This is a genomic window from Variovorax sp. J31P179, assembly GCF_030316985.1.
GTDB classification, from domain to species: Bacteria; Pseudomonadota; Gammaproteobacteria; order Burkholderiales; family Burkholderiaceae_C; genus Variovorax; species Variovorax ginsengisoli_B.
The window spans coordinates 612,464-724,502 of record NZ_JASZYL010000002.1; the positions used below are offsets into that span (position 1 = coordinate 612,464).

Consider the following 112,039-nt stretch of genomic DNA (forward strand, 5'->3'; position numbering starts at 1 on the left):
CGCGAACCTGTTGAGATCCGCTGCGGCGCCGGGATGCAAACCACATCCGATCGCGGCTGCCGGCTGGGCCACGAGACCGGCAGCCTGACGCTGGCGCCGCCAGCCGGCGCCTCCGCGCTCGCCGTGGTGATCACGACCTACGACTGACGCGCCGCCGATGGCGCCCCGCCCTACTGGTAGTCGATCGTGAAGATCACCGCGCCGTTGGCCTCGCCCGGGGTCACGACCGGGTCGGTCTGCACATAGCGCGCGGCCAGCGGGATCGCATAGCTGGCGCCCGGCTCCGAATTCGGGTCGATCCCCGAGGGATAGACCGTATCGAAGCCATGCGGCGCACCGTCGGGCCGTCCGAGCTGCAGCCCGATGCCGCCTGCCGCCATCCCGCCGCGCCGGGCCGGGCTCAGGGCGACGACCCCCTGGCTGGGCGGGCCGATCATGCGGGTCGTGCCGGACAGGCTGTAGCCGATCTGATTGCTTTGCGTCACACCCGAGAACTGCCATCCGCTCCCGCCCGTGTGGCTGTTGGTCGCCGACACCGATGCGCCGTAGAAAGCCGGGCAGTTCTCCAGCCGGATCTCGAAACGCTTCCACGCCGTGGTGCTGCCGGGGCCCGAGAACTCACCGCTTCGGTAAGTCCCCATCGCGACGTTCACGTCAGGCGTGGTGCAGGTCTGCGAGACGATTTGCAGGCCGCCGACGAACTGCAGCCGCAGCAGCGGCAGCTGTGCGATCGACACCTCGGCGCCGGGAAGCTGGCTGCCGCTGACCACACCGGGCGACACCGGCCCGATCTTGATCAGGTTCAGGCGCAACTGGGCCTGCTTGCCGCCGACGGCGGCAGGGTTCGAGGTGATTGGCAGGTTCCTCACGACCGGCAACGCGGCATCGGACGACAGATCCTCGATGAAGACCCCGATGCCCGGCAGTCCGGACTCGTAGACCTGGCCCGCATGGGGTCCGGTGTTCCACGAGGCCAGCGGCCGCGGATTGGCGCCGTAGTTCGACCTCAGGTCGACGCTTCCGATGCCGCCCCTGCACTGGATGCTGAACGGCTGCAGGTCGGTGAGTTGCTGATAGATGATCGTGCCGTCCGGCACGTCGGGCCCGATCGTCAGGGCCTGGACCACCAGCGACTGGGTGAGCGAAGCGGGTGCCGGACCATAGGCGTTGTCCAGGCCATAGTCGCAGCGGATCGCGGCACTCGCCGCCGTCGAGAGGGCCAGCAGCGCGAGCGCGGCGCCGAATCGGCCGGCCACGGCGTGGGCCTGCGTTGGAAATGCTTGCATGCGTGCTCCAGGTTGTTTCATTTGACGGCGCCCGTGGTTTCGGGCGCCGCGGACGGCGCAGCGGCCGCGCAGGGTCCGTCGAAATGCTCCAGGCTCGCGCTGCTGCCCGACACGCGGTCCGGCAAGGCCGACAAATCGATGCTGCATTGGCGCGAATCCTGATCGCCCCATCGCACCGTCAGCACTCGATTGGTCTCGGGCATGCGCGCGAAGATGCGACCGCCCTGCCCGACTGTCCCGACGTTGTCGCCGTTGGCGTCCCTGACTTCGGCGCCGAACGGCAGTGGGCCGCCATCCGGCAGGCGGCTGTCGACCAGCAGCGCGCGACCGGTCACCGTCTTGTATTGCAGCCTCACGACCGCGCCGGCGCGCGGTGCCACCTGCTGGCTCGAGGCCTGCAGTTCCACGTCGGTGGAGATGCCCTTGGGATCGATCGCGACTTCGTTCAACCGGTAGGGCGTCATGTAAGGGACGATGCCGAAGCCCTGGCCATCGAGGACCACGCCCGGATAGCTCTCGATGCGTGCCCCGCCTGCGCCCGGGGCCTCGACCAGTCCGATCGTCTCGCCGATGTACGGCGACAGCGTGAGCCCCCCGGCATGCAGCACCGCCGAGCCGCTGACGCCCAGCGAACCGCTGGTGTAGTCCCGGCCTTGCCCGTAGAACGCCTGGAGGTTCGCGTAGGGGCTGCGGTACTGGGCGTTGAGGGAACCGTTGGCGCCCTGCTGCTCCGCCTGTCCGGCCGCCACGCCCCAGGACAGCGCGTTGCCGGAGCCGGCCACCCCGCTCAGGGTCGCCTGGCTGGCGCTCGCGCCGTCGGCATTGCGGCTGAGGTTGAGCATGGCGTTGATCGGCGGCCTGTCGGCCTTGCCCAGAGGGATCGAAAGACTCGCCATGAACACGTTCGCCATCCGGCCGAGGGCATCCCGCGATCGATTGATCGACAGGGCATAGCTGATCGAGCCGAAGCTGTTGCTGTAGCTGAACTGGTATTGCACGTCGCGCTGATCCCGGTTCCAGTAGTCCTGCGCGTAGCCGCTGAGGGAGAGCTGGCCGCCGCGTTCTCCCAGCGCCTGGCTGAAACTGAGCGACAGCCGATTGCGCGGCCGCCAGATCGAGTCGAACGCCAGCCCCCGTCGAACCGCGTCAGCGGCCAGCGCCGCATCGCTGAAACCGAAGAATCCGTCGGTCGAGAAGCGGGCCGCCGACACCGAGACGCTGCTGGCGAACTGCTCCAGGAAGTTGCTGTAGCCCAGCCGCAGGCTTTGGCCCGACCGGCGCGCCTCGCCGATCTCCGAACTGGCCGCGGTCAGGTCGGCCGACAGCGCCCCCACCGGCGTTGCCGCGGCCAGCCCCGCCAACGCTGCGCCGTAATGCTCGCTCGCCTGGATGCCGCCGTAGCCGGTCAGGCGGTCGCTGAAGCCCCGCTGCAGGGTGCCCTGCAGGAAACCCGGCTGATCCATCAGGGCGGCATTGCGCAAGCGGCCGCCCGTCAGGCTGAACCGCGTGGTGCCCGGACGCAGCAAGCGCGGCACCGACACGTAGGGCACCGAAAAGATGCGCTGGCGGCCGTCGGATTCGGTCACCGTCACATCGAGGTCCCCGCCGTAGCCGGCCGGATTGAGGTCATTGATCTCGAAGGGACCAGGGGGCACCGGCGTGTCGTAGATGACCACCCCGCTCTGCCGGATGGTGACCCGCGCCTGGGTGGTGGCGATCCCGCGCACGACCGATGCATAGCCGCGCTGGGAATCGGGCAGCATCCGGTCGTCCGAGGCCGCCTGCGCGCCGAGGAAGGGCACGGTATCGAAGATTTCGCCGCTGGTGTTGGCCTCGCCGATCGTGAGCCGGCCGCGCAGCGCGCCGAGGTCCCGCTGCACGTAGGTGTTCTGCGTCTGGTAGGTCGAGCCGCCCTGCGCTCGCCAGGACATGCTGCCGTTGTGGCGGAAGTTCCAGCCGCCGGCATTGAAGCCCAGGTTCAGCCCGAGGTAGGACGAGTCGAAGGATTGTCCGGCCGTGCGTTGGCGATAGTGGTTGAAGGAGTAGCCGAGCATCGCCGCCGTGACGCCCTGATCCCAGCCCGCAGGATCCACATAGCCGCGCGGCGTCTTGCGCACCAGGGCCTGGGGGATGCTGGCGTCGAGCGACAGCGAGGAAGTGTCCAGGGTCAGCGTGGCATCGGGGATCAGGTCCTTGATCGACAGGCACGCCGGCCCGGCCAGCGAGAGCAGCGCCGCCTCGCTCAGCTTCTCGAAGTCGACCGACATCCGCTCGAGCAATGCGCGCGTCACGCACAGTTGCGCCTCGTCCGGCCCGCGGATCGCCTTCACCGTGACTTCGGTGCGGCCAAGTCCCTTGCCGTTGACCGACAGGTCGACCCGGTACTCGCCTGGTGTCAGGGGATTGCCCTTGGCGAAGCGCGAGAAATCCACCTTGGGACCGGCCGCCGCAGGGGCGAAGTCGTCGTTGAATTCGATCACGGCCAAGCCGTCGGCCGAAGCGGGCGCGCCGGTCTGCGCGAGAGCCAGCGGCATGGGGCCGAACACGAAGATCAACGCCGCACTCAGGCGGCTCAACGGCCACGAGGGCACGGCGCCCCGGGAAAAAGCTCGCATCTTTCTGTATCCATCGCATGGCAGCGGAAAGCGCTGCGCCACGCCAGCCCCCTGGAGGCGGGTCGTCGTGAAGGGAGGCCCGGTGCCTGAAGCGGCACCGGCAGGAATCGATTCAGCCCCTCAGGGCGGCGTGTCCGGCTGCGCGGCCCGGGTCTCGACGCGGGCTGCGGGTTCGACCTCTCTGTCGACCGGGGCGCCGTAGTCGTTGATCGCGGTGAAGCGGATCCGGGGTGCAGCATCCGGCTTCGATGTCAGCCCGGCCAACGGAAAGCGCAGGCTGTCGTGCGGCGCGACCATGCCACGCTCGGTTTCGTAGGTGCGGTCGCCGAAGGCGACCGATGCCCTGGACACGCTGACGTGGTAGGCCGACGGGTTCTCGGCCTTCAGGTCGTATCCGTTGCGGGCCTCGTTCGCAGTCAATTGCCAGCGCAATCCGGCGATCGCTTCATTGGCGTCGCCGGGCAGCCCCTTGGGCCGGAAAAATATCTTTATCCGCGAGCGAAATGCCATCTGCAGAATATTCCGGCTGTCTCGAAGCTCGGCATCGGGCCGCGGCGGAATCTCAAGGACGTTGAGCCAGAAAACCGACTCCCGATCCTGCGGCAGCGGCTCCTTGGTATAGGTCATCCGCACCGACTGCCCCTTGCCCGGATCGATCCTGAATATCGGCGGCAATAGCGCGAACGGCACCGATTTTTCTTGAGCGCTGGTTTTTTCATTGCCATCGTCGATCCAGCTCTGGACCAGCGCCGGCAACGCGCCGGTATTGTTCAATTTGACCGTGACTTCGCGCTCTTCGGCCGGATAGACGACACGGGTGCCGGTAATGACGATGGCCGCATGCGAAAGGCCGAATGCGAAGGCGGACAGGGCCAGGAGCCGGCGCACGCCGGTGCGAAAGTGATTTTTCATTGAGTCTGTTCGAAGTCGCTCGCACGGGCGCGCCGGCGAGGCGCGCCGAGGCGCCCGCACGCCAGGGCGCGCGGGCGCGATCAACCTTATTGGTAGTCGATCGTGTAGGTGACCGAGCTGGTCACGAGGCCGGCGGTGGAGGCACCCGTCGCGTAGTAGCGGACGCCGTATGGCAGATCCACTGCGCCGCCGGAGATGGTCCCGTGGACGTTGTTGGTGCGCTGAGATGCGTCACCCACGTTGATCGGCGCATTGTTGCCGTCGACATCGAGCAGCTGCAGCTGCACGTTGTCGGCGCCGCCGACCGTCATGTTCTTCAGCCGACCCGAGCCATCCACGGTCGGGCCTTGCTCGAAGAAGGCGGCGGCCGTGCCCGGGGTCGCCAGGCAATCCCTGAGCCCGATGGTGAAGCGCGTCTCGCCAGCCACGTCGCCGACGTTGGCCAGGGCACCCTGGGTGACGTGCGGCAGCGATACGTTGGTCCCCGGCACCAGGGTCGTGGCTTGGCCGTTGACGGTCACGTTGCAGGTCTGGGCCACCACCTCGCCGTCGAAATTGATCCGGCCCGATGCATGGGCGGAAAAAGCAAGAACCGAGGCGCTGGCAACGAGAGTCGACAGAATGATTTTCTTCATGGCAATTCCATATTGAAGTTGACAATGCGTGCAAGGGGAGGTGTTCGCCGCCCCATCTTTTGATTAAGAATCAATTGTCAATGCCACCCGGCATTGATGCACGGCGTGGATTCTAATCATCGAAGCGAAGCCCGCCGGTGCGGAAAATTCCGATAGAGTGAGCAGAAATTGGAATTCCATCAAACCATCAATTGACCTCGATGGTGTAATAAATTAGGAATTTATTAACCACCGGTAACATCGATGCGAGAAACCCGTTTGTCATCAATTCAATTGACTGAACTCAGGCCTGCCGCTGTCTTCATTGGTAAAATAGACACCCTCAGTACTTCACTTTGTAACTGTCATCAATTACGCACGTTTTCCGACAGTTATATTCGCGGAAATAGAAATCAAATCATGGGGACGGATGTACGCGCTGAAGGACTACCAATGGATGTTGATCAAGAACCTGCTGCCCGGGCGCCGCGGTCATGTCGGCGTGACAGCCAAAGACAACCGGCTGTTCGTCGAGGCCGTGCTGTACCGCTATCGCACCGGGATTCCGTGGCGCAACCTGCCGCCGCGCTTCGGTGACTTCCGCGTCGTGCACCTGCGCTATACGCGATGGCGCAGCAGCGGCGCCTGGCTGCCGGTGGTGGAGGCCCTGACTCGGGATGCCGACAACCCCTTCAGGACGATCGATGCGACCCTCATGCAGCCCCAGCGGCGCCGATCGACGTCACTCCCGCTGCCGAGACCCGGCGAGCCGGCCGTGACATCGCTGTCCGATCCGGAAAATCGCCTCGTGCGAGACCCCGATGCGGCAACGCGGTGCGAGATCGACCACAATCGCCCCTGTTTTTAGCAACGAAAGGTTTTTCACATGATCCGTTCCGATGACACCGGCAAGCTCGTCCTGCGTCTGGCCCTGGGTATCCTGATCCTGCTTCACGGCATCTCGAAGCTCAGTAACGGCGTTGGTTTCGTCGAGGGCATGCTGACGTCGCATGGCTTGCCAGGCGCCCTCGCCTACCTGGTCTACGTGGGCGAGTTGTTGGCACCGGTGTTGCTGATCATCGGTGTCTACACCCGTCCGGCGGCCTGGATCACGGTCATCAACATGCTGGTCGCCATCTGGCTCGTCCACCTCAAGGACCTGACGGTCATCGGCAAGTCGGGCGGCTGGGCGCTCGAACTGCAGGGCATGTTTCTGTTCGCCGCGCTGGCGGTGGCCTTCCTGGGCGCCGGGCGTTTCAGCCTGGGCGGCACCAGCGGACGACTGAACTAGCTCGGAGTCGCGGCTACCCGCCGTGCGCTTGGCGGGTTGGCCGATGCAGCGCGAACTGCAGGCCCGGCATGCCCACCCATACCAGCACGGCAAGAATGATCAGTGCGGCGACCGGCGAGCCCGGCAACGCGGACAACAGGAACACGATCGAAGCGCCTCCCAGGCTCTGGATTCCACCGTACAAGGCCGCGGCATGGAATCTCTCGTCGGGTGCGACGTCGAGCGCCAAGGTGGCGGAAATCGGAAGCACGATGCAGAAGAAGACGACGACCATCACCGCAAAAGCCAGAAACAGCGCCACGCTGTCTGCGTAGGCGGAGGCCAGCAGCGCCAGGATTCCCAGGGCCAGGAAACCCCATGCGGCGCAGATTCTGCGCTGCCAGCCAAATCTTCCGGCGGCCTTTCCTGAAAGATGGAAGGCCAGGACCTCGACGGCGGCCGTGAACGCCAACGCAGCGCCGAGCGTCGACGGCGCCATCTTGAACTGCCCCACCAATATCGACGGTTTGCTGATCAGCACCGCAGCGAAGAGGCTTTGCGCAGCCATCCCCATCAACAATGGAATATGGAACTCTTTTTTCCTCGCGATTCTGGTGAATGCACCGACCTTTCGGGTTGATGCATCAGGCGCCTCCGTTCGTTCGCGCCGACCCCGTGTTGATCGCGGCAGAAAGAAACAAAGCCCGCACAGCACCATCGAAGGCAAGAGCACCAGCCATTTCCAATGCAATCGCGTGGCGACGGCGACGACAAGAATCGGCGTCAGAACGGCGCCGGCGCTCATGAGCGAGTAGGAAGACGAAAGCGCTTTCTCGAAGCGCTGACTATCAAGCAAGCCGCGAAGCGATGTACGCGCCGATACGGATCCCACCGCATTGGCGGAGAACATCAGCAACAGGATGAGGGAAAAGCCCCAGAAATTGGACGGAAGCGCCAACATGCCGCACAGCGCGGCGACCCCCAGCGTGGAGACAAGAAGCAGTTGCTCGGGCTCCCCCGCATTGGCAAATCGCGGAGCAAGAAACTGGGTGCCGGAAAAAATCAAGAATCCCATGGACAGGATTCGCTGAAAGTCCCCGAAGCCGATGCCTAAGGATTCGACGATGAAGGGCGAAAGGGGGATCAATGCATCGAACAACACGCCGCACACCACGATGCGCAGAACGATGGGTGTTGCGCTTGCCACCGATGCAGTGCTCCCCGAATCACTATTCAACTATCCGTTGACGATTCGAAGGCGATTTTCATGATGTAAGGCACCGAGCGCTCTTGCCTCACCATTCTTCAACCATGAACCAATGGCGTCCTGAAGCTCTGGATACTTCTTAAGCATCAAGACCTTCACTGCCGCCCAATCATTGACATCCAATTTCTCTTGAATTACTTGAAATTCCTCATGAGAAATAGGAAGATCCATGTGCAATCGCAACGCCGAATCCTTCTCCGGCGTCGCATGATCGCAGACAGCTTCCACATTGTAACTGGCTCTTCCCATTTTAACCCCCTTGAACAATGAGCATCACTCCTAAAGGAGCGACTGAATGTCAAGGAGAATCCCCGGACGATCTTCCTTGACGAGTCCAAGGCTACGCTTATTGGGTTGAGTTTTCCTCAACCCCAGGTTCACCGCATGGGATTGCACTGCAATGCTTTTTTCTTGTTTTCCCAAGCAAAACGCCCCAAACATGGCATTCAACCTGAAGATATGAAATTTCTCCGTGAACTTTTCACTAATTCTTCAAATGATTAATGCATTTCATTGAAGAACTAGGATTTTTCGGAAGCGAAATAACAGGACGCCTCCTTCAGTCATCCTCACCCGCATCGAGCCCCGGAAACAGCACCTCCGTGAAGCCGAAGCGCGAGAAGTCGCGCACCCGCATCGGATACAGCTTGCCCAGCAGGTGGTCGACCTCGTGCTGGACGACCCGGGCATGGAACCCGCTCACCGTGCGATCGATCGGGTCCCCGTACGGATCGAAGCCGGTGTAGCGGATGTTGGCGAAGCGCGGCACCACGCCGCGCAGGCCCGGCACCGACAGGCAGCCCTCCCAGCCCTCTTCCTCCTCGTCCCCGATCGGCGTGACGACCGGGTTCAGCAGCACCGTGCGCGGGACGATCGGCGCATCCGGGTAGCGCGGATTCACCGTGTCGGTGCCAAAGATCACGAGCTGCTGGTCGACCCCGATCTGCGGCGCCGCGAGCCCGGCGCCATTGACCGAATACATGGTCTCGAACATGTCGCGCACCAGCAGGTGCAACTCGTCGGTGTCGAAGGCGGCGACCGGCTGCGCGATGCGCAGCAGCCGGGGGTCGCCCATCTTGAGGATTTCGCGGATGGCCATGCGCGATTATCGCGGTGGCCTAGCGTCGTCCGTAGTACCTGCCGTAGTACCCGGGCCGACCGTAGTAGCCCGGATGCCCGTAGTAGCCGGCCCGTCCGTAGTAGCCGTAGTAGCCGGGATAGCGGTAGCCGCCGTAGTAGCCGCCCCAGCCGTAGTAGCCGGTGGCGCCGATGTAGACCGATGGCGCCACCACGACCGGGTCGGCGTAGTAGGGATAGGCCGCGCCCGCATAGTACGGACCGGGCGCCACGCAGCCGCCGAGCAGGGCGGCGCTCGCCACGGCGATGGCGGCCGACACAGAACGAAATCGCTTCATCCGGACCTCCTGGGTCATCTTCGATTCAACGGCCGGCGCGCCCGCCTGTTGACCGGGAAAACGAAACAATCTCAGGATAGTCCTTGGGCGAGGATCTCCAGCATCTGCGCTTCGTCGATCACGGTCACGCCGAGGTCGCGCGCCTTGTCCAGCTTGCTGCCGGCCTCGGCGCCGGCCACCACGTAATCGGTCTTCTTGCTCACCGAGCCGGCAACCTTGGCGCCGGCCTCTTCGAGTTTGTCCTTCGCCTCGTCGCGACCCAGCGTAGGAAGCGTACCGGTAATGACGAAGGTCTTTCCTGCCAGCGGCCTGGGCGCGCGGGCGGCGGGCTCGCTCTCTTCCCAGTGGACGCCGCAGGCACGCAGCTGCTCGACCACCTCGCGGTTGTGCGGCTGGTCGAAAAAGGTGCGCAGGCTGGTCGCGACCACCGGACCGACGTCGTTGACTTCGAGCAGCTGCTCCTCGCTCGCGTCCATGATGGCGTCGAGCTTGCCGAAATGCTTCGCCAGGTCCTTGGCCGTGCTTTCGCCCACGTGCCGAATGCCGAGCCCGAACAGGAAGCGCGGCAGCGTGGTCTTCTTCGACGCCTCCAGCGCCGCGACGATGTTGTTGGCCGACTTGTCGGCCATGCGGTCCAGGCCGGCCAGCGTCGTGAAGCCCAGCTTGTAGAGGTCGGGCAGCGTTCGGATCAGCTCGGCATCGACCAGCTGCTCGACCAGCTTGTCGCCCAGGCCTTCGATGTCGAGCGCGCGCCGGGCCGCGAAATGCAGGATCGCTTCCTTGCGTTGCGCTGCGCAGAACAGCCCGCCGGTGCAGCGGTAGTCGACCTCGCCCTCCTCGCGAACGGCGTCCGATCCACAGACCGGGCACTGGTGCGGCATCGTGAAGACCGGGCCGCGCTCGGCGTCGGGCCGAGCCGCGCTCTCGGGCAGCACGCCGACCACCTCGGGGATCACGTCGCCGGCGCGCCGGACGATCACGGTGTCGCCCACGCGCACGTCCTTGCGCCGGGTCTCGTCCTCGTTGTGCAGGGTGGCGTTGGTCACGGTCACGCCGCCGACGAACACCGGCGCCAGCTTGGCCACCGGCGTGAGCTTGCCGGTGCGCCCGACCTGGATCTCGATCGCCAGCACCTCGGTGAGCTGCTCCTGGGCCGGGTACTTGTGGGCGACCGCCCAGCGCGGCTCGCGCGAGACGAAGCCGAGCTGCCGCTGCAGCGCGAGGCTGTCGACCTTGTAGACCACGCCGTCGATGTCGTAGGGCAGCGAGTCGCGCTGGCGGCCGATGGTCTCGTGGAAGGCGATCAGCTCGATGGCACCACGGGCGCGCGCGGTCTGCGTCGCCACCGGGAAGCCCCAGGCACTGAACTGCTGCAGCCAGTCGAACTGGGTCGGCAAGTCCGGCCCGCCCTGCTCGGGCGGCGTCACCTCGCCCAGGCCGTAGGCGAAGAAGCTCAGCGGCCGCTGGGCCGCGATCGACGGATCGAGCTGGCGCACCGCGCCCGCCGCCGCGTTGCGCGGATTGACGAAGACCTTCTCGTTCTTCTGGCCGCCCGCGATCTTCTCGCGCTGGCGCTCGTTGAGCGCGTCGAAATCGTCGCGCCGCATGTAGACCTCGCCGCGCACCTCGACCACCGGCGGAATGGCCGTTGGGTCGCCCTGCAGGCGCAGCGGGATCTGCTGCACCGTGCGGATGTTCTGGGTCACTTCCTCGCCGATCTCGCCGTCGCCGCGGGTCGCCGCCTGCACCAGCACGCCGTCCTCGTAGCGCAGGTTCAGTGCCAGGCCGTCGAACTTGAGTTCGCAGACGTATTCGACCTGAGGCCCATCCTCGGCCAGTCCGAGCTCCTTGCGGACCCGGGCGTCGAAGGCACTGGCACCGGCGGGCGTGATGTCGGTCTCGGTGCGGATCGACAGCATCGGCACCTTGTGGCGCACCTTGGCGAAGCCGTCGAGCGGCTTGCCGCCGACCCGCTGGGTCGGCGAATCGGGGGTGCGCAGTTCGGGAAATTCGGCCTCCAGGGCCTGCAGCCGCTGGAACAGCCGGTCGTACTCGGCGTCCGGCAGTTCGGGCGCGTCGAGCACGTAGTAGAGATGGGCGTGGCGGTGCAGCTGCTCGCTGAGCGCAGCGGCCTCGCGAGCTGCGTCTTCGCGCGTGGGCATGGGGATCTCCGGACTAGCTGAACAAACGCCGCGCCAGCGGCGAGCCGGCCGACAGGTCGCGCGTGTCGAGCGTGTCGTAGAGCTGCTCGAGGTCGACGCCGATGGCATCCATGGTCTCGTCGCGCAGCGGCTGGCCGTCGCTATCGGTGACCACACCGTCCATCTCGCGCGCCAGCGCGGCGGCCGACTCGCGCATGCGCTCGAAGGGGCGCTCCGCGCGGTCGACCTGCGGCACGTCGAGGCTCAGGGTCAACTCGCGGATCGCCGACTGCGCCGGATCGTCGGCCAGCGCGGCCTGGGTATCGAAGGACAGCCCGAGGATCGGCGGCAGCCCCTGCTCGCCCGCCGGCAGCACCATGCGCCCCGGGATGATGCCGGCCACGAAGCCGAGGCGGGAAGCGTTCTGCTGCACGTAGCCGGGGCTCCAGGCCGCATGGCGGGCACGCAGCACGAAGCTCAGCTGGGCATCGTGCGAACTCGCGAACTGGTCGAGCTCGCGGGCCCGCGCCACCTCGTCGAGCATCTCGGGAAACTCGGGCGCGCCGTTGAGGGCATCGGCGAAGGCCTGGGCCTTGACCACGAACTCGGAGTATTCGATCTCGTTGAGCGCACCGGTGCGGTTGGCCATCTGCACGCCGACCTGGAAGGCGCCATAGCGCTGCCCGGCCACCGCCGGCTCCCACTCGCCGGTGAATTCATTGAGCCCCTCGACCGCCACCGGCTTGCTGCCGGCGCGCCGGGTCGCCGGCATGGCCGCGATCGCGGCGTCGCCGGAGGCCAGGCCGTCGAGCGACACCGGGGCGATGATGTCGATCAGCGGATCGAGGCCGCCGCGGCGCTCGGCCGACGGTGCCGCCAGTGCGCTCGGCGCCGGCAGGTCCGGATCGAACAGCGGCTCGTGCCGCTCGTTGCCGGGGACCTGGTGCGGATCGACATGCAGCACGGGCTCGAACTCCCCCTTGGGGGCGGCCTCCGGCGCGGCCGGTTCGCTGCTGGCGGGCGCGTCGGGCTGCTTCGGCGCATTGCGGCGCGACATCCATGTGTTGTAGCCGACCACGGTGGCGAGAACCAGTCCGCCGAGGATGGCGAGGGCGACGGTGAGATTGCTCATGGGCCCCTGGTGCTCAAGCGGCTTCGACCATCGATACCGCCGACTCCATGTCGACCGCCACGATGCGCGAGACGCCCTGCTCCTGCATGGTCACGCCGATCAGCTGCTCGGCCATCTCCATGGCAATCTTGTTGTGGCTGATGAAGAGGAACTGGGTTTCGCGGCTCATGGCTGTGACGAGTTTGGCATAGCGTTCGGTGTTGGCGTCGTCCAGCGGCGCGTCCACTTCGTCCAGCAGGCAGAACGGCGCCGGGTTCAGCTGGAAGATCGCGAACACCAGCGCGATCGCGGTCAGCGCCTTCTCGCCGCCCGACAGCAGATGGATGGTCTGGTTCTTCTTGCCCGGCGGCTGGGCCATGACCTGCACGCCGGAATCGAGGATCTCGTCGCCGGTCATCATGAGCCGGGCATTGCCGCCGCCGAAGAGCTCCGGGAACATCCGGCTGAAGTGCTCGTTGACGATCTTGAAGGTGCCGCCCAGCAGGTCGCGGGTCTCGGCGTCGATCTTGCGGATCGCGTCCTCGAGCGTGCCGATGGCCTCGTTCAAGTCGGCCGACTGGGCATCGAGGAAGGTCTTGCGCTCGCTGGCCACCGCCAGTTCGTCGAGAGCGGCCAGGTTGACCGCGCCGAGCGCTGCCACTTCGCGATGCAGCCGGTCGATCTCGCTCTGCAGCCCGGTGAGCCGGACCTTGTCGGTCTCGATCGACAGCGCGACCGCCTCGAGGTCGGCCTCGGCGTCGGCCAGCAGCTGCTGGTATTGCTCGAAGCCCAGCCGCGCGGCCTGCTCCTTGAGCTGGAAATCGGTGATGCGCTGGCGCAGCGGGTCGAGCTCGCGCTCGAGCTGCAGCCGGCGCTCGTCGCTGGCGCGCAGCTTGATCGTCAGGTCGTCGTACTGGCTGCGCGAGGCACCGAGCGCGGTCTCGCGTTCGAGCTTGAGCGACAGCGCGTCCTGCAGTCCGGCCTGCGCGGCGGCGTCGGACAAGCGGCCGAGCTCGGCGCGCGCGCGTTCTTCTTCGTCGGTCAGGGCGACGATCTGCTGGCTGGCGGTCTCGATCGCGCGGCTCAGCTCGCCACGGCGCGCCTCGAGGGTGCGCTGCGCGAAGGTGGCTTCCTGGGCCTGGCGCTCCAGGCTGCGATGCTGTTCGCGGCTGGCGGTGAGCGCACGGCCGGCCTCGATGACCTTCTCATCGAGCTGCGCATGGCGTTCCTGGCTGTCGGCGAGCTGCATGTCGAGCTCTTCGAAGCGCGACTCGGCGGCGATGCGCTTTTCCTGCAGCTCCTCGAGCTGCGCCGTCACCTCGCCCAAGTCGTTCGACAGCTGTTCGCTGCGGGCGCGGGTCTGCTCGGCCAACTGCGACAGGCGCAGCGTCTCGACCTGCAGCGCGTGCGCCTGCGACTGGGTCTCGGCCGCTTCACGACGCGCCGCGACCAGGCGCTGGGCGGCATCGCCGTAGGCCGCCTCGGCACGGGCCAGCGCGGTGCGCGACTCGTCGGCGATCAGGGTCTGGGCCCGCAGCTGGCGTTCCAGGTTCTCCATTTCCTGCTGGCGCGCCAGCAGGCCGGCCTGTTCCGAATCCTGGGCGTAGAAGCTGACGCTGTGGGCCGTGACCGCATGGCCGCTCTTGATGTAGATCACCTCGCCGGGCTGCAGCTTGTCGCGCTGCGCCAGCGCCTCTTCGAGGCTGGTGGCCGTGAAGCAGCCGTGCAGCCACTCGGCCAGCAGCGCCTGCTGGCCGGCGTCGGCCAGGCGCAGCAGGTCGGACAGCCGCGGCAGCGACGACGCGCCCGGCGGCAGGCCCGCCAGCGGCGGCGAATAGAAGGCCAGCTTGGCCGGCGGCGCATCGGCGGCGAAGGCGCGGACCATGTCGAGGCGGCTGACTTCGAGCGCGCCCATGCGCTCGCGCAAGGCCGATTCGAGCGCGTCTTCCCAGCCGAGCTCGATGTGGATGCGGCTCCAGAGGCCCTGCAGGCTTTCGAGCCCATGCTTGGCGAGCCAGGGCGCGAGCTTGCCGTCGGTCTTGACCTTCTCCTGCAAGGCCTTGAGCGCCTCCAGCCGCGCCGACAGGTCGGCGTGGCGCGCCCCTTCGGCATTGACGGCCTGCTGGCGCGTGCGCCGGTCGTCGTCGAGCTGCGGCACGGCTTCCTGCAGTTCCTGCAGGCGCGCATCGGATTCGGCGGCCGCCTCCTGGGCCATCGCCAGTTGCTCCTGCTGCTCGCGCAAGCGCCCCTCGTCGGGCGCCGCGAGCGCGTTCTGGTCGGTGCGCAGCCGCTCGGCGCGCAGGTTGAGCTGGCGGCTCTGGTCCTCGATGTTGCGCTGGTCGGCGGCCAGCACCTGGATCTGCTGCTGCACCTGCACCACCGTCGCGCGCTGGGCGTTGGCCTCGTTCTGGGCCCGCTGCTGGGCGTCCTCGAGCTCGGGCATGCGGGCGTCGTGCTCCTCGAGCTGGGCGGCCAGCAGTTCGGCCTGCTCCTCGGCGTTCACGCCCTGGCCGGCCAGGGTCTCGATCTCGGCCTCGGCGTCGTCGCGCCGGGTGTCCCATTGCCCCATCTGTTCGCGCAGCTGCACCAGCCGCTGCTCGACCCGCTGGCGCCCCTCGACCACGAAGCGGATCTCGCCTTCGAGCCGGCCGACCTCGGCGCTGGCCTCGTAGAGCTTGCCCTGGGCCTGGTTGACCTGGTCGCCGGCCGCGTAGTGGGCCTGGCGCACGGTCTCGAGCTCGGCCTCGATGTGGCGCAAGTCTGCGGTGCGCGATTCGAGGTCGTTGATCGCGCGCTCGGCGTCGGCCTTGACCTTGGCCTGGTCGGCCTCGCTCTCGGTGCGCTTCAGGAACCACAGCTGGTGCTGCTTGCGCGTCGCGTCGCCGGTAAGCTGGTTGTAGCGCGCCGCCACCTCGGCCTGCTTCTCGAGCCGCTCGAGGTTGCTGTTGAGTTCGCGCAGGATGTCCTCGACCCGCGTGAGGTTCTCGCGCGTGTCGCCGAGCCGGTTCTCGGTCTCGCGGCGGCGCTCCTTGTACTTCGAGACGCCGGCGGCCTCTTCGAGGAACAGGCGCAGTTCCTCGGGCTTGGATTCGATGATCCGGCTGATCGTGCCCTGGCCGATGATCGCGTAGGCGCGCGGCCCCAGGCCGGTGCCGAGGAACACGTCCTGCACGTCGCGCCGGCGCACCGGCTGGTTGTTGATGTAGTAGCTGGAGTTGCCGTCGCGGGTCAGCACCCGCTTGACCGCGATCTCGGCGAACTGCGCCCACTGGCCGCCCGCGCGGTGGTCGGCGTTGTCGAACACCAGTTCGACGCTGGAGCGGCTGGCCTGCTTGCGGGTGGTCGTGCCGTTGAAGATCACGTCCTGCATCGACTCGCCGCGCAGTTCGGAGGCACGCGATTCGCCGAGCACCCAGCGCACGGCATCCATGATGTTCGACTTGCCGCAGCCGTTGGGACCGACCACCCCGACCAGCTGGCCGGGAAGCAGGAAATTGGTGGGTTCGGCGAAGGACTTGAAGCCCGAGAGCTTGATGGAATTGAGACGCACGTCAGGTCGGCCCTAAGCCAGTTGTTTTGCCAAGGTTGGGTGCCAAGGTGTTGATTTGTAAGCAGATTCCGGCGGCTGGCACGTCCAGGCCAGGCCGCCACCTGAGGCGAGGATGATAACGTGCGGACCATGCGCGTTTCCCCTCTTTCCCCGTGTCTTGCTCGCCGTGCGTGGCTCATCGGCAGCGGCGCGGCGGCCCTGGCGCTCGCGGCCTGCGGCTCCACCCAGCGCGCCGAACCCTATGCCAGCAACGAATGGCTCCAGAGCGGCGCGAACCGCATCGCCAACCTGGCCTTGCGCGACAACCTGCAGTCGGTGCGGCGCGTGCAGATCTCGCTCTATCGACGCAATCCACGCGAATGGCGCAAGTGGTGCGGCAGCGCCGACGAGGCGATCCAGCGCACCTGGGAATCGATCTCGCAGAACGCGCCGCTGCCGCAGTTGCATGGCGCCTATGGCATCGATGCCGTCCGCCTGGCCTTCGAGACCGCGCCCAAGCCCTTCGAGGGCGACCGCGTCGCCGCGCTGGTGGTCGGCTGGGCGGCGCTGCTCAAGCAGGCCAACGGCGACACCTGGGAGCAGAACATGCTCGACGGCGTCAGTGCCGAGAACAGCTACCGGGCGGCGCGCAACTTCGAGATCTCGCTGTGGCTGATCGGTTCGAAGACCGGCCCCGACGGGCAGCCGCTGCTGCTGGCCACCGAGATCAGCGAGCGCGGGCGCAACCTGCTGGTCGACCGCGAACTGTCCAAGGTGGTGGCTCGGCTCGACCTGCTGGCGGCGCAGGCCGACGAGAAGTACCGGCGCGCGGCGCTCGACTTCAGCCAGAACTGGTTCCTGGGGAGCCTGGGGCCGTTTCTTGCGATGGTGCCGAAGTGAGGTTTCTGGCCGGGGGGGCGGGCTCACGCCGACGGTGTGCTCTGCTCCGCGAATGTCCCCCGCCCTTCGGGCTCCTCCTTTATTTCGCTGCGCAGAGCACACCATCGGCGTGAGCCGTCACGGCGGTCGTTGATCGGCGGGAACAACCTCCTGCTACCCGTGCCGAGGGCGCCGGGTGGCCCCCGCAGCGAAGTAAAGGAGGAGGCCGCAGGCCGGGGGACATGAGCGGAGGGGGCCACCCGGTGCCCTCGGCACGCGCCCCGGACAGCCATGGCGCGATCCTTGCGGGCGTTGCGCAAGCGGGGTGCCGATGGTCGGACAGCACCAGGTCCAATCCAGCCCCGCACCTAGAATCGATCGCAGTTTCTTCCCACTCTCGCAGGAACCTCATGAGCTCCATCAATTTCATCGGCGGCGAAAAAGGCGGTGTCGGCAAGTCGGTCACGGCGCGGGTGCTGGCGCAGTATTTCATCGACCACAGCCGGCCTTTCGTGGGCTTCGACACGGACCGTTCGCACAGCTCTTTCACCCGTTTCTACGAGGGCTTCGCGTCGCAGGTGGTGGTGGACAGCTTCGAGGGCCTCGACACGGTGGTCAACGGCTTCGAAACCAATCCGCAGCAGAGCGTGATCGTCGACCTCGCGGCCCAGACGCTGGCGCCGCTGTCGCGCTGGATCAAGGAGTCGGACCTGTTCGACGTCTTCGCCGAACTCGGGGTGGCGGTGAATTTCTGGCACGTGCTGGACGACGGCAAGGATTCCAGCGACCTGCTCGGCACCCTGATCGACACCTTCGGCGACCGGCCGAACTACATCGTGGTGCAGAACTACGGGCGCGGCAACGACTTCGGCCTGCTGCTCGGATCGCAGTCGCTCAGCAAGGCCACGGCGCACGGCGCGCGCGTGATCGCCCTGCCCCGGCTGCACGACGCCAGCATGCGCAAGATCGATGCGCGCAACACGAGCTTCTGGAAGGCGGTCAACGACCGCGAGGGCCCGCACGCGCTGGGGCTGCTCGAGCGCCAGCGCGTGAAGACCTGGCTGGCGACGGCCTACGCGGCCTTCGACACCCTGCCCCTGTAGGCCTCAGCGGACGGTCTTGAGCGCCGGCCGGATAGGCGGCCGGCGGAACGACCGCGCCAGCAGCACCAGCAGCGCCAGCCCGAACCCCGTGAAGGCGATGAACGACCAGTTGGCGATCGACAGGCCAAGGAAGGTCCAGTCGATCTGCGAGCAGTCGCCGGCACCGCGGAAGATCATCGGCAGCGCGCGCTGCAGCGGAAAGGTCTCGATCATTCCGTAGATGTCGCGCCCGCACGAGACCACCTCCGGCGGATACCACTGCAGCCAGCTCTGGCTCGCCGCCGTGTAGGCGCCGCCCACGGCCACGACCAGGGCCGTCAGGATGGTGGCGATGCGCAAGGCCTTGCTGCCGCTGGCCGCGCCGAGCCCGGTGAACACGGCCACCAGCACCAGCGCATAGCGCTGCACGACGCACATCGGGCACGGCTCGAGGCCCACCACATGCTGCAGGTACATGCCGAAGGCCAGCATCGCGATGCAGGCCACGCAGATCAGCGCCAGGGCGCGCCTCGGCGCGCCGAAATACCAGTCGAACAACTTCAAGGTGAAACCCAATCCTCTACGAACACCCTGGCCTTGCGCGGCGTGGCGACCACCTTGTCGCCCTCGCCAAGACCAAGGTCCCGGAACTGTTGCGCAGGGAGTTGCGCCTCGATGATGGTTCCGGAGCCCGGATTATCTGGATTCGATTCGACCGGTTCCAGTTCCAGCCGCGCGATCGGTCCGACCACGATGGCGCGGGTCAGGGTCGCGACGATGCCGCTGGCGCCCGGCGCGTAGCGCGCCACGTCGAGGTCGTGCGGCCGCACATAGGCCAGCGCCTTGCCGTCGCGCAAGCCCTGCTGGTCGCGGGTGTCGAGACGGATGCCTTCGACCTGAACCTCGCCCTCGAGCGAACGGCCATGGAACAGGTTGACGTCGCCCAGGAAGCCGTAGACGAAGGGGCTCGCCGGGTGGTCCCAGACCTCCTGCGGCGAGCCGACCTGCTCGATGCGGCCGCTGTTCATCAGGACCACGCGGTCGGCCACTTCGAGCGCTTCTTCCTGGTCGTGGGTGACGAAGATGCTGGTCACGTGCAGTTCGTCGTGCAGCCGGCGCAGCCAGCGGCGCAGTTCCTTGCGCACCTTGGCGTCGAGCGCGCCGAAGGGCTCGTCGAGCAGCAGCACCTTGGGCTCGACCGCCAGCGCGCGCGCCAGGGCGATGCGCTGGCGCTGGCCGCCCGACAACTGGGCCGGATAGCGGTCGGCCAGCCAGTCGAGCTGCACCAGCTTGAGCAGGTCGTGCACCTTGGTCTTGATCTGCGCCTCGCTCGGGCGCAGGCCGCGCGGCTTGACCCGCAGGCCGAAGGCGACGTTCTCGAACACCGTCATGTGGCGGAACAGCGCGTAGTGCTGGAACACGAAGCCGACCTGGCGCTCGCGCACATGGACATCGGTGGTGTCCTCGCCCGCGAACAGGATGCTGCCGGTGCCGGCGGTTTCCAGGCCCGCGATGATGCGAAGCAAGGTGGTCTTGCCGCAGCCCGAAGGCCCCAGCAGCGCGACCAGTTCGCCCGAGGCCACGTCCAGGCTGACATCGCGCAGGGCGTGGAAGTCGCCGAATTGCTTGCTGACGTTTCTGATTTCGATACTCATGATTTCTCTCTTTCAGGCGGCCGGCGTCGGACGTTCCGGCGGCAGCTCGGCGATCGCCTTCATCTCGCGCTCGTGGCGCCATTCGATGACCGACTTGATCACCAGCGTGACCAGCGCCAGGATGGCCAGCAGCGAGGCCACCGCGAAGGCGGCCACCGACTGGTATTCGTTGTAGAGCACTTCGACGTGCAGCGGCATGGTGTTGGTCTGGCCGCGGATGTGGCCCGAGACCACCGACACCGCGCCGAACTCGCCCATCGCCCGGGCGTTGCACAGGATCACCCCGTACAGCAGGCCCCACTTGATGTTGGGCAAGGTGACGCGCCAGAAGGTCTGCCAGCCGGTCGCGCCGAGCACGATCGCCGCCTGCTCCTCGTCGGTGCCCTGAGCCTGCATCAGCGGGATCAACTCGCGGGCGATGAACGGAAAGGTCACGAACACGGTCGCCAGCACGATGCCGGGCACGGCGAAGATGATCTTGATGTCGTGTGCCTGCAGCCAGGGGCCGAACCAGCCCTGGGCGCCGAACACCAGCACGTAGATCAGGCCCGCCACCACCGGCGACACCGCGAACGGCAGGTCGACCAGCGTCGTCAGGACCGCTTTGCCGCGGAACTCGAACTTGGCGATGGCCCAGGCCGCGGCGACGCCGAAGACCAGGTTCAGCGGCACCGCGATGGCGGCCGTCAGCAGGGTCAGGCGGATCGCCGCCCAGGCATCGGGCTCCTTGAGCGCCTCGAGGTAGGCGCCGACGCCCTTGCGCAGCGCCTCGGCCGCGACCGCTGCCAGCGGCAGCACCAGGAACAGGAACATGAAGGCCAGCGCGATGCCGATCAAGGTGCGGCGAACCCAGGCCGACTCGGTGGTGCCGGCCTGCACGCGGCGGATGGTTTTCGAAGGTGCGCTCATGGCTCAAGCCTCCGACCGGCGCCGCTTCCAGCCCTGCAGGCCGTTGATGACCAGCAGCAGCAGGAACGAGATCACCAGCATCACCAGCGCCACCGCGGTGGCGCCCGCGTAGTCGTACTGCTCGAGCTTGCCGATGATGATCAGCGGCGTGATCTCCGAGATCATCGGCATGTTGCCGGCGATGAAGATCACCGAGCCGTATTCGCCGATCGCACGCGCGAAGGCCATCGCGAAGCCGGTCAGGAGCGCCGGCATGATCGACGGCAGGATCACCTTGGTGAAGGTCTGCAGCCGGGTCGCGCCGAGGCTGGTGGCGGCCTCTTCGAGTTCTTTCTCGGTGTCTTCGAGCACCGGCTGCACCGTGCGCACCACGAACGGCAGGCCGATGAAGATCAGCGCGATCACGACGCCGGCCGGCGTGAAGGCCAGCTTGATGCCGAGCGGTTCGAGGAACTGGCCGACCCAGCCATTGCCGGCCAGCAGTGCGGTCAGCGAGATGCCGGCCACCGCGGTGGGCAGCGCGAATGGCAGGTCGACCAGCGCGTCGACGATGCGCTTGCCCGGGAACTTGTAGCGCACCAGCACCCAGGCCACCAGCAGCCCGAACACCAGGTTGACCAGTGCCGCGATCAGCGAGGCGCCGAAGGTCAGCCGGTACGAAGCCATCACGCGCGGCGCGGTCACCGCCACCCAGAAATGCTCCCAGCTCATGGTGAAGGTCTTGAAGACCAGCGCCGAAAGCGGGATCAGCACGATCAGGCTCAGGTAGAGCACCGCATAGCCGAGCGTGAGGTGGAAGCCGGGCAGCACGCGGCGCGAAACGCCGTGGCCGCCGCCAGACGCAAGCGGCGCTGCCGCAGACGACAGCGCCGATGTAGCAGCACCGCTCATTTACTTGGCGCCAGGCGTGTACAGCTTGTCGAACTGCCCACCGTCGTTGAAGTGCACCTTCTGCGCTTCGGACAGGCTGCCGAACAGTTCCTGCACCGTGAACAGCTGCAGCGGCTTGAAGGTCGCGGCGTTCTTCTTGAGCACGGCCTCGGAACGCGGGCGCAGCGCATGCTTGGCGGCGATCTCCTGCGCTTCATCCGAATAGAGGTAGTCGAGGTAGGCCTTGGCCAGTTCGCCGGTGCCCTTCTTGTTGACCGTGCGCTCGACGATCGCGACCGGGTTCTCGGCCAGGATGCTGATCGACGGATACACCGCGTCGACCTTGCCCGAGCCGAACTCGCGGTCGATCGACACCACTTCGGATTCGAAGGTGATCAGCACGTCGCCGATGTTGCGCTGCAGGAAGGCGGTGGTGGCATCGCGTCCGCCGCGCGCCAGGATCGGCACGTTCTTGAACAGCTTGCCGACAAACTCGGCCGCCTGGGCGTCGGTGCCGCCCTTCTTTTTCACGTAGCCCCAGGCCGCCAGGTAGGCGTAGCGCCCGTTGCCGCCGGTCTTCGGGTTCACGACCACGACCTGGACGCCGGGCTTGATCAGGTCGTCCCAGTCCTTGATGCCCTTCGGGTTGCCGTTGCGGGTCAGGAACAGCATCGTCGAAGTGGTCGGCGAGGCGTTGTATGGGAAGCGCTTGGGCCAGTCCTTGGCGACCACGCCGGCATTGGCCAGGAAGTCGATGTCGGTCGAGGTGTTCATGGTCACCACGTCGGCGTCGAGGCCGTCGGCCACGGCCCGCGCCTGGGCGCTCGAGCCGCCATGCGACTGGTCGATCTTGACCTCTTTGCCGGTGGTCTTCTTGTAGTTGGCGACGAAGGCGGCGTTGTAGTCCTTGTAGAACTCGCGCGCCACGTCGTACGAGGCGTTGAGCAGGGTCTGGGCCGATGCGGCGCCGCTGGCGGCGAGCACCAGCGTGCCGATGAGGGTCTTGATTCTGGAAGTCATAGGGTTGCCAAGGGTTCTGGATTCTTGCGGCCGGCCATCAGCGTGGTCGGCTCGTCGGTCAGCGATTGGAGCAGCGCCAGGCCCAGGGGCCAGTCGCCGTGTCCGGATTCGATGTTGATGTGGCCGGCATTCTGCATCCGAACGAATTCGCTGCCCCATGCCCGGGCATAGGCGCCGGCCAGCCGCACCGGGCAGAAAGGGTCATTGCTGCTCGCCACCAGGATGCTGCGGTAAGGCAGCGGGGCAAAGGGCACGGGGGCGAAATCGCTCAACACGGCGCGGCGCTCGGGGTCGGCCGGCGCGACCAGCAGCGCGCCCTGGATGCGCGCCGCGGCCGCCTCCGACAGGTGGGTGGTCGCGATGCAGCCGAGGCTGTGGGCGGCGACGATCACCGGGCCCGGGCTGTCGAGCACCAGTTTCTCGAGCGTGGCCACCCAGGCGGCGCGGCTCGGCGTGACCCAGTCGTCCTGCACCACCCGCACCGCGCCCTGCATGCGCTCGGCCCACAGGCTCTGCCAATGGCCGGGGCCGGAATCGCGCCAGCCCGGCACGATGACGATCGTCGGTTTGCTCACGCGCCGCCTGCTTGCTCGTCGGCCGCGTCAGGCGCGGACACGGGTGAAGACGGCGGCGGTGTCGCCGAGGCGCAAGGTGGGCATGGTGGTTCTCGTTGTTCCGGGTGGGAGCGCCATTGTCCGAACCATCGCTTCAACGACAAACGAATATCTACTTGTTTGAATATGGCTTTTTGGACATAAGCGCCTCATTCCGCCAGATGGTGCGGCTCCGCCCCGTCGAGGTTTTCGGCCAGGAAATCGATCAGGCGGCGCACCGCCGGCACCAGCGCACGGCGTGCCGGGAACACGACGTGGCAAATCCCCGGCGCCGGCCCCCAGCCCGGCAGCACCTCGACCAGCCGGCCGGCGCTGATCTCGCGGTGGCACATGTAGTCGGGCATGACCGAGGCGCCAACCCCCTGCATCACGGCGAACTTGAGCGTCAGGAGGTCGTCGGCCACATAGCGCGGCGCGTGGGTGTGCACGATCACCTTGCCGCTCGGGCCTTCGAGCCGCCAGCTGGCCCGGCCCTCGCCGGTCGACATGGCGACGCTGTCGAGCCTGGAGAGATCGGCCGGCAGCGCCACCGGACCCTGGCGGCGCATCAGGTCGGGGCTGGCGACCAGGAGGCCGCGGCTGACGCCGAAATTCTTCGCCACCAGGGTGGCGCTGTCCTCGATCGCCGGACGTACCCGCAGGGCCAGGTCGACGCCCTCCTCGACCGGATCCACCGGCCGGTTCAGCACCCGCATCTCGACCCGGACCTGCGGATAGCGCTGCATGAATTCCGGCAGCAGCGGCCCGACGCTGCTGTGCGCCAGCGTCACCGGACAGCTCAGCCGCACCGTGCCGCTCGGCTCGGTCTGGATCTGGGCCACCGCCTCGGCCGCCGCTTGCGCGGCATCGCGCATCGCCGCGCAGTGCTTGAGGTAGATCTCGCCGGCCGGCGTCAGCGACAGGCGCCGGGTGCTGCGCTGCATCAGCTGGACGCCGAGCTGGGCCTCGAGGTCGGCCACCCGCCGCGACAGGCGGGACTTCGGCACGCCGAGTGCCCGGCTGGCGGCCGCGAAGCCCCCGCGTTCGGCGACCTCGGCAAAAAACACCATGTCGTTCAGGTCTTGCATCGGCTCATTGTCCTATTTGTGGGACGAACTAAGCCATTTTTGCAGACTTATCAATCAATCGCCGCAAAAATAGAATTCATCCCACGCCGACCGATTCCAGTGCCGGCGCTTTCAAAGAAAGCAATGATCATGAAACTCCTGCACGTCGATTCCAGCGTTCTCGGAACCAACTCCGTCTCCCGCCAGCTCACCGCCGAAATCGTCGCCGACTGGCGCAAGGCGCACCCGCACACCACGGTCGACTACCTCGACCTCGCGGTCGACACCCCCAACCATTTCAGCGCCGATGCGCTCGGCATCAAGGTCGGTGTCCAGGCCGAGCCGACCGACGCCCAGCGCCGCGAGAACGAAGTCTCCGAACGGCTGGTGACGCAGTTCCTGGCGGCCGACGTGATCGTCATCGGCGCCCCGCTCTACAACTTCACGGTGCCGACCCAGCTCAAGGCCTGGATCGACCGCCTGGCGCAGACCGGCCGCACCTTCAAGTACACCGACAAGGGCCCGGTCGGCCTGGCGACCGGCAAGACCGTGATCGTGGCCTCGACCCGCGGCGGCATGTACTCCACCAGCGAAGGCGGCCAGGCGATGGAGCACCAGGAGAGCTACCTGAAGGTGATCTTCGGCTTCTTCGGCATCACCGACGTGCGGTTCGTGCGCGCCGAAGGCATCGGGATGGGCGACGCGGCGAAGGCCGCCGCGCTGCAAGCCGCCCGCGCCGACATCGCCGTCGCGACCGGCAAGGCCGCCAACCAGGACCAGGCCACGCTGGCTGCCTGATCCCGCACCGGACGCATCGCGCGTCCGGTCCAACCAAAGGGACGACCCGCATCGAGCGGGCCGTCCCTTTGGCGTTGTGGCGCCTTACTTTCCGGTGTGGGTCTTGATCCAGGCCACGTACTTGTCGACCCAGCTCTGCAGGAACTGCTTGCTGCCTTCGGCGACATGGCCCTTGTCGTCGAACAGGCCTTCCTTGTTCTGGATGAAGACCTCGGGCTGGCCCATCGTCGGGACGTCGAGGTAGGCCAGGATGGGCCGCAGGTGCTGCTGCGCCGCGGCGGTGCCGACCGTGCCCACCGACACCCCCACCACCCCGGCCGGCTTGCCGGCCCAGGCGCTTTGGCCGTAGGGCCGGGAGGCGTTGTCGAGCGCATTCTTGAGCACGCCCGGAATCGAGCGGTTGTATTCGGGCGTCACGAACAGCAGGCCGTCCGCGGCCGCGATCTCGGTCTTCAGGCGCAACACCGATGGCGCCTGCTTGCCGTCGTCGTCCTGGTTGTACAGCGGCAGGTCGTCGATGCGCACATGCTCGAAGGTGAAATCCTCCGGCGCGAGATGCGCGATCGCGAGCGCCAGCTTGCGGTTCAGCGAATCCTTGCGCAGGCTGCCGATGACGACAGCGATCTTTTTCTGGCTCATGAAGACTCCTTGAGTACGGGTTGAAGAAGACAAAGACGAATCCTGCAGGCCGCACGATACGCCGGCTGCAAGAAAAACGCCTCAGACCGGCCGCCGCTGCGGCGCATTCTGCAGGCTGGCCTGCGTCACGCCGGCGCCTGGCGGCACGTCGTCGGTGATCCAGACGTTGCCGCCGATGGTCGCGCCCTTGCCCAGCGTCACGCGGCCCAGGATGGTCGCGCCGGCATAGATCACGACGTCGTCCTCGACCACCGGATGGCGCGGCAGGCCCTTTTGCAGGTTGCCCTCGGCATCGGTCGGAAAGCGCTTGGCGCCCAGCGTGACGGCCTGGTAGATGCGCACGCGCTTGCCGATCACCGCGGTCTCGCCGATCACCACGCCCGTGCCGTGGTCGATGAAGAAACCGGCGTCGATCTGCGCGCCCGGGTGGATGTCGATGCCGGTCTGGCCATGCGCCAGCTCGGCCGCGATGCGTGCCAGCAGCGGCAGGCCGAGGCGGTAGAGCTGGTGCGCGATCCGGTGGTGGATCATGGCCAGGATGCCCGGATAGCACAGCAGCACCTCGTCGACGCTGCGTGCCGCCGGGTCGCCCTGGAAGGCCGCCAGCACGTCGCCGTCGAGCAGGCGGCGGATGCCCGGCAGCGCGGCGGCGAACTCGCGCACCGCGGCGCCGGCCTGGGCGTCGATGTCCTCGGCCGCGCGCGGCTCGTGGCGCGCCGTGTAGCGCAGTTCGAGCCGGGCCTGGTTCAGCAGTGCGTTGAGTGCCGAGTCGAGCGTGTAGCCGACATAGAAATCCTCGCTCTCATGGCGCAGGTCGGGCGGGCCGAGGCGCATCGGGAACAGCGCGCCCTTGAGCGACTCGACGATCTCCGCCAGCGCCTCGCGCGACGGGAACTCGCGGCTGCCGGGCTCGCGCGAGCGCCGCTGCGAATCGCGCCATTCGTCGCGCGCATCATGCAGCGCGCTGACGATCGCGCTGACATCGAACAAAGACATGCGAACTCCTCCAGTCGTGGGGTCCCGACGATGCACCATCGCGCAAGACCCCACGGCGGGCGGGTTTCTTGGCTTCAGAAATGCCTTCTGACGCCGGGCGGCCCATCGACTTCGGCCAGGGTTGTGAGCGGAATCTCTTTCTCCCTGACGAACTTCCAATAGACGAACGACATCCCGGCGACCCACAGGACCCCGCCGTAGAGCGCTGGCCGCGAGGCCTCGTTGACGCCGAGCAGGACGATCGTGAGGACCAGGAAGCCGATGGCGGTCGCCGGCGCGACGGGCCACCAGGGCACCGGGAACTTGAGCCCCCTCACTTCCTCCTTCAGCATCTTCCTGCGCATGCACCAGTGCGACAACAGGATCATCAGCCAGACCCAGACCGTGGCGAAAGTCGCCATCGCGGCGACGATGAAGAACAGTCCTTCCGGATAGAGCTTGTGCAGCAGCACGCCGGCCAGCATGGCCGCGAGCATCACGATCACCGGGACCACGGGCACCCCGGTCCGTGAGACGACGCCGAGCGCGTCGGGCGCATGCTTGTGCTTGGCCAGGCCATACATCATCCGGGCGGCACCGAACAGGTCGCTGTTGATCGCCGACACCGCGGCGGTGATCACCACCACGTTCAGGACATGGGCCGCCGACGAGACGCCGATGCTGCCGAAGATCTGGACCAGCGGGCTGCTTGCCCCGGTGATCTCGTTCCATGGGTAGATCGACATCAGGACGAACATCGTGCCCACGTAGAAGATCAGGATGCGCGACGGCACGCTGTTGATCGCGCGCGGGATGTTCTTCTCGGGCTGCTGCGCCTCGGCGGCTGTCAGGCCGATGATCTCGATGCCGCCGAAGGCGAACATCACCACCGCGAAGGCCGAGACGAAACCCAGCAAGCCATTCGGGAACCAGCCGCCATGCGACCAGAGGTTCGAGATGCCGGTGGCCGCGTTGCGGACCGCAGTGCCGTCGGAAGCCGTCGAGGTGAAGCCGAAGAAGATGATCCAGGCCCCGCCGGCGATCATCGAGCAGATCGCGACCACCTTGATCAGCGACAGCCAGAATTCCATCTCGCCGAACATCTTCACGGCACAGAGGTTCAGGCCGGCAATGATCAGCGTGATCCCGAGCGACCACAGCCACGGTGGAACGTCTGGAAACCAGAGCCCCATGTAGATCGAGAACGCGATCACGTCGGCGATGCAGACCAGCACCATCTCGATGATGTAGGTCCAGCCGGTCAGGAAGCCCGCGAGCGGGCTCATGTAGTGGCTGGCATAGCCGCCGAAGGAACCGGGCAGCGGCTGGTGGAGCACCATCTCCCCCAGCGCCCGCATCACGATGAAGACCGCGGCCCCGGCCAGCAGGTAGGCGAGGATGACCGAAGGCCCCGCCAGTTGGATCGCCTTGGCGGAGCCGTAGAAAAGCCCGGTGCCGATGGCCGAACCCAACGCGATGAACAGGATGTGGCGGCGATTCAGCCCCTGCTTCAACTCTTTGTCTTGTGCAACTTTCATTTTTTGTTTCTCCCTTGGTTGACTCACGGTGCGGATCAGACAGTGGGCATAGGCTTCCTTTCGATTCAAGGTGGCAGAAACACGGCTGCGCCGATTCTCGATTAATAGATATACATGTCTATACAGGGTAAGCCCGAGAAGAGCCCGAATCGGGACTCTCTACCTGCACGAGGCTCAGAGCTTGGCGATCGACACCTCGGTCGACTTCACCAGCGCGACGACGTCGGAGCCGGGCTTGAGCTGCAGTTCGTCGACCGAGCGCGTGGTGATCACCGAGGTCACGATGCCCCACGCGGTCTCGACGTCGACTTCGGAGACGACATCGCCGCGGATGATCTCGCGGACCTTGCCCTTGAACTGGTTGCGCACATTGATGGCCTGGATGGACATGAAAAAACTCCTTTGGATGGGTGGGTGAAAAAACGGGGGGTCAGACGGCCCAGCGCAGCACGTGCGCGGGTCCGTCGGCCCAACGGGTGTCGTTGGCGGGTTCGGCTTCGTTGTCGGCGGGCTTCTGCAGTACGCGGTCGAGGATGCGTTTCTCGATCGCCGCGAACGCCGCATCGCCCTGCGAGCGCGGCCTGGCGAGCGTGATGTTCTCGTCGAGCGCGATGCGGCCGTCCTCGATCAGGATCACGCGGTCGGCCAGCGCCACCGCCTCCTGCACGTCGTGCGTGACCAGCAGCGCCGTGAAGCGATGGCGCAGCCACAGCCCTTCGATGAGCCGGTGCATCTCGATGCGGGTCAGCGCGTCGAGCGCCCCCAGCGGCTCGTCGAGCAGCAGCAGCCGCGGCCGGTGCACCAGCGCGCGGGCGAGCGCGACGCGCTGCCGCTGGCCGCCCGACAGCCGCGCCGGCCATTCGCCGCGCCGCTCGGCCAGGCCGACCTGCGCCAGCACCTCGTCGCCGCGCCGCCGGCTCTCGGGCGGCAGCCCGAGGGTGACGTTGTCGATGACGCGACGCCAGGGCAGCAGGCGCGCTTCCTGGAACATGATCCGCGTGTCGTCGTGCAGGCCGTCGATGGCCTTGCCGTCGACCTGCAGCGTGCCTTCGGTGGCCTCCTCCAGGCCGGCCACCAGGCGCAGCAAGGTGCTCTTGCCGCAGCCGCTGCGGCCCACGATGGCGATGAACTGGCCGGGCTCGATATGCAGCTGCGTGTTGCGCAGCACCTCGCGCTCGCCGTAGCGCTTGCGCAGGGAACGGATGTCGAGGCGCACGCCGCCGGCGTCCTCTGGGGTCTGTTGAAGCACTGCACTCATTTCGTCACTCCATAAGCCGGGTGCCAGCGCAGCCACCAGCGTTCAAGTCCGCGCGCGAACAGGTCGGCCAGCTTGCCGAGCAGCGCATACAGCAGGATCCCCACCAGCACGATGTCGGTCTGCAGGAACTCGCGCGCATTCATCGTGAGATAGCCGATGCCCGACTGCGCCGAGATCGTCTCGGCCACGATCAGGATCACCCACATCAGGCCCAGCGAGAAGCGCAGGCCGACCAGGATCGAGGACATCGCGCCCGGCAGGATCACTTCCTTGTAGAGCTGCCAACGGGTGAGGCCGTAGGTGCGGCCCATCTCGATCAGCTGCGGATCGACATTGCGGATGCCGTGGAAAGTGTTGAGGTAGATCGGGAAGAACACCGACACCGCGATCAGGAACAGCTTGGCCGATTCGTCGATGCCGAACCACAGGATCACCAGCGGGATCAGGGCCAGCGCCGGGATGTTGCGCACCATCTGGATGGTCGAGTCGAGCAGCGTCTCGAAGAAGCGCACCGAGCCCGTGAGCAGGCCCAGCGCGAGCCCGAGGCCGCCGCCGATCGCGAGGCCGGCCAGCGCCCGCGCGGCGCTGACCTTCACGTGGGTCCAGAGCTCGCCCGACGCGGTCAGCCGCCATGCGGCCTTGAGCACGTCGATCGGCGCCGGCAGCACGCGGGTCGACAGCCAGCCCAGCGACGAGGCGATCTGCCAGGCGACGATCAGCCCGACCGGCACCAGCCACGGCACCAGGCGGCGCAGCACGCCGGCCGCGAAGGTCCGGGCGCCATTAAGCGACGGCGCAGCCACCGGCAATACCTGCACTTGTTGGTTCATTCGATCTCCTCAGCTTTGCGCGGCGAGGCGCGATGGCGCATCGAGATTGGCGACGACCTCGCCGAAAGGCCCGCTCAGGACCTGGCCCGGCAGGCCCGGCCGCTGCTTGCGCGGCAGCAGCGGGAACACCAGCTCCGCAAAGCGGTAGGACTCCTCCAGATGCGGATAGCCCGAGAGGATGAAGTTGTCGATGCCCAGCGCCGCGTACTCTTCGATGCGCGCCGCCACGGTCTTCGGATCGCCGACCAGCGCAGTGCCCGCGCCGCCGCGCACCAGGCCGACGCCGGCCCAGAGGTTGGGACTGATCTCGAGATCGGCGCGGCTGCGTTTCGCACCGCCGGCATGCAACGCAGCCATCCGGCGCTGGCCTTCTGAGTCCATCCGCGCGAAGGCGGCCTGGGCCCGGATCACGGTCTCGTCGTCGACCCGGCTGATCAGCGATTCGGCGGCGCGCCAGGCTTCGTCCTCGGTCTCGCGCACGATGACGTGCAGGCGGATGCCGAACTTGACCGCCCTGCCCTTGCCCTGTGCGCGTTGGCGGACGTCGGCGATCTTCTTCGCGACCTCGGCGGGCGGCTCGCCCCACGTGAGGTAGGCATCGACCTGGTCGGCCGCGAGCTCGTGCGCCGGCGCCGACGAGCCGCCGAACCACACCGGCGGGTACGGCTTCTGGACCGGCGGGAACAGCAGCTTCGCGCCTTTCACGCTCAGGTGCTTGCCGTCGTAGTCGAAGCTCTGGCTGTCGTGGCTCCTGGCGATGATCTCGCGCCAGATGCGGATGAACTCGGCCGACTGTTCGTAGCGCTCGGCATGCCCAAGGGACACGCCATCGCCTTCGAGCTCGGCCTGGTCGCCGCCGGTCACGAGGTTCACCAGCAGCCGCCCGCCCGAGAGCCGGTCGAAGGTGGCCGCCATGCGCGCGGCCAGGCTGGGCTGGTGCAGCCCGGGCCGCACCGCGACCAGGAACTTGAGCCGCCGGGTCGCGCCGATCAGGCTGGAGGCGATGACCCACGGGTCCTCGCAAGAGCGCCCGGTGGGAATCAGCACGCCTTCGTAGCCGAGCGAATCGGCCGCGCCGGCAATCTGCTGCAGATATGCCAGGTCGACCGGGCGCGCGCCTTCGGCGGTGCCGAGGTAGCGGCTGTCGCCGTGGGTGGGGAGGAACCAGAAGACTTGCATGGGCACGGGCTCCTCAGACGGCGGCTTCGAGCAGGTTGATCTTCTTGGGAATCAGCCCGAGCGCAAGGAAGGTGTCGGCGATCTGCTGCTGCTCGCCGAGGATCGCCTTGGTGATCGGCCCGGTGCCGAACGGGGTGCGCGACACCGACAGCTCGACCACCGGTTGCGGCAGGCCCCAGAGGGCCGCGAGTTCGGCCGCGAAGGCGCCCCTGTTGGCCTGCGCCCACTGATCGACCTTGTCGAGCTCCTCGATCAGGATCTTGATCACGTCGGCGTTCTTGCCCGCGTAGTCGAGCGACGAAAAATAGAAGGCCCGGTTGCCGACCACGCCGGTGGCGTCCGCGAGCAGGCGCGCATCGAGCGTCTTCTGCGCCGCGGCCAGGAACGGGTCCCAGATCACCCAGGCGTCGATCGAACCCTTCTCGAAGGCGGCGCGCGCGTCGGCCGGCGGCAGGAAGACGACGCTGACGTCGCCGTAGGCCAGGCCGTGCTTCTCGAGCAGCTTGACCAGGAAGTAATGGACGTTGCTGCCCTTGTTGAGCGCCACCTTCCGGCCCTTGAGATCCTTCACCGACTGGATCGCCGACCCCTTCGGCACGATCACCGCCTCGGACTGCGGCCGCGGCTGCGTGGCCGCGACATAGGCCAGCGGCGCGCCGGCGGCCTGCGCGAAGATCGGCGGCGCTTCGCCGACATCGCCGAAGTCGATCGAGCCGACGTTGAGCGCCTCGAGCTGCACCGGGCCGGCCGTGAACTCGGTCCACTTGACGGCAACACCGAGCGGCGCGAGCCGCTTCTCCAGCGTGCCGCGGCCCTTGAGCAGGCTCAGGTTGCCCTTCTGGTTGCCGATGCGCAGCGTGCGCGCGGGGGCCTGGGCCCAGGCGGCGAGCGCGGGCAGCGTGACGGCGGCGGCGGCGCCCTGGATCAGTCGGCGGCGACTGGACGAATGCGAATGCGAATGCGAGGTCATTGAAGTGCTTTCGATGGGTAAGGTCGATGTCACGACGTGGCCGAAGTGGCGGCGAGGAAGCCCGTGATCAGCGCGATCGCGGCCACCACGGCGACGCTGATCGCGAGGTCGGCCAGCCGTGTGCGGATGCTGCGGCGGGGCTGGAAGAGGTCGGTCGGAACGGGTGGCATGGATTTCTTTCAGGCACGGGCGCTCCCTCGCCGCCGTGCGGCGATGAGCGCGAATCGAGAGGGTTGGAGTGAGGCGGCGCAGAGCGCGCCGTCAGACGCTACATCGCACCTGCGAGAACGCGACGGGCTCGAAGCCCCAGCGCGCCGGCGACTGCAGCTTGAGCCCTTCGCTGGCCAGCGTGTCGACGGCTTCGTCGAGCCGCTGCGCGAGCTCGGCCTGCAGCTGGTAGGCGCCTTCGGGCTGCAGCGTGACCTGGCCGTCGGTGGCATAGACGCCGGGCAGGATCTGCCGCGCCGCCAGCGACTGCAGCACCGGGCGCAGCGCATAGTCGAGCGCCAGCATGTGGTGCGGACTGCCGCCGGTGGCCAGGGGCAGCACCGTCTTGCCCTTCAGCGCCGACTGCGGCAGCAGGTCCAGGAAGACCTTCAGCACGCCGCTGTACGCCGCCTTGTAGACCGGCGTCGCGATCACCACCACGTCGGCCCGCCGCACCTGCTCGACCGCCTGCTGCACCGACGGGTGCGAGGCCTCGCCGAGCAGCAGCGCGTGGGCCGCCAGTTCGCGGATCGCCAGCCGTTCGACCGGCACGGCGCGCTCGGCCAGCCGCGCCGCGACCGCGTCGAGGAGCACCGCCGAACGCGATGGTGCGGAGGGACTGCCGGCAATGAGAAGCACCGTCATGGCGAAATCACTTGCTCAGGTAGATCTGGTCGAACGAGCCGCCGTCGGCGAAGTGCGCCTTGTCGGCCTTGGTCCAGCCGCCGAAGGCATCGTCGATCGTGAACAGCGTGAGCTTCGGGAACTGCGACGCGTACTTGGCCTTGGCCTTGTCGGAGGTCGGGCGGTAGTAGTTGCGGCCGGCGACGTCCTGGCCTTCGTCCGAGTACAGGTACTTCAGGTATTCCTCGGCCACGGCGCGCGTGCCCTTCTTGTCGACCACCTTGTCGACCACCGCGACGGTGGGCTCGGCCAAGATGCTGATCGACGGGACGACGATGTCGAACTTCTCCGGACCGAATTCCTTCAGCGCCAGGAAGGCCTCGTTCTCCCAGGCCAGCAGCACGTCGCCGACGCCGCGCTGCACGAAGGTGATGGTCGAGCCACGGGCGCCGGTGTCGAGCACCGGCACGTTCTTGTACAACTTGCCGACGAATTCCTTGGCCTTGTCGTCGCCGCCGTACTTGCGCTTGGCGAACTCCCACGCCGCCAGGTAGTTCCAGCGCGCGCCGCCCGAGGTCTTCGGATTCGGCGTGATCACCTGCACGCCGGGCTTGACCAGGTCATCCCAGTCCTTCAGGCCCTTCGGATTGCCCTTCTTGACGAGAAAGACAATGGTCGAGGTGTAGGGTGCCGAGTTGTGCGGCAGCCGCTTCTGCCAGTCGGGCTTGACCAGGCCGCCGTGGGTGACGAGCGCGTCGGTGTCGCCGGCCAGGGCCAGGGTGGCGACATCGGCATCGATGCCGTCGATGATCGAGCGGGCCTGCTTGCCCGAGCCGCCGTGCGACTGCTTGATCGTCACGTCCTGGCCGGTCTTGGCCTTCCAGTACTTGGCGAAGACCTGGTTGTAGTCCACGTACAGCTCGCGGGTCGGGTCGTACGAGACGTTGAGCAGGTTCACGCTTTGCGCGAACGACGGCATTGCGGTCAGGGCGAAGCTGGCGGCGGCGGCGGCGCCGAGGGAAAGCTTGATAAAGTCGCGGCGAAGGCTCATGGTCTTGTGCTCTTGATAGGCATAAAGCTGAAGCCACGTATTCTGATTACGGCATATGGAATAGAGAACGACTGAGTTCTCAGTTCTAAATAGCTAAAACAACTAAGACACCCCAGAGGAATCCAAATGGCTCGCATGGTTCAGTGCATCAAGCTCGGCAAAGAAGCCGAAGGACTCGATTTCCCGCCCTATCCCGGCGAACTGGGCAAGCGGCTGTGGGAGAACGTCAGCAAGGAAGCCTGGGCCGCCTGGCTCAAGCAGCAGACCATGCTGGTCAACGAGAACCGGCTCAACCTGGCCGACGCGCGGGCCCGCCAATACCTGGCGCGCCAGATGGAAAAGCACTTCTTCGGCGAAGGCGCCGACGTGGCGCAGGGCTACGTGCCGCCACCGGCCTGAGCCGAAGGCTCCCCTGCCGTGGCCGAGCCCGTCGACTGGCGCGCGGACGGCATTCCGCGCAGCGCGCGCTTCGACGACATCTACCACTCTGAAAGCGGCGCGCCCGCGCAGGCCAGGCATGTGTTCCTCGGTGGCTGCGGGCTGCCCGCCGCCTGGGCCGAAGCGCCGCAATGGCGGATTCTCGAAACCGGCTTCGGTTTCGGGCTCAATTTCCTGACAACCTGGCAGGCCTGGCGGCGCGACCCGCAGCGGCCTCGGCTGCTGCATTTCGTGTCGATCGAGGCCTTTCCCGTCTCGCGCGACGACCTGCTGCGTGCGGCCCAGGCCTATCCCGACCTGCTGCCGCAGGCGGTGCAACTCGCGTCGCAGTGGCACGGCCTGCTGCCGGGCTTTCACCGGCTCTGGTTCGACGCCGGCCAGGTGCTGCTCACGCTGTGCATCGGCGACGTTCAGCCGATGCTGCGCGCACAACGCTTCGAGGCCGACAGCCTCTTTCTCGACGGCTTCAGCCCGCAGCGCAACCCCGCCATGTGGTCTGCCGACACCCTCAAGGCGGTCTCGCGCTTCGCCCGCCGCGGCACGCGGGTCGCGACCTGGACCATCGCCCGGGCGGTCTGCGATGCGCTGGCCCAGTGCGGCTTCCAGCTGACCAGGGCACCCGGCATGCCACCCAAGCGCGACTGCCTGCAGGGCGTGTTCGAACCGACCTGGGAAGTGCGCCGGCGCGGCCCTGAGGCGGCGCCGCTCGCCGCCGGGCGCTGTGCCGTGGTCGGCGCCGGTCTGGCCGGCGCCGCGGTCGCGGCCAGCCTGGCGCGCCGCGGCTGGCAGGTCGAGGTGCTCGATGCCGCCCAGCGGCCGGCTTCGGGGGCTTCCAGCCTGCCGGCCGGGCTGCTGGCGCCGCATGTCTCTCCCGACGACGCCCTGCTCTCGCGCCTGACCCGCGCCGGGATCCGCGCCACCTGGCAGCAGCTCGAACAATGGCTGGCCGAGGGCTCGGACTGGCGCGCCAGCGGCGTGCTCGAGCGGCGCACCGACGGCGACGACCGCCTGCCGCCCGGCTGGTCGGCCGCGGGACCCAATGAAAGCTGGCGGGCTGATCCGGACCGGCTGCTGGCCGCGGGCCTGCCGGCCGCTTCGGCCGCCCTCTGGCATGCGCGCGCCGGCTGGGTGCGGCCGGCGCGCCTGGTCGACGCCTGGCTCGCGCGGCCCGGCATCACGCTGCGGATGGGCTGCCGCGTGGCGCGCATCGAAGCCGGCGGCACCGGCGCGCCGCGCTGGGTGCTGCGCGACGCCGACGGCCGATCGCTGGCCGAGGCCGACCGGGTGGTCGTCGCCGCCGGCTTCGAAAGCCGCGCGCTGGCGCCCGAATACCCGCTGCAGCCGGTGCGCGGCCAGGTCGAATCGGGCCGCATGACGGATGGCCTGGGCCTGCCCGAAGCGCCCGTGAACGGCGACGGCCACCTGATCGCCGACGTGCCCGGCCCGGAGGGCCCGGGCTGGTTCGTCGGCGCCACCTTCGACCGCGACAGCACCGATGCCGCGCCGCGCAGCGCCGACACAGCATTCAATCGCGAGCGGCTGGCACGGCTGCTGCCTGAAACCGCAGCACGGCTCGACGGGCAGTTCGCGACCGGCGCCACCCGGACCTGGACCGGGGTGCGCTGCGCCTCGGCGGACCGCCGGCCGCTGGTCGGCCCGCTCGGGCCCGGGACGGCCGACGGCGTCTGGCTCTGCACCGCGCTCGGCTCACGCGGCCTCAGCTTCGCCGCGCTGTGCGCCGAGCTGCTGGCCGCGCAGTGGCATGGCGAGCCCCTGCCGCTGCCGGCCAAGCTCGCGGCCGCCCTGGGCACCGAGCGCGCCTGGCGCGAGAGCGAGGCTTTCTAGCCAAGCCCTTGCGGGTCCACAATGGCCCATGGCCGTCCGCTACGACATCACCCACACCACCGTCTACCGCTACAAGACGCCCGTCACCTTCGGGCTGCACCGCGTGATGTTCAGGCCGCGCGACAGCCACGACCTGCGGGTGCTGGCGACCGACCTGGTGGTGAGTCCCGATGCCTATGTGCGGATGATTCACGACCCGCACTCCAATTCGGTGGCGCTGGTGCAGCCCATGGGCGAGGCGCGCGAACTGCGCATCGTCTGTTCGTTCACCATCGAGCACCTGCCGACGCCGATCGACGAACTGGCGCTGGACCCGGGCGCCGAGGTGCTGCCCTTCGCCTATTCGCTGGAGGACCGGCTCGACCTCGAGCACTACCTGCGGCCGCACCACGACGATCCGGACGGCACGCTGATCCGCTGGGCCCACCAGTTCCTGCACACCGACCAGCCGAACAACACGCGCGACGTGCTTGCCCGCATGAACGCGCACATCGGCCAGAGCCTGCGCTATGCCGCCCGCGACGAGGAAGGCACGCAGACGCCGCTGGAGACGCTCACGCTCGGCAGCGGCAGCTGCCGCGACTACGCGCTGCTGATGATGGAGGCTGCGCGCCGCCTCGGCATCGCCACCCGCTTCGTCTCCGGCTACATCTACGACGCGGCGCTCGACACCGGCGCGCCCGCCGAGCCGGGGCAGGCCGTCAGCGGCGCCGGCAGCACGCATGCGTGGCTGCACGCCTACCTGCCGGGCGCCGGCTGGATCGCCTTCGATCCCACCAACAACCTCATGGGCGGCGCCCAGCTGATCCGGGTCGGCGTGGCACGCGACCCGGCGCTGGCGGCGCCGATCTCGGGCAGCTGGTACGGCGAGCCCGAGGCCTACGAGGGGCTGGAAGCGACCGTGGTAGTGCGGCGAATCTCGGGCTGACCGTCAAAAACCGTCCGACCGCAAGCCCGACGAAGACCTTGCCGCAACGACCGGCCGGCACTTAAAGTGGCTTCCGGCGCCTTTTCCTGGGCGCGGTTCTTGCTGATGACACTGTTCCGACACGCGGTGCCGGGACACTGTCCTCACTTCGGAGGTTCTGATTGAAGACTTTTCCCATCGACCTGGCCTTGCAGGGCGGCGGCTCGCACGGCGCCTTCACCTGGGGCGTCCTCGACCGCCTGCTCGAAGAACCCTGGCTGCAGCTGGACGGCATCTCGGGCACCTCGGCCGGCGCCATGAACGCGGCGGCGCTGGCATCCGGCCACGCGGCGGGCGGGGCCGAAGGCGCGCGCGAATCGCTCGACAGGTTCTGGCGCGGCGTCTCGGATGCCGCCAAGTACAGCCCCTTCAAGCGCAGCTGGATGGACATGCTCAGCGGCACCTGGACGCTCGACAACTCGCCGGCCTTCATCGCCGCCGACCTGGCCACCCGCCTCTGGTCGCCCTACGACCTCAATCCGCGCGGCATGAACCCGCTGCGCGGCATCCTGTCGGACCTGATCGACTTCGACCGCCTCTCGGCATCGCCGATCAAGCTCTTCGTGACCGCCACCAACGTGCGCACCGGCCGCGGCCGGGTGTTCCGCAACGCCGAGCTGACGCCCGACGTGCTGCTGGCCTCGGCCTGCCTGCCGACCATGTTCCACGCGGTCGAGATCGACGGCGATCCGTACTGGGACGGCGGCTATGCCGGCAACCCGACGATGACGCCGCTGATCCGCGAATGCCAGTCGAGCGACACCCTGCTGATCCAGATCAACCCGGTCGAGCGGGCGGGCGTTCCGCGCAGCGCCACCGAGATCAACAACCGGCTCAACGAACTGTCCTTCAACTCACCGCTGCTCAAGGAGCTGCGCATGATCGCGCTGCTGCACCAGGTGGCCGACCCGGGGCACGGCGAAGGCGCAGCCTGGGCCCGAATGCGCATCCACCGCATCGCCACCGACGCCATGCTGGCGCTCGGCGCCTCGTCCAAGATGATCTCGGAGTGGCCCTTCCTGTGCCAGCTGCGCGATGAAGGCCGGCGCTCGGCGCAAGCCTTCCTCGACGCCCACAAGGGCGACATCGGCAAGCGCTCGACGCTCGACCTCGAAGCCCTGCTCGAAGGGGTCTGAGCCATGGGACTCGCAGGCATCTTCATCGGCCTCGGGCTGCTGATCTGGCTCTCCTACCGGGGCTGGAGCGTGCTGGTGCTGGCACCGGCCGCGGCGCTGATCGCGGCACTGTTCGCCGGCGAGCCGCTGCTCGCCCACTGGACCCAGACCTTCATGGGTTCGGCGGCCGGCTTCCTGGCCAGCTTCTTCCCGCTGTTCCTGCTCGGCGCCGTGTTCGGCAAGCTGATGGACGACAGCGGCTCGGTCCAGACCATCGCCCGCTTCATGACCGAGAAGCTCGGGCCCCAGCGCGCGATGCTCGCGGTGGTGCTGGCCGGTGCCCTGGTCACCTACGGCGGCGTCAGCCTGTTCGTCGCCTTCTTCGTGCTGGCCCCGATGGCGCAGGCCCTGTTCCGGGCCGCGAACATCCCGGCCCGCCTGATGCCGGCGGCGATCGCGCTCGGCACCTCGACCTTCACGATGTCGGCGCTGCCCGGCACGCCCGCCATCCAGAACGCGATCCCGATGCCCTTCTTCGGCACCACGGCCTTCGCCGCGCCCGGCCTGGGCGTGATCGCCTCGGCGATCATGCTGGGCTTCGGGATGTGGTGGCTTCGGCGCGCCGAGGCCAAGGCCCGCGCGGCCGGCGAGAGCTTCGGCACCCTGGACTCGGAGGCCCACATCGATGCCGCCGAAGACCCCGTGGTGCGCGAGCGCGCCACCACCGCCGGCAGCTTCGACCCGGCCGAAGTCCAGCACGGCGAGCACGGCAGCGGCCAGCCCGGCATCGTGGCGGCCCTGGCGCCGCTGGTGGTGGTGGTGGTCGTCAACCTGCTGATGGCACTGGTGGTGCTGCCACGCATGAACACCGACTACCTGGCCGAGGCCCGCTTCGGCGGCATCGGCCTGGCCAACGTCGGCGGCGTCTGGGCGGTGCTGGTGGCGCTGGCCGCGGCCATGTTGGTGCTGGTCGCGCTGAACTGGAAGCGCCTGCCTTCGCTGCGCGCCACGGTCGATGCCGGCGCCAATGCCTCGGTGCTGCCGGTGGTCTGCGTCGCCAGCCTGGTCGGCTTCGGCGCCGTGGTGGCCGCCATGCCGGCCTTCGAACTGGTGCGCGAATGGGTGCTGGGCATCGGCGGCGGGCCGCTGGTCTCGCTGGCGCTGTCGACCAACATCCTGGCCGCCCTCACCGGCTCGGCATCGGGCGGCCTGACGATCGCGCTCGATGCGCTGGGTGGCACCTTCATGCAGCTGGCCGCCACCACCGGCCTCGATCCGGCGCTGATGCACCGGGTGGCGGTGATCGGCGCCGGCACCCTCGACAGCCTGCCGCACAACGGCGCGGTCGTCACGCTGCTGGCGGTCTGCGGCACCAAGCACGGCGAGAGCTATTTCGACATCGTGATGGTCGGCATCGTCGGTGCGCTGATCGCGCTGATCGCCGTCATCGTGCTCGGCTCGACAGTCGGCTCCTTCTGAGGACTTGGCCCCCACGCTCCCCCACTGCGTGTGGGTCGCTGCCCCCCCGAGGGGGCCGCAGGCCGCCTTGGGGCGGCCCGGCGCCGGCCTGGAATCACCCCACCCGCAGCCGCAACGCGGCCGGGTGGTGCTCCGGCGGCGCCGCCAGCCGGCGTGCATAGGCCGTCTCGGCCTCCTCCTGCGCTTCGCAGAGGCGCTCGAGCGCCCGGATGTCCTCCAGGCCCGGCGGCGTGCCGCTGCCGCACATGAAGTCGCCGAGCGACTCGATCATCTCTTCGCGCGCGGCGACCACGGCCAGGCGGCAGCGCACCATCTCGCCCCTCAGCTTCGCCAGCTGTCCTCTTTTCGACCGATGCACGGCAACTCCCAGTTGTTATTTGTACTACTTAGCTACTAACCAACATTAGGGCTTGGGCGCGCCCCGGTCCATATGGCTTAGGCGCTATCCGATCCGGGCAGTCGCAATCCGATTCAATCTGCGCCTTGCGCCGGCGCCGCCGCGGCAGGAAGATGGCAGCCGCCGAAGGAGACATGCCGACGGTCATGTCCGAACCGGCGGCTTTGCCAACAGGAGCCGCGCCATGAACAAGCTGACCTCCCTGCTGCTGTGGCCGGCGATCGCCATCCTCGGCGCCTTCTCGTTCGCAGCGCTGGCATTGGGCCGGGGCGAGAGCGTCAACGCGGTCTGGCTGGTGACCGCGGCGCTGTGCGTCTACTTCATCGCCTACCGCTTCTACAGCAAGTTCATCGCCGACAAGGTGCTGCGGCTGGACGACACGCGCGTCACGCCGGCGCTGCGCCACAACGACGGCATGGACTACGTGCCGACCAACAAGTGGGTGCTCTACGGCCACCACTTCGCGGCCATCGCGGGCGCCGGGCCGCTGGTCGGGCCGGTGCTGGCGGCGCAGATGGGCTACCTGCCCGGCACGCTGTGGATCCTCTCGGGCGTGGTGCTGGCCGGCGCGGTGCAGGACTTCATCGTGCTGTTCGCCTCGGTGCGGCGCGACGGCAAGTCGCTCGGCGAGATGATCAAGATGGAACTCGGCCCGGTGCCCGGCACGCTGGCGCTGGTCGGCGTGCTGGCGATCATGATCATCATCCTGGCGGTGCTGGCGCTGATCGTCGTGAAGGCGCTCACCGGCAGCCCCTGGGGCCTGTTCACGATCTTCGCCACCATCCCGATCGCGCTGCTGATGGGCGTCTACATGCGCATCATCCGGCCCGGCCGGGTCGGCGAGGCCTCGGTGTTCGGCGTGGTGCTGCTGCTGGCATCGATCTTCCTCGGCCGGGCGGTGGCCGAGAGCGCCACCTGGGCGCCGTGGTTCACCCTCACCGGCCCGCAGCTGGCCTGGGCGCTGATCGTCTACGGCGCCATCGCGGCCAGCCTGCCGGTCTGGCTGATGCTGGCGCCGCGCGACTACCTCAGCACCTTCCTCAAGATCGGCACCATCGTGGCGCTGGCGCTGGGCATCTACTACGTCGCGCCGCTGCTGGCGATGCCGGCAACCACCCGCTTCATCGACGGCAGCGGGCCGGTGTTCTCGGGCAAGCTGTTCCCGTTCCTGTTCATCACCATCGCCTGCGGCTCGGTGTCGGGTTTCCACGCCCTGATCTCGTCGGGCACGACGCCGAAGATGGTCGAGAAAGAGTCGCACATGCGCTTCATCGGCTTCGGCGGCATGCTGGCCGAGTCCTTCGTCGCGGTGATGGCGCTGACGGCCGCCAGCGTGCTCGACCCCGGCATCTATTTCGCGATGAATGCGCCGGCGGCGGTGATCGGCACCACCGCGGCCCACGCGGCCGAGGTGATCTCGGGCTGGGGCTTCACGATCACGCCCGAGCTCATCAACCAGACCGCGATCGATATCGGCGAGACCAGCATCCTGTCGCGCGCCGGCGGCGCGCCTACCTTGGCGGTGGGCATGGCGCAGATCCTCGGCCAGGCCTTCGGCGGCAAGTCGATGGAGGCCTTCTGGTACCACTTCGCGATCCTGTTCGAGGCCCTCTTCATCCTGACCGCGGTCGATGCCGGCACGCGCGTGGGCCGCTTCATGATCCAGGACATGCTGGGCCACGTCTACAAGCCGCTGGGCGACACCGAGTTCCTGCCCGCCAACATCGTCGCGACGCTGCTGTGCGTCGGGCTCTGGGGCTACTTTCTGTACCAGGGCGTGGTCGATCCGCTCGGCGGCATCAACACGCTGTGGCAGCTGTTCGGCGTCGGCAACCAGATGCTGGCCGGCATCGCGCTGCTGCTGTGCACCAGCGTGCTCGTGAAGATGAAGCGCGAACGCTACGTGTGGGTCACGCTGGCGCCGACCGCCTGGCTGCTGGTCACGACACTGACCGCCGGCGTCCAGAAGATCTTCCACCCCGACCCGGCCATCGGCTTCCTGGCACTGGCGCGCAAGTTCGGCGATGCGGCCGCGCAAGGCACGCTGATCGCACCGGCCAAGTCGATCGCCGAGATGCAGCGCGTGGCCTTCAACAACACGCTCGACGCCGTGGTCTGCGGCTTCTTCGTGCTGCTGGTGGTCGCGATGTGCGTGTTCGCCGCCAAGATCTGCCTGCAGGCCCTGAAGCAGTCCAGGCCGACGGCGCAGGAGATCCCGCCGATGAGCGGGCCGCAGGGAGCGATGCCGTGAACGACGCCGGCAATCCCGAGGCCGAGCGCTCGCTGGGCCGCCGCTGGCAGAGCCTCTGCTCGGCCTGCCGGCAGGTCTTCGGCATGCCCGACTACGAGCGCTACCTGGAACACGCGGCCCAGCTTCATCCCGGGGCGCCGGTGCTCTCGCGCGACGACTACTGCGCCAAGGTGATCGAGCGCCGCTACGGCCAGGGCGTGGGGCGCTGCTGCTGAGCGGCCGGCGGCGCCCTGCACGACGCCGCGCCCTTTCCTAGAATCGACGGTTCCCCAGCGCTTCCGCCTTATCCGGAAGCGCACTCGAATCGCCCGCAAACCCGCATGGGGACTGGCGAATAAGCTTATCCGCATAAGGCGCGAACCAAAAAATAGTTTGTTTCCATAAGGCTCGCTCTTACATTCCACGCTCGCTTTGACGTGCGGTGGACGCGCCGCCTTCCAGCAACTGACACACGATGTACCAATACACTGATTTCGACCGCCAGTTCGTGCACCTGCGCGCCGCGCAATTCCGCGACCAGCTGGAGCGATGGCAGAGCGGCAAGCTCGCCGAGGACGAGTTCCGGCCGCTGCGCCTGCAGAACGGCTGGTACGTCCAGCGCTACGCGCCGATGCTGCGGGTGGCCGTGCCCTACGGCGAACTGTCGAGCCGCCAGCTGCGCGTGCTGGCGAAGATCGCCCGCGAGTACGACGAGCCCGAGGCCGAGGTCTACAAGCACGCGCTGGCCACGCAAGGCAAGCTCGGCACGCACAAGCTGCCGACCCACTACGCCCACTTCACGACGCGCCAGAACGTGCAGTACAACTGGATCCCGCTGTCCAAGTCGGCCGACGTGATGGACCTGCTGGCCTCGGTCGACATGCACGGCATCCAGACCAGCGGCAACTGCATCCGCAACATCACGAGCGACGAGCGCGCCGGCATCGCGGTCGACGAGATCGCCGACCCGCGCCCCTTCGCCGAGATCATGCGGCAGTGGAGCACGCTGCACCCCGAGTTCGCCTTCCTGCCGCGCAAGTTCAAGATCGCCATCACCGGCGCCAAGGAAGACCGCGCCGCCACCGGCTGGCACGACGTCGGCCTGCACCTGGTCAAGAACGAGGCCGGCGAGCTGGGCTTCCGCGTGCAGGTGGGCGGCGGCATGGGCCGCACGCCGATCATCGGCACCGTGCTGCGCGAGTTCCTGCCCTGGAACCAGATCATGAATTACCTCGAAGCGGTGATCCGGGTCTACAACCGCTACGGCCGGCGCGACAACATCTACAAGGCGCGCATCAAGATCCTGGTCAAGGCCGAGGGCCAGCGCTACATCGACGACGTCGAAGCCGAGTACAAGCAGGTCATCGAGCACGACGGTGCGCCGCACACCATCACGCAGGCCGAACTCGACCGCGTGAGCGCCTCCTTCGTGCCGCCGCAGCTCGCCACCCGCGTGTTCCGCAGCGCCGAGGCCACCGATGCCGACCTGCGCGCGCAGGCCGCCGACGACGTGATGTTCGCGCGCTGGCTGGCGCGCAACGTGGCGCCGCACCAGAACCCCGCGCTGCGCGCCGTGACGCTGTCGTTCAAGCGCCGCCTGCAGGCGCCCGGCGATGCCTCGGCCGACCAGCTCGACACCGCCGCCCGGCTGGCCGACCGCTTCAGCGCCGGCGAGGTGCGCGTCACGCACGACCAGAACCTGCTCTTGCCGTGGGTGCATGCCGAGGACCTGCACGCGCTGTGGCTCAACGCCCGCGAGGCCGGCTTCGCCAGCGCCAACGTGCACCTGCTGACCGACATGATCGCCTGCCCGGGCGGCGACTTCTGCGCCCTGGCCAACGCACGCTCGATCCCGATCGCCGAGGCCATCACCGAGCGCTACCAGGACCTCGACGAACTCGACGACCTCGGCGAGATCGACCTCCACATCAGCGGCTGCATCAACTCCTGCGGCCACCACCACAGCGGCCATATCGGCATCCTCGGCGTCGACAAGGACGGCAAGGAGTGGTACCAGGTCACGCTCGGCGGCTCCGACGGCTCGCTGCTCAGCGGCGCGGCGCAGGCCGGCAAGGTGGTCGGCCCGTCGTTCTCGGCGGCCGAAGTGCCCGACGTGATCGAGGCCGTGCTCAACACCTACCGCGACACCCGCGAAGCCGGCGAGACCTTCATCGACGCACTGCGCCGGGTCGGCATCGAACCCTTCAAGGCCGCCGCCAACGGCGCCCGCTTCAAGGTCGAGGTGGCCGCATGAACCGCACCCTGACCCTGATCGCCGCCGAGGACCATGTCGACAACGGCGACCCGACCGTGCTGCAGCTGCCCAACGACGCCGATCCGCTGGCGATCGAGGTCTGCCTGGACGACGTCGAGCGCATCGATCTCGACTTCCCGAAATTCACCGACGGCCGCGCCTACAGCCAGGCCTTCCTGCTGCGCCGCCGCCTGGGCTTCAAGGGCGACATCCGCGCCACCGGCGACGTGCTGATCGACCAGCTGGTGCAGATGCAGCGCACCGGCTTCTCGAGCGCCGTGCTCAAGGAAGGCGTCGATGCGTCGGCCGCCCAGCGCCAGTTCGACCGCTTCGCCGCCTTCTACCAGGGCGACGCGGTGCAGGCCGCGCCGCACTTCGTCGCGGCACCCGAGATCGCATCGGAGCCCTCGGCATGAGCATCGACCTCGCACGCATCAACGCCGAACTCGGCCGCAACGCCGAGGGGCTGGTGGACTGGGCCATCGGCCTCGGCCAGGCGACCATCGTCACCACCAATTTCCGACCCTTCGAGGCCGTGATCCTGCACATGGTCACGCGCGCGAAACCCGATGTGCCGGTGGTCTGGATGGACAACGGCTACAACACCGAGGCCACCTACCGCTTCGCCGACGAAGTGACGAAACAGTTGGGGCTGGATCTGCACATCTACCTGCCGCGCCGCTCGCGCGCGCATCGCGAAGCGGTGGAGGGCCCGACCCCGGCACTCGACGATCCGCGCCACGCCGCCTTCACGGAAGAGGTCAAGCTGGAGCCTTTCGCCCGCGCCCTGCGCGAGACCGCGCCGAAGATCTGGTTCACCGCGCTGCGTGCCACCGACACGGCCGTGCGCGCGCAGATGGACCCGGTCAGCGTCAATCCGGACGGCCTGATCAAGGTCGCGCCGCTGCTGCACTGGTCGTCGAAGGACCTGTACGCCTACTGCGAGGCGCACGGCCTGCCCAACAACTTCGACTACGTGGACCCGACCAAGGGCGAAGACAACCGCGAGTGCGGACTGCATCTCGCGCACTGAACGCCAACGCCGCACCGATTCCCCGCATTCAAGATCGCACCCGATGAACGCCCGAACCGAACCCGACCTGCTGCTGTCGACCGCACAGACGCTGGCCCACCTGTCCAACACCCAGCTCGACGCCCTGGAAGAAGAAACCATCTTCATCCTGCGCGAGGTCGCGGCCTCCTTCGAGCGGCCGACGCTGCTGTTCTCGGGCGGCAAGGATTCGCTGGTACTGCTGAAGTGCGCCGAGAAGGCCTTCGGCGCCGGCCGCATTCCGTATCCGCTGCTGATGATCGACACCGGCCACAACTTCCCTGAAGTGACGGCCTTCCGTGATCAACGCGCCAAGGAACTCGGTGCCGAGCTGATCGTGCGCAATGTCGAGGATTCGATGAAGCGCGGCACGGTGCGCCTCGCCCACCCGGGCGAATCGCGCAACGTGCACCAGTCGGTGACCCTGCTCGAGGCGATCGAGGAATTCCGCTTCGACGCGCTGATCGGCGGCGCCCGCCGCGACGAGGAAAAGGCGCGCGCCAAGGAGCGCATCTTTTCGCACCGCGACAGCTTCGGCCAATGGCAGCCCAAGGACCAGCGGCCCGAGCTGTGGACGCTGTTCAACACGCGCCTCGCGCCGGGCGAGCATTTCCGCGTCTTCCCGATCTCGAACTGGACCGAACTCGACGTCTGGCAGTACATCGAGCGCGAGCACATCGCCCTGCCCTCGATCTACTACACCCACAAGCGCGAAGTCGTCGAGCGCCGCGGCCTGCTGGTACCGGTGACCCCGCTCACGCCGCCGCGCGATGGCGAGCAGGTCGAAGTGCGCGACGTGCGCTTCCGCACCGTCGGCGACATCACCTGCACCTGCCCGGTCGACAGCCTGGCGGCCGATGCCGGCGACGTCGTGGTCGAGACGCTGGCCGCCGATGTCAGCGAACGCGGCGCGACCCGCATGGACGACAAGACCTCCGAAGCGTCCATGGAGAAAAGAAAGAAAGACGGATATTTTTAGCTCGCCCCCAGGTTGGGCTCACTTCGTGTAGCCCGCCCACCCCCTGCCGGGGGCAACACCAGAGGCCCGGCGAAGCCGGTTCCTCGGTGTTTCACGAATAAGAAAGTGCATTGGCGAGAACGAATATGAATGCGACCACTTCAACTCTTGAACAGCAAGCCGAGACCGGCGCCGCCCTGCGCTTCATCACCTGCGGCAGCGTCGACGACGGCAAGAGCACCCTCATCGGCCGCCTGCTGGTCGACAGCAAGACCGTGCTGCAGGACCAGCTGGCCGGCGTGCAACGCGGCGGCGAGACCGACCTGGCGCTGCTGACCGACGGCTTGTCGGCCGAGCGCGAGCAAGGCATCACGATCGACGTCGCCTACCGCTATTTCTCGACCGCGCACCGCAAGTTCGTGATCGGCGACGCGCCGGGCCATGAGCAGTACACGCGCAACATGGTCACGGCCGCATCGAGCGCCGACGCCGCCGTGGTGCTGGTCGACGCGACCAAGCTGGCCTGGGCCGCCGAGGTCGGCGACGGCGAAGTGGTCCGCCGAGAACTGCTGCCGCAGACCCGCCGCCACACTCTGCTGTGCCACCTGCTGCGCGTGCAGTCGATCGTGTTCGCGGTCAACAAGCTCGATGCCATCGACGATGCCGAGCTGGCTTTCGAACGCATTTCGGAGGCGCTCGCGAACTTCGCCGAAGCGGCTGGCGTGCAGGTCGCCGCCACGGTTCCGATCTCCGCGCTCAAGGGCTGGAACGTGGCGTCGCGCCACCCCGACTGGGCCGGCTACAAGGGCCCGAGCCTGCTCGAACTGCTCGAGCAGCTGCCGGTCACCGCACAGGACGAGTCCGTGCCCTTCGCGTTCCCGGTGCAATGGGTCGAGAAGTTCTCGGCCTCGGCCGACACCTCGCGCGGCCGCCGCGTGTTCTGGGGCCGGGTCGCCAGCGGCCACATCGAGCCCGGCCAGCGCATCAGCGTGCTGCCGAGCAACCAGCACGCCACCGTGGCCCAGGTGCTGAGCCACACGCGCGAGCCCAAGGCCGTGCATGCGGGCCACAGCGCCGGCATCGTGCTCGACCGCGAACTCGACGTCTCGCGCGGCGACTGGCTGCTGGCCCCCGACGCCTTCGAGCCGGTGCGCGAGATCACCGCCACGGTGGCCTGGCTCGACGACGAGCCGCTGGTGGCCGGCCGGGTCTACTGGGCGCTGCAGGGCCACCGCTGGGTCAAGGCCAAGGTGGCGCGCATCATCGACCGCGTGAACATCACGACGCTGGACGCCGAGCCGACCGACAAGCTCGAAGCCAACGCCATCGGCGACGTGGTGCTGTCGCTGCAGCAGCCGCTGGCCGTGCTGCCCTTCACCCAGTCGCGCACCTTGGGCTCGCTGATCCTGGTCGATACCGCCTCGCACCGCACCTCCGCTGCGGTGCTGGTGCGCCCTGCCGCCACAAAGGCCTAAAATTCGGGGTTTTCCCGATCATTCCCTTCCGCTTGCCAAGAAAATGACCCACGTCGTCTCCGAATCCTGCATCCGCTGCAAATACACCGATTGCGTCGACGTCTGTCCGGTCGACTGCTTCCGTGAAGGGCCGAACATGCTGGTCATCGATCCCGACGAGTGCATCGACTGCGCGGTCTGCATCCCCGAGTGCCCGGTGAACGCGATCTACGCCGAAGAAGACCTGCCGGCCAACCAGCTGGCCTTCATCAAGCTCAACGCCGAACTGGCGCTGGCCGACGGCTGGAAGAGCATCACCAAGCGCAAGCCCGCGCTGCCCGATGCCGACGAGTGGAAAGACAAGACCGACAAGATCGGGGAGTTGGTGCGCTGAGTACGCCGGCTGCGCCCATCGAAACCGATGCACTGATCATCGGCGCGGGGCCGGTCGGGCTGTTCCAGGCCTTCCAGCTCGGCCTGCTCGAGATCTCCTGCCACATCGTCGACGCCCTGCCGCGCGCGGGCGGCCAGTGCGTGGCGCTGTACGGCGACAAGCCGATCTACGACATCCCCGGCACGCCGGTCACGACCGGCAGCGGCCTGGCCGAATCCCTGCTGCAGCAGATCGCGCCGTTCAAGCCGCGCATCCATTTCGACGAGCAGGTCGCGACGCTGGCCCGCCAGGACGACGGCCGCCTGCTGCTCGGGACCTCTCGCGGCAACGCCTTCCTTTGCAAGACGGTCTTCATTGCGGCCGGCGTCGGCGCCTTCGTCCCGCGGCGCATCGCGGTCGAAGGCATCGCCCGTCTTGAAGGCACGCGGCTTTTCTACCATCCCGACGCCCTCGAGCGCTTTGCGGGCCAGTCGGTGATCGTCCACGGCGGCGACGATGCCGCCCTGGAGACCGCGCTGGCACTGCTGCCGCTGGCCAAGGCGGTCACGCTGCTGCATCGCCGCGACGTCTTCCAGGCCGAGGAGGCCACGGTCGCGGCCGTGCGCGAGCGCATCGCCGCCGGCGCCCTTCGCCTCCAGGTCGGGCAGCCGGTCGGTTTCGATCCGGCCCATCTGCAGGTCGCCACGCCCGACGCGCAGACCGTCGCGCTGCTCTTCGACACCCTGATCGGCTGCCTGGGCATCTCGCCGCGGCTCGGGCCGATCGCCGACTGGGGATTGGCGCTCGAGCGCAAGCAGCTGCCGGTCGACACCGAGAAGTACCAGACCCAGGAGCGCGGGATCTTCGCCGTCGGCGACATCAACACCTACCCCGGCAAGAAGAAGCTGATCGTCTGCGGCTTCCACGAGGCCACGCTGGCGGCCTGGGGCGCGGCGGCGATCGTGTTTCCCGACAAGTCGATCCCGCTGCAGTACACCACCACCAGCACGCGGCTGCACACGCTGCTCGGCGTCGCCCACTGAGAAAGAACCGATCGATGCCTGAACTTGAGGTGAACACCCCGTTCATGGTGGGGACACCCGCTGGCCTTAGGATCGCCTGACATGCAGGACGTCAACATTTCTCTTTTCCAATGGCTCGGCGCGGGCCATGCGCCCGACGCGCAGTTCCTCTGGCTGGCAACGCAGCTGGCCGACGGAACCTCCTGGCTCTGCCTCGCACTGCTGGCCGTGGCCGCCTGGCGGCAGCCCGCACAACGCGGCTACCTGATGGCGACCCTGGCCGCCGCCGGCGCCGCCGCGCTGGCCGCGCATGCGCTGGCCCAGGCTCTCAATCTCCCGAGGCCCTTCGTCGCCGGCCTGAGCCCCAACTACATCGCCCACGGCGCCAGGGGTTCGCTGCCGAGCGCGCATGCGAGCGTGATGTTCACGCTGGCACTGGTGCTCTGTCTGCGCCCGGCCTTGCGAACGCTTGGCCTCGCGGTGTTCGCGATCGCACTGGTCACCGGCTGGGCCCGCATCTACGTCGGCGCCCATTTCCCGTTCGACATCGCCGCAGGGCTCGCGCTGGCGATCGTGATCACGGGGCTGTTCTGGGTGCTGGCCATCGGCGTGCGCCGCATCGTCCTGCCGCTGATCGCCCGCGACGATGCGCGCTCGGCAAAGCCCACGGGCACGCCCGCCGCCTGAGCGGGCCCGCCGGCCCCGGCCGGCTCTACAATCGACCTGCTTCGCCTGACGGAAGCAACGCTAGGGGTGCCGGCCCGCAACACGCAGTTGCAGGCCGGCTGAGAGAGTCCCTTTGAACCTGACTGAGGTAATCCTCGCGCAGGGAAGCTGGTCCGGCGGCCGCCACGTTTTCTCGCGCGGCGGTCGGGTCGCCGGCCTCGCCCACCTGCCACACACTTGCATGGAGCAAATGGATGGCAAACACAACCCATGAACAGGCCTCGGCCGCGGCCAACGAGGCGCTGACGCCGCTTGGCGAATCGCACCGCGTCTTCCAGTGGCGCGACCACATGGCGCTCTGGTTCAGCCTGGGCGTCGGCCTGCTGGTGATGCAGATCGGCGCCTATCTGGTGCCCGCGGTCGGCACCCGCGACGCGATGCTGGCGATCGTGCTGGGCTCCTGCATCGGCGCCGGCCTGCTGGCCTGGACGGCCCGCGTCGGCTGCGAAAGCGGCCTGGCCAGCGCCGGCCTCATGAACGCCACCTACGGCAGCGCCTTCGCGCGGCTCCCGGTGCTGCTCAACATCGTGCAGCTCATCGGCTGGACCACCTTCGAGCTCGTGATCATGCGCGAAGGCACCCAGGCCATCGGCGCGCAGGCTTTCGGCTGGTCGCTCGGCGGCCCGCTGGGCACCGTCCTGACGACGCTGCTGTGGGGCGCCGTGCTGCTGGCCTTGCTGGCCGGCTCGATGGTCAAGCTGGTGCGCCGCTTCGTGAGCCGCTTCGGCCTGCCGCTGGTGGTGCTCTCGCTGGCCTGGCTGAGCTGGCAGTTCGCGGCCCGGCTCCACGCCAAAGGACTGGACGCCTTCTGGACCCGCCCCGGCGACGGCTCGATGGGCATGTTCGGCGCGCTCGACCTGGTGATCGCCATGCCGGTCTCGTGGCTGCCGCTGGTGGCCGACTACGCACGCCACGGCAAGCGCAGCGCGGGCGGCCTGGGCGGCGCCTTCAGCGGCACCTGGATCGGCTATGTGCTGGCCAACATCTGGTGCTACGCGCTCGGCGTGATGGTCGTGAGCGTGGCCGAGCCCGGCACCGACCTGGTCGCCGCCCTGCTGCTGGCCCAGGGCGGCCTGGTCGCACTCGGCCTGATCCTGATCGACGAGCTCGACAACGCCTACGGCGATGTCTACTCGGGCTCGGTGTCGGCCCACAGCCTGCGGCCGCGCTGGAGCGTGCGGCGCTGGGGCCTGCTGCTGGCCGCGGTCTGCATCGGCTTCGCGCTGGTGCTGCCGATGCACACGCTCGAACCCTTCCTGCTGCTGCTGAGTTCGGTGTTCGTCCCGCTCTACGGCGTGATCCTCGGCCGGCTCGGCACCGGCAACGCGCCGGTGCCGCTCGGCAGCCGCCGCGTCGACCCGGCGGCGGCCGGCCTCTGGATCGGTGGCATCGCGGTCTACCACGCCTGCGCCGCCTGGGCGCCGCAGTGGGGCTCGGCGCTGCCGACCCTGGCCCTGACCTTCGTGTTGGCCCTGGTCACGCGCCCGGCACAGGCAGGCGAACGCTCGGCACTGGTGCAAAGCCGTGGTTGAGGGGACCGTGACCGGCGCCGACCTGCATGTCCGCGCCCGCCGCCATGGCGGCGACCACATAGCCGCGGGCGCGTTCCACCGCCACGGGCAGCGCATGGCCGAGCGCCAGGTGGGCAGCGATCGCCGACGACAGCGTGCAGCCCGTGCCATGCAGATTGCGGCTCGCGATGCGGCTGGAAGAGAGCCGCAGCCGCTCGCCGTCGGCCTCGGCCAGCAGGTCGACCACGTCGTCGCCCGGCAGGTGGCCGCCCTTGAGCAGCACCGCCCTGGCACCCAGGGCGAGCAGTTCGGTGGCCGCGTCGTCGAGCGCATCGACCCCGTCGATCGCATGGCCGATCAGCAGCGCCGCCTCGTCGAGGTTGGGCGTGACGACGATCGCGCGCGGGAACAGTTCGCGCACCAGCTCGGCCACCGTCTCGGCGGCGATCAGCCGGTCGCCGCTGGTGGCGACCATGACCGGATCGAGCACCACGTTGGGCAGCTTGTAGTGGTCGATGGCCCAGGCCACCACCTCGACGATCTCGGGCGCATGCAGCATGCCGAGCTTGACCGCGTCGACCCCGATGTCCTCGACCACCGCCTGGATCTGCGCCTTCAGGAAGGCCGGCGGCACGCCGTGGATGCCCGACACGCCAAGCGTGTTCTGCGCCGTCAGCGCGGTGATCGCGGTCATCCCGTAGCAGCCGAGGGCCGAAAAGGTCTTCAGGTCGGCCTGGATGCCGGCGCCGCCGCCGCTGTCGGAGCCGGCGATCGAAAGCACGCGTGCGTAGCGGGAAAATGCAGAAGTCATGTTGAAAATTATCGACCACGCACGCCGTGGCCCACGCTGAGCCCGCAATGAGCCCGTCGCAAGAATTCCCTTTCCGCTCCGCGGCCGTGCTCGGCGCCGGGCTCATGGGCCGGCTGCTGGCACTGGCACTGGCCCGGGCCGGCTGCGAGATCGACCTGTATGAAGCCGGTGGTCCGCAGGCCGAGGGCGCCGCCGCACGGGTGGCTGCTGCGATGCTCGCGCCGCTGGCCGAATCGGCCGTGGCGCCGTCCTCGGTCGTGCGCATGGGGCATCACGCGCTCGACCGCTGGCCGACGCTGATCGCAGCGCTCGCGGCCCCGGTGTTCTTCCAGCGCGAAGGCACGCTGGTGCTGTGGCACCGCCAGGACGCCGCCGAGGCCGCGCGGCTGCGCCGCGTGCTGGAGCGCACCGGCGAACGGGTGCCGGAGCTGCCCGCGATGCGTACGCTCGACGCCGCCGGCATCGAGGCCATCGAACCCGCGCTGGGGCGGCGCTTCGCGCAGGCGCTGCTGCTGCCCGACGAAGGCCAGCTCGACAACCGCGCCTTGCTCGACGCGCTGCTGGCCACGCTGCAGGCGCAGCCGAAGGTCCGGCTGCATTGGCAGGCGCCGCGCGCGCCCGACGACTTCAGTCCCGGCGCCACCGGCCAGCCCGAACGCGTGATCGACTGCCGCGGCCTCGGCGCCAAGCCGCAGTGGGGCGCGCTGCGCGGCGTGCGCGGCGAAGTGATCCGGGTCCATGCGCCCGAGGTCACGCTGCGGCGGCCGACGCGGCTGGTGCACCCGCGCTACCCGATCTACATCGCACCCAAGCCCGATCACCTGTTCGTCATCGGTGCCACCGAAATCGAGTCGGACGACATGTCGCCGGCCAGCGTGCGTTCCACGCTCGAACTGCTGAGCGCGGCCTACGCGGTGCACAGCGGCTTCGCGGAAGCGCGCATCGTCGAGATCGCGACCCAGTGCCGCCCGACCCTGCCCGACAATCTGCCGGCCGTGCGCGAGCTGCGCCCGCACGTGATGCAGGTCAACGGCCTCTATCGCCACGGCTTCATGATCGCGCCGGCGATCCTCGACGTCGCGCTCGAACTGCTGGCCACCGGCCAGTCGGCGCTGGCCGGCCGCTTCGGCCTCGCAACCCATCCATGAACCTGCTGATCAACGACCAACCCCACCAGCTGCCGGCCGGCGCGACGCTGTCGGACGCGCTTGCGCTCATCGAAGCCAAGCCGCCGTTCGCCGTCGCCGTCAACCGCCAGTTCGTGCCACGCTCGAACTACGGCGCGCATCTGCTGCAGGCCGACGACCGCATCGAAGTGATCCGCCCCGTGACGGGCGGCTGAGGACACACCATGACACCGATTCCCCCCAACGATCCGCTCGTGCTCTACGGCCAGAGCTTCGACAGCCGGCTGCTGCTCGGCACCGCGCGCTACCCCTCGCCCGACGTGCTCGAGGCGGCCGTCCGGCGCGCCCGGCCCGCCATGCTCACTGCCTCGCTGCGACGCCAAACCGCGACCTCGAACGGCGCCGGCAGCGACAACGGCTTCTGGGACCTGCTGCGCCGCCTCGGCGTGCCGGTGCTGCCCAACACGGCCGGCTGTCACAGCGTGCAGGAGGCGATCGCCACCGCGCAGATGGCGCGCGAGCTGTTCGATACGCCATGGATCAAGCTCGAGCTGATCGGCGACGACTACACGCTGCAGCCCGACACGCTGAACCTTGTCGACGCCGCCGCGCAGCTGATCCGCGACGGCTTCCAGGTGCTGCCCTACTGCACCGAGGACCTCGTGCTGTGCCAGCGGCTGGTCGATGTCGGCTGCCAGGCCGTGATGCCCTGGGCGGCGCCGATCGGCACCGGGCGCGGGCCGGTCAACCCCTACGCCTTGCAGGTGCTGCGCGAGCGGCTGTCGGTGCCGCTGCTGGTCGACGCCGGGCTGGGCTTGCCCTCGCATGCCTGCCAGGTGATGGAATGGGGCTATGACGGCGTCCTGCTGAACACCGCGGTGGCGCTGGCGCAGGACCCGGTCGCGATGGCCGGCGCCTTCGCCGACGCAGTGCAGGCCGGGCGCAGCGCGCACCATGCGGGCGCGATGGCGGCGCAGGATTCGGCCCAGCCGAGCACGCCGGTGCTGGGTACGCCTTTCTGGCATCACGCAGCATCCCAATGACCGCCATGACCGACCCCTCCACCATCGCACGGGCCATCGTGGCGGCCCACGCCGCGCGCTTTGGCACGACGAGCCACGCCACGGATTCGTTCACCTCCGACGACCCGGTCTACCGCGGCGCGAAGCAGGCCTGCGGCACCCTGGGCTTCATCGACATCGACGCCGAATGCCTGGCGCGCGCATGGCGGGCACAGAGCGAGCGCACCGGCCGCTTCGACGCCGAGGCCTGGCCCGACACCCCGGCCGATTTCGGCCTGCGCTCCTTTCCGCCGACGCGCCGCGACGACGCGTTTCCGCCCTGCCCCGAGAAGCTGGGCCTGTATGCGGTGCTGCCCGATGCCCAATGGGTCGGGCGCATGGCGCGCGCCGGCGTGCCGACGGTGCAGCTGCGCTTCAAGTCGAACGATGCCGGCGCCATCGAGCGCGAGGTGCGGGCGGCTGTCGAGGCGGTGCGCGGCACGGGCGCCCTGCTCTTCATCAACGACCACTGGAAGCACGCCATCGCTGCGCGGGCCTACGGCCTGCATCTGGGCCAGGAAGACCTCGACGCGCTGGCTCCCGCAGAATTGCGGACGATCCGCGACGCCGGCATTCGCCTCGGCGTCAGCACCCACGGCTACGCGGAAATGCTTCGCGCCGACCTCGCGAGCCCGAGCTACATCGCGATGGGCGCGGTCTACCCGACCACGCTCAAGCGGATGGCGACCGCACCGCAGGGCGTGGCGCGCCTGGCTGCGTATGCGCGGCTCATGCGTGGCTACCCGCAGGTCGGCATCGGCGGCGTCGATGAAGAGCGCATGCCCGAAGTGCTGGCCACGGGCGTCGGCTCGGTGGCCGTGGTGCGCGCGCTGGTGGCCGACCCGCAGCCCGAGGAGGCGGCACGGCGGCTGATGGCGATCTGCAACAGCGCCGCCTGAGAGGGCCAAAAACCACGCTATAATCTAAGGCTTGTTCCTCGATAGCTCAGTCGGTAGAGCGCCGGACTGTTAATCCGTAGGTCCCTGGTTCGAGCCCAGGTCGAGGAGCCAGAATCAAGCCGCAGTGAACCCGTTTTGCGGCGGCAACAACAAGAAGAGCTTCGGCTCTGCATTCGGCCTCTGCAACGAGCTTCGAGTGTCTCTGCAGAACGCGCCCATGCCGGCGCGTTTTTTTTTCTTCGGCGACTTCGAATTTGTAGCGCGTCACGTGTGTGCCCGGGGAATCGGCCCCTTCACTCGATATATAATTTGAGGCTTGTTCCTCGATAGCTCAGTTGGTAGAGCGCCGGACTGTTAATCCGTAGGTCCCTGGTTCGAGCCCAGGTCGAGGAGCCAGAATGTGCCGCAAGGCCACTGGATGCCCCGCTACTCAAAAGGTAGCGGGGCATTTTCCATTGGGGTGCCTCGTTCGGCAACCCGACCTCTCGATGCGCCGCCTTGTCTTCACCCTCTTCCTCACCCTGCCCTTTGCCCTCCATGCCGCCCCGCGCACCTGCCTGGTGGTCGGCGTCACCGATGGCGACACGCTGACGGCGCGCTGTCCGGGGACAGGCGGCTACGAACGGCTGAAGGTTCGCCTCGATGCCATCGACGCGCCCGAGAAGCGCCAGGCTTTCGGCGCCCGCGCCAAGCAAGCGCTGTCGCGACTGGTCTTCGCGAAGGAGGTCGAACTCGACTGCCAGAAGACCGACCGCTACGGCCGCGCGGTTTGCAGCGTGCGGGTCGCGCCGGCATCGGCGCCGCAGGGTCCGAAGACACTGGACGCCGGGCTGGCGATGCTCACGCTCGGAATGGCCTGGTGGTATCGCGCCTATGCGCACGAGCAGACGCCCCAGGCCCGCGGCCAGCATGAATTCGCCGAAGCCGAAGCGCGGGCGAAGAAGATCGGGCTCTGGCGCGACGCCAGCCCGGTGCCGCCTTGGGAATGGCGCAGGACAGAACACGACACCCACTGACCCGCTGCGCCTCATCGATCCGGATTCTTCGATTTCGATCTCGCCCGCAGCCAGGCGTGGATGAGCCCGAACAGGGCCGCGACAGCGACGATCAGCGCCAGCGCCACTTCCTCGAAGCGCGCGATGTCGCCCAGCAGCGCCTCGACGGCATGGCCGAACAGGTAGCCCAGGCCGCCCACCAGCGGCGCCCAGATGGCTGCGCCAACCAGGTTGCAAACGCTGAAGCGCCGAGATGACAGGCCGACGGCGCCCATGGCGATCGGCCCGACGATGCGCAGGCCGTACATGAAGCGGATGCCGACGATCAGCAGTGCATCGTGGCGCTTCAGCAATGCGATGACCCGCCGCGCCCGCTCATGGAAACCGGGTATCCGGCCCAGCAGTGCCGTGCCCCATGCGCGCCCGGCCCAATAGAAGATCTGGTCGCCCAGGGCCCCGCCGATGAAGGCGATCGCGAGGACCAGCGGCAACGACAAATGTCCCTGGTGGGCAGCGAATCCGGCCAGCAGCAGGATCGTCTCGCCCTCGAGAAGACAGCCCGCAAAGACGGCCAAGTAGCCATAGTCGGTGAGCAGCCGGGTCAAGGACATGCGTGCCTTTTCAGATGAGGCTGCGGATTCTGGTCCGCCGCTGGCCGTTGGGAGGCCAACAGTCAGGTTCCGCACCGCACAATTCCGTCATGCCTTCTCCGTTCATCGAACTCTCGCCACAGCCATTGGCAGCCCCGCGCTTGCGAGTTGCCCGCCTCATGCGTCCGGTCATGGCTCGACTTTCCGCCGGAACCGGACGCTGGCGTCCAGGCGTATCGAGCTATCGCGTCTTCGTGACGATCGTCTTCGCGATTGTCGTCCTCGCGGTCGGCTGGGCAGATCAGCATTTGCCCGCCGCAGCGGTCGTCGTCGTCGGACCGGCCGCGGTCACCTTCTGGGTCCTGACACTGCTCGGCTCGCTCGGAATCGGTCCGGTCGCCGCCATCCGCGATGCCATGCGCGGCTGAACCTGGAAGCTCCGGAAATGCCTGTCGGACAACGCGCAGCCCATCCGGCGACTCGGGCCTACGCTGCCGCCGGCTCTTCGGCCTCAGGATCCAGCGCATGCGTACATCCATCGTTGCAGTGCTGGGCTTGGCCGCGTGCTGTGCCACCGCCCTCGCCCAGACCCCGAAACTGCCCTTGAAGAGCGACGACAACGGGACTGTCTACGCCGAGCCCAACGTGTCCCCGACCGAGACGTCGATGGAATCGAAGGGCGCCACGGTCGGCGCCCAGCGCCCTGACGGCAGCAGCAAGTACATCGGCGTCGACACCACCGGCTCCCGGCCGACCTATTCGCTCGGCGGCAGCACGGCAGGCGACCTGTCCTATTCCGCTGGCGTCTTCTCCGACGGCAATGAGAAAAAGGGCGTGAAGGCCGGCGTGACCCTCAAGTACTGAAGCGCGGCGAGCGCGTCCCGATTGGCAGAATCGGGGGATGAAGAAACCACAACGCCTGGCTGCGGCCGCCCTGGTCATGCTGCTCCTGCTGGCTGGCGCCGGCTACTGGTACCTGTCGCCCTTTCTGGCCGTGCGCCAGCTCCAGGCGGCTGCACAGCGCGGCGACGCCGAAGCCCTCAATGCCCACATCGACTATCCCCGGCTGCGTGAAAGCCTCAAGGCACAGCTGACGGCCCTGCTGGCGCAGAAACTCGGGGCACCGAAGGACGGCGGCAATCCGCTGAGCGCGCTCGGCAACGTCATCGGCGCGAGCCTGGTCAATCCGCTGGTCGACACGCTGGTGCGGCCGGAAACGGTGATGGCCGCCATGCAGAACGGCCGGCTCGGCCGCAGCGCGTCCGAGCCGGCGCCGCCGCCCCCCGGCAGCGCCCCGGCGGACACCGCAGCGCCGGAGCCGAAGAAGGCCCGCTGGATCATCGAGCGCCAGGGCGCCAGCCGGGTCACCGCCTACGCCGTCGATCCCGCCCGCCCCGACGACGAGCCCAACAGCGAGCGCCTCGGTCTGGTCTTGGAACGCAGCGGCTTCGCAGACTGGAAGCTCACCGACCTCCGGCTGCCGGCCTCGGCCTTCAACAAATAGCCGTCGCGCTCAAACGCTCAACCGTCGACCACTTCCTCGAGCGCCGCGTCGACCCGCTCCACCTCGCGCTCCAGCAGTTCGGCCGCGGCGCGCACGGTGTCCCAGTCGCCCTGGCGCCACGCGTTCTCGACGTTCTTGGCCTGCCGTGCCGCCTGGTGCGCGCCGATGCTGGCCAGCGCCCCCTTGAGCGCGTGCACCTGCTCCTGGCCGGCGGTGGCGTTGCCGTCCCTGAGCGCCGCGGCGATCGCCTCGCGCCGCACCGCCATGTCGCTGCGCATCGCGACCGCGATCTCGCGCACCACCACCAGATCGCCGCCCAGCGTGCGCACCAGTTGCCGCATGTCGACCGCCGGCGCCAACTCGGCCTCGGGCTTGAAGAGGTCCTCGATGCCCAGCTGTCCGGGGTCCCACTCGTCCCCCGGTTCGCGGCGCGCCGCGCGGGCCTCCTGGATCGCCTGGGCCAGCAGCGCCGGCGACACCGGTTTCGATACATAGGAATCCATGCCGGCGGCCAGGCAGCGTTCGCGGTCCCCGGCCATCGCATGCGCGGTCAGCGCCACGACAGGCGTGTGCCCGCGCCGCGGCTCGGCGGCTTCCACGGCGCGGATCTGCGCCACGGCGTCGAGGCCGCTCAGCACCGGCATCTGGACATCCATCAGCACCAGGTCGAAGCGGCGCTCCCGCCAGCAGCGCACCGCCTCCTCGCCATTGCGCGCCACGTGAAAGGTGCAGCACATCTGCGTCAGCAGCTTGCGCATCAGCAGCTCGTTGACCGCATGGTCTTCGGCCACCAGCACGTGCAGGCCCTGCAGGCTCATGGCCTCGAGCGGGGCCGGTTCGGTCAGCACGCTCATCTCGTCGGCCGCCTGCTCGAACACCGCCGTGAAGCGGAAGGTGCTGCCCTCGCCCGGCCGGCTCAGCAGGTTCAGCGACCCGCCCATCATCGACACCAGCCGCGCGCAGATGGCCAGCCCGAGCCCGGTGCCGCCGTAGCGCCGCGTGATCGATGCATCGGCCTGCGTGAAGGCTTCGAAGATGTGCGCCTGCTTGTCTTGCGCGACCCCGATGCCGGTGTCGCGCACCGTGAACAGCAGGCGCAGCTGGTCGCGCCGCAGCTCGCTCTGGTTGGGCGCCAGCCGCGCGGTCACCGAGATGCGGCCGAAGTCGGTGAACTTCACCGCGTTCGACACCAGGTTGGAGATCACCTGGCGCAGCCGCCCCGGATCCCCCGCCACCTTCCACGGCACGTCCTCGGCGATCTCGAGCTCGACCTTCAGGCCTTTCTTGGCCGCCGCCGGGCGGTGCAGCGCCACCGCCTCGCGCACCCAGCGGCCGACGTCGAAGCGCACCTGCTCGAACACCAGCTTGCCGGCCTCGATCTTCGACAGGTCGAGCACGTCGTTGAGCAGTGCCAGCAGCGAGGTGGCGGAGTTGTCGATCAGTTCCAGGTGCTGGCGCTGTTCATCGTTCAGCGGCGACTGGTGCAGCAGCCGGGTCAGCCCCATCACGGCATTGAGCGGCGTGCGAACCTCGTGGCTCATGTTGGCGAGAAACTCGCTCTTGGCCCGGTTGCTGGCCTCGGCCTGGGCCCGGGCCTGCTCGATCTCGGCATGCATCGTGCGCCGCGCCGTGATGTCGGTGTTGAAGCCGGTGAGGCGCAAGGGCGCGCCCGCGGCATCGCGCTCGGTGACCATGCCGACGCTCTCGATCCAGATCCAGCCGTTGGCGGTCGAGACCCGGTGCTCGGCGATGTAGCGGTCGGCCTTGCCGCTCAGCGCATCCTTGAGGGCCTGGCGGACCAGCGGCAGGTCGTCCGGGTGGACCCGGGCCTCCAGGGCGCTCAACTCCCAGCGGCGGTCCTCGACCTCTTCGCCGATCATCCGGTCCCAGCGGCGTCCGAGCAGCACCCGGCCGCCCGCCAGGTCCCACTCCCACTGCGCCACCCGGGCCGCCTCGGCCACCATCAGGTGGCGCTTGGCGGCCACCAGCACCTTGTGCGAGGCGTCGAGCTCCTGGTCCTGCTCGCGCACGCGGGCCGCGAGCTTGTCGCGCTCGGCCGTGAGCGCCACCACGCGCCGGACCAGCTCGAGCTGGCGCTGCTGCGAGGCTTCGAGGCGCGCCAGCGCTTCCTGCGCGTCGGGTTGTGTCATCTCGTCTGCTGCCATCCACGGGGCCTTTGTCGGGACTTCGGGGCGAGCCCTGATAATGGACGCGGGCCGCCTTGCGGGCGACCCCGCGTCTTGCTGAAACTGTTCCAGGTCTCCATGGCACATCCGACGATCACCATCAAGCCCACCGGCGCCCGGCTCGCCCTGGCGTTCATCGTCCGATGAGTATGCCCGGGAATACGCGCGCCGAAGATCCGGACGATGGCGCGCAGGATACGGTCACCGTGCTTCTGGTCGACGACCAGCCGGTGATCGCGATGATGGTGCGCAAGATGCTCGCGGTCGACCCCGCGATCGAGGTCCAGGTCTGCACTCAGGCCACCGAGGCCGTGGCCCGGGCGCGCGAGGTGCGCCCCACCGTGATCCTCCAGGACCTGGTCATGCCCGAGGCCAACGGCCTCGATCTGGTGCTGGCCTACCGCTCGATGCCCGAGACCCGCGACATTCCGATCATCGTGCTGTCCTCCAACGACGAGCCGGAGATGAAGCGATCGGCCTTCGCCATCGGCGCCAACGACTACGTGGTCAAGCTGCCGGAGCCGATCGAGTTGATCGCCCGGATTCGCTACCACTCGCGCGCCTACATGGCCCTGGTCGAGCGCGACAACGCCTACCGGGCCCTGCGCCTGAGCCAGCAGAAGCTGCTGCTCAGCAACCTCGAACTGCAGCGGCTGACCAACTCCGACGGTCTCACGGGACTGCCGAACCGGCGCTCGTTCAACGACCACCTGGCACGCGCGTGGGCCACTTCGCAAAGCCAGGGTTCGCCGCTGTCGCTGTTAATGATCGACGTCGACTATTTCAAGAACTACAACGACCGCTTCGGCCACCTGGCGGGCGACGACGCCCTGAAGTGCGTGGCCGAGGCGATCCGCAAGGCCCAGCCCGACCCCGCCTGCCTGCCCGCTCGCTTCGGTGGCGAGGAATTCGCCATGGTGCTGCCGGGCGTCACGGCCGCGCAGGCCGGCGCCATCGCCGAGACGCTGCGGCGGGAGGTCGAGCGCACGACCCTGCCCCACAAGGCGCCGGAGCCCACCTCGGTCACTGTCAGCATCGGCAGCGCCACCATGGTCGCGCCGCCCGACGCTTCGCCGGACCTGCTCATCGCGGCCGCCGACGCCCGCCTGTACCAAGCCAAATGCGGTGGACGCAACCGCGTCGTCGGCCACTGACCCCTGAATCGCATCCACACGACAGCCGGGCACCGCTTTGTTGTCAATCCGCTGCAGCGCCGTGACAATCGAAGCCGCTGCCCATGACAGATAAAGACGCCCTTCTCAGCTACTACGAACGCCGTACATGCTCCGCCCAATGGATGGAATTCAACCGGGCGTTCGCCGCCGAACTGAGCGCCGGCCTGCCACCTGAAGACATCCGCCAGCTGTTCCGCCGGATCGGCGAGCGCATCGCGCTGGCGCTCCCGGTCGAGCGCTGCGACACCGTCGAGCAGCTGCGCGACTGTTTCAACGCCCGCTGGGAGGCGATCGACTGGGGCTTCGCCACACTGCAAGAACAGGCCGACCACCTGCGCATCGTGCACGCCTGCAGCCCGCTGGCGATGGCCTTCGGGCCCGACACCGAAGACTGGGCGAGCGGCTTCTTCGAGGGCGCCTACCAGACCTGGTTCGCGGCGCAGGGCACACCCCCGGCGCTGCGGGTGCAGGCCGAAGCCGCGCCAACGGACGGATCGCCGCAGGTCATGCTGCGGCTGGGCAGGTTCCAGCGATGAGCAACGACGATCGTGAAGCCGAGGACGTGGCCGGGCTGTTCCGCAAGTTCGGCGGCGACGCCAAGGGCTACAAGGAATTCGAGCCGGCACCCGAGGTCGGCCAGCCCCAGGGCGCGTGGACGTTGATCCCGGGGTCGCCGGCAGCACCGGCAGCGGCCATCGCGACGCCCGTATCCCCTACCGTCGTCCCGGAGCCTGCGACATCAGCACCCGCACCGGTGCCGACGCCATCGGCCCCGGCGCCCAGCGCAGTGGCAGCGTCGCCGGCCGGCACGCCCCGCGAGCTCGACCTCCTCTTCGCTCGGCTGGCCGGCCAGCCCCAACCTGCCCCCGAAGGCGGCCACGGGCTCATGTCCCGATGGCGCAAGCCCTCCTGACGATGCCCGTGGTCGCGGTCATCGGTGCCAAGGGCGGCGTCGGCAAGACGACGGTGGCGGCCAACCTCGGCACCTCACTGGCGGACGCGGGCCAAGCCGTCCTCGCCATCGACCTCGATCCCCAGAACGCACTGCGCTTCCACCTGGCCCTCGATCGCACGGCCTGCGAGTGCGGCCTGGCCGGCGTGCTGGCCGGGCGCGCGAACTGGGCCCAGGCGATGCAGCCGGGCCGTGGCGGCGTGGTGCTGCTGCCGTTCGGCGCGATCGACGACGAGCACCAGATCGACCTCGAACGCCAGCTGGCCGACCATCCGGGCTGGCTCGCGGAGACGCTGGCGCGCTTCCAGCTTCCGCCCGAAACCGTGGTGCTGCTCGATACGCCGCCGGGGCCGTCGGTCTACCTGCAGCAGGCGCTGCGCGTCGCCCAGCTCGGCGTGGTGACCGTGCTGCCCGACGCCGGTTCCTTCGCCACGCTGCCGCTGGTCGACCGCATGGTCGACAAATACTGCCGTGGCCGCCCCGACTTCATCGCCAGCGTCTGCCTCGTCAACCAGGTCGACGCCAGCAAGCGCCTCAATCGCGACGTGCTGCAGGCGCTTCGCCACGAACTCGGCGACCGGCTGCTCGGCGTGGTCCACCAGGACCAGGCCGTGTGCGAGGCGCTGGCCAGCGCCACCGACGTGGGCCGCTACGCACCCTTCAGCCAGGCCGCGGACGACTTCGTCCAGTGCGCGCGCCAGGTCCTCCGACGTCTCGCGCCGCCGGCGCACCCCGCAGAGATCCGCCGACCATGACCACCCCCGCCGCGCCGCCTCCCCCGAGCCATCGGCTGCCCCGCATCGTCGCCTGGGCCATCACGCTGGTCGTGCTGCCGATGATCGTCATCACGCCGCTGACCTTGCACCAGCAGCTCACGCTGTCGGTCGCGATCTTCATCGCCGCGCTGGTGCTGAACCGCTTCCCGGGCCGGATCCCGACGCTCGTGATGATCTTCCTGTCGGTCATCGTCTCGTCGCGCTACATGTACTGGCGCATCACCGAGACCATGTACATGGACAACCTGCTCGACCTGGTGCTGGGCAGCGGGCTCCTGATGGCCGAGATCTATGCCTTCGTGGTGCTGTTGCTGGGCTACATCCAGACCGCCTGGCCGCTGGAGCGCAAGCCGCATCCGCTGCCGGACGACCCGCGCGACTGGCCGACGGTCGACGTCTTCATCCCGACCTACAACGAGCCGCTGTCGGTGGTCCGGCCGACCGTGCTGGCGGCCCAGTCGATCGACTGGCCGCCGGACAAGATCAACATCTACGTGCTCGACGACGGCCGGCGCGAGGAGTTCCGGGTGTTCTGCGAGGGCGTCGGCGTGCATCACGTCACGCGCGACAACAACCGCCATGCCAAGGCCGGCAACATCAACGCGGCGCTCAAGAACACCAGCGGCGAATTCATCGCCATCTTCGACTGCGACCACACGCCGACGCGCTCCTTCCTGCAGATCGCCATGGGCTGGTTCGGCCGCGATCCGAAGCTCGGCATGGTGCAGACGCCGCACTATTTCTTCTCGGCCGATCCGTTCGAGAAGAACCTCGACACCTTCGGCACCGTGCCGAACGAAGGCGAGCTGTTCTACGGCCTGATCCAGGACGGCAACGACCTCTGGAACGCGACCTTCTTCTGCGGTTCCTGCGCGGTGCTGCGGCGCACGATCTGCGAGGAGGTCGGCGGCATCGCGGTCGAGACCGTGACCGAGGACGCCCACACGGCGCTCAAGATCCACCGCCGGGGCTACAACACGGCCTACCTGGCGCTGCCGCAGGCGGCCGGCCTGGCGACCGAGAGCCTGTCCGGCCACGTCGGCCAGCGCATCCGCTGGGCCCGCGGCATGACGCAGATCTTCCGGGTCGACAACCCGCTCTTCGGGCGCGGCCTGAGCTGGGCCCAGCGCCTTTGCTACATCAACGCGATGCTGCACTTCCTGTACGGGCTGCCGCGCATCATCTACCTCACCGCACCGCTGGCCTACCTGCTGTTCGGCGCCAGCGTGATCCACGCCTCGGCGCCGATGATCTTCGCCTATGCGCTGCCGCACCTGTTCCACGCCAACCTGACCAACAGCCGCATCCAGGGGCGCTTCCGCTACCTGTTCTGGAACGAGGTCTACGAGGCGGTGCTGGCCTGGTACATCTTCCGCCCGACGCTGGTGGCGCTGATCAACCCCAAGCTCGGCAGCTTCAACGTGACGGCCAAGGGCGGCCTGATCCAGGAGCAGTACTTCGACACCGAGATCGCCAAGGCCAGCCTGTTCCTGCTGGCGCTCAACTTCCTCGGCGTGGCGGCCGGCCTCTGGCGCCTGACCTGGGTCGACGCCGACAACATCGCGACCGTCTGGCTCAACCTGGCCTGGACCGCCTACAACCTGATGATCCTGGGCGCCTGCGTGGCGGCGGCCAACGAGTCGCGCCAGGTGCGCGGAGCCCACCGCGTGACGCTCAACGTGCCGGCCACCTTGCATTTCGCGGATGGCCATTCGATGCGCTGCAACACCTTCGATTTCTCCAGCGGTGGGCTGGGCCTCGAGCTGCCGACGGAAATCGCGCTCGCGCAGGAGGCGCCGCTGGAGGTGGCGCTCTACCGCGGCGAGACCGAATACCGCTTTCCGGCGACGGTGCGCTTCAACCGCGGCAAGCGCCTGGGCCTGCAGTTCACCGCGCTCGACTTCGCGCAGGAGCGCGCGCTGGTCCAGTGCACCACCGCCCGCGCCGACATCTGGGCTGCGCGCTGGGGCAACCACCCGCGGGTGCCCGCCCACCGCGTGATCGGCCACATCGCGCGCATCAGCCTGGTCGGCTTCCGCGACATGTTCGGCCACTACGCGCGCGCCGCCGGCCGCAAATTGCGCCCGGCCCCGGCCGCGCCACGCCCCGCCAACGCAAAGGAACCTACGTGACATCGGCGCTTCATCGGAAACAGGCGGGCGCGATCGCCCTGGCCCTGCTGGCCTGGGCCGGCGGCTCGGCGCTGGCGCAGGGCAAGCCCGCGACGACCACCCCCGCGGCGCCCGGCCTGCCCGCGATCGCGCAGCCGGCCCCCCCTGCGGGCACGACACGCGAACTGACGCTGACCCAGCTCGGCGTCGACTACGCGATCAACCTGCGCGGCATCAGCGGCACGGTTGGCATCCCGTTCAGCGTCCGGGCCGACGAGCTGGTCACCAGCGCGGCGCTCAAGCTCAACTATGCCTATTCGCCGGCCTTGATCCCGGAGCTGTCCCACATCAAGGTCAGCGTCAACGACGTGCTGGTGACCACGCTGCCGGTGGTCCGGGGCGAAGCCGGCAAGCCCCAGAGCGCCGAGATCCCGATCGACCGGCGACTGATCACCGACTTCAACCGAATCAACATCGAACTGGTCGGCCACTACACGCGCGAGTGCGAGGACCCGGTGCACAGCAGCCTGTGGGCCACGGTGGACGCCTCCAGCACGCTGCGCCTCAACGTCGTGCCGCTCAAGGTGGCGGCCGATCTCGGCACCCTGCCGCAGCCCTTCTTCGACCGCCGCGACGTCCGCCGCGCCAGCATCCCCTTCGTGTTCGGCAATGCCGCCGGCACGCCGACCCTCGAAGCCGCGGGCATCGTCTCGTCCTGGTTCGGCGGTCTCGCCGGCTACCGCGGCGCGGTGTTCCCGGTCAGCAACGGCGAACTCCCGGCCGCCCATGCCGTCGTCTTCGCGACGCCCGAGACCACCATCGACGGCCTCCCCCTGCCGCCGATCCAGGGTCCGACCCTCAGCGTGGTCGACCACCCGCGCGACGCCACGCACAAGCTGCTGCTGGTGCTGGGCCGCAATCCCGCCGAACTGCGCACCGCGGCCGCGGCACTCGCGGTCAACAGCCGGGTCTTCACCGGCGGCACTGCGACGGTCAGCAACTTCCAGGAACCGCCGGCACGCCGCCCCTACGACTCGCCGCGCTGGCTCGCCGACGACCGGCCGGTGAAGCTCGGCGAACTGGCGCCGGTGGCCGACTTCTCGGTCGCGGGCTATGCGCCCGACGTGGTCAAGGTCAACCTGCAGCCGGCGCCCGACCTGTTCACCTGGCGCAGCCGCGGCTACCCGCTCGACCTGCGCTTCAACTACACGCCGCGCGTGCGGGCCGACCAGTCGACCCTCAACCTGAGCCTGAACGAGAGCTTCGTCGCTTCGCTGCCGCTGCGGGCGGCCAATCCGGCCGGCGAACACTGGTGGAACCAGTTCCTGCTGCCGCTGCTGCCCGACGGCACCGTGTCGCAGAGCAAGAGCCTCAGCCTGTCGCCGCTGCTGGTGGGCTCGCGCAGCCAGCTTCGCATGCATTACTACTTCGAGCCGCAGGCGAGCGACTGCAAGCCGCTGCTCGACAACGTGCGCGGCAACATCGACCCGGCCTCGACCATCGACGTCTCGCGGCTGCCGCACTACATCGCCATGCCCGAACTCGCGGCCTACGCCAACAGCGGCTTTCCGTTCTCTCGCCTGGCCGACCTGGCGGACACCGTCGTCGTGCTGCCCGACCAGCCCGAGACCAGCGACGTCGAGACCTACCTGGCCTTGCTCGGCCACCTGGGCAACGCCACCGGTTATCCGGCGCTCAGGCTCACGCTCGGGCGGGCGGCCAATGTCTCGCAGTGGGCCCAGAAGGACCTGCTGGTCCTCGGCAGCCTGCAGAGCCAGCCGCTGTTCACCCAATGGGCCGACCGGATGCCGCTCAAGCGGACCCCGGAAGCCAAGCAGTTCCACCTGGGCAGCTGGATCGACGACACGCTCGACCTGATCACCGGCACCCGCCAGCGCGAGGACCTTCCCGCCACGACCCGGATGACCGTGGCCGAGGACGGCACCGATGCCGTGCTGGCCGGCTTCGAGTCGCCGTTGCAGAAGGAGCGCAGCGTGGTGGCGGTGGTCGCCACCGCGGCCTCGCAGCCGGCGCTGCTGAACGCGCTGATGAGCCCGAGCCTGGTGCGCGACATCCAGGGCAGCACCGCCTTCGTGCGCGGCACCCAGGTCAGCAGCCTGCTGGCCGGGGGCACCTACTACGTCGGCCGGCTGCCGCCGGTGATGTGGCTGCAGTGGACCCTGTCGCGCAGCCCGCTGCTGCTGGCGGCGGCGGTGGTGGCGCTGGCCTTCATCGGCGCCGTAGCGGCCTATCTCAGTCTTCAACTGCGCGCCCGCCGTCGGCTGCGCTGACACGGCCTCGAAAGCCCCCTGGCCATGACCCGCCCTCCCTCGCCCGCCCCTTTCTGCCCCGCCACGAGCATCAGCCGCCGCCGCTGGCTGGCGGGCTTGGCCCTGATGCCGCTCGCCAACGTCCTGCCGGCCGCGGCGCAGCAGGCTCTCGGCGCCTGCCTGCCGGCGACCGACTGGACCTCCTTCGCTGCCCGCCACCTGCAGGCCGATGGCCGCATCGTCGATTTCGACACGCCGAACCAGCACTCGACCTCGGAGGGCCAGTCCTACGGCTTGTTCTTCGCGCTGGTGCACAACGACCGCGCCGCCTTCGCGCGGATCCTCGAATGGACCGAGAAGAACCTGGCGGCCGGCAGCCTCGCGCAGCGCCTGCCGGCGTGGCAGTGGGGCCACAAGCCGGACGACAGCTGGGGCGTGCTCGACGACAACCCGGCCTCCGACTCCGACCTCTGGATCGCCTATTCACTGCTGGAAGCCGGCCGGCTGTGGAACGAGCCGCGCTACCAGACCCTGGCCCGCGCGGTGCTCGCGATGGCCGCGCGCGACGAGGTCGCGACCTTGCCGGGGCTCGGCCGCATGCTGCTGCCATGGCCCAAGTCGGTGGCCAAGGGCCCGGCGTGGCGGCTCAACCCGAGCTACCTGCCGCTGCAGCTGCTGCGCCGCTTCCAGCAACTGGACGGCAAGGGCCCGTGGGGCGAGATCGCCGACAACACGGTGCGCATGATTGCCGCCGTGACGCCGCAGGGATTCGTGCCCGACTGGTGCGCCTGGTCGACCCAGGAGCAGGCCTTCGTCGCCGATCCGGAGAAAGGCGCGGTGGGCAGCTACGACGCCATCCGCGTCTACCTCTGGGCCGGCATGCTGCACGCCGCCGATCCGGCCCGCCAGCCACTGCTGAAGTCGCTCTACGGGCCGCGCCGGCTGCTCGAACAGGGCAAGCCGATGCCCGAATTCATCGACACCGACACCGGCGTCATGCGCGGCACCGGCCCGGTCGGCTTCTCGGGCGCGCTGCTGCCCTATCTCAAGGCGCAGGCGCTGACGCCGCAGCTCGACGCCGAACTGGCGCGCGTTCGCGCCCGGGTGGGCAGTCCGGCCCAGCCCGCGCCCAAGCCCCTTCCGTACTACGAGCGCATGCTGCTTCTCTTCGGACAAGCCTGGCTCGATGGCCGCTTCGCATTCAGCCGCACCGGCCAGCTGCAAACCCATTGGAGACTGCTATGCCCCGCCACCCAACTCGCCTGAAGGGCTCCACCGCCGCGAGTCGCCTGATGGCCTGCCTGGGCCTGGTGGGTGCGCTGTACGCGGGCACGCCGGTGCAGGCCCAGGGCGACGCCAAGACGGCCCTGATCGAACAGGGCAACTACTGGCAGAGCATGGGCCGGATCGAGCTGGCCGAGGAGAGCTGGCGCAAGCTCTTGAGCATCGATCCGCAATCGGCCGATGCGATGTACGGTATGTCGCAGGTTGAACTCGCGCGCGGCAAGCCCGAACCGGCCCGCGGCTGGATCACGCGGCTGCACGCCGCCCATCCCGACGACCCGCGCGGTGCGCCCCAGGGCGCGCAGTCCGGCACGCCGCAGACCGACCTGCAGCGCGCACGCGCCGCCTCCAAGGCCGGCCGCACCGCCGAAGCGATCCAGATCTACCGCGCGATCTTCGCCAACCGGCCGCCGCCCGAGCCGCTGGCGGTCGAGTACTACCAACTGCTAGGCGGCACCCAACAGGGTTGGGAAGAAGGCCGCAAGGGACTCGACCAGCTGGTCAAGGACAAGCCCGACAACCTCGGCTACAAGCTGGCGCTGGCCCAGCTGCAGACCTACCGCGAGCCGACCCGGCGCGAAGGCATCCGCAGCCTGATGGCGCTCTCGACGCAGCCCGGGGTGGGCGTGGCGGCCACGGCCAGCTGGCGCCAGGCGCTGATCTGGCTGGACGCCCGGCAGGCCGATGCGCCGCTCTACACCGAATTCCTGGCCACTCATCCCGACCCCGCCGTGCAGGCGCGGCTCGACGGCCTGAGCGCCGCCCGCAGCGCCGCGGCTCCGGCGTCGCCGGCCGCCCAGCCGCTCGGCGAAGGCTTCAAGGCACTGGATCGCGGCGACACCGCAACCGCCGAGCAGCGCTTCCAGCAGGCTCTGAAGGTCGAGCCCGGCGACGCCGAGGCGCTCGGTGGCCTGGGCCTGATCCGGCTGCGCCAGGAGCGCTTCGCCGAAGCCCAGCAGCTGCTGGAGCAGGCCGCGAAAAGCGCCGGCGGCGGCAAGTGGGCGTCGGCGCTGCAAAGCGCCACCTACTGGAACCTGGTCGGCCAGGCCAATGCCGCGCGGGCCAAGGGCGACACGCGCACGGCCCAGGGCCTGCTCGAACGCGCCGTGAAGATCGATCCGCGAGAGACCGTCGGACAGGTCGCGCTGGCCGACCTTCGGCTCGCGGCCGGCGACTACGCCGGTGCCGAGCAAGGCTATCGGCGTGCGCTCGACAGCAAGCCCAACGACACCCAGGCGCTGCGCGGCCTGATCACGGCCTACACCCGTCAGGGCCGCAGCGACGAGGCGATGGCCCTGTCGCAGCGGCTCAGCCCCGAGCAGGCGCGGCAGATCGGCAGCCTGCAGGACGTCAAGGTGGAGGCCGCGCGCGCCAAGGCCCGCGCCCAGATCGAAGCCGGCGACAACGCCGGCGCCCAGCGCACGCTCGAGGACGCCATGCTGGCCGCCCCCGACAGCCCCTGGGTCCGGCTCGACCTGGCCAATATCTACCGTCGCCAGGGGATGATGGCCCAGGCCCGCGGCGTCATGGACGGCCTGCTCATGTCGCAGCCCGACATGCCCGACGCGCTCTATGCGAGCGCCCTGCTCGCCTCCGATGCCGGCGACCCGGCGGCCGGCCTGCAGTACCTCGACCGCATCCCGGCCGCCTCGCGCACCCGCGACATGACCCAGCTGCAGCGCCGCCTGTGGGCCGCCAGCCAGGCGCAACAGGCGCAGGCGCTGGCGCGGCAGGGCCAGGTGGCCGCGGCCCGCGGCGTGCTTGCGCAGACCGAAGCGGCGCTCGGCGCCGACATGCCGCCCGAGCTCTGGGGCCAGCTGGCCATCGCCTACGCCGACATCGGCGACGCGCCACGGGCCCTGGCGATGAGCCGGCAATTGCTGGCGCGCAGCCCGAATCCGGGCGTCGGCGACCGCCTGCTCTACGCCTCGGTGCTGCTCAAGACCCAGCAGGATGTCGAACTCTCCGCCGTGCTGCGGCAGCTGCAATCGGCCAGCATGACAACGGCCCAGCGGGCCGACTACGAGCGCCTGACGATCGCCTTCAGCCTGCGCCAGGCCGACGCCTTGCGCGAGGCCGGCAACCTCGAAGCGGCCTACAACGCGCTGGCGCCGGTGCTGGCCGCGCGGCCCGAAGACCCGCAGGTGCTGGCTGCGCTGGCCCGCCTCTATGCGGCAGCGCGCGACGAGAAGCAGGCCCTGGCGATCTATCAGCGCATCCTGCAGCGCAGTCCGACCGACCTCGACACCCTGCTCGCCGCCGCCGCCAGCGCCAGCGCGCTGCGCGCCCACGGCGAGGCCGAGAGCTACGTGCAGGCGGCCCTGAAGCAGGCCCCCGACCAGTCGCGCGTGCTGGCGGCGGCCGGCCGCGTCTATCGCAATGCGGGCGACAACGCGCGGGCCGAGCAATACCTGCGCGCCGCCGTCGCCGCCGACAGCCGCGCGGCCGGCCAGGGTGGCGTGCCGGCCGCCCCGGCCAATCCCTTCGCCGGCATGACCGGCGGCGCCGCCAGCGGCGGCAACCCGTTCGCCGCCACCCTGCAGCCGGTCGGACTGCCCGCGCCAGGCTATCCGGCCAGCGCCGGCAACGCCCCGGCCTCGCCCTTTGCCGGCATGCGCGGCGGCGCGGCCCCGATCGCGGCGCTGCCGCCGTTGCCTGCGGCCGTGCCGCCCGTCTATGCGGCGGCAGCGAGCCCGCCGGCCGCCAACCTGCCCTGGGGCGCCGGCGGCAGCACCGCGGCCGCACCGGCGACCGCCGCCACGGCCGCGCCGAAGTCCACCGCCCCGCGCAACAGCGCCGAATTCCGCCGCCGCAATGCCGCGGCCAACCAGCAGGCCGCGCCCGCCGGCGCTGCGCCGCTGCCTTCCCCGGCACTGGCCGCGCCCCAGTACGCCCAGGCCCCGGCCTATCCGCTGCCCCAAGCCGCCGGCCAGCCGGTCTATCCGCTGCCGCCCCCCGTGCCCGGCAGCAGCCTGGCAACCGAAGGCAGCTGGAACGCCCCGCCGCGCGCCGGCGCGGCGCCGGCCAACCCGTTGCTGAGCGAACTGCAGGACATCCAGTCCGAACGCAGCACGACGCTCGACATCGGCAGCGTCTACCGCAGCCGCGACGGCGAACCGGGCCTGAGCCGCCTGCAGGACCTGCAGGTGCCCATCGAGGCCCGCTTCCCGGCCGGCAACGGCAAGGTGGTGCTCAGCGCCACGCCGACGGTGCTCGACAACGGCGCGCTGGCGCAGGACTACGGCACCTCGAGCCGCTTCGGCGGCGGGCCGCAGGCGGCGATCGACCTGCTCGCGGGCAGGGTCCCGGCGGTGGATGGCCAGCACGCCAGCGGCGTCGGCCTCGCGGTCGGCTATGAGGGCAAGAACCTGAACGCCAGCATCGGCACCACGCCGCTCGGCTTCCAGCAGACCAACGCGGTCGGCAACCTCACCTACAGCGGTGCCCTGTCCGACACCGTGTCCATGAAGGGCGACCTGTCGCGCCGCGCCGTCACCGACAGCCTGCTGTCGTTCGCCGGCACCGAGGACACCCGCACCGGCGACCGCTGGGGCGGCGTGGTGGCGACCGGCGCCCGGCTCGACATCACCCGCGACGACGGCACCTACGGCATCTACGGCTACGGCTTGGCCCATGCGATCACCGGCCACAACGTGGCCGACAACTCGCGCTACGAACTGGGCGGCGGGCTGTACGTGCACCTGATGAACAAGCCCGGTTCGACCCTGACCGCCGGCATGAACCTCGACCTGCTGAGCTACGACAAGAACCTGAGCTTCTTCACCTTCGGCCAGGGCGGCTACTTCAGCCCGCAGTCCTATGTGAGCGTGGCCTTCCCGGTCGACTGGACCGGCCGCGACGACCGGCTCTCGTGGCGGCTCAATGCCTCGCTGGGCATCCAGTCGTTCACGGAGGACGCATCGCCCTGGTTCCCGACCGACCCGGCGCGCCAGGCCGCCGCCGCGAGCGCCGTCGCGACCGCCACCGGACTGGGCCTCAACAAGGCCCCCTTCACCGGCTACTACCTGTCGAACAGCCACACGGGCGTGGCCTACAACCTGGCAGGCATCGTCGAATACCAGGTGGCTCCGCAGCTCTTCCTGGGCGGCGCCATGGCTTTCAACAACGCATCGAACTACCGCCAGGTGACGGTCAGCGCCTACCTGCGCTACATGCTCGGCAACACCGGACGCTACGGCGCCCCGGCCGGCGCCACGCTCAAGCCGGTGAGCTCGCCTTACACGCCGCTGCTCTAGGAATCTGCTGGCGCTCAGCAGCCCGCCGCCCGGCCCCAGGGCGGCGCCTGCTCGAAGCCGATGATCCATGCCGGCACCTCGGCGGCCGGCAGCGGCTTGGCGATGCCATAGCCCTGCCCGAGCGTGCAGCCGAGGGCCAGCAGCGCATTGCCGTGCGCCACCGACTCGACCCCCTCGGCGATGGTCTTGCGGCCGAAGCCGCGCGCCATCACCAGGATGCCGCGGATGATCGCCTCGTCCTCCGGGTCTTCGAGCATGCCGCGCACGAAGGACTGGTCGAGCTTGAGCGCGGTCACGGGCAGGCGCCGCAGGTAGGTCAGCGACGAATAGCCGGTGCCGAAGTCGTCCATGACCACCGGCACGCCGAGCGCCTTGCAGGCACCGATGAAATCGGCGACGGCGCCGAAGTCCTTGATGGCGGTGGTCTCGAGGATCTCGAGCTCGAGCACGCCCGCGTGCAGCTGCGGAAAACGGCCCAGGTGAAAGCCGAGCCGCTCGATGAAGTCCGGCCGCAGCAGGTGGCGCGGACTGATGTTGACGCTGACCGAGGTCTTGACCCCCGCGGCCAGCCAGTCGGCCGCCTGCCGCACCGCCTCGCCGATGGCCCAGTCGCCGAGCTGCTCCACCAGTTCGTGGTCCTCGATCATCGGCACGAAAGCGGATGGCTGCAGCAGACCTCGCTCGGGATGCTGCCAGCGAACCAGGGCCTCGAAGCCGATCACCCGGCCGCACAGCATGTCGACCTTGGGCTGGTAGGCCAGCAGGAACTCGTGGTTCGCCAGGCCGGCCTGGATCCGCTCGCGGATCTGCTGTTCCTGCTGTTCCTCGTGGGCCAGGCCGGCGTCGAAAAAATGGACCTGGCTGCCGCCGGCCCGCTTGGCGAAGAACACTGCATGCTGCGCTTGCTGCAGCATGACTTCGGTCGGCTGCTCGCCCTGGCGCATCAGCGAAACGCCGACGCTGGTGCGCAGCCGCGTCGAACGGTCCTGCAGCCGGAACGGATGCGCGAGCCGCGCCAGGATCTGTTCCAGCAGAGCCTCGGAATGCGCCGCGTCATTGACGAAAAGCAGCAGCGCGAACTCGTCGCCGCCGACCCGGGCGACGCTGGCATCGTTCGGCACCGCGGCCTTCAGGCGGCGCGCCACCTCGCGCAGCACCGCATCCCCGCCCACCGGACCGAAGCTCTCGTTGATGTCGCGGAAACGGTCGAGGTCAAGGTAGCAGACCGCCAGCAGGCGCTCGCCGTCGCCGTTGCGCACCGGCGCGGGGTTCAGTTCCTCGGCCGAGGGCACGCGATTGGGCAGCCGCGTCAGCGCGTCATGGCGCGACAGCAGGTCGAGCCGCTCGCCGCGCACGCCGCGGGCCGTCGGCGTGAAGCTCCACAGGACGCAGCGGTCGTCCATGCGCTCGCCGCGCAGGTCGGCCATGATCGTGTGGCCGTGCCGGGCCCGCAACACGACCCGGCGGCCATCCACCGCGCCGCGCGCCGGGAGCTTCAACTCGTTGGCGGACGCGGGCGGCAGGACATCGTCGAAGGGCATGTCCGTGAGCGCGCCCGACGGATAGTCGAGCAGCGTGTGCGCGTCCTCGTCGGCCCAGAGAATCGATCCATCGCAAATCTTGAGGTGGCCAACGAGGGTGCGGGTGAGCATGGGCGCTATTGTTCACGGAAAAACAACCGCCCGACGTCCTCCCGATGACGGATCGGATCAGCGCAGCGGCGCGCCCCGAATCGTGTCGGCCGATTTCTTGATCTGCTGGACCATGCGGCGCTGCAGCGGCGATGCCCCCCGGTGGCCGAGGACGTCCATCAACCAGCCGCCCGCCACCAGGATCGCCAGTACGCCAAGGGTCAAGACCTCAGAGTCCATGCTGTGCTCCCGGAGTCGTCGAGCGCACACTCTGCGCTGCAAACGGATCGACGGGAATCAGCCGAAAGGCGTGTGTTGCGAACCGGTCGGATCGCGGTCTTGCGAGGCTGGCGCGGATCAGGACTTCGCGTTCAGCCGTTGCAGGTCGATGTCGGCCAGGCGGCCCGGCACGGTCACGAGGCGAAGCGCCTCCGCGGCGCCGATCGGACTGCCCTGCGACAGGAAGCGGATCTGGTAGCCGCCAATCTTGATTTCGTCGCCATTGCTCAACGCGCTGCCCTCGACCCGCTGGCCATTGACATAGGTCCCGTTGTGGCTTTGCAGATCGCGGATCGTCATGGCGTCGCCCACCGCCTCGAACACCGCGTGGGAGCGGCTCACGAGCGGGTTGTCCAGCACCAGGTCGCAGCTGTCGGCACGGCCGACGACGAAGGGCGTGCGGGTCATGTTGACCTGCTTGGCCGAGCCGTTCTTCTGCAACACGATCAATCTCGTCATTGTTCGATCCTCTCCTTGGTGAATGCCTGAACGGCGTGGCCGCCCTTCCGGTCTATGCCGCTTTGGGGGTGCCATGCCTCCTTCGGAGAGATGGGCGAAAGAGCGGCGGCCGCGTAACTTCAGGATGATGCAACATCCCGACACGCTCGCCGCCAGATTTCTGCTGCCGTTCGCGGCGGTCGGCTTCCATCGCCAGTCCCCTGCACCCTGCCGCACGCCGGCCCCGCCGTTGCTGGTGCTTCGCGGCGTGTCCCAGCGAGGCACCATCCGCTCGCGGGCGGCCCAGGTGATCGCGGTCACGGCGCTGCACTTCGATGCCCAGGGCCGTTGAGCGCAAGACTACAGGATGGAGTGGTCCGTGGTGAACATGCACGAGTCCGGTCCGCTCGAATAGGCGGTGGTCGCCCCGCCCGGGTCGGGCAAGGGGGCCGCGGTGCTCTCGCCGATGCTGACCGGCGTCTTCGGCTTGCCGAAAGGCGCGAGGCCCTGCAGCACGCGCAGCGCCGAGGCGCCCTGGATGAGCGCTTCCGAATAGTCCGGAACACCCTGTGTCGAGCAGTCGATCGGCCTGAATCCCAGGCAATCCTCGGACTCGGCCTGGACTGCCTCCATCAGAACCCAATGGAATTCATTGGGTTCCAGTTCGAGAACAGTCAGCGCTATATCGCGAAGTGCCACCGGGAAACCTTTCGATCAGTGAAGCCTGGATTGTTACTGGGCGGTGATTTGATCGCCAAGGCACTTTTGCACGCTGCCTTGACGATCACCCCCGCGAGACCGGCACTAAGTCGCAATCGGCCGGCCCGCAAAGGGCAGCGCCTCAGCCCAGGCGCACCGGCACGAAGATCTTGTTGCCGTCGCGCTGGATCAGCAGCGCCACCGACCTGTCGGCCTTGGCCACCACCTCGCGCACCTGCTCGATGCTCTTCGCCGGCGTGCCGTTGATGGCCAGCAGCACGTCGCCCGTCTGGACGCCGGCCAGTGCCGCCGGACCCCCGACATCCGCGATCAGCAGGCCACCGTCGACCTGGGCTTCGCGCTGTTCCTGCGGCTGCAGCGGACGCAGCGCGAGACCGAGCTTGCCCTGCTTGGCGCCGCCCTCCTCGTTCTTCGCCACCGCGGTGCCCTTCTCGGCCGCGTCGCCCAGCTTGGCGGAGATTTCCTCGCGCGCACCCTGGCGCCAGATCTCGAGCGCGATCTTGCTGCCCGGCTTCTTCTGGCCGATCAGGGCCGGCAGGTCTCCCGAGGACACGATCGGCTCGCCGTCGACCTTGCGGATCACGTCGCCCGAGCGCAGGCCGGCCTGGTCGGCCGGGCCGCCCTTCTCGACGTTCGAGACCAGCGCGCCTTCGGGCTTGTCGAGCTTGAACGAATCGGCAAAGGCCTGGTTCACTTCCTGGACCGCGACGCCGAGGCGCGCATGGGTGGCCTTGCCGGTCGCGACGATCTGGTCCTTGACCTGCATCGCGACCTCGATCGGGATCGCGAACGAGACGCCCTGGTAGCCACCGCTGCGGCTGTAGATCTGGGAGTTGATGCCGACCACCTCGCCGCGCGTGTTGAGCAGCGGGCCGCCGGAGTTGCCCGGATTGATCGCGACGTCGGTCTGGATGAAGGGCACGTAGCCATCGTCGGGCAGCGAGCGGCCCTTGGCGCTGACCACGCCGGCGGTGACGGTGTTCTCGAAGCCGAAGGGCGAGCCGATCGCCAGCACCCATTCGCCGGCCTTCAGGTCCTTGGTGCTGCCGACCGCCAGCACGGGCAGGTTCTTGGCCTCGATCTTGATCACGGCGACGTCGGTCTTGGGGTCGGAGCCCAGCACCTTGGCGCTGAACTCGCGGCGGTCGGTCAGCTTGACCGTGACTTCCTTGGCGTCCTTCACGACGTGGGCGTTGGTCAGGATGATGCCGTCGGCGCTCAGGATGAAGCCCGAGCCCTGGCCACGGACCGGGGTCTCGCGCTGCGGCTGCTGGCCGCGCGGGCCCTGGCCGCCGCCGAAGCGGCGGTAGAACTCGTACATCGGATCGTCCGGGTCCATCTGCGGGCCGCCTTCGGCGCCGGCCGTCTTGGTGGTGCCGGTGACGCTGATGTTGACCACCGCCTGGCCGTCGCGGGCGGTGATGGTGGAGAAGTCGGGCATGGTCACCGTCGGCGCGGTGGTGGTGCCAGCGACGGCAACGGCCTGCGCCGGGGGCGCGGCCACGGCACGGGCGCTGGTGTAGGCGCCAGTGCCGACGGCACCGATCACGCCGGCGGCTGCCAGCGAAAGCACGAGCGCGCGAGGCGAGGTCAAACCGGTTTTCATCAGAAATCCTTTCGAGTATGGGAAGAGAGCACGAAAGGAATGTCGGGCCGCCAGCTTAGGCCCGGCTTAAATTGGCTCGCCCCCAGGTTGCCCGGCACTTCGTGTCCGGGCGCCCACCCCCTACCGGGGGCAACACCAGCGGCCTGGCAAAGCCAGTTCCGCGGTGTTTCACCAACGGGCCGGGCTGCGCCGGCCGGGCAGTCAGGCTGCGGGGAAGCGAACCAGAACGCGCAGGCCGCCGAGAGGCGATGGCTCCAGCGAGACGGCCGCGCCGTGCAGGTCGGCGATCGACTTGACGATCGACAGGCCCAGGCCGCTGCCGGGGGCCTGGGGCTGGCCCGCGCGGTAGAAGCGGTCGAGCACGCGCTCGCGCTCGCTCTCGGGCAGGCCGGGTCCGCTGTCGTCGACGCTCAATTCGACGGCGCCCGCCCCGGCGGCGATCCCGACGTCGACGCGGCCGCCGGGCGGCGTGTACTTGACCGCGTTGTCGATCAGGTTGCGCAGCAGGGTGCGCAGCGCCTCCGGCTGGCCCTGCACCGTCGCCGGGTCGGCCCGCGCGATGCCGATGTCGATGTCGCGCGACTGGGCCGCGGCCACGGTGTCGGAGATCGCCAGCCGCGCGACCTCGGGCAGGCTGACGGCTTCCGGCCGCGCGCCCGCCGCCGCGCTGGCCTCGTGCCGTGCCAGCGCCAGCATCTGCTCGACCAGCCGGGTCGCCCGGTCGATGCCGGCGGCCAGCCGGGCCACCGCGAGTTCGCGCGTCGCATCGTCGGCCGCACGCTGCAGGCCTTGCACCTGCAGCTTGAGCGCCGCCAGCGGCGATCGCAGTTCGTGCGCCGCGTCGGCGACGAAGTGCTTCTGGGCCTCGAAGGCCTGGCGCACCCGAACGAACAGCAGGTTCAGCTCGTGCACCAGCGGCCGCACCTCCTCGGGCAGGTCGGCTTCGTTGAGCGGCGACAGGTCGTCGGCCTGCCGGGTCGCCACCTGCCGGCGGACCCGGGCCACCGGGGCCAGCGAGCGGCTCACCACCCACCAGACCACCAGCATCAGCAGCGGCGCCGCCAGCACGATCGGCCCGACGGTGCGCAAAGCCAGCGTGCCCGCCATGCGGCGGCGTGCCGCCATGTCCTGCGCCACCTGGATCACCAGCGCCCCGGTCGCCAGCGAGAAGACGCGGTAGGTGGTGCTGCGCGCCTTCACGTTGGAAAAGCCCAGCACCGCGCGCTGCGGCAGCGCCGACTGGGCGGCCGAATCGAAGATCCGGATGCCGTCCAGGGTCCAGATCTGGACGATGAATTCGAAATTCTCCTCGCCGCCGCCCAGGCCGCCGACCGTGGAACTGGGCGGCAGGCCGGCACGCAGCGACAGCGCCATCTGCTGCATGTGCTGGTCGAAGATGTCGTCGGCCGCCTCGAGCACCGCGCGATAGGTGACGAAGGCCTGGGTGCCGGCCGCCAGCACGATGGCCGCCAGCAGGAACCACAGCAACCTAGCCCGGAGCGACTTCATCGATGCCCCCACGCTCGGCACTTCGTGTCCTCGCTGCCCCCCGAGGGGGCGCGAGCTTGCTTGGGGCGGCCCGGCGCGGCGCTCTTCATTCCTTCGGCACCATGTAGCCCACCCCCCGCACATTGCGGATCAGGTCGGCGCCCAGCTTCTTGCGCAGCCCGTGGACGTAGACCTCGACCGCATTGCTGCTGATCTCGTCCTTCCAGCTGTAGAGCTTCTCCTCGAGCTGGGCCCGCGACAGCACCATGCCGGGCCGGGCCAGCAGCGGCTCGAGCACCGCCCATTCGCGCGCCGACAAGATGACCGGCTGGCCGCCCACGCTGACCTCCCGGGTGGCCGGATTGACGCTCACGCCCATGTGCTCGTAGACCGGCTCGGCCCGCCCCGAGGCCCGCCGCAGCAGCGCCCGGATGCGGGCCAGCAGTTCGTCGAGGTCGTAGGGCTTGAGCACGTAGTCGTCGGCGCCGGCATCGAGCCCCTCGATGCGCTGCGCGACCGAGTCGCGCGCGGTCGCGATCAGCACCGGCATGCGCTGCTTGCGGGCCCGCAGCGCGCGCAGCACGTCGAGCCCGTCGCGGCGCGGCACGCCGAGGTCGAGCAGCACCAGGTCGTACTGCTGCGTGCGCAGGGCTGTATCGGCGGCGTCGCCGTCCTTGACCCAGTCGACCGCGTACTGCTGCGCGCGCAGCAGGTCGAGCACGGCTTCGCCGATCATCACGTCGTCTTCGAGCAGCAGCAGTCGCATGGTTCAGTCATCCGCTGTGGGTCGAACGCGATGGTAGCGACTCACAGCAAGGACCTGACCTCTCTGGCCGCATCGAACAGCAGCGGCAGCAGGTCGCGGCGCAGCGCGTCCTCCTGGTAGCGCCCCCCGGACAGCACCACGTTGAGCGCCGCCACCGTGCGCCCCTGCATGTCGCGCAGCGGCACCGCCATGGCCTGGACGCCGAGCTCGTGCTCTTCGCTGGCAAAGCAGAAATCGTCCTTGCGGGTCTGCGCGATGCGCTGGCGCAGTTCCCGCGCCTGGGTGATGGTCTGGGGCGTCAGCCGGGACAGCCGCCGCGCCTTGAGCCATTCGGTGAGCTCGGCCGGGCTCAGCGCGGCCAGCAGCACCCGGCCGGTGGAGGTCGCGTGGGCCGGCAGCCGGGCCCCGAGATGCAGGCCATAGGCCAGCACCCGGGTCGGCGCCGCGTAGCTGCCGCTGCGCGCGACGATCACCACCTCCTCGCCGTCGAGCACCACGGCCGAGAACGATTCCTGGGTCTGGGCCGCGAGCCGGTTCAAGGTCGGCTGCAGCGCCCGCGGCAGCCGCGACGACGCCAGGTAGCTGCCCGAGAAGCGCAGCACCTTGGGCGACATCCAGAAATAGCTGCCGTCGGTTTCCAGGTAGCCCAGGTGTGCCAGGGTCAGCAGGTGGCGCCGGGCCGCGGCGCGCGTGAGCCCGGCCCGCTCGGCGGCCAGGGTGGCATTGAGCCGCTGGCGCTCGGTATCGAAGCTCTCGAGCACGGCCATGCCCTTGGCGATGCCCTCGATGAAATCCGGTTTTGCGATGGTCATGGTCGGAAGGGATTGCGCGATCATCGCGCAAGTGCTTTCATGATCGCACAGCGCGTGCCATCCGGGTCCCCTGAAACGGATGCGACGCCCTACGCTCGCACAAACTTCAGGAGACTCGCATGCGAACACAGGTTGCCATCATCGGTGCAGGCCCCGCCGGCCTCTTGCTCGGCCAGCTGCTGCACAAGGCCGGCATCGACAACATCATTCTCGAACGCCAGAGCGGGGACTACGTCCTCGGCCGCATCCGCGCCGGCGTGCTCGAGCAGATCACGATGGACCTGCTGGACCGCGCCGGCGTCGACACTCGGGCCAAGGCCGAGGGCCTGCCGCACGGGGGCATCGAGCTGCTGTTCAAGGGCGCCCGGCACCGCATCGACCTGCACGGCCTGACCGACGGCAAGCAGGTCACGGTGTACGGCCAGACCGAAGTGACCCGCGACCTGATGGAAGCGCGCGCGGCCGCCGGCCTGACCACGATCTACAACGCCGCGTCGGTCAGCCTGCACGACTTCGACACCGCCAAGCCCCGGGTGCGCTACCAGAAGGACGGCGCCACCCACGAGGTCGAATGCGACTTCATCGCCGGCTGCGACGGCTACCACGGCGTCAGCCGCGCCAGCGTGCCGGCCGATTCGCTGCACACCTACGAGAAGATCTACCCCTTCGGCTGGCTCGGCGTGCTGGCCGACGTGCCGCCGGTGTCGCACGAACTGATCTACGCCAACACCGCGCGCGGCTTCGCGCTGTGCAGCATGCGCAGCGCCACCCGCAGCCGCTACTACGTCCAGGTCCCGACCGAAGAGAAGGTCGAGAACTGGAGCGACGAGGCCTTCTGGAACGAGCTGCGCCTGCGCCTCGACCCCGAGGCCCGCGACCGCCTCGTGACCGGCCCGTCGCTCGAGAAGAGCATCGCGCCGCTGCGCAGCTTCGTCGCCGAGCCGATGCGCTTCGGCAGCCTGTTCCTGGCCGGCGACGCCGCCCACATCGTGCCGCCGACCGGGGCCAAGGGCCTGAACCTGGCCACGGCCGACGTCGGCTACCTGTCGCGCGCCTTCGAGATCTACTACGGCGAGAAGACGCCCTCGGCCCTGGACCGCTACTCCGACCTCTGCCTGCGCCGGGTCTGGAAGGCCGAGCGCTTCTCATGGTGGTTCACCTCGCTGATGCACCGCTTCCCGGACACCGGCGAATTCGGCCAGAAGATCCAGGAGGCCGAACTCGACTACCTGGTGCACTCGCATGCCGCCTCGACCTCGCTGGCGGAGAACTATGTGGGGTTGCCGATGGAAGATTTCTGAGTCCTTGCGGGACAGACCAACGAACGCGAAGCGGTTTGTTGCTCCGTCCCCAACTGACCAGATTTTTCAGGCCGCCTGCATCAACCGCCAGACCCGATCCGGGGTCAACGGCATGTCCAGATGCGGCGTCCGGTCCGCCAGCCCGTTGCGCGCCAGCGCATCCGCCACCGCATTCACCACCGCCGGCGTGGCGCCGATGGTGCCCAGCTCACCCACGCCCTTGACCCCCAGCGGGTTGTTCTTGCACGGCGTCGATTCGTCCATCTCCATGCGGAACATGGTGGCGATGATGTCGGCGCGCGGCGCCGCGTAGTCCATCAGGCTGCCGGTCAGCGGCTGGCCGGTCTCGCTGTCGTAGACCACTCGCTCGCACAGTGCCTGGCCGATGCCCTGCACCGCCCCGCCCTCGAGCTGGCCGCGCACGATCAGCGGGTTGACCACCCGGCCGACGTCGTTGACCGAGGCATAGGTCTGCACGCTGATCTCGCCCGTGGGCGGATCGATCTCGATCTCGGTGATGTGGCAGCCGTTCGGCCAGGTCGGCCCCGACACCGTGCTGGTCGAGTCGACGAAGATCTGCTGCTCGGCCTGCTTGCCGGCCAGCGTGAACAGGTCGAGCTTCAGGTCGGTGCCTGCCACCTTGAAGACGCCGGCCGCGTATTCGACGTCGGCCGTCGCCACCTCGAGTTCTTGTGCCGCCAGTTCGCGGCCCTTCTCGATGGTGCGCTCGGCGCCGATCCGGACCGCCGAGCCGCCGGTGAACAGCGAGCGCGAGCCGGCGCTGCCGAAGCCGTCGCCGCGGTCGGTGTCGCCCAACACGATGTGCACCTGCTCGATCGGCACGCCGAAGGCGTCGACCACCAGCTGCGCCAGGGTGGTCGCGATGCCCTGCCCCATCGCATTGACGGCCGAGAACACCTCGATCACGCCGTCGGCGCGCACCGCGACCGTGACGCGCTCCTCGAACACATTGCCGCCGGTCCACTCGAGGAAGGTGGCGATGCCCAGTCCGCGCATCCGCCCCTGCCGCTTCGATTCGGCCGCCCGGGCATCGAAGCCCTGCCAGTCGGCCAGCGCCAGCGCCTGGTCCATGACCGATTCGAAGGCCCCGGTGTCGTAGACCTGCTGCATCGGATTCTTGTAGGGCATCTGCGCCGGGCCGATGAAGTTGCGCCGGCGCAGCTCGATCCGGTCGATGCCGGTCTGGCGCGCCGCCTCGTCCATCAGGCGCTCCATCGTGTAGATCGCCTCGGGCCGACCGGCCCCGCGGTAGGCGCCGGTGGGCGCGGTGTTGGTCAGCACCGCCTTGAAATGGAAGTCGATGGTCTGGATGTCATAGACGCTGGTTTGCACCCACGGGCCGATCAGCAGCTGGATCGCGACCCCGGTGCCGGTCGCGTAGGCGCCGACGTTGGCATGGGTGCGGATGCGCAGGCCGAGGATCTTGCCCTGGGCGTCGAGCGCCAGCTCGGCCTTGGCCTCGATGTCGCGGCCATGCGAGGTCGTCAGGAACTCTTCGCTGCGGTCAGCAACCCACTTCACCGGGCGCCGCAGCGCGCGGGCGGCGTAGGCGACCGCGATGTCCTCGGGATAGGCGCCGGTCTTCATGCCGAAGCCGCCGCCCACGTCGCCCACCACCACGCGCACCTTGTCCTTCGCGAGGCCGATAGCGTCGCACACCGAATCGCGCACGCCGGAAGGCATCTGCGTACTCATCCGGATCGTGATCCGGTCGGTGGCCGGGTCGAACTCGGCCAGCACGGTGCGTGGCTCGATCGTCAGCGCAACCACGCGCTGGTTGACGACGTCGAGCGCCACCACGTGGCTGGCCTTGGAGAAGGCCTCCGCGGTCGCTTCGGCGCTGCCGTGGCGCATCTCGGCCGCGATGTTGCCGGTGCCCTCGTCGCAGATCAGCGGCGCGCCCTCGGCGGTCGCAGCCCGCAGGTCGACCACCATCGGCAGCTCTTCGTAGTCGACCATCACCGCCTCGGCCGCATCGCGCGCCTGAGTCAAAGTCTCCGCGACCACGACGGCGACCGGCTCACCGACGAAACGCACGCGCTCCAGCGCCAGCACCCGGCGCAGCGGCGTCGCGCAGTCGGCGCCGTCGGCGCGCTTGAAGGGCGCTCCCGGCATCGGCTTGACGCCGGCCCGGTCCAGGTCGGCCCCGGTGAAGACGCCGAGCACGCCGGGCATTCCGCCGGCCGCCGCCGTATCGACCGTGACGAGCCGCGCGTGCGGATAGGGCGAACGCACGAAGCAAAGCCAGCTCTGGCCCGCCGGTGCGACGTCGTCGGTGTAGCGGCCGGCGCCGGCCAGCAGCTTCTCGTCCTCGAGCCGTCTGACCGCCTGGCCGCTGCCGAAGCGCATGGGATTCGTATCTGTGGTCACCGTGGGTCCTCTTGCTTTGTTGGGGGCATTTTTTGCGGGTGCAGGAACGACTATAGGGTTTTGGCGATCATTCGGCTTGTGCAACGGATGCGCCCCGTCCGAAGCCGTGTATACCTCCGACCATGCAACTGCCCTGGCTCGATCCTGGAGATCCCCTGCCCGATGCCGCCCTGGCCTGGGGCGATGCCGATCCCGTGCCCGGCCTGCTGGCGGCCGGCGGCAGCCTCGACGTCGCCAGTCTGCTGCGGGCCTATGGCAGCGGCATCTTCCCATGGTTCAGCGAGGGCCAGCCGATCCTCTGGTGGAGCCCCGACCCGCGCATGGTGCTCCAGACGGCCGATTTCCGGCTCCACCGGTCGCTGCGCAAGACCCTGGCCGCGTTCCGCGCCTCGCCGCGCTGCGAAATCCGCTTCGACCACAGCTTCGAGACGGTCATCTCGGCCTGCTCCCAAGCACCGCGGGCCGGCCAGTCCGGCACCTGGATCCTGCCGGAGATGCTGGCCGCCTACGGCGAACTGCACCGCGCCGGCCATGCCCACAGCATCGAGACCTGGATCGACGGCGCGCTCGCGGGCGGCCTCTATTGCGTCGCCATCGGCCGCGCGGTGTTCGGCGAATCGATGTTCACGCGCCGTCCCGACGCCTCGAAGATCGCCTTGGCGGCCCTGGTCGCGTTCTGCCGCCGCCATGGCATCGCCATGATCGACTGCCAGCAGAAAACCAGCCATCTCGCCAGCCTCGGGGCCCGCGAAATGCCGCGCCAGCGCTTCGTGTCGCACGTCGCCCACGCGCGCCGCGAACCCGGCCCTGTCTGGCGCTTCGAGCCCGTATACTGGAATGAACTCCTGCCTGCGCGAAGCTCCAACCCGACGTGACGCACCTCAAGGATCTCCCGCTCCACACGCTGCAGTTCTACGCAACGGCCCCCTATCCGTGCAGCTATCTGCCGGACCGGCAGGCGCGCTCGCAGGTCGCCACGCCGAGCCACCTGATCCACAACGACGCCTACTCGGACCTGGTGCTGAGCGGCTTCCGCCGCAGCGGCATGTTCACCTACCGGCCGTATTGCGACGGTTGCAGCGCCTGCGTGCCGCTGCGCGTGCTGGCCAACGAATTCAAGCCCAATCGCAGCCAGCGCCGCGCCGTGACGCGCCACGCCAACCTGCAGGCCCGGGTGCTCAAGCTGTGCTTCGTGCCCGAGCACTACCAACTCTACCTGCGCTACCAGAACGGCCGCCACTCGGGTGGCGGCATGGACCACGACAGCATCGACCAGTACACCCAGTTCCTGCTCCAGAGCCGGGTCAATTCGCGGCTGGTCGAGTTCCGCGAGACGCTCCCCGACGGCAGCGCCGGCGCCCTCAAGATGGTCTCCATCCTCGACGTGCTGAACGATGGCCTGTCGGCGGTCTACACCTTCTACGAGCCCGAGCCGGGCGCCGGCTACGGCAACTACAGCGTGCTGTGGCAGATCGAACAGGCCCGCAAGCTCGCCCTGCCCCACGTCTATCTCGGCTACTGGATCGAAGGCAGCGCCAAGATGAACTACAAGGCGCGCTTTACGCCGCATGAAGTGCTGATCGACGGTCGCTGGCAACCGCAAACCCATTTCACCAAGTAAAATGGCGACCGGTCTCCCACCGCGTTGCACATGAGAAAACCACAATCTGACGTTCCCGCCACCCCCGTGATCCAGGTCATCGAGCGGATGTTTTCGCTCATCGATGTGCTGGCGTCGCGTGAAGAAGCGATTTCCCTCAAGGAAATCAGCGAAAAGACGGGCCTGCATCCGTCGACCACGCACCGCATCCTCAACGACCTGGCTGTCGGCCGCTTCGTCGACCGCCCCGAGGCCGGCAGCTACCGGCTCGGCATGCGGCTGCTGGAGCTGGGCAACCTGGTCAAGGGCCGGCTCAATGTGCGCGACGCGGCGCTGACGCCGATGCGGGAGCTGCACAAGCTCACCCAGCAGCCGGTCAACCTCAGCATGCGCCAGGGCGACGAGATCGTCTACATCGAGCGCGCCTACAGCGAGCGCTCGGGCATGCAGGTGGTGCGGGCCATCGGTGGCCGGGCGCCGCTGCACCTCACCTCGACCGGCAAGCTGTTCCTGGCGGTCGACGAGCCCCAGCGCATCCGCAGCTACGCCACCCGGACCGGCCTGGCCGGCCACACGCGCAACAGCATCACGCAATTGCCGGCCCTGGAGCGCGAATTGTCCAAGGCCCGCCAGTACGGCATCGCGCGCGACAACGAGGAACTCGAGCTCGGCGTGCGCTGCATGGCGGCCGGCATCTACGACGACCAGGGCAAGCTGGTCGCGGGCCTGTCGATCTCGGCACCCGCCGACCGGCTCGACGAGGGATGGCTGCCGAAGCTGCAAGCCACCGCCAACGAGATTTCAGGTGCGTTGGGTTACAAGGCGGAGCAGCAGGTCGCCTCGTGAGACCTTGCGGAACCTGAGACCTTGCGGGACAGACCAACAAACCGCGCAGCGGTTTTTGCTCTGTCCTCAACTGATCAAAGGTCCCCGCTCCCCTCGCCTTCAGCTCGCAGCGTGCGCAAACGCCTGCTGCATCCCCGGATTCGGCCTGCCCATATGGGTCGCCTCGACCCAGCGGCGGACCCGCTCCGCATCCCCGATCCGGCTGAACTTGCCGGCCGAATCCAGGAACACCATGATCAGCTTGCGACCGGCGATCTTGGCTTGCATGACCAGGCACTGCCCGGCTTCCGAGATGTAGCCGGTCTTCTGCACCCCGATGTCCCAATCCGGGCTCTTGACCAGGCGGTTCGTGGTGTTGAACTGCAGCGTACGGTTGCCGACTTCCACCTGGTACTCGGGCGAGGTCGACAGCTGGCGCACGGTCGCGTCGGCGTAGGCGGCATTCACGAGCAGGGCCAGGTCCTGGGCGCTCGACTGGTTGCGGCTCGACAGGCCGGTCGGCTCGACGTAGCTCGTGTCCTTCATGCCGAGCATCTTGGCCTTGGCATTCATGATGCTCACGAAGGTGGACAGGCCGCCGGGGTAGGTGCGGCCGAGGGCGTGGGCCGCACGGTTCTCGCTCGACATCAGCGCCAGGTGCAGCAGTTCCCCGCGCGGCAGGCTGGTGCCCACCACCAGCCGCGAGCGGCTGAATTTCTCGGTGTCGACGTCGTCCTGGGTGATGGTGATCAGTTCATCGGACGGCAGCTTGGCCTCGCTGATCAGCAGCCCGGTCATGAGCTTGGTCAACGATGCGATCGGCAGCACGGCGTGGTCGTTCTTGCTGAACAGGACTTCCTGGGTGTCCTGGTCGATCACCAGGGCCACGCTGGACTTCAGGTCGAGCGCGTCTTCGGTGCTGTGCAGGCCGGCCATCTGTCCAAAGGATTGGCGCGCCGGCGCGGCTTCCGCGACGCGGACGATCGAGCGGCGCTGCACGGCCACCACGGTCTTGCCATTCTTCTGGCGGATCGTCGCCACCACGTTGCGTCCGCCGCTCACGCTCTTGTCGGCTTTGTCAACCTTCGCGACCTGCTTGCCGGCAGCGTGTTTCGCGCCCGCGCCCGAAGCGGCTTTGCGGCTCGAGTCGGCGCTCACGGCCGTCTTCTTCTTGGCCGCGGTGGCGGCCTGCGCCCCGGGCAACAAAAACGCCGTCGCACACAGAACGACGGCGGCAAGGCGGAGGGTGGGTAGGAACCGCTGGCTGGAAACTCGGTAGGAACGGGCTTCAGACATTTAAAACTCTCCAGCGGCGATAAAAGGTGACCGCAGTGTAAACGAAATCAAAAAAGACACGCAATATCAGTTACTTGCACCCTCTTCTTCAAATCGAATACAAGGAGTACCGAAAACCTAACCTTGTGCAGCCACTCTCTCAGCTTGGCTCTGTAACTTGTTGAGAGCACTTAAGTATGCTTTTGCCGAAGCGACCACGATGTCGGGATCGGCACCGACCCCGTTGACCACCCGGCCCGCATTCTGCAGACGCACCGTCACTTCCCCCTGGCTCTCGGTCGACCCGCTGATCGCATTGACCGAATACAGCACCATCTCGGCCCCGCTCTTCACATGGGCCTCGATCGCCTTCAGGGACGCGTCGACCGGACCGTTGCCGTCGGACTCGCCCGTGACCTCCTTGCCCTGCACGGTGAAGACGATGCGGGCCTGGGGCCGCTCACCTGTTTCACTATGTTGCGACAAGGATACAAAGCCGAACTGCTCACCAACGTGCGAGAGCTCTCCGTCGCTGACCAAAGCGAGGATGTCTTCGTCAAATATTTCGCTTTTTCTGTCGGCCAGTTCCTTGAAGCGGGCGAAGGCGGCATTGATGTCGGCCTCGCTGTCCATGGTAACGCCCAACTCCTGCAGCCGTTGCTTGAATGCGTTGCGGCCGCTGAGCTTGCCCAGCACGATCTTGTTGGCGCTCCAGCCGACGTCCTCGGCCCGCATGATCTCGTAGGTGTCGCGGGCCTTCAGCACGCCGTCCTGGTGGATGCCGGAGGCATGGGCGAAGGCGTTGGCCCCGACCACCGCCTTGTTCGGCTGCACCACGAAGCCGGTGGTCTGGCTGACCATCCGGCTGGCGGCCACGATGTGGCGCGTGTCGATGCCCATCTCGAGGCCGAAGTAATCCTTGCGGGTTTTGACCGCCATCACGATCTCTTCGAGCGAGCAGTTGCCGGCGCGCTCGCCCAGACCGTTGATGGTGCATTCGACCTGCCGGGCACCGCCGATCTTGACGCCGGCCAGCGAATTGGCCACCGCCATGCCGAGGTCGTTGTGGCAATGGACCGACCAGATGGCCTTGTCGCTGTTCGGGATGCGCTCGCGCAGCGACTTGATGAAGTTGCCGTAGAGCTCGGGAATGGCGTAGCCCACGGTGTCCGGCACGTTGATCGTGGTGGCGCCTTCGTGGATCACGGCCTCGAGCACCCGGCACAGGTAGTCCGGGTCGCTGCGGTAGCCGTCCTCGGGGCTGAACTCGACGTCGGCCACCAGGTTGCGGGCGAAGCGCACCGCCAGCTTGGCCTGCTCGAACACCTCGTCGGGCGTCATCCGCAGCTTTTTCTCCATGTGCAATGGCGAGGTCGCGATGAAGGTGTGGATGCGCCCGTTGGCGGCCCCCTTGAGCGCCTCGGCCGCGCGCGAGATATCGCGGTCGTTGGCCCGCGACAGGCCGCAGACGGTGGAGTCCTTGATCGCCTTGGCGATCGCGCTCACGGCATCGAAGTCGCCGTTCGAACTGGCCGGGAAGCCGGCCTCGATGACGTCGACCCGCAGCCGCTCGAGCTGACGCGCGATGCGCAGCTTCTCGTCCTTGGTCATGGAGGCACCCGGCGACTGTTCGCCGTCGCGCAGGGTGGTGTCGAAAATGATCAGTTTGTCAGCCATCGTGGTCTCCTTGTGCCGGGACGCGCCCAAGGGGCGCGTCCGTGCGTCGCCTTATGCGGGTTCAGCCACCGATTGTGCGCTGTGCGCGCCCCGCGCCCGCGCCCGGGTCAACCCCGAAACGATGGCCTTGAGCGAGGCCGAGATGATATTGGCATCGATGCCGACACCGAACAGCGTCATCGCTTCGTCGACGCGCAGTTCGAGGTAGGCGACCGCCTGGGCGTCGGCACCGGCGCCGATCGCGTGCTGGTGGTAGTCGATCACGCGGATCGCGTGCCCGGTGGCGCCGGCCAGGGCGTGGATGAAAGCGTCGATCGGTCCGTTGCCGCGGCCTTCGATCGGACGGATGTCGCCCTCCCACGGCAGGTCGGCGCGCAGCACCACCGATGCGGCGGCGCCTTCGCCCTGCTCTTCGAGCACCTGGTGCTGCGGACCGTTGTCGTCGCGCACGCCGTACTCGGACTCGAACAACGCATAGAGGTCGGCGGCGGTCAGTTCCTTGCCTGCGACGTCCATCACCCGCTGCACGGCCTGGCTGAACTCCATCTGCAGGCGACGCGGCAACTCGAGCCCGTATTCGCTTTCGAGCAGGTAGGCGATCCCGCCCTTGCCCGACTGGCTGTTGACGCGGATCACGGCTTCGTAGCTCCGGCCGACGTCCTTTGGATCGATCGGGAGATACGGCATGTCCCAGATGTCGCCGTCCTTGCGATCGCTGAAGGCCTTCTTGATCGCGTCCTGGTGCGAGCCCGAGAAGGAGGTGTAGACCAGGTCGCCGACATAGGGATGGCGCGGATGCACGGGCAACTGGTTGCAGTGCTCGACGACGGCGCGGATCTCGTCGATGTTCGAGAAATCGAGCTCGGGCGACACGCCCTGCGTGTAGAGGTTGAGCGCCACGTTGACGAGGTCGAGATTGCCGGTGCGCTCGCCGTTGCCGAACAGGCAGCCTTCGATGCGGTCGGCGCCGGCCATCAGGGCGAACTCGCCGGCTGCCGTACCGGTGCCGCGGTCGTTGTGCGGATGCACCGACAGCACGATCGCGTCACGGCGCGCGAGATGGCGGTGCATCCATTCGATCATGTCGGCGAAGATGTTCGGCGTCGAATGCTCGACCGTCGACGGCAGGTTGACGATGCACTTGCGCTCGGGCGTCGGCGCCCAGACCTCGGTGACCGCATCGACCACCCGCTTGGAAAACGCGAGGTCGGTGCCCGAGAACATCTCGGGCGAGTACTGGAAGGTCCACTGCGTGGCCGGCTGCCTGGCGGCGCAGTCGTTGAACATGCGCGCATGGGTGGTCGCGAGCTCGACGATCTGGTCCTCGTCCATGCCCAGCACCACGCGCCGCATGATCGGCGCCACCGCGTTGTAGAGGTGCACGATGGCGCGCGGCGCACCCTGCAGCGCCTCGAAGGTGCGCTCGATCAGGTGGTCGCGGGCCTGCGTGAGCACCTGGATCGTGACGTCGTCGGGGATGCGATCTTCCTCGATCAGCTTGCGCACGAAATCGAACTCGACCTGCGAGGCCGAGGGAAAGCCCACTTCGATTTCCTTGAAGCCGATCGCCACCAGCGTCTCGAACATCTTCATCTTGCGGGCGATGTCCATCGGCTCCACCAGCGCCTGGTTGCCGTCGCGCAGGTCGGTCGACAGCCAGATCGGCGCGCGGGTCAGCACGGCGTCGGGCCAGGTGCGGTCCTTCAATGCGATCGGGGCGAAGGCGCGGTACTTGCGGTCGGGTTGCTTCAACATCTTGGATTTCTCGCTGTGGTTGGGAGTCCACCAGCAACCCCAAACAAAACGGCCCGTTGCTGGTGCGAACGGGCCGTGGTGAGGGATTTGCGCGCGCGCTCTACCGTCTCCGCCCGAAGGGGATCAGTAGTAGGGCCAGCGAAATCTTGTTCATGAGGGTTTCGAATGTAGCACAGTGCGGCTCAATTGTGGAGCCCGCGTTCGTCGGGCTCATCCGTCGAAATGCTGATCACGCTCACCTGCTGCCCCTTGGCCTTGCGCCACGCGTACACCACGTAGCCGCTCAGCCCATAGGCGACGAAGACGCCGAACAGCACGGTCGGCGGGTGGATGTTGATGACCGCGATGCCGAGCGCGATCAGCACGATCACGGCGAACGGCACGCTGCGCTTCACCTGGATGTCCTTGAAGCTGTAGAACGGCGCATTGGTCACCATCGACAGCCCGGCATACAGCGTGAAGGCGAAGGTGATCCAGGTGATCTGGTTCCACGACAGGTACAGCACCTCGCCGCCCCGCTTGCCCCACTCGGTCACGAGCCAGATGAAGCCGGCCACCAGCGCCGCCGCCGCCGGCGACGGCAGGCCCTGGAACCAGCGCTTGTCGACCACCCCGGTGTTGACGTTGAAACGCGCCAGCCGCAGCGCCGCGCAGGCGCAGTAGACGAAGGCCGCGATCCAGCCCCAGCGGCCCAGTCCCTTGAGCGACCACTCGTAGGCGATCAGGGCCGGCGCGGCGCCGAAGGACACCATGTCGGACAGCGAGTCCATCTGCTCGCCGAAGGCGCTTTGCGTGTTGGTCATGCGCGCCACGCGCCCGTCCAGGCTGTCGAGCACCATGGCCGCGAAGACGCCGAGCGCGGCCAGGTCGAAGCGCGCGTTCATGGCCATCACGACCGAGTAGAAGCCACCGAACAGGGCCGCCAGCGTGAACAGGTTCGGCAGGATGTAGATGCCCTTGCGCCGCTTGCGCGTCGGCACGTCGTCGGGAAGCGTGTCGTCATGCATGGGGTCGGCCTCCAGTGCGAAAGGGGCTCGGGGACGGGGCAGGACGGGAGATGGCAAACATCGGTGGCAGTTTAGTTCAGGCGCACAGCGCGCCTCCATGAAAAAGGGCCACCGCAGGGTGGCCCTTCTTGCATCGGAAAGAATCCGGATCAGTTGCGGGTCTGGTCGACCAGCTTGTTCTTCTTGATCCAGGGCATCATCGCGCGCAGTTGCTCGCCGACGACTTCGATCTGATGCTCGGCATTGATGCGGCGGCGGCTGATCAGCGCGGGCTGGCCGGCTGCGGCTTCGAGCACGAAGCTCTTGGCGTATTCGCCGGTCTGGATGTCCTTCAGCACCTGCTTCATGACCTTCTTGGTCTCGTCCGTGACGATGCGCGGACCGGTCACGTACTCGCCGTATTCGGCGTTGTTCGAGATCGAGTAGTTCATGTTGGCGATGCCGCCTTCATAGATCAGGTCGACGATCAGCTTGAGCTCGTGCAGGCATTCGAAGTAGGCCATCTCGGGCGCGTAGCCGGCTTCCACCAGCGTCTCGAAGCCGGCCTTGATCAGCTCCACCGTGCCGCCGCACAGGACCGCTTGTTCGCCGAACAGGTCGGTCTCGGTCTCTTCGCGGAAGTTGGTCTCGATGATGCCGGCTTTGCCGCCGCCGTTGGCGGTGGCGTAGGACAGGGCCAGGTCGCGCGCCTTGCCGCTCTTGTCCTGGTGCACGGCCACGAGGTGGGGCACGCCGCCGCCCTGGGTGTAGGTGCTGCGCACGGTGTGGCCGGGTGCCTTCGGGGCGACCATCCAGACGTCGAGGTCGGCACGCGGCTGCACGAAGCCGTAGTGCACGTTGAAGCCATGGGCGAAGACCAGCGAAGCGCCTTCCTTGATGTTCGGCGCGACGTCGTTCTTGTAGACGCTGGCGATCTGCTCGTCGGGCAGCAGGATCATGACGACGTCGGCGGACTTCACCGCATCCGCGACTTCGGCGACCTTGAGGCCAGCCTTGCCGACCTTGTCCCACGATGCGCCGCCCTTGCGCAGGCCGACCACGACCTTCACGCCGCTGTCGTTCAGGTTCTGCGCGTGCGCATGGCCCTGGCTGCCGTAGCCGATGATCGCGACGGTCTTGCCCTTGATCAGGCTGAGATCGGCGTCCTTGTCGTAATAAACCTTCATGAGAGTGCTCCTTCGTTGATTCGCTGGTGTGTGGATGGATGGGTTCAGACGCGCAGGATGCGCTCGCCGCGGCCAATGCCGCTGGCGCCGGTACGGACCGTCTCGAGGATCGCCCCGCGATCGATGGCTTCGAGGAAGGCGTCGTTCTTGCCGTGGTCGCCGGTGAGCTCGATGGTGTAGCTCTTGTCGGTCACGTCGATGATGCGGCCGCGGAAGATCTCGGCCATGCGCATCATTTCTTCGCGCTCCTTGCCGACCGCGCGCACCTTCACCATCATGAGCTCGCGCTCGGTGTAGGCGCCTTCGGTCAGGTCGACCACCTTGACGACCTCGATCAGGCGGTTCAAATGCTTGGTGATCTGCTCGATCACGTCGTCCGAGCCGGCGGTGACGATGGTCATGCGCGAGAGGCTAGCGTCCTCGGTCGGCGCGACGGTCAGCGATTCGATGTTGTAGCCGCGGGCCGAGAACAGGCCGACGACGCGGGAGAGTGCACCGGGCTCGTTCTCGAGCAGCACGGCAATGATGTGTTTCATGTCAGCAGGACTCCTCTTTTCGCCGCCCTCCCCCGTGCACGGTAATGCGCGGGCTCGACGGAACGATAGATTCGTCAATTAAAAGTTGAAACCCGGTTCTGCGAACCGGGGACTTGTGGCTTCGCTTTCGCTCGCGCTAGAGGTCTTCGGACCCCAGCAGCATCTCGGTGATGCCCATGCCCGCCTTGACCATCGGGAACACGTTCTCGGTCGGGTCGGTGCGGAAGTCCATGAACACGGTGCGGTCCTTGAGCTTGCGCGCCTCGCGCAACGCCGGCTCCACGTCCTGCGGCCGTTCGATCAGCAGGCCGACGTGGCCATAGGCCTCGGCCAGCTTCACGAAGTTGGGCAGCGCGTCCATGTAGCTGTGGCTGTAGCGGCCCGAATACTCGATTTCCTGCCACTGGCGCACCATGCCCAGGTAGCGGTTGTTGAGCGAGCAGATCTTGATCGGCGTGTTGTACTGCAGGCAGGTCGAGAGTTCCTGGATGCACATCTGCACCGAGCCTTCGCCGGTGACGCAGAACACTTCCGACTCCGGCTTGGCGAGCTTGATGCCCATCGCGTAGGGAATGCCCACGCCCATGGTGCCCAGCCCGCCCGAATTGATCCAGCGCCGCGGCTCGTCGAAGCGGTAGTACTGCGCCGCCCACATCTGGTGCTGGCCGACGTCGGAGGTGATGTAGGTGTCGGCGTCCTTGGTCATGTTCCACAGCGTCTCGATGACGTACTGCGGCTTGATCACTTCCTTGTTGCCACGGTCGTACTTGAGGCAGTCCTTGCCGCGCCATTCCTCGATGGTGCTCCACCAGCTGGCCAGCGCACCGGCATCGGGGCGGATCGTGCTCTCGCGGATCATCGAGATCAGCTCGGTCAGCACGTCCTTGACGTCGCCGACGATCGGGATGTCGACCTTGACGCGCTTGGAGATGCTCGACGGGTCGATGTCGACGTGGATGATCTTGCGTTCGTTCTGGGCGAAGTGCTTCGGGTTGCCGATCACGCGGTCGTCGAAGCGCGCGCCCACGGCCAGCAGCACGTCGCAGTTCTGCATCGCGTTGTTGGCCTCGATCGTGCCGTGCATGCCGAGCATGCCGAGGAACTTGCGGTCGCTGGCCGGATAGGCGCCCAGGCCCATCAGCGTGTTGGTGACCGGATAGCCGAGCATGTCGACCAGGGTGCGGAGTTCGTTGGTGGCGTTGCCGAGCAGCACGCCGCCGCCGGTGTAGATATAGGGACGCTTGGCGTTCAGCAACAGCTGGAGCGCCTTGCGGATCTGGCCGCCGTGGCCCTTGCGCACCGGGTTGTAAGAGCGCATCTCGACCTTGTCGGGATAGCCGCTGTAGGGGACCTTCTTGAAGGAGACGTCCTTCGGCACGTCGACCACCACCGGGCCGGGGCGGCCGCTGCGGGCGATATGGAAGGCCTTCTTCATGGTCATCGCCAGGTCCTTGGGATCCTTGACGAGGAAGTTGTGCTTGACGATCGGCCGCGTGATGCCGACGGTGTCGCATTCCTGGAAGGCGTCGAGGCCGATCGCCGCGGTCGGCACCTGCCCCGAGATGATCACCATCGGGATCGAGTCCATGTAGGCCGTCGCGATGCCGGTGACCGCGTTGGTCAGGCCAGGACCGGAGGTGACCAGGGCGACGCCGACGTCGCCGGTGGCGCGGGCATAGCCATCGGCCGCGTGGACGGCGGCCTGCTCGTGGCGCACCAGCACGTGCTGGATGGTGTCCTGCTTGTAGAAGGCGTCGTAGATGTAGAGAACCGCGCCGCCGGGGTAGCCCCAGACGTACTTGACGCCCTCGGCCTGCAGTGCCTTGACCAGCACTTCGGCGCCCATGAGTTCTTGGGTTTGGTTGCCCATCCCGGAGGACGCGGCTGCTGCGGAAGTGAGTTCCGCCTTGGAGATTTCCATGATGAACCTTTGTGTTTTTTCGGGAACGAAAAACCTTGGGTGCCCCTTCGCCAGCTCTTTTGAAGCCGCGTCAGGACTTGAGGCCACAACCATGAGCGTATCTGTATACCGCCGGACCGTGACCCGTTTGCCTTTTGACTTGCAAGGCGGATTATGACATGCAGGAACCCCGATTGGCGGCCCGAGCGAGCCCGGCGGGCACCGGGGCATAATTCGCGGCGACAAAAAGACAAACGTCCCCGAGACTTTTCCCCACGCGGCGCACTACCCCGGCGCCGGATTCGCTTGGCCACTGAAAAAGAACTTTCCGACTTCCTGAAGAGCGTCGAACGACGGGCATTCAAGCGTTCCGTCTACCACGTGCGGGACGAAGAGGCAGCGCTCGACATCGTGCAGGACAGCATGATGAAGCTCGCCGAGCACTACGGGGACAAGCCGGCCAACGAGCTGCCGATGCTGTTCCAGCGGATCCTCTCGAACTGCACGCTCGACTGGTTCCGGCGCCAGAAGACCCGGCGGGCCCTGTTCTCGAACCTGAGCGATTTCGAATCGATCGACGACGATGGCGATTTCGACCTGCTGGAACACGTCCAGGCCCCGACCGACACGCGCGAAAGCGAGAGCGCCGAGGACGCCACCCGGCGCACGCAGATCTTTCACGAGATCGAAGAAGAAATTGCCGCACTGCCAGGACGTCAACGCGAGGCCTTTCTAATGCGTTACTGGGAGGAAATGGACGTCGCCGAGACGGCCGCCGCGATGGGCTGCTCCGAAGGGAGCGTCAAGACCCACTGTTCGCGGGCCGTGCACGCCTTGAGCAAGGCGCTCAGAGCCAAGGGAATTTCGCTATGAAACCAACAAACACCAGCCCGACAGGGTCCGCCGTCGCCTTCGAAGAGCAATTCGGCCGCCGGGTCGCCGCGCGCCTGTCTGCCGGAAACCTCGATCTCTCGCACGAGGTCGGCGAGCGCTTGCGCGCGGCCCGCGTGCAGGCCGTGGCACGCCGCAAGACCGCACCCGAACTCCGATCGGTCCCGGTGGCGGTGGCCAGCGGCCGCGCCGCCGCCCTCGGTGGCGGCTGGTGGACGCGCATCGGCTCGGTGGTGCCGCTGGTGGCGCTGGTGGCGGGCCTGATGGCGATCAGCGTGATCCAGGAAGAACGCCGTACCGACGAACTGGCGGAAGTCGACTCGGCGCTCCTGACCGATGACCTGCCGCCCGCGGCCTACACCGACCCCGGCTTCGCCCAGTTCCTGAAGACCAGCGACGCTGGCGAGCGCTGATTCCTCCCCGCGACGAATGCTGCCTTCACTTCCCCTCTCTTCCGCGGCCGGTGTCCTGTTCGCGGCGCTGGTGCTGGTCGCGTTCGAGACCGCGGCCGGGCCGCCCGCCGACGCCCCGCCCGCCAAGGCACCGGCTCCGGCGGCCAAGGCCGTCGCCAAGCCCGCTTGGCGCGATCTGACCGCGCGTCAGCAGAGGGCCCTGGAGCCCCTGGCATCCACCTGGGATGAATTGACCGAGCCTCATAAGCGCAAATGGCTGGCGATCGTGCGCGATTACGCGGAGATGTCGACCGCTGACCGCGATATCCTGCACAGCCGCATGGAAGAGTGGGCCAAGCTGAGCAACAAGGAGCGCGCCCAGGCGCGTCTCAATTTCGCCGACGCGAAGCGCTTGCCCGCCGATGAGCGCAAGGCCAAGTGGGAGGCCTACCAGGCCCTCAGCGACGAGGAAAAGAGCCGGCTCGCCGCCAGCGCTCCGACGACCTCGCCGGGCGCAGCCGCGGCCATCCGGCCGGTGCCGCTCCAGAAGCTGGTGCCAGTGCCCGCGGCCGGACCCGACGCTCAGCACACGCCGCGCATCCAGCTGGCGCCACCGGCCGCGCCGACGGTCGTCGCACGCCCGGTCGCCCCGGCGCCCTCGTTCAGCCCTCCCGTCTCCGCCGAAGCGCAGGTGCCGCCGCCGACCCCCAGCGCCCCCGCCGCGGAGCCGCCGGTGGCATCGACCCCGCCGGTTCGCCAGACCGAACAGCCATCGTCGGCGCCCTGATCGTCGATGGCATCCACACTCTCCGGCCCGACCGGACCGCACTCGGCTGCCGGCGGCGACGCCGCGTCCCCGCTGCCGGGCACGCCCGGTCTCTGGCGCCGCATGGCCTGCTGGCTCTACGAAGGCATGCTGCTGTTCGCGGTGGTCTTCGTCGCCGGCTGGCTCTTCAGCACCCTGGGCCAGATGCGTGACGCGATGGATTCGCGCCGGCATCTGCTGCAGGCTTTCCTGTTCATCGTCTTCGGCGTCTACTTCGTCTTTTTCTGGGCCAAGGGCCAGACCCTGGCCATGAAGACCTGGGGCATCCGCGTGGTCGACCGCCGGGGCCGGGCGTTGAGCCAGGGCCGGGCGCTGCTGCGCTACCTGCTCAGCTGGGTCTGGTTTCTGCCGCCCCTCGCACTCATCGCGCCGTTCAAGCTCGGCGGCGGCGAAGCCTCCGTACTGGTCCTCGGCTGGGTGGCGGTCTGGGCCCTGCTGGCGCGTTTCCATCCCGAGCGCCAGTTCTGGCACGACGCCTGGGCCGGCACCCGGCTGATCACCTCCAAGCCGATGAGCCGGCGATGAACGGCTCCGATCCGGTCAACCCGCAGGCGCTGCGGCGCGGCATCCAGCGCGTCTGGCATGCCGCCTTGATCTCGGTGAACGGCTTTCGCGCCGGTTGGCGCGAGGCCGCCTTCCGCGAAGAAGTGGCCTGCGCCGTCGTCATGGTCCCGGCCGCCTTCTGGGTCGGCCGCAGCTGGGTCGAGGTGGCGCTGCTGGTCGCCACGGTGGTGCTGGTCCTGATCGTCGAGCTGCTCAACAGCGCGATCGAGGCCGCCATCGACCGCATCGGACCCGAATGGCATTCGCTGTCGAAGGCCGCCAAGGACCTGGGCAGCGCGGCGGTGCTGATGTCGATCCTGCTGTGCGTCGGGGTCTGGCTGGCTGCCTTGTGGCAAAGATTCATCTAGGCGCGGCATGATCGGGGGATGACTTCCTCCCCTTCTTTCTCGATTTGCGTCTATTGCGGCTCGCGTCCCGGCGAGCGCCCCGAATTCACCGCCGTGGCGCAGGCGGTCGGCCGCTGGATCGGCGAGCGCGGCGGCCAACTGGTCTACGGCGGCGGCCGCACCGGCCTCATGGGCACCGTGGCCGAGGCCACCCGCGCGGCCGGCGGCCGGGTGGTCGGCATCATTCCCAAGGCCCTCGTCGACAAGGAACTCGCCAACCGCCAGAGCGACGAACTGCACGTGGTCGACACCATGCACGAGCGCAAGGCCATGATGGGCGAACGCGCCGACGCCTTCCTGGCCCTGCCCGGCGGCATCGGCACCTTCGAGGAACTGTTCGAGATCTGGACCTGGCGCCAGCTCGGCTACCACGACAAGCCGGTGGGCATCCTGAACGCCGGCGGCTACTACGACGGCATGCTCGCCTTCCTGGCGGAGAGTGTCCGCGCGGGCTTCATGAACGACTGGCAGATGACCCTGGTGCGCACCGGCACCGACGCCGTCCCCCTGCTCGAGGCCCTGGCCGAGGAAGCGAGCCGCCACCCCAAGGGCGACAAGCTCGCAGAAGTTCTTTGATCGCGAAGGGGCCGGCGCAGCCAGGCCCATGTTGGTGAGACACCGCGGAACTGGCTCTGCCAGGCCGCCGGTGTCGCCCCCGGACGGGGGTGGGCGCCCGGACACGAAGTGCCGGGCAACCTGGGGGCGAGCTTATACCGCGGCTTCGTCTTCTTCGCCGGTGCGGATGCGCACGACGCGCTCGACGTTGGTGACGAAGATCTTGCCGTCGCCGATCTTGCCGGTGCGCGCGGCGCTGACGATGGCGTCGACGCAGCGTTCGACGTCGGCCTCGTTGACGACCACCTCGACGCGCATCTTCGGCAGGAAGTCGACCACGTACTCGGCGCCGCGGTAGAGTTCGGTGTGGCCCTTCTGGCGGCCGAAGCCCTTGACCTCCGTGACGGTGAGTCCGGTGACGCCGACCTCGGCCAGGGCCTCGCGCACGTCATCGAGCTTGAACGGTTTGAGGATGGCGGTGATTTGCTTCATACGGTCTTTCTTCCGGCGGTTTCGTTGAACTTGCTGGTGATAGGGTAGCGCCAATCCTTGCCGAAGCTGCGATGGGTGACGCGGATACCCACCGGCGCCTGGCGCCTTTTGTACTCGTTGATCTTGATGAGGCGCGCCACCCGCTCGACGACGGCACGCTCGTAGCCGGCGGCAATGATTTCGTCGATGCCTTCGTCGTCTTCCATGTAGCGCGCCAGGATGCCGTCCAGGATGTCGTAGGGCGGCAGGCTGTCCTGGTCGGTCTGGTCGGGCCGCAGCTCGGCGCTGGGGGGCCGGGTGATGATCCGCTCGGGGATCGGCTCGGTGCCGGTGCCGTAAGGGTCGTGCGCATTGCGCCAGCGCGCCAGGGCGAACACGGTGGTCTTCAGCAGGTCCTTGATGACCGCGAATCCGCCCGCCATGTCCCCGTACAGCGTGCAGTAGCCGGTGGCCATCTCGCTCTTGTTGCCGGTGGTCAGCACGATCGAGCCGAACTTGTTCGACAGCGCCATCAGCAGGGTGCCGCGGATGCGGGCCTGCAGGTTCTCTTCGGTGGTGTCCTCGGCCAGGCCCTTGAACTCCTCGGCCAGCGCGCCGCGGAAGGACTCGAAGGTGTGCTTGATGGAGATCTCGTCATAGCGCACGCCGAGCCGCTTGGCCATTTCGCGGGCGTCGATCCAGCTGATGTCGGCGGTATAGGGCGAGGGCATCATCACGGCCCGCACGCGGTCCTTGCCGAGCGCGTCGACCGCGATCGCCAGCACCAGCGCGGAGTCGATGCCGCCCGACAGGCCGAGGATGGCGCCCGGAAAACCGTTCTTGCCGATGTAGTCGCGCACGCCCACGACCAGCGCATCCCAGAGCTGGGCCTCGGGCGCGCGCGGCGCGGCGACAGCGCCCTCGCTGCGCACGAAGCCGACGCCGGTCGCGCGCCGTTCGAGCTGGGCGAAGACCAGGCGCTCCTGGAAGCTCTCGGCCTGCACGACCCTGGCGCCGTCGGCCTCGAGGGCGAAGGAGGCGCCGTCGAACACCACCTCGTCCTGGCCGCCCACCAGGTGCGCGTAGACCAGCGGCAGCCCCACCGCGGTGGCGCGCTCGGCCATGCGCGCGACCCGCTCGCCCTCCTTGCCGACATGGAAAGGCGAGGCGTTGATGACCGCGAGGATCTCGGCGCCACCGTCCTTGGCGAGCTGGGCCGGGGCGTCGAACCAGGCGTCCTCGCAGATCAGCAGGCCGACCCGGATGCCGCCGGCCTCGAACACGCAGACGCCGTCGCCCGGCGTGAAGTAGCGGCGCTCGTCGAACACCTGGTAGTTCGGCAGTTCGCGCTTGGCGTAGGTGTCGAGGATGCGGCCTTCGCTGAGCACGCTGGCGGCGTTGTGGCGCAGCTGCACCGCGACCGACCGGCTGCGCAGGCTGCCGCCCGTGGGATGTCCCACCACCACCACCATGCCGTCGAGGTCGGCCAGTTCGGCGGCCACGGCGCGCACCGCGTCGTCGCAGGCAGTGACGAAGGCCGGCCGCAGGAACATGTCCTCGGCGGCGTAGCCGCAGATCGACAGTTCGGGCGTGAGCAGCAGGCGCGCACCCTGTCCATAGGCGTCGCGGGCCGCGTCGACGATCTTGCGGGCGTTGCCGGCGAGGTCGCCCACGACGAAATTGAGCTGCGCGATGGCGAGTTTCAGGGTCATGTCGATGTAGAAAAAAGGCTGGTCGATTATGTCATCGGCCTTCGAATCGCATGGCTTGCGGACCACCTTCCACACGCCGCGGCGCGGGCTGTTACCCTCGACGGGCGATGCGCACAGGTTCCTCTTCCCCCAGCTTCTCCGACGCCGTTGCGCCCCGGTCCCAGGGCCGGGCCTACCTGCTGCTGGTACTGGCGACGCTCACCTGGGGCGCCAATGCCGTGGCGGCCCGGCTGGCGGTGGGCGAGGTTTCGCCGATGATGCTGACCTTCTCGCGCTGGATCGTCTGCTGCCTCGCACTGGCCCTGAGTTCGCGGCGCGAGATCTCCACGCACTGGCGGGCCTTGCGGCCGTCCTGGCGCTCCATCGCCTTGATGGGCACGCTCGGCTTCACCGGCTTCAACGCCCTCTTCTACGCCGCGGCGCACCACACCACCGCCATCAACATCGCGATCATCCAGGGCACCATTCCGGTGCTCGTGCTGCTGGGCGGTTTCATCTTCTTCGGCAGCCGGATCGGCGCGCTGCAGATCATCGGCGTGCTGGTGACGCTGACCGGCATCGTGGTCGTGGCATCGCGCGGGCAGTTCGCGCTGCTGGCCGGCCTCGCCTTCAACATCGGCGACCTCTGGATCGTGCTGGCGTGCCTGCTGTATGCCGGCTATGCGCTCGCGCTGCGCGATCGGCCGGCGGTGCCGGCCATCGTCTTCTTCGCCGCGATGGCGGCGGTGGCGGCCCTCACCTCGGTGCCGCTGGTGGTGGCCGAGATCGTCACCGGCCACTTCTTCATGCCGACCGCCACCGGGGTCGCCCTGATCGTCTTCATCGGCCTGCTGCCGAGCTTCGTCTCGCAGATCTTCTTCATCCAGGCGGTCGAGGCGATCGGGCCGGCGCGCGCCGGGCTGTTCCTGAACCTGGTGCCGATCTTCGGCCCGCTGCTGGCGGTGCTGGTCCTCGGCGAGCCGCTCTCCGCCTACCACGCGCTCGCATTGGCGCTGGTGCTGGGCGGCATCTACATCGCCGAGTCCTTCGGGCCCGGCAAGCAACGCTGACCCCACGCCCTTGACCACGCCGATCGTCCGCATCCACCGCTCGCCGTCCGAGATCGACGCCGCCGACTGGGACGCACTGCTGGCCCTGCAGCCTGCGCCCTCCCCGTTCATGCGCCACGCCTACCTGGCCGCGCTCGACGCCAGCGCCAGCGCCTCGCCGGCGAGCGGCTGGACGCCGCAGTTCGTCACGCTCTGGCGCGGCAAGCAGTTGATGGCGGCCTGCCCGCTCTACATCAAGGACCATTCGTACGGCGAGTACGTGTTCGACTGGGCCTGGGCCAACGCCTACGAGCAGCACGGGCTGGCCTACTACCCGAAGGCGGTCTGCGCGGTGCCCTTCACGCCGGTGCCGGGGACGCGCCTGCTGGCCCGCGATGCCGAGAGCCGCGCCTTGCTGGCGCAGGCCCTGGTCGCCTGGTGCAAGGAAGAGGAACTGTCGTCGCTGCACCTGCTGTTCGGCGCCGACGAGGACATCGCCGCCTGTTCGGAAGCCGGCCTGATGCTGCGTCACACGGTCCAGTTCCACTGGGACAATGCCGACTGGCCAAGCTTCGACGCCTTCCTCGCCAGCCTCGCCCACGACAAGCGCAAGAAGATTCGCCAGGAACGCCGCAAGGTGCACGACGCCGGCGTCTCCTTCCGCTGGTCGCGCGGCACCGACATCCGCGCCGCCGACTGGGACTTCTTCTACCGCTGCTATGCCCGCACCTATCGCGAGCACGGCAATCCGCCCTACCTGAACCGCGACTTCTTCCATCGCATGGCCGCGGCCATGCCCGAGGCCTGGCTGCTGTTCATCGCCGAGCGCGAGGGCAAGCCGATCGCGTCGAGCCTGATCGCGCTGTCGGCCGGGCCCGGCGGCGCGGACGATTCCCCCGCGCCGCGGATCGCCTACGGCCGCTACTGGGGAGCGCTCGAACGGGTCGACTGCCTGCATTTCGAGGCCTGCTACTACCAGCCGCTGCAGTGGTGCATCGAGCACGGTGTGCGGCGCTTCGAAGGCGGCGCCCAGGGCGAGCACAAGATGGCGCGCGCGCTGATGCCGGTGCGCACCACCAGTGCCCACTGGCTGGCCCACCCGGCCTTCGCCGACGCGGTCGAGCGCTTCCTGGAGCGCGAAGGTGCAGGCATCGAGAACTACCTGGACCACCTGGGCGAACGCAGTCCGTTCCGCCACACCGCGCCAGAATGAAAAAACGCCCCGCGACCGAAATCGCGGGGCGTTGATTTGCTACGGCGGCGTTTACTTCTTGTAGTTCGCGATGCCGTCCATGATTTCCTTCTTGGCGGCATCGATGCCTTCCCAGCCGAGCACCTTGACCCACTTGCCGGCCTCGAGGTCCTTGTAGTGCTCGAAGAAGTGCGTGATGGCCTTCAGACGCATCTGGTTCACGTCTTCCACCGTCTTCCAGTGGCTGTAGATCGGCAGCACCTTGGTGGTCGGCACGGCCAGCACCTTGCCGTCGACACCGGCCTCGTCTTCCATCATCAGGATGCCGATCGGGCGGCACGGCACCACCACGCCGGGCACCAGAGCCCAGGGCGTGATCACCAGCACGTCGACCGGATCGCCGTCGCCAGACAGCGTCTGCGGCACGTAGCCGTAGTTGGTCGGGTAGTGCATCGCGGTGGTCATGAAGCGGTCGACGAAGATCGCGCCCGATTCCTTGTCGACTTCGTACTTGATCGGGTCGGCGTTCATCGGGATTTCGATGACGACATTGAAGGCTTCGGGGGCGTCTTTGCCGGGGGAAACTTGGCCGAGGGACATGGTCTGACTTGGAGTAGTTGAAAGTGTTAGCGGGATGCGGACAAACCCGAAGTTTACTTTCCATGTCATCGGACAGTCGCACACAAAGCGGTTTTTGCCTGTAAATTGCCCACGTTGGCCAATCGGTCCCTGCCTTTCACGGCACCGGGGCTTCGAGGAAGCAACGCGGCGGAAGCACTGTCCCGTACGCGTTGCGCACAGGGTCCGGCTTTCGTCTCCATTAGTTACAACGAACGACTGGAGAAGCAACGGCATGACTGGCAACACCCCTCTCGTCCTTGCCATGGTCTGCGGCCTGGTGGCCGTGGCCTATGGATTCTGGGCGCGCAGCTGGATTCTTTCGAAAGACCCGGGCAATGCCCGAATGCAGGAGATCGCGGCCGCGATCCAGACCGGCGCAGCGGCCTACCTCGCGAAGCAATACCGCACCATCGCGGTCGTCGGCCTGGTGCTGGCGATCCTGATCGCCCTCTTCCTCGACTTCACCACGGCCGTGGGATTCGTGATAGGCGCGGTGCTCTCCGGCGCCTGCGGCTTCATCGGCATGAACGTCTCCGTGCGGGCCAACGTGCGCACCGCGCAGGCCGCCACGCAAGGCATCGGCCCGGCCCTCGACGTCGCCTTCCGCGGCGGTGCCATCACCGGCATGCTGGTGGTCGGCCTGGGTCTGCTCGGCGTGTCGGGCTTCTATTGGTTCCTGGCCGGCAACGGCAGCCTCACGCCGGACAAGAGCCTGGCCAGCCTGCTCAATCCGTTGATCGGCTTCGCCTTCGGCTCCTCGCTCATCTCGATCTTCGCCCGCCTCGGCGGCGGCATCTTCACCAAGGGCGCCGACGTCGGCGCCGACCTCGTGGGCAAGGTCGAGGCCGGCATCCCCGAGGACGATCCACGCAACCCGGCCGTGATCGCCGACAACGTGGGCGACAACGTCGGCGACTGTGCCGGCATGGCCGCCGACCTCTTCGAGACCTACGCCGTCACCTTGATCGCCACCATGGTGCTCGGTGCGCTGATGGTGGCCGCGGCGCCGGTCAACGCGGTGCTTTATCCGCTCGCGCTGGGCGGCGTGTCGATCATCGCGTCGATCATCGGCTGCTTCTTCGTCAAGGCCTCGCCGGGCATGGTCAACGTGATGCCGGCGCTCTACAAGGGCCTCGCGGTGGCGGGCATCCTGTCGCTGATCGCCTTCTGGTTCGTCACCGCCTGGCTGATCCCCGACAACGCGATCGCCGCCACCGGCAGCCAGCTGAAGCTGTTCGGCGCCTGCTTCGTCGGCCTGGCGCTGACCGCGGCGCTGGTCTGGATCACCGAGTTCTACACCGGCACGCAGTATTCGCCGGTGCAGCACATCGCGCAGGCCTCGACCACCGGCCACGGCACCAACATCATCGCCGGCCTCGGCGTCTCGATGCGCTCCACCGCCTGGCCGGTGATCTTCGTCTGCATCGCGATCCTGGCCTCCTACACGCTCGCCGGCCTCTACGGCATCGCGGTGGCCGCCACTGCGATGCTGAGCATGGCCGGCATCGTGGTCGCCCTCGACGCCTACGGCCCGATCACCGACAACGCCGGCGGCATCGCCGAGATGTCCGAGCTGCCGGCCAGCGTGCGCGACATCACCGACCCGCTCGACGCCGTGGGCAACACCACCAAGGCCGTGACCAAGGGCTACGCGATCGGCTCGGCCGGCCTGGCGGCCCTGGTGCTGTTCGCCGACTACACCCACAAGCTCGAGAGCTACGGGCTCGCCATCAGCTTCAACCTGAGCGACCCGATGGTGATCGTCGGCCTGTTCATCGGCGGCCTGATCCCCTACCTCTTCGGCGCCATGGCCATGGAAGCCGTGGGCCGCGCGGCCGGCTCGGTGGTCGAGGAGGTGCGCAGGCAGTTCCGCGAGATCCCCGGGATCATGGAAGGCACCGGCAAGCCCGAGTACGGCCGCGCCGTGAGCATGCTGACCGGCGCAGCGATCAAGGAAATGATGATTCCTTCGCTGCTGCCGGTAGTAGTGCCGATCCTGGTCGGCCTGCTCCTCGGACCCAAGGCCCTCGGCGGGCTCTTGATGGGCACCATCGTCACCGGCCTGTTCGTCGCGATCTCGATGTGCACCGGCGGCGGCGCCTGGGACAACGCCAAGAAATACATCGAGGACGGCCACCATGGCGGCAAGGGCTCGGAGGCGCACAAGGCGGCGGTCACGGGCGACACCGTGGGCGACCCCTACAAGGACACGGCCGGCCCGGCGGTCAACCCGCTGATCAAGATCATCAACATCGTGGCGCTGCTGATCGTGCCGCTGGTGGTCAAGTTCCACTCCGGCGATGCGGGCGCGATGACGGCGCCCACCATGGCCCCGCCGCCAGCCAGCGCGCCGGCAGCGCCGGCCGCACCGTCACCGGGTCCTGCCGCGGCAGCGCCCGCCGCGGCGCCGGTCGCCGACGGCGGCGCCTCGATCAAGACCGAGGGCGGCGTCGTCAAGTTCTACTTCGCCACCAACAGCGCCGAAGTGCCCGCCGGATCCAGCGCAGCGCTGGCCGATGTCGTGAAGGCGGTGCAGAGCGGGGGCCGGGTATTGGTGAGCGGCTACCACGACGCCACCGGCGACCCCGAGAAAAACGCCGAACTCGCCAAGCAGCGCGCGATGGCCGTGGGTGCCGCGCTCAAGATCGCCGGCGTGCCCGAAGACAAGCTCGAACTCGCCAAGCCGGCCCAGACCCAGGCCGACGGGCCGCCGGCCGAAGCGCGCCGGGTCGAAGTCAAGCTGCAGTAAGCCCCTGCCCTCGGCCCTGGCCGCGACGCTCAGTTCAGGCTGGCGCGTTGCACCGGCAGCGCGCCCTGCTCGGTGCGCAGCGGCACACCCTGCAGGGTGTCGAAATCCGACGGCGCCTCGGGCACGCGCATTTCCTCGAGCTCATGCAGCGAGGCGACCCAACGGCCGGCGGCCGACTCCGCCGGCTCGTCGTTGGTGAAGATGCCGTCGCGGATGTAGAAGGTCTCGCCCGCCGGGCGCTCCATGTGCAGCTCGATGAGGCGCGCGATCGGGAAGGTGTAGGTGACCAGCTTTTCCTTCGTCTTGCGGTCCTTGGCACCGCAATTGAAGAAGCCTTCGGCAGCGATCACGATGCACGATCCTTCGACCGAGCTGTCAATGTCGCCCCCGCAGCGCCAGATGGCGGTCGGCAGCCGCACGCGCACCTTGTCGATGACCAAGTCACGCTGCTTGTTGAGCGCATTGAGCGGAGGCACCAGCGAACGCAACTGCCGCAGGCGTTCGGCAAAGTTGTCGTCGATGCAGAACTCGACATGGTGCGTCGCGCCACCCGAGCGCTTGACGACCTGCATGATGACGTGACGCAGCTGGCTCACAGAGGCCGTCCTTTCGCAAGCATTCGAGTCAGTTTCGACCCGTTGCAGGCAATGGGTTTCATTGGAAGCATTGAATCTACTCAATTAGAACTTAGGTATTGATGCAAATCGCTTGCATCAATTGTTTCTAACTGTAGTCCGAATTGCCTTCAATGGATAGGCAACACGAAGTATTAAATTGACTCAATCAATTGCCAATGAGCGGCCGATAGCCGGCCGCCGGCTCGCCGTTTCAGGCGCCGCCGCCGGCTTCCACCAATTCGTCGAGTGCCTTGCAGGACGGCGCGCAGACGGTCTGCGACTTGCCCAGCAGCTGCCGGGTGCGCATTTGCGAGCGGACCCGATGCTTGCCGCACATGAAGCAGGACATGGTGGCGCCGCTGAACGAGGCCGAGGCCCGGAACGGCGAGCCGGGTGCCTTGGCCTTGTAGCGCAGCCCGTCGGCCACCACGGCGGTCTTGACCTCGGCCTTACTCATGGGCGGCTTCCGGTCCAGCGGCGTGCATGGCGCGTTCGATCGCCTTGCGGGCGGCCAATTCGGCGGCCAGCGAGGTGTCGAGCGCCGAGCGGCAGAGGCCGGCGTGCTGGTAGTTGAGGTTTTCGTACACCTCGGAGGCGGCCGGATAGGCATCCAGCAGCCGGCCCAGCTCGGAGCCGGGCTCGGCGTCGCGGAATTGCTCGACCAGGTGCGTCACCACCGACCGGTATTGCTCGGGGCCTACCGGCACGGCGCTGTGTTCCAGCCGCTCGAGGAGCTGGGCCAGGACATGCGTGACGGCCAGGTCGGCCTTGTGCGCGGGGGTGTGGGAAGCGTTCATGCACAGCATGTGGGGCGGTGCCAAAGGATTGCAAGGGCGTGAAAGAACCATCCCCCGAGCCTACAACAGCATCTCCGGCACGATCGGGGCAATCAGCGAATTGTAGAAACGCTTGAAAAAGCCGGATTCGGGTTCCGAGTGGAGGATCATCTCTTTTTCGCCGTCGGTGGTGAGCCATTCGAGGGCGCCGGTGTCCTTGTCCAGCCGCAGGCGGTAGGAGTTCTGCAGCTTGCTGATGTTGATCACGCGCAGCATTTCGCGCGCCAGCTGGGGGCTGTCGACCACCACGCCCATTTCGGTGTTCTGGGTCGCCGAGCGCGGGTCCAGGTTCATCGAGCCGATGAAGATGCGCCGCCGGTCGATCGCGGCCGTCTTGGCGTGCAGCCGGCCGAGCGAGTTGCCGAACATGTCGAAGCGCTTGTTGGCGGTGGTGCGCTCGGGGCTCAGCTCGTAGAGGTCGGCGCCGCTGGCGAGCAGGCGCTCGCGGTAGCGCGCATAGCCGGTGTGGACCAGCGGCTCGTCATTGGCGGCCAGGGAATTGGTCAGCAGCGTCAGCTTGACCTTGCGCCGCGACAGGTCCTCGAACGCGGCCATCCCCTTCTCGCCCGGCACCAGGTAGGGCGAAGTCAGGTCGACCTCGAACCGCGCATCCATCAGGAGGCCCCAGACCTTCATGGTCACGCTGGTCGCGAGCGCCTCGTCGGCGCTCATCGTGGCCGGCTTGGTCGGCGGATCGGCCACCGCATGCGCCTCGCCCCACAGCAGGCCCATGCGGCCGCCGTCGAGCTCCTCGGTGATCGGCCCGTAGCCCAGCACATCCGAGGGCGGCAGCTCGACCTTCGGCGCCGGGGAACTCATGCCGATCCAGGCATCGAAGTCGTCCGGGCCAGGCGGGCGACCGCCGGGTCCGCGCACGATCTCGGCAATCGGCCAGACCTGTTCGGCGTTCCAGTAGGCGTCGAAGATCGCCTCGAGCTCGGCCACCACCCGGCCGACCACCAGGGCGTCCATGTCGATGAAGTTCTGCGCCTGGCTGAGCACGAAGTACTCGTCCGCGATGTTGCGCCCGCCGACCACCGCCACCACGCCGTCGGCGATGAAGAGCTTGTTGTGCATGCGGTGGTTGAGCCGCGCGATGTCCTGCGGCGAGGCGATGAAGCGCGACAGGAAGCCGTCGCGGCCGCAGCAGAAGGGGTTGAAGAGCCGCACCTCCACGTTGGGCGTGTGCGACAACGCCAGCAGCGGCTGCTGGCTCTTGGCGGTGTAGAGGTCGTCGACCAGCACCCGAACCTTGACGCCGCGGGCGGCGGCTTCGCGCACGGCGCGCATCAAAAGCCGCCCGGTGGCGTCGTTCTCGAGCTGGTAGTACTGCACCACCAGCGATTGCTGGGCCCGCTGGGCGAGCTGGATGCGGGCGTCGAGCGAATAGACGCCCAGCGGCATCAGCCGGAATCCCGACTGCTCCCCCGGCGGCGTCGAATCGGCCACGATCTTGGCCAGCCGGGTCGACCGGTCGGGCGCCGCGGCGTACTCGGCCGGGCGGTCGCGGGCGATCGGCAGCGAGCCGCAGGCAGCCAGCAGTGCGATGCCGGCCGCGACCAGCGCCAGGCGAAGCCAGCGGTCCAGGTCAATCCTCATGTCGTGTGTGCTTTCGTGGCGGCGGGTGGGCGTCATGGACCGCGGCATGCAGTCCTAGAATTCGAAACGCTTCCACCCGGGGTTACATCATGACGTTCTCGATCAGCGCGCGCGCAATTTTCATGGCGGCCGCCGCCATGCTGGCCCTGCCGGCCGTCGCCGCGCTCGACATCGGTGACCCGGTGCCGAAATTCACGGCCAACGCGGCGCTCGGCGGCAAGACCTTTCGCTATTCGCTCGCCGATGCGCTGGCCAAGGGGCCGGTGGTGCTGTACTTCTTTCCGGCGGCGGATTCGGCCGACTGCT

Annotated in this window: 108 protein-coding genes, 2 tRNA genes, 1 pseudogene and 1 riboswitch (2 of these 112 cut by a window edge); of the genes and pseudogenes, 55 read left to right on the forward strand and 56 right to left on the reverse strand. The window is 68.2% G+C overall.

All coding sequences use genetic code 11. The annotated features are described in order from the left end of the window. Window positions 1-147: the 3' portion of a hypothetical protein gene (locus QTI17_RS07285; RefSeq protein WP_286531949.1), read on the forward strand. 261 nt of this gene lie to the left of the window's left edge; 147 of the gene's 408 nt are visible here — the last part of the coding sequence; its start codon lies beyond the left edge, outside the window; the stop codon is at window positions 145-147. A gap of 23 nt (window positions 148-170) precedes the next feature. Here the strand turns inward: QTI17_RS07285 and QTI17_RS07290 are convergent, their stop codons facing one another. From QTI17_RS07290 to QTI17_RS07305, 4 genes are all read right to left on the reverse strand, one after another. Continuing rightward, entirely contained in the window at window positions 171-1,286 is a 1,116-nt protein-coding gene (locus QTI17_RS07290) for a fimbrial protein (RefSeq protein ID WP_286531950.1), read from the reverse strand. Window positions 1,287-1,303: 17 nt separating this feature from the next. Next, window positions 1,304-3,901, reverse strand: coding sequence for a fimbria/pilus outer membrane usher protein (locus tag QTI17_RS07295; protein ID WP_286531951.1), 2,598 nt, complete (start codon window positions 3,899-3,901; stop codon window positions 1,304-1,306). A 120-nt stretch (window positions 3,902-4,021) separates the two neighbouring features. Next, on the reverse strand, window positions 4,022-4,813 hold the full coding sequence (locus QTI17_RS07300) for a fimbria/pilus periplasmic chaperone (protein WP_286531952.1): 792 nt from the start codon (window positions 4,811-4,813) through the stop codon (window positions 4,022-4,024). 86 nt (window positions 4,814-4,899) lie between these two features. Then, on the reverse strand, window positions 4,900-5,448 hold the full coding sequence (locus tag QTI17_RS07305; protein ID WP_286531953.1) for a fimbrial protein: 549 nt from the start codon (window positions 5,446-5,448) through the stop codon (window positions 4,900-4,902). Between the two features lie 409 nt (window positions 5,449-5,857). Here QTI17_RS07305 and QTI17_RS07310 point away from each other — a divergent pair. After that, window positions 5,858-6,157, forward strand: a pseudogene (locus QTI17_RS07310) (transposase); the annotation flags it as partial. A gap of 156 nt (window positions 6,158-6,313) precedes the next feature. Continuing rightward, complete coding sequence (locus QTI17_RS07315; protein ID WP_286531954.1) at window positions 6,314-6,718, forward strand: DoxX family protein; 405 nt, start codon at window positions 6,314-6,316, stop codon at window positions 6,716-6,718. Window positions 6,719-6,731: 13 nt separating this feature from the next. Here the strand turns inward: QTI17_RS07315 and QTI17_RS07320 are convergent, their stop codons facing one another. The 7 genes from QTI17_RS07320 to smc all read right to left on the reverse strand — a co-directional run bounded on the left by QTI17_RS07320 (window position 6,732) and on the right by smc (window position 16,181). Continuing rightward, window positions 6,732-7,904, reverse strand: a complete 1,173-nt coding sequence (locus QTI17_RS07320; RefSeq protein WP_286531955.1) for an MFS transporter — start codon at window positions 7,902-7,904, stop codon at window positions 6,732-6,734. A gap of 30 nt (window positions 7,905-7,934) precedes the next feature. Beyond that, window positions 7,935-8,231: a hypothetical protein gene (locus tag QTI17_RS07325; protein ID WP_286531956.1), complete on the reverse strand. Its 297-nt coding sequence runs from the start codon at window positions 8,229-8,231 to the stop codon at window positions 7,935-7,937. 292 nt (window positions 8,232-8,523) lie between these two features. After that, window positions 8,524-9,063, reverse strand: a complete 540-nt coding sequence (def, locus tag QTI17_RS07330; RefSeq protein ID WP_286527675.1) for a peptide deformylase — start codon at window positions 9,061-9,063, stop codon at window positions 8,524-8,526. Between the two features lie 19 nt (window positions 9,064-9,082). Continuing rightward, a complete protein-coding gene (locus tag QTI17_RS07335; RefSeq protein ID WP_286531957.1) occupies window positions 9,083-9,379 on the reverse strand; it encodes a hypothetical protein in 297 nt (98 codons plus the stop codon). A 71-nt stretch (window positions 9,380-9,450) separates the two neighbouring features. Beyond that, window positions 9,451-11,541 (reverse strand): NAD-dependent DNA ligase LigA, encoded by a 2,091-nt coding sequence (ligA, locus tag QTI17_RS07340; RefSeq protein WP_286531958.1) that lies wholly within the window; start codon window positions 11,539-11,541, stop codon window positions 9,451-9,453. Window positions 11,542-11,554: 13 nt separating this feature from the next. Beyond that, the gene (locus tag QTI17_RS07345) at window positions 11,555-12,652 is read right to left on the reverse strand and encodes a cell division protein ZipA C-terminal FtsZ-binding domain-containing protein (RefSeq protein ID WP_286531959.1); all 1,098 of its coding nucleotides are present in this window, start codon (window positions 12,650-12,652) and stop codon (window positions 11,555-11,557) included. Between the two features lie 13 nt (window positions 12,653-12,665). Further along, window positions 12,666-16,181, reverse strand: coding sequence for a chromosome segregation protein SMC (gene smc, locus QTI17_RS07350; protein ID WP_286531960.1), 3,516 nt, complete (start codon window positions 16,179-16,181; stop codon window positions 12,666-12,668). A gap of 129 nt (window positions 16,182-16,310) precedes the next feature. Between smc and QTI17_RS07355 the strand changes: the two genes are divergently transcribed. After that, window positions 16,311-17,060 (forward strand): hypothetical protein, encoded by a 750-nt coding sequence (locus tag QTI17_RS07355; protein ID WP_286531961.1) that lies wholly within the window; start codon window positions 16,311-16,313, stop codon window positions 17,058-17,060. A gap of 389 nt (window positions 17,061-17,449) precedes the next feature. Continuing rightward, window positions 17,450-18,142 carry a P-loop NTPase family protein gene (locus QTI17_RS07360; protein WP_286527688.1) on the forward strand — a complete coding sequence of 231 codons (693 nt, stop codon included), beginning with the start codon at window positions 17,450-17,452 and terminating at the stop codon, window positions 18,140-18,142. A 3-nt stretch (window positions 18,143-18,145) separates the two neighbouring features. Here QTI17_RS07360 and QTI17_RS07365 read toward each other — a convergent pair whose 3' ends face one another. The 7 genes from QTI17_RS07365 to QTI17_RS07395 all read right to left on the reverse strand — a co-directional run bounded on the left by QTI17_RS07365 (window position 18,146) and on the right by QTI17_RS07395 (window position 24,256). Then, window positions 18,146-18,679, reverse strand: a complete 534-nt coding sequence (locus tag QTI17_RS07365; RefSeq protein ID WP_286532173.1) for a disulfide bond formation protein B — start codon at window positions 18,677-18,679, stop codon at window positions 18,146-18,148. Window positions 18,680-18,681: 2 nt separating this feature from the next. Next, window positions 18,682-19,776 carry a sulfate/molybdate ABC transporter ATP-binding protein gene (locus tag QTI17_RS07370; RefSeq protein ID WP_286531962.1) on the reverse strand — a complete coding sequence of 365 codons (1,095 nt, stop codon included), beginning with the start codon at window positions 19,774-19,776 and terminating at the stop codon, window positions 18,682-18,684. A gap of 12 nt (window positions 19,777-19,788) precedes the next feature. After that, window positions 19,789-20,685: a sulfate ABC transporter permease subunit CysW gene (cysW, locus tag QTI17_RS07375; protein WP_286527693.1), complete on the reverse strand. Its 897-nt coding sequence runs from the start codon at window positions 20,683-20,685 to the stop codon at window positions 19,789-19,791. A 3-nt stretch (window positions 20,686-20,688) separates the two neighbouring features. Continuing rightward, complete coding sequence (gene cysT, locus QTI17_RS07380; RefSeq protein WP_286531963.1) at window positions 20,689-21,576, reverse strand: sulfate ABC transporter permease subunit CysT; 888 nt, start codon at window positions 21,574-21,576, stop codon at window positions 20,689-20,691. Continuing rightward, window positions 21,577-22,575, reverse strand: a complete 999-nt coding sequence (locus tag QTI17_RS07385) for a sulfate ABC transporter substrate-binding protein (RefSeq protein ID WP_286531964.1) — start codon at window positions 22,573-22,575, stop codon at window positions 21,577-21,579. It abuts the gene before it with no gap. After that, a complete protein-coding gene (locus tag QTI17_RS07390) occupies window positions 22,572-23,150 on the reverse strand; it encodes an RBBP9/YdeN family alpha/beta hydrolase (protein ID WP_286531965.1) in 579 nt (192 codons plus the stop codon). Before QTI17_RS07390 ends, QTI17_RS07385 begins: the two co-directional genes overlap by 4 nt. Window positions 23,151-23,338: 188 nt before the next feature. Then, on the reverse strand, window positions 23,339-24,256 hold the full coding sequence (locus QTI17_RS07395; protein ID WP_286531966.1) for a LysR family transcriptional regulator: 918 nt from the start codon (window positions 24,254-24,256) through the stop codon (window positions 23,339-23,341). Window positions 24,257-24,385: 129 nt separating this feature from the next. Between QTI17_RS07395 and QTI17_RS07400 the strand changes: the two genes are divergently transcribed. Beyond that, window positions 24,386-25,033 (forward strand): FMN-dependent NADH-azoreductase, encoded by a 648-nt coding sequence (locus QTI17_RS07400; protein WP_286531967.1) that lies wholly within the window; start codon window positions 24,386-24,388, stop codon window positions 25,031-25,033. Between the two features lie 84 nt (window positions 25,034-25,117). On the opposite strand, the gene QTI17_RS07405 is transcribed toward QTI17_RS07400, so the two are convergent. From QTI17_RS07405 to QTI17_RS07455, 11 genes are all read right to left on the reverse strand, one after another. Next, window positions 25,118-25,672, reverse strand: coding sequence for an NADPH-dependent FMN reductase (locus QTI17_RS07405; RefSeq protein WP_286531968.1), 555 nt, complete (start codon window positions 25,670-25,672; stop codon window positions 25,118-25,120). Between the two features lie 81 nt (window positions 25,673-25,753). Continuing rightward, window positions 25,754-26,668 (reverse strand): serine O-acetyltransferase EpsC, encoded by a 915-nt coding sequence (gene epsC / locus QTI17_RS07410; protein WP_286531969.1) that lies wholly within the window; start codon window positions 26,666-26,668, stop codon window positions 25,754-25,756. 74 nt (window positions 26,669-26,742) lie between these two features. Next, window positions 26,743-28,185 carry an amino acid permease gene (locus QTI17_RS07415; protein WP_286531970.1) on the reverse strand — a complete coding sequence of 481 codons (1,443 nt, stop codon included), beginning with the start codon at window positions 28,183-28,185 and terminating at the stop codon, window positions 26,743-26,745. Window positions 28,186-28,359: 174 nt separating this feature from the next. Next, window positions 28,360-28,575, reverse strand: coding sequence for a TOBE domain-containing protein (locus QTI17_RS07420; RefSeq protein ID WP_028250350.1), 216 nt, complete (start codon window positions 28,573-28,575; stop codon window positions 28,360-28,362). 40 nt (window positions 28,576-28,615) lie between these two features. Beyond that, window positions 28,616-29,443: an ATP-binding cassette domain-containing protein gene (locus QTI17_RS07425; RefSeq protein ID WP_286531971.1), complete on the reverse strand. Its 828-nt coding sequence runs from the start codon at window positions 29,441-29,443 to the stop codon at window positions 28,616-28,618. Next, window positions 29,440-30,273, reverse strand: a complete 834-nt coding sequence (ssuC, locus tag QTI17_RS07430; protein ID WP_286531972.1) for an aliphatic sulfonate ABC transporter permease SsuC — start codon at window positions 30,271-30,273, stop codon at window positions 29,440-29,442. Before ssuC ends, QTI17_RS07425 begins: the two co-directional genes overlap by 4 nt. Window positions 30,274-30,282: 9 nt before the next feature. Further along, entirely contained in the window at window positions 30,283-31,452 is a 1,170-nt protein-coding gene (ssuD, locus tag QTI17_RS07435) for an FMNH2-dependent alkanesulfonate monooxygenase (protein WP_286531973.1), read from the reverse strand. Window positions 31,453-31,465: 13 nt separating this feature from the next. Then, on the reverse strand, window positions 31,466-32,422 hold the full coding sequence (locus tag QTI17_RS07440) for a sulfonate ABC transporter substrate-binding protein (protein WP_286531974.1): 957 nt from the start codon (window positions 32,420-32,422) through the stop codon (window positions 31,466-31,468). Window positions 32,423-32,451: 29 nt separating this feature from the next. After that, entirely contained in the window at window positions 32,452-32,592 is a 141-nt protein-coding gene (locus tag QTI17_RS07445; protein WP_286531975.1) for a hypothetical protein, read from the reverse strand. A 91-nt stretch (window positions 32,593-32,683) separates the two neighbouring features. Next, on the reverse strand, window positions 32,684-33,274 hold the full coding sequence (ssuE, locus tag QTI17_RS07450; RefSeq protein WP_286531976.1) for an NADPH-dependent FMN reductase: 591 nt from the start codon (window positions 33,272-33,274) through the stop codon (window positions 32,684-32,686). Between the two features lie 7 nt (window positions 33,275-33,281). Next, window positions 33,282-34,304: a sulfate ABC transporter substrate-binding protein gene (locus tag QTI17_RS07455; protein ID WP_286531977.1), complete on the reverse strand. Its 1,023-nt coding sequence runs from the start codon at window positions 34,302-34,304 to the stop codon at window positions 33,282-33,284. A 126-nt stretch (window positions 34,305-34,430) separates the two neighbouring features. On the opposite strand from QTI17_RS07455, the gene QTI17_RS07460 reads away from it, so the two are divergent. The 5 genes from QTI17_RS07460 (at window position 34,431) to QTI17_RS07480 (ending at window position 40,148) form a co-directional block, all read left to right on the forward strand. Beyond that, complete coding sequence (locus tag QTI17_RS07460; RefSeq protein WP_286531978.1) at window positions 34,431-34,703, forward strand: oxidative damage protection protein; 273 nt, start codon at window positions 34,431-34,433, stop codon at window positions 34,701-34,703. Window positions 34,704-34,721: 18 nt separating this feature from the next. Next, window positions 34,722-36,587 carry a bifunctional tRNA (5-methylaminomethyl-2-thiouridine)(34)-methyltransferase MnmC2/FAD-dependent 5-carboxymethylaminomethyl-2-thiouridine(34) oxidoreductase MnmC1 gene (gene mnmC / locus QTI17_RS07465; protein ID WP_286531979.1) on the forward strand — a complete coding sequence of 622 codons (1,866 nt, stop codon included), beginning with the start codon at window positions 34,722-34,724 and terminating at the stop codon, window positions 36,585-36,587. Window positions 36,588-36,615: 28 nt separating this feature from the next. Then, complete coding sequence (locus tag QTI17_RS07470; RefSeq protein WP_286531980.1) at window positions 36,616-37,515, forward strand: transglutaminase family protein; 900 nt, start codon at window positions 36,616-36,618, stop codon at window positions 37,513-37,515. Window positions 37,516-37,676: 161 nt separating this feature from the next. Further along, window positions 37,677-38,690, forward strand: coding sequence for a patatin-like phospholipase family protein (locus tag QTI17_RS07475; RefSeq protein ID WP_286531981.1), 1,014 nt, complete (start codon window positions 37,677-37,679; stop codon window positions 38,688-38,690). A 3-nt stretch (window positions 38,691-38,693) separates the two neighbouring features. Beyond that, window positions 38,694-40,148, forward strand: a complete 1,455-nt coding sequence (locus QTI17_RS07480) for a GntP family permease (protein ID WP_286531982.1) — start codon at window positions 38,694-38,696, stop codon at window positions 40,146-40,148. A 94-nt stretch (window positions 40,149-40,242) separates the two neighbouring features. On the opposite strand, the gene QTI17_RS07485 is transcribed toward QTI17_RS07480, so the two are convergent. Beyond that, window positions 40,243-40,506 (reverse strand): hypothetical protein, encoded by a 264-nt coding sequence (locus QTI17_RS07485; RefSeq protein WP_286531983.1) that lies wholly within the window; start codon window positions 40,504-40,506, stop codon window positions 40,243-40,245. 223 nt (window positions 40,507-40,729) lie between these two features. On the opposite strand from QTI17_RS07485, the gene QTI17_RS07490 reads away from it, so the two are divergent. From QTI17_RS07490 to QTI17_RS07540, 11 genes are all read left to right on the forward strand, one after another. Further along, entirely contained in the window at window positions 40,730-42,796 is a 2,067-nt protein-coding gene (locus tag QTI17_RS07490; RefSeq protein WP_286531984.1) for a carbon starvation CstA family protein, read from the forward strand. Continuing rightward, window positions 42,793-43,011, forward strand: a complete 219-nt coding sequence (locus QTI17_RS07495; protein ID WP_286531985.1) for a CstA-like transporter-associated (seleno)protein — start codon at window positions 42,793-42,795, stop codon at window positions 43,009-43,011. Before QTI17_RS07490 ends, QTI17_RS07495 begins: the two co-directional genes overlap by 4 nt. 239 nt (window positions 43,012-43,250) lie before the next feature. Then, a complete protein-coding gene (locus tag QTI17_RS07500; RefSeq protein WP_286531986.1) occupies window positions 43,251-45,029 on the forward strand; it encodes a nitrite/sulfite reductase in 1,779 nt (592 codons plus the stop codon). After that, window positions 45,026-45,445 carry a DUF934 domain-containing protein gene (locus QTI17_RS07505; protein ID WP_286531987.1) on the forward strand — a complete coding sequence of 140 codons (420 nt, stop codon included), beginning with the start codon at window positions 45,026-45,028 and terminating at the stop codon, window positions 45,443-45,445. The genes QTI17_RS07500 and QTI17_RS07505 overlap by 4 nt, the downstream gene beginning before the upstream one ends. Beyond that, a complete protein-coding gene (locus QTI17_RS07510; RefSeq protein ID WP_286531988.1) occupies window positions 45,442-46,062 on the forward strand; it encodes a phosphoadenosine phosphosulfate reductase domain-containing protein in 621 nt (206 codons plus the stop codon). Before QTI17_RS07505 ends, QTI17_RS07510 begins: the two co-directional genes overlap by 4 nt. Window positions 46,063-46,105: 43 nt before the next feature. Then, the gene (cysD, locus tag QTI17_RS07515) at window positions 46,106-47,059 is read left to right on the forward strand and encodes a sulfate adenylyltransferase subunit CysD (RefSeq protein ID WP_286531989.1); all 954 of its coding nucleotides are present in this window, start codon (window positions 46,106-46,108) and stop codon (window positions 47,057-47,059) included. A 125-nt stretch (window positions 47,060-47,184) separates the two neighbouring features. After that, window positions 47,185-48,513 carry a sulfate adenylyltransferase subunit 1 gene (locus QTI17_RS07520; RefSeq protein ID WP_286531990.1) on the forward strand — a complete coding sequence of 443 codons (1,329 nt, stop codon included), beginning with the start codon at window positions 47,185-47,187 and terminating at the stop codon, window positions 48,511-48,513. Window positions 48,514-48,556: 43 nt separating this feature from the next. Further along, window positions 48,557-48,886: a ferredoxin FdxA gene (gene fdxA / locus QTI17_RS07525; RefSeq protein ID WP_162574924.1), complete on the forward strand. Its 330-nt coding sequence runs from the start codon at window positions 48,557-48,559 to the stop codon at window positions 48,884-48,886. Further along, window positions 48,844-49,908, forward strand: coding sequence for an NAD(P)/FAD-dependent oxidoreductase (locus QTI17_RS07530; RefSeq protein ID WP_286531991.1), 1,065 nt, complete (start codon window positions 48,844-48,846; stop codon window positions 49,906-49,908). The genes fdxA and QTI17_RS07530 overlap by 43 nt, the downstream gene beginning before the upstream one ends. Window positions 49,909-49,989: 81 nt before the next feature. Continuing rightward, window positions 49,990-50,574, forward strand: a complete 585-nt coding sequence (locus QTI17_RS07535; RefSeq protein ID WP_286531992.1) for a phosphatase PAP2 family protein — start codon at window positions 49,990-49,992, stop codon at window positions 50,572-50,574. Window positions 50,575-50,626: 52 nt separating this feature from the next. Beyond that, a riboswitch (TPP riboswitch) is annotated at window positions 50,627-50,736 on the forward strand. Between the two features lie 71 nt (window positions 50,737-50,807). Next, window positions 50,808-52,145, forward strand: coding sequence for a purine-cytosine permease family protein (locus tag QTI17_RS07540; protein ID WP_286531993.1), 1,338 nt, complete (start codon window positions 50,808-50,810; stop codon window positions 52,143-52,145). Here the strand turns inward: QTI17_RS07540 and thiD are convergent. Next, on the reverse strand, window positions 52,090-52,935 hold the full coding sequence (gene thiD / locus QTI17_RS07545) for a bifunctional hydroxymethylpyrimidine kinase/phosphomethylpyrimidine kinase (protein ID WP_286531994.1): 846 nt from the start codon (window positions 52,933-52,935) through the stop codon (window positions 52,090-52,092). The genes QTI17_RS07540 and thiD overlap by 56 nt on opposite strands. A 47-nt stretch (window positions 52,936-52,982) precedes the next feature. Here thiD and QTI17_RS07550 point away from each other — a divergent pair, with 47 nt between their 5' ends. The 7 genes from QTI17_RS07550 to QTI17_RS07580 all read left to right on the forward strand — a co-directional run bounded on the left by QTI17_RS07550 (window position 52,983) and on the right by QTI17_RS07580 (window position 57,038). Next, entirely contained in the window at window positions 52,983-54,083 is a 1,101-nt protein-coding gene (locus QTI17_RS07550; RefSeq protein ID WP_286531995.1) for an FAD-dependent oxidoreductase, read from the forward strand. Then, window positions 54,080-54,277 carry a sulfur carrier protein ThiS gene (gene thiS / locus QTI17_RS07555; RefSeq protein WP_286531996.1) on the forward strand — a complete coding sequence of 66 codons (198 nt, stop codon included), beginning with the start codon at window positions 54,080-54,082 and terminating at the stop codon, window positions 54,275-54,277. Before QTI17_RS07550 ends, thiS begins: the two co-directional genes overlap by 4 nt. A 9-nt stretch (window positions 54,278-54,286) precedes the next feature. Continuing rightward, window positions 54,287-55,105, forward strand: coding sequence for a thiazole synthase (locus QTI17_RS07560; RefSeq protein ID WP_286531997.1), 819 nt, complete (start codon window positions 54,287-54,289; stop codon window positions 55,103-55,105). Continuing rightward, window positions 55,102-56,022: a thiamine phosphate synthase gene (locus tag QTI17_RS07565; protein WP_286531998.1), complete on the forward strand. Its 921-nt coding sequence runs from the start codon at window positions 55,102-55,104 to the stop codon at window positions 56,020-56,022. Before QTI17_RS07560 ends, QTI17_RS07565 begins: the two co-directional genes overlap by 4 nt. A 35-nt stretch (window positions 56,023-56,057) precedes the next feature. Continuing rightward, a tRNA-Asn gene (locus tag QTI17_RS07570) sits at window positions 56,058-56,133 on the forward strand. A gap of 209 nt (window positions 56,134-56,342) precedes the next feature. Beyond that, window positions 56,343-56,418, forward strand: a tRNA-Asn gene (locus QTI17_RS07575). 92 nt (window positions 56,419-56,510) lie between these two features. Further along, entirely contained in the window at window positions 56,511-57,038 is a 528-nt protein-coding gene (locus QTI17_RS07580; RefSeq protein ID WP_286531999.1) for a thermonuclease family protein, read from the forward strand. A gap of 11 nt (window positions 57,039-57,049) precedes the next feature. On the opposite strand, the gene QTI17_RS07585 is transcribed toward QTI17_RS07580, so the two are convergent. Beyond that, window positions 57,050-57,628: a DedA family protein gene (locus QTI17_RS07585; RefSeq protein ID WP_286532000.1), complete on the reverse strand. Its 579-nt coding sequence runs from the start codon at window positions 57,626-57,628 to the stop codon at window positions 57,050-57,052. Window positions 57,629-57,717: 89 nt separating this feature from the next. Here QTI17_RS07585 and QTI17_RS07590 point away from each other — a divergent pair, with 89 nt between their 5' ends. The 3 genes from QTI17_RS07590 to QTI17_RS07600 all read left to right on the forward strand — a co-directional run bounded on the left by QTI17_RS07590 (window position 57,718) and on the right by QTI17_RS07600 (window position 59,111). Then, complete coding sequence (locus tag QTI17_RS07590; protein ID WP_286532001.1) at window positions 57,718-58,035, forward strand: hypothetical protein; 318 nt, start codon at window positions 57,718-57,720, stop codon at window positions 58,033-58,035. Window positions 58,036-58,132: 97 nt separating this feature from the next. Next, window positions 58,133-58,471, forward strand: coding sequence for a hypothetical protein (locus tag QTI17_RS07595; protein ID WP_286532002.1), 339 nt, complete (start codon window positions 58,133-58,135; stop codon window positions 58,469-58,471). 37 nt (window positions 58,472-58,508) lie between these two features. Continuing rightward, window positions 58,509-59,111, forward strand: a complete 603-nt coding sequence (locus QTI17_RS07600; RefSeq protein ID WP_286532003.1) for a DUF2939 domain-containing protein — start codon at window positions 58,509-58,511, stop codon at window positions 59,109-59,111. A gap of 17 nt (window positions 59,112-59,128) precedes the next feature. Here QTI17_RS07600 and QTI17_RS07605 read toward each other — a convergent pair whose 3' ends face one another. Continuing rightward, complete coding sequence (locus QTI17_RS07605; RefSeq protein WP_286532004.1) at window positions 59,129-61,261, reverse strand: ATP-binding protein; 2,133 nt, start codon at window positions 61,259-61,261, stop codon at window positions 59,129-59,131. 185 nt (window positions 61,262-61,446) lie between these two features. Between QTI17_RS07605 and QTI17_RS07610 the strand changes: the two genes are divergently transcribed. From QTI17_RS07610 to QTI17_RS07645, 8 genes are all read left to right on the forward strand, one after another. After that, the gene (locus tag QTI17_RS07610) at window positions 61,447-62,451 is read left to right on the forward strand and encodes a diguanylate cyclase domain-containing protein (protein WP_286532174.1); all 1,005 of its coding nucleotides are present in this window, start codon (window positions 61,447-61,449) and stop codon (window positions 62,449-62,451) included. Window positions 62,452-62,534: 83 nt separating this feature from the next. After that, window positions 62,535-63,008: a cellulose biosynthesis protein BcsD gene (gene bcsD, locus QTI17_RS07615; RefSeq protein ID WP_286532005.1), complete on the forward strand. Its 474-nt coding sequence runs from the start codon at window positions 62,535-62,537 to the stop codon at window positions 63,006-63,008. Further along, entirely contained in the window at window positions 63,005-63,385 is a 381-nt protein-coding gene (locus QTI17_RS07620) for a hypothetical protein (protein ID WP_286532006.1), read from the forward strand. Before bcsD ends, QTI17_RS07620 begins: the two co-directional genes overlap by 4 nt. Next, on the forward strand, window positions 63,367-64,179 hold the full coding sequence (bcsQ, locus tag QTI17_RS07625; RefSeq protein ID WP_286532007.1) for a cellulose biosynthesis protein BcsQ: 813 nt from the start codon (window positions 63,367-63,369) through the stop codon (window positions 64,177-64,179). Before QTI17_RS07620 ends, bcsQ begins: the two co-directional genes overlap by 19 nt. Beyond that, window positions 64,176-66,332 (forward strand): UDP-forming cellulose synthase catalytic subunit, encoded by a 2,157-nt coding sequence (bcsA, locus tag QTI17_RS07630; protein ID WP_286532008.1) that lies wholly within the window; start codon window positions 64,176-64,178, stop codon window positions 66,330-66,332. Before bcsQ ends, bcsA begins: the two co-directional genes overlap by 4 nt. Continuing rightward, window positions 66,329-68,602, forward strand: a complete 2,274-nt coding sequence (gene bcsB / locus QTI17_RS07635) for a cellulose biosynthesis cyclic di-GMP-binding regulatory protein BcsB (protein WP_286532009.1) — start codon at window positions 66,329-66,331, stop codon at window positions 68,600-68,602. Before bcsA ends, bcsB begins: the two co-directional genes overlap by 4 nt. A 24-nt stretch (window positions 68,603-68,626) precedes the next feature. Then, a complete protein-coding gene (gene bcsZ / locus QTI17_RS07640) occupies window positions 68,627-69,847 on the forward strand; it encodes a cellulose synthase complex periplasmic endoglucanase BcsZ (RefSeq protein ID WP_286532010.1) in 1,221 nt (406 codons plus the stop codon). Then, window positions 69,823-74,121 carry a cellulose biosynthesis protein BcsC gene (locus QTI17_RS07645; protein ID WP_286532011.1) on the forward strand — a complete coding sequence of 1,433 codons (4,299 nt, stop codon included), beginning with the start codon at window positions 69,823-69,825 and terminating at the stop codon, window positions 74,119-74,121. The genes bcsZ and QTI17_RS07645 overlap by 25 nt, the downstream gene beginning before the upstream one ends. Window positions 74,122-74,135: 14 nt before the next feature. On the opposite strand, the gene QTI17_RS07650 is transcribed toward QTI17_RS07645, so the two are convergent. From QTI17_RS07650 to QTI17_RS07660, 3 genes are all read right to left on the reverse strand, one after another. Further along, window positions 74,136-75,773 carry a putative bifunctional diguanylate cyclase/phosphodiesterase gene (locus QTI17_RS07650; RefSeq protein WP_286532012.1) on the reverse strand — a complete coding sequence of 546 codons (1,638 nt, stop codon included), beginning with the start codon at window positions 75,771-75,773 and terminating at the stop codon, window positions 74,136-74,138. Between the two features lie 57 nt (window positions 75,774-75,830). Further along, entirely contained in the window at window positions 75,831-75,992 is a 162-nt protein-coding gene (locus tag QTI17_RS07655; protein ID WP_286532013.1) for a hypothetical protein, read from the reverse strand. Window positions 75,993-76,109: 117 nt separating this feature from the next. Then, on the reverse strand, window positions 76,110-76,490 hold the full coding sequence (locus QTI17_RS07660; RefSeq protein WP_286532014.1) for an FHA domain-containing protein: 381 nt from the start codon (window positions 76,488-76,490) through the stop codon (window positions 76,110-76,112). 127 nt (window positions 76,491-76,617) lie between these two features. Between QTI17_RS07660 and QTI17_RS07665 the strand changes: the two genes are divergently transcribed. Next, window positions 76,618-76,821 (forward strand): hypothetical protein, encoded by a 204-nt coding sequence (locus QTI17_RS07665; protein ID WP_286532015.1) that lies wholly within the window; start codon window positions 76,618-76,620, stop codon window positions 76,819-76,821. Between the two features lie 8 nt (window positions 76,822-76,829). Here QTI17_RS07665 and QTI17_RS07670 read toward each other — a convergent pair whose 3' ends face one another. The 5 genes from QTI17_RS07670 to QTI17_RS07690 form a co-directional block, all read right to left on the reverse strand. Further along, window positions 76,830-77,102, reverse strand: a complete 273-nt coding sequence (locus QTI17_RS07670) for a hypothetical protein (RefSeq protein ID WP_286532016.1) — start codon at window positions 77,100-77,102, stop codon at window positions 76,830-76,832. Window positions 77,103-77,310: 208 nt separating this feature from the next. Next, on the reverse strand, window positions 77,311-78,795 hold the full coding sequence (locus tag QTI17_RS07675; protein ID WP_286532017.1) for a Do family serine endopeptidase: 1,485 nt from the start codon (window positions 78,793-78,795) through the stop codon (window positions 77,311-77,313). 201 nt (window positions 78,796-78,996) lie between these two features. After that, the gene (locus QTI17_RS07680) at window positions 78,997-80,304 is read right to left on the reverse strand and encodes an ATP-binding protein (RefSeq protein ID WP_286532018.1); all 1,308 of its coding nucleotides are present in this window, start codon (window positions 80,302-80,304) and stop codon (window positions 78,997-78,999) included. 85 nt (window positions 80,305-80,389) lie between these two features. Next, window positions 80,390-81,049: a response regulator gene (locus QTI17_RS07685; protein ID WP_286532019.1), complete on the reverse strand. Its 660-nt coding sequence runs from the start codon at window positions 81,047-81,049 to the stop codon at window positions 80,390-80,392. A 41-nt stretch (window positions 81,050-81,090) separates the two neighbouring features. Continuing rightward, on the reverse strand, window positions 81,091-81,861 hold the full coding sequence (locus QTI17_RS07690) for an IclR family transcriptional regulator domain-containing protein (RefSeq protein WP_286532020.1): 771 nt from the start codon (window positions 81,859-81,861) through the stop codon (window positions 81,091-81,093). Between the two features lie 119 nt (window positions 81,862-81,980). On the opposite strand from QTI17_RS07690, the gene pobA reads away from it, so the two are divergent. Next, window positions 81,981-83,162, forward strand: a complete 1,182-nt coding sequence (gene pobA / locus QTI17_RS07695) for a 4-hydroxybenzoate 3-monooxygenase (RefSeq protein ID WP_286532021.1) — start codon at window positions 81,981-81,983, stop codon at window positions 83,160-83,162. Window positions 83,163-83,228: 66 nt separating this feature from the next. On the opposite strand, the gene QTI17_RS07700 is transcribed toward pobA, so the two are convergent. Beyond that, entirely contained in the window at window positions 83,229-85,553 is a 2,325-nt protein-coding gene (locus tag QTI17_RS07700) for a xanthine dehydrogenase family protein molybdopterin-binding subunit (RefSeq protein ID WP_286532022.1), read from the reverse strand. A 122-nt stretch (window positions 85,554-85,675) separates the two neighbouring features. On the opposite strand from QTI17_RS07700, the gene aat reads away from it, so the two are divergent. From aat to QTI17_RS07715, 3 genes are read left to right on the forward strand one after another with little or no spacing between them, the layout of a single operon-like run. Next, window positions 85,676-86,428 (forward strand): leucyl/phenylalanyl-tRNA--protein transferase, encoded by a 753-nt coding sequence (gene aat, locus QTI17_RS07705; protein WP_286532023.1) that lies wholly within the window; start codon window positions 85,676-85,678, stop codon window positions 86,426-86,428. Then, the gene (locus QTI17_RS07710) at window positions 86,425-87,174 is read left to right on the forward strand and encodes an arginyltransferase (protein ID WP_286528825.1); all 750 of its coding nucleotides are present in this window, start codon (window positions 86,425-86,427) and stop codon (window positions 87,172-87,174) included. Before aat ends, QTI17_RS07710 begins: the two co-directional genes overlap by 4 nt. Window positions 87,175-87,204: 30 nt before the next feature. Further along, entirely contained in the window at window positions 87,205-87,999 is a 795-nt protein-coding gene (locus QTI17_RS07715) for an IclR family transcriptional regulator (RefSeq protein WP_286532024.1), read from the forward strand. Window positions 88,000-88,098: 99 nt separating this feature from the next. On the opposite strand, the gene QTI17_RS07720 is transcribed toward QTI17_RS07715, so the two are convergent. The 7 genes from QTI17_RS07720 to QTI17_RS07750 all read right to left on the reverse strand — a co-directional run bounded on the left by QTI17_RS07720 (window position 88,099) and on the right by QTI17_RS07750 (window position 97,315). Next, window positions 88,099-89,274, reverse strand: coding sequence for a serine hydrolase (locus QTI17_RS07720; RefSeq protein WP_286532025.1), 1,176 nt, complete (start codon window positions 89,272-89,274; stop codon window positions 88,099-88,101). A gap of 117 nt (window positions 89,275-89,391) precedes the next feature. Continuing rightward, the gene (locus tag QTI17_RS07725) at window positions 89,392-90,930 is read right to left on the reverse strand and encodes a 2-isopropylmalate synthase (protein ID WP_286532026.1); all 1,539 of its coding nucleotides are present in this window, start codon (window positions 90,928-90,930) and stop codon (window positions 89,392-89,394) included. Between the two features lie 51 nt (window positions 90,931-90,981). After that, on the reverse strand, window positions 90,982-92,685 hold the full coding sequence (gene leuA, locus QTI17_RS07730; RefSeq protein ID WP_286532027.1) for a 2-isopropylmalate synthase: 1,704 nt from the start codon (window positions 92,683-92,685) through the stop codon (window positions 90,982-90,984). 182 nt (window positions 92,686-92,867) lie between these two features. Beyond that, window positions 92,868-93,692, reverse strand: coding sequence for a CDP-diacylglycerol--serine O-phosphatidyltransferase (pssA, locus tag QTI17_RS07735; RefSeq protein WP_286528811.1), 825 nt, complete (start codon window positions 93,690-93,692; stop codon window positions 92,868-92,870). A 149-nt stretch (window positions 93,693-93,841) separates the two neighbouring features. After that, a complete protein-coding gene (ilvC, locus tag QTI17_RS07740; RefSeq protein WP_286368026.1) occupies window positions 93,842-94,858 on the reverse strand; it encodes a ketol-acid reductoisomerase in 1,017 nt (338 codons plus the stop codon). Window positions 94,859-94,902: 44 nt separating this feature from the next. Further along, a complete protein-coding gene (ilvN, locus tag QTI17_RS07745; protein ID WP_068683703.1) occupies window positions 94,903-95,394 on the reverse strand; it encodes an acetolactate synthase small subunit in 492 nt (163 codons plus the stop codon). Between the two features lie 136 nt (window positions 95,395-95,530). Beyond that, window positions 95,531-97,315, reverse strand: coding sequence for an acetolactate synthase 3 catalytic subunit (locus QTI17_RS07750; protein ID WP_286532035.1), 1,785 nt, complete (start codon window positions 97,313-97,315; stop codon window positions 95,531-95,533). A 285-nt stretch (window positions 97,316-97,600) separates the two neighbouring features. On the opposite strand from QTI17_RS07750, the gene QTI17_RS07755 reads away from it, so the two are divergent. The 6 genes from QTI17_RS07755 to QTI17_RS07780 are packed head-to-tail and all read left to right on the forward strand — an operon-like array spanning window position 97,601 to window position 100,929. Next, the gene (locus QTI17_RS07755; protein WP_286528809.1) at window positions 97,601-98,167 is read left to right on the forward strand and encodes an RNA polymerase sigma factor; all 567 of its coding nucleotides are present in this window, start codon (window positions 97,601-97,603) and stop codon (window positions 98,165-98,167) included. Further along, window positions 98,164-98,598 carry a DUF3619 family protein gene (locus QTI17_RS07760; RefSeq protein ID WP_286532036.1) on the forward strand — a complete coding sequence of 145 codons (435 nt, stop codon included), beginning with the start codon at window positions 98,164-98,166 and terminating at the stop codon, window positions 98,596-98,598. Before QTI17_RS07755 ends, QTI17_RS07760 begins: the two co-directional genes overlap by 4 nt. 16 nt (window positions 98,599-98,614) lie before the next feature. Continuing rightward, on the forward strand, window positions 98,615-99,364 hold the full coding sequence (locus tag QTI17_RS07765; RefSeq protein ID WP_286532038.1) for a DUF3106 domain-containing protein: 750 nt from the start codon (window positions 98,615-98,617) through the stop codon (window positions 99,362-99,364). Window positions 99,365-99,370: 6 nt separating this feature from the next. Further along, window positions 99,371-99,928: an RDD family protein gene (locus QTI17_RS07770; protein ID WP_286532039.1), complete on the forward strand. Its 558-nt coding sequence runs from the start codon at window positions 99,371-99,373 to the stop codon at window positions 99,926-99,928. Further along, a complete protein-coding gene (locus QTI17_RS07775; protein WP_286532041.1) occupies window positions 99,925-100,314 on the forward strand; it encodes a diacylglycerol kinase in 390 nt (129 codons plus the stop codon). Before QTI17_RS07770 ends, QTI17_RS07775 begins: the two co-directional genes overlap by 4 nt. Window positions 100,315-100,332: 18 nt before the next feature. After that, a complete protein-coding gene (locus tag QTI17_RS07780) occupies window positions 100,333-100,929 on the forward strand; it encodes an LOG family protein (RefSeq protein WP_286532042.1) in 597 nt (198 codons plus the stop codon). A gap of 132 nt (window positions 100,930-101,061) precedes the next feature. On the opposite strand, the gene QTI17_RS07785 is transcribed toward QTI17_RS07780, so the two are convergent. Both QTI17_RS07785 and QTI17_RS07790 read right to left on the reverse strand, forming a co-directional pair. Then, a complete protein-coding gene (locus QTI17_RS07785) occupies window positions 101,062-101,400 on the reverse strand; it encodes a P-II family nitrogen regulator (RefSeq protein WP_286368035.1) in 339 nt (112 codons plus the stop codon). After that, window positions 101,397-103,091: an NAD+ synthase gene (locus QTI17_RS07790; protein ID WP_286532043.1), complete on the reverse strand. Its 1,695-nt coding sequence runs from the start codon at window positions 103,089-103,091 to the stop codon at window positions 101,397-101,399. The genes QTI17_RS07785 and QTI17_RS07790 overlap by 4 nt, the downstream gene beginning before the upstream one ends. Before the next feature lie 107 nt (window positions 103,092-103,198). Here QTI17_RS07790 and QTI17_RS07795 point away from each other — a divergent pair, with 107 nt between their 5' ends. Then, window positions 103,199-104,140, forward strand: coding sequence for a DMT family transporter (locus QTI17_RS07795; RefSeq protein WP_286532045.1), 942 nt, complete (start codon window positions 103,199-103,201; stop codon window positions 104,138-104,140). Window positions 104,141-104,150: 10 nt separating this feature from the next. After that, window positions 104,151-105,332, forward strand: a complete 1,182-nt coding sequence (locus QTI17_RS07800; protein ID WP_286532048.1) for a GNAT family N-acetyltransferase — start codon at window positions 104,151-104,153, stop codon at window positions 105,330-105,332. Between the two features lie 51 nt (window positions 105,333-105,383). On the opposite strand, the gene ppa is transcribed toward QTI17_RS07800, so the two are convergent. Further along, window positions 105,384-105,911, reverse strand: coding sequence for an inorganic diphosphatase (gene ppa, locus QTI17_RS07805; protein WP_286528793.1), 528 nt, complete (start codon window positions 105,909-105,911; stop codon window positions 105,384-105,386). Between the two features lie 253 nt (window positions 105,912-106,164). Between ppa and QTI17_RS07810 the strand changes: the two genes are divergently transcribed. Then, window positions 106,165-108,681, forward strand: a complete 2,517-nt coding sequence (locus QTI17_RS07810) for a sodium-translocating pyrophosphatase (protein ID WP_286532049.1) — start codon at window positions 106,165-106,167, stop codon at window positions 108,679-108,681. A gap of 29 nt (window positions 108,682-108,710) precedes the next feature. Here QTI17_RS07810 and QTI17_RS07815 read toward each other — a convergent pair whose 3' ends face one another. From QTI17_RS07815 to QTI17_RS07830, 4 genes are all read right to left on the reverse strand, one after another. Further along, on the reverse strand, window positions 108,711-109,277 hold the full coding sequence (locus QTI17_RS07815) for a hypothetical protein (RefSeq protein WP_286528790.1): 567 nt from the start codon (window positions 109,275-109,277) through the stop codon (window positions 108,711-108,713). 232 nt (window positions 109,278-109,509) lie between these two features. Continuing rightward, window positions 109,510-109,755, reverse strand: a complete 246-nt coding sequence (locus QTI17_RS07820) for a hypothetical protein (protein WP_286509024.1) — start codon at window positions 109,753-109,755, stop codon at window positions 109,510-109,512. Next, window positions 109,748-110,095, reverse strand: coding sequence for a hypothetical protein (locus QTI17_RS07825; RefSeq protein ID WP_286532050.1), 348 nt, complete (start codon window positions 110,093-110,095; stop codon window positions 109,748-109,750). The genes QTI17_RS07820 and QTI17_RS07825 overlap by 8 nt, the downstream gene beginning before the upstream one ends. Before the next feature lie 60 nt (window positions 110,096-110,155). Continuing rightward, window positions 110,156-111,733 (reverse strand): phospholipase D family protein, encoded by a 1,578-nt coding sequence (locus tag QTI17_RS07830; RefSeq protein WP_286532053.1) that lies wholly within the window; start codon window positions 111,731-111,733, stop codon window positions 110,156-110,158. Window positions 111,734-111,822: 89 nt separating this feature from the next. Between QTI17_RS07830 and QTI17_RS07835 the strand changes: the two genes are divergently transcribed. Next, window positions 111,823-112,039, forward strand: the beginning of a protein-coding gene (locus QTI17_RS07835) for a peroxiredoxin (protein ID WP_436411581.1). The gene runs 338 nt beyond the window's last position; only the first 217 of its 555 coding nucleotides appear in the window; it begins with the start codon at window positions 111,823-111,825; the stop codon falls past the right edge of the window.

Bases quoted from the DNA above. Each gene is read 5' to 3' on its own strand.
- pssA (WP_286528811.1), bottom strand. From the start codon at position 93,692: ATGCATGACGACACGCTTCCCGACGACGTGCCGACGCGCAAGCGGCGC.
- QTI17_RS07385 (WP_286531964.1), bottom strand. From the start codon at position 22,575: ATGACTTCCAGAATCAAGACCCTCATCGGCACGCTGGTGCTCGCCGCC.
- QTI17_RS07425 (WP_286531971.1), bottom strand. From the start codon at position 29,443: ATGAGTGCAGTGCTTCAACAGACCCCAGAGGACGCCGGCGGCGTGCGC.
- QTI17_RS07715 (WP_286532024.1), top strand. From the start codon at position 87,205: ATGAGAAAACCACAATCTGACGTTCCCGCCACCCCCGTGATCCAGGTC.
- QTI17_RS07500 (WP_286531986.1), top strand. From the start codon at position 43,251: ATGTACCAATACACTGATTTCGACCGCCAGTTCGTGCACCTGCGCGCC.
- QTI17_RS07345 (WP_286531959.1), bottom strand. From the start codon at position 12,652: ATGAGCAATCTCACCGTCGCCCTCGCCATCCTCGGCGGACTGGTTCTC.
- leuA (WP_286532027.1), bottom strand. From the start codon at position 92,685: ATGTTGAAGCAACCCGACCGCAAGTACCGCGCCTTCGCCCCGATCGCA.
- QTI17_RS07820 (WP_286509024.1), bottom strand. From the start codon at position 109,755: ATGAGTAAGGCCGAGGTCAAGACCGCCGTGGTGGCCGACGGGCTGCGC.
- QTI17_RS07550 (WP_286531995.1), top strand. From the start codon at position 52,983: ATGAGCCCGTCGCAAGAATTCCCTTTCCGCTCCGCGGCCGTGCTCGGC.
- def (WP_286527675.1), bottom strand. From the start codon at position 9,063: ATGGCCATCCGCGAAATCCTCAAGATGGGCGACCCCCGGCTGCTGCGC.
- QTI17_RS07415 (WP_286531970.1), bottom strand. From the start codon at position 28,185: ATGAAAGTTGCACAAGACAAAGAGTTGAAGCAGGGGCTGAATCGCCGC.
- aat (WP_286532023.1), top strand. From the start codon at position 85,676: ATGCAACTGCCCTGGCTCGATCCTGGAGATCCCCTGCCCGATGCCGCC.
- QTI17_RS07670 (WP_286532016.1), bottom strand. From the start codon at position 77,102: ATGGAGGCAGTCCAGGCCGAGTCCGAGGATTGCCTGGGATTCAGGCCG.
- thiS (WP_286531996.1), top strand. From the start codon at position 54,080: ATGAACCTGCTGATCAACGACCAACCCCACCAGCTGCCGGCCGGCGCG.
- QTI17_RS07750 (WP_286532035.1), bottom strand. From the start codon at position 97,315: ATGGAAATCTCCAAGGCGGAACTCACTTCCGCAGCAGCCGCGTCCTCC.
- QTI17_RS07540 (WP_286531993.1), top strand. From the start codon at position 50,808: ATGGCAAACACAACCCATGAACAGGCCTCGGCCGCGGCCAACGAGGCG.
- ppa (WP_286528793.1), bottom strand. From the start codon at position 105,911: ATGTCCCTCGGCCAAGTTTCCCCCGGCAAAGACGCCCCCGAAGCCTTC.
- epsC (WP_286531969.1), bottom strand. From the start codon at position 26,668: ATGTCTTTGTTCGATGTCAGCGCGATCGTCAGCGCGCTGCATGATGCG.
- bcsQ (WP_286532007.1), top strand. From the start codon at position 63,367: ATGGCGCAAGCCCTCCTGACGATGCCCGTGGTCGCGGTCATCGGTGCC.
- cysT (WP_286531963.1), bottom strand. From the start codon at position 21,576: ATGAGCGGTGCTGCTACATCGGCGCTGTCGTCTGCGGCAGCGCCGCTT.
- QTI17_RS07510 (WP_286531988.1), top strand. From the start codon at position 45,442: ATGAGCATCGACCTCGCACGCATCAACGCCGAACTCGGCCGCAACGCC.
- QTI17_RS07660 (WP_286532014.1), bottom strand. From the start codon at position 76,490: ATGACGAGATTGATCGTGTTGCAGAAGAACGGCTCGGCCAAGCAGGTC.
- thiD (WP_286531994.1), bottom strand. From the start codon at position 52,935: ATGACTTCTGCATTTTCCCGCTACGCACGCGTGCTTTCGATCGCCGGC.
- cysW (WP_286527693.1), bottom strand. From the start codon at position 20,685: ATGAGCGCACCTTCGAAAACCATCCGCCGCGTGCAGGCCGGCACCACC.
- QTI17_RS07565 (WP_286531998.1), top strand. From the start codon at position 55,102: ATGACCGCCATGACCGACCCCTCCACCATCGCACGGGCCATCGTGGCG.
- QTI17_RS07295 (WP_286531951.1), bottom strand. From the start codon at position 3,901: ATGCGAGCTTTTTCCCGGGGCGCCGTGCCCTCGTGGCCGTTGAGCCGC.
- QTI17_RS07645 (WP_286532011.1), top strand. From the start codon at position 69,823: ATGCCCCGCCACCCAACTCGCCTGAAGGGCTCCACCGCCGCGAGTCGC.
- QTI17_RS07650 (WP_286532012.1), bottom strand. From the start codon at position 75,773: ATGCTCACCCGCACCCTCGTTGGCCACCTCAAGATTTGCGATGGATCG.
- ssuE (WP_286531976.1), bottom strand. From the start codon at position 33,274: ATGACGGTGCTTCTCATTGCCGGCAGTCCCTCCGCACCATCGCGTTCG.
- QTI17_RS07600 (WP_286532003.1), top strand. From the start codon at position 58,509: ATGAAGAAACCACAACGCCTGGCTGCGGCCGCCCTGGTCATGCTGCTC.
- QTI17_RS07290 (WP_286531950.1), bottom strand. From the start codon at position 1,286: ATGCAAGCATTTCCAACGCAGGCCCACGCCGTGGCCGGCCGATTCGGC.
- QTI17_RS07830 (WP_286532053.1), bottom strand. From the start codon at position 111,733: ATGAGGATTGACCTGGACCGCTGGCTTCGCCTGGCGCTGGTCGCGGCC.
- QTI17_RS07765 (WP_286532038.1), top strand. From the start codon at position 98,615: ATGCTGCCTTCACTTCCCCTCTCTTCCGCGGCCGGTGTCCTGTTCGCG.
- QTI17_RS07825 (WP_286532050.1), bottom strand. From the start codon at position 110,095: ATGAACGCTTCCCACACCCCCGCGCACAAGGCCGACCTGGCCGTCACG.
- QTI17_RS07720 (WP_286532025.1), bottom strand. From the start codon at position 89,274: ATGTCTGAAGCCCGTTCCTACCGAGTTTCCAGCCAGCGGTTCCTACCC.
- QTI17_RS07580 (WP_286531999.1), top strand. From the start codon at position 56,511: ATGCGCCGCCTTGTCTTCACCCTCTTCCTCACCCTGCCCTTTGCCCTC.
- QTI17_RS07360 (WP_286527688.1), top strand. From the start codon at position 17,450: ATGAGCTCCATCAATTTCATCGGCGGCGAAAAAGGCGGTGTCGGCAAG.
- QTI17_RS07315 (WP_286531954.1), top strand. From the start codon at position 6,314: ATGATCCGTTCCGATGACACCGGCAAGCTCGTCCTGCGTCTGGCCCTG.
- QTI17_RS07455 (WP_286531977.1), bottom strand. From the start codon at position 34,304: ATGAGCCTTCGCCGCGACTTTATCAAGCTTTCCCTCGGCGCCGCCGCC.
- QTI17_RS07595 (WP_286532002.1), top strand. From the start codon at position 58,133: ATGCGTACATCCATCGTTGCAGTGCTGGGCTTGGCCGCGTGCTGTGCC.
- QTI17_RS07620 (WP_286532006.1), top strand. From the start codon at position 63,005: ATGAGCAACGACGATCGTGAAGCCGAGGACGTGGCCGGGCTGTTCCGC.
- QTI17_RS07775 (WP_286532041.1), top strand. From the start codon at position 99,925: ATGAACGGCTCCGATCCGGTCAACCCGCAGGCGCTGCGGCGCGGCATC.
- QTI17_RS07605 (WP_286532004.1), bottom strand. From the start codon at position 61,261: ATGACACAACCCGACGCGCAGGAAGCGCTGGCGCGCCTCGAAGCCTCG.
- bcsZ (WP_286532010.1), top strand. From the start codon at position 68,627: ATGACCCGCCCTCCCTCGCCCGCCCCTTTCTGCCCCGCCACGAGCATC.
- QTI17_RS07665 (WP_286532015.1), top strand. From the start codon at position 76,618: ATGCAACATCCCGACACGCTCGCCGCCAGATTTCTGCTGCCGTTCGCG.
- QTI17_RS07790 (WP_286532043.1), bottom strand. From the start codon at position 103,091: ATGACCCTGAAACTCGCCATCGCGCAGCTCAATTTCGTCGTGGGCGAC.
- QTI17_RS07810 (WP_286532049.1), top strand. From the start codon at position 106,165: ATGACTGGCAACACCCCTCTCGTCCTTGCCATGGTCTGCGGCCTGGTG.
- bcsD (WP_286532005.1), top strand. From the start codon at position 62,535: ATGACAGATAAAGACGCCCTTCTCAGCTACTACGAACGCCGTACATGC.
- QTI17_RS07780 (WP_286532042.1), top strand. From the start codon at position 100,333: ATGACTTCCTCCCCTTCTTTCTCGATTTGCGTCTATTGCGGCTCGCGT.
- ligA (WP_286531958.1), bottom strand. From the start codon at position 11,541: ATGCCCACGCGCGAAGACGCAGCTCGCGAGGCCGCTGCGCTCAGCGAG.
- QTI17_RS07470 (WP_286531980.1), top strand. From the start codon at position 36,616: ATGGCCGTCCGCTACGACATCACCCACACCACCGTCTACCGCTACAAG.
- QTI17_RS07535 (WP_286531992.1), top strand. From the start codon at position 49,990: ATGCAGGACGTCAACATTTCTCTTTTCCAATGGCTCGGCGCGGGCCAT.
- QTI17_RS07460 (WP_286531978.1), top strand. From the start codon at position 34,431: ATGGCTCGCATGGTTCAGTGCATCAAGCTCGGCAAAGAAGCCGAAGGA.
- ssuD (WP_286531973.1), bottom strand. From the start codon at position 31,452: ATGCAAGTCTTCTGGTTCCTCCCCACCCACGGCGACAGCCGCTACCTC.
- fdxA (WP_162574924.1), top strand. From the start codon at position 48,557: ATGACCCACGTCGTCTCCGAATCCTGCATCCGCTGCAAATACACCGAT.
- QTI17_RS07610 (WP_286532174.1), top strand. From the start codon at position 61,447: ATGCCCGGGAATACGCGCGCCGAAGATCCGGACGATGGCGCGCAGGAT.
- QTI17_RS07490 (WP_286531984.1), top strand. From the start codon at position 40,730: ATGAACAAGCTGACCTCCCTGCTGCTGTGGCCGGCGATCGCCATCCTC.
- QTI17_RS07725 (WP_286532026.1), bottom strand. From the start codon at position 90,930: ATGGCTGACAAACTGATCATTTTCGACACCACCCTGCGCGACGGCGAA.
- QTI17_RS07795 (WP_286532045.1), top strand. From the start codon at position 103,199: ATGCGCACAGGTTCCTCTTCCCCCAGCTTCTCCGACGCCGTTGCGCCC.
- QTI17_RS07505 (WP_286531987.1), top strand. From the start codon at position 45,026: ATGAACCGCACCCTGACCCTGATCGCCGCCGAGGACCATGTCGACAAC.
- QTI17_RS07370 (WP_286531962.1), bottom strand. From the start codon at position 19,776: ATGAGTATCGAAATCAGAAACGTCAGCAAGCAATTCGGCGACTTCCAC.
- QTI17_RS07770 (WP_286532039.1), top strand. From the start codon at position 99,371: ATGGCATCCACACTCTCCGGCCCGACCGGACCGCACTCGGCTGCCGGC.
- cysD (WP_286531989.1), top strand. From the start codon at position 46,106: ATGAACGCCCGAACCGAACCCGACCTGCTGCTGTCGACCGCACAGACG.
- QTI17_RS07445 (WP_286531975.1), bottom strand. From the start codon at position 32,592: ATGCCACCCGTTCCGACCGACCTCTTCCAGCCCCGCCGCAGCATCCGC.
- QTI17_RS07785 (WP_286368035.1), bottom strand. From the start codon at position 101,400: ATGAAGCAAATCACCGCCATCCTCAAACCGTTCAAGCTCGATGACGTG.
- QTI17_RS07480 (WP_286531982.1), top strand. From the start codon at position 38,694: ATGGGACTCGCAGGCATCTTCATCGGCCTCGGGCTGCTGATCTGGCTC.
- QTI17_RS07405 (WP_286531968.1), bottom strand. From the start codon at position 25,672: ATGAGCCAGAAAAAGATCGCTGTCGTCATCGGCAGCCTGCGCAAGGAT.
- QTI17_RS07690 (WP_286532020.1), bottom strand. From the start codon at position 81,861: ATGACCATCGCAAAACCGGATTTCATCGAGGGCATCGCCAAGGGCATG.
- QTI17_RS07300 (WP_286531952.1), bottom strand. From the start codon at position 4,813: ATGAAAAATCACTTTCGCACCGGCGTGCGCCGGCTCCTGGCCCTGTCC.
- QTI17_RS07760 (WP_286532036.1), top strand. From the start codon at position 98,164: ATGAAACCAACAAACACCAGCCCGACAGGGTCCGCCGTCGCCTTCGAA.
- QTI17_RS07335 (WP_286531957.1), bottom strand. From the start codon at position 9,379: ATGAAGCGATTTCGTTCTGTGTCGGCCGCCATCGCCGTGGCGAGCGCC.
- QTI17_RS07420 (WP_028250350.1), bottom strand. From the start codon at position 28,575: ATGTCCATCCAGGCCATCAATGTGCGCAACCAGTTCAAGGGCAAGGTC.
- QTI17_RS07305 (WP_286531953.1), bottom strand. From the start codon at position 5,448: ATGAAGAAAATCATTCTGTCGACTCTCGTTGCCAGCGCCTCGGTTCTT.
- QTI17_RS07560 (WP_286531997.1), top strand. From the start codon at position 54,287: ATGACACCGATTCCCCCCAACGATCCGCTCGTGCTCTACGGCCAGAGC.
- ilvN (WP_068683703.1), bottom strand. From the start codon at position 95,394: ATGAAACACATCATTGCCGTGCTGCTCGAGAACGAGCCCGGTGCACTC.
- QTI17_RS07655 (WP_286532013.1), bottom strand. From the start codon at position 75,992: ATGGACTCTGAGGTCTTGACCCTTGGCGTACTGGCGATCCTGGTGGCG.
- QTI17_RS07395 (WP_286531966.1), bottom strand. From the start codon at position 24,256: ATGCAAGACCTGAACGACATGGTGTTTTTTGCCGAGGTCGCCGAACGC.
- ssuC (WP_286531972.1), bottom strand. From the start codon at position 30,273: ATGAACCAACAAGTGCAGGTATTGCCGGTGGCTGCGCCGTCGCTTAAT.
- bcsA (WP_286532008.1), top strand. From the start codon at position 64,176: ATGACCACCCCCGCCGCGCCGCCTCCCCCGAGCCATCGGCTGCCCCGC.
- QTI17_RS07590 (WP_286532001.1), top strand. From the start codon at position 57,718: ATGCCTTCTCCGTTCATCGAACTCTCGCCACAGCCATTGGCAGCCCCG.
- QTI17_RS07400 (WP_286531967.1), top strand. From the start codon at position 24,386: ATGAAACTCCTGCACGTCGATTCCAGCGTTCTCGGAACCAACTCCGTC.
- QTI17_RS07680 (WP_286532018.1), bottom strand. From the start codon at position 80,304: ATGAAGTCGCTCCGGGCTAGGTTGCTGTGGTTCCTGCTGGCGGCCATC.
- pobA (WP_286532021.1), top strand. From the start codon at position 81,981: ATGCGAACACAGGTTGCCATCATCGGTGCAGGCCCCGCCGGCCTCTTG.
- QTI17_RS07355 (WP_286531961.1), top strand. From the start codon at position 16,311: ATGCGCGTTTCCCCTCTTTCCCCGTGTCTTGCTCGCCGTGCGTGGCTC.
- QTI17_RS07520 (WP_286531990.1), top strand. From the start codon at position 47,185: ATGAATGCGACCACTTCAACTCTTGAACAGCAAGCCGAGACCGGCGCC.
- QTI17_RS07585 (WP_286532000.1), bottom strand. From the start codon at position 57,628: ATGTCCTTGACCCGGCTGCTCACCGACTATGGCTACTTGGCCGTCTTT.
- ilvC (WP_286368026.1), bottom strand. From the start codon at position 94,858: ATGAAGGTTTATTACGACAAGGACGCCGATCTCAGCCTGATCAAGGGC.
- QTI17_RS07440 (WP_286531974.1), bottom strand. From the start codon at position 32,422: ATGACCTCGCATTCGCATTCGCATTCGTCCAGTCGCCGCCGACTGATC.
- QTI17_RS07675 (WP_286532017.1), bottom strand. From the start codon at position 78,795: ATGAAAACCGGTTTGACCTCGCCTCGCGCGCTCGTGCTTTCGCTGGCA.
- QTI17_RS07685 (WP_286532019.1), bottom strand. From the start codon at position 81,049: ATGCGACTGCTGCTGCTCGAAGACGACGTGATGATCGGCGAAGCCGTG.